The 110744-nt window shown below is 62.5% G+C and carries 111 protein-coding genes, 1 tRNA gene and 2 riboswitches (1 of these 114 running past the window's edge); of the genes, 65 read left to right on the top strand and 47 right to left on the bottom strand.

The window, feature by feature from the left end; genetic code table 11:
- The 3 genes in view from AB4Z15_RS03245 to AB4Z15_RS03235 are tightly spaced (at most 5 nt apart) and all read left to right on the top strand, a layout consistent with a single transcriptional unit that may run on beyond the window.
- A protein-coding gene (locus AB4Z15_RS03245) for a carbohydrate ABC transporter permease (RefSeq protein WP_442016040.1) crosses the window boundary here: on the top strand, positions 1–51 show its 3' end. The gene continues 876 nt to the left of window position 1, outside the view; 51 of the gene's 927 nt are visible here — the last part of the coding sequence; the start codon falls outside the window, past its left edge; it ends in the stop codon at positions 49–51.
- Positions 51–995 (top strand): carbohydrate ABC transporter permease, encoded by a 945-nt coding sequence (locus AB4Z15_RS03240; RefSeq protein ID WP_442016039.1) that lies wholly within the window; start codon positions 51–53, stop codon positions 993–995. The genes AB4Z15_RS03245 and AB4Z15_RS03240 overlap by 1 nt, the downstream gene beginning before the upstream one ends.
- A gap of 5 nt (positions 996–1000) precedes the next feature.
- Positions 1001–1702, top strand: coding sequence for a DUF624 domain-containing protein (locus AB4Z15_RS03235; RefSeq protein WP_442016038.1), 702 nt, complete (start codon positions 1001–1003; stop codon positions 1700–1702).
- A 132-nt stretch (positions 1703–1834) separates the two neighbouring features.
- Here AB4Z15_RS03235 and AB4Z15_RS03230 read toward each other — a convergent pair whose 3' ends face one another.
- Complete coding sequence (locus AB4Z15_RS03230) at positions 1835–2173, bottom strand: hypothetical protein (protein ID WP_442016037.1); 339 nt, start codon at positions 2171–2173, stop codon at positions 1835–1837.
- 109 nt (positions 2174–2282) lie between these two features.
- Here AB4Z15_RS03230 and AB4Z15_RS03225 point away from each other — a divergent pair, with 109 nt between their 5' ends.
- Positions 2283–2927 carry a CG0192-related protein gene (locus AB4Z15_RS03225; protein WP_442016036.1) on the top strand — a complete coding sequence of 215 codons (645 nt, stop codon included), beginning with the start codon at positions 2283–2285 and terminating at the stop codon, positions 2925–2927.
- Between the two features lie 85 nt (positions 2928–3012).
- Entirely contained in the window at positions 3013–3489 is a 477-nt protein-coding gene (locus AB4Z15_RS03220; protein WP_442016035.1) for a hypothetical protein, read from the top strand.
- 37 nt (positions 3490–3526) lie between these two features.
- On the opposite strand, the gene AB4Z15_RS03215 is transcribed toward AB4Z15_RS03220, so the two are convergent.
- On the bottom strand, positions 3527–3829 hold the full coding sequence (locus AB4Z15_RS03215) for a DUF3040 domain-containing protein (RefSeq protein WP_442016034.1): 303 nt from the start codon (positions 3827–3829) through the stop codon (positions 3527–3529).
- Positions 3830–3964: 135 nt separating this feature from the next.
- Complete coding sequence (locus AB4Z15_RS03210) at positions 3965–4732, bottom strand: carboxymuconolactone decarboxylase family protein (protein WP_442016033.1); 768 nt, start codon at positions 4730–4732, stop codon at positions 3965–3967.
- 129 nt (positions 4733–4861) lie between these two features.
- On the opposite strand from AB4Z15_RS03210, the gene AB4Z15_RS03205 reads away from it, so the two are divergent.
- Positions 4862–5260 (top strand): YybH family protein, encoded by a 399-nt coding sequence (locus AB4Z15_RS03205; protein ID WP_442016032.1) that lies wholly within the window; start codon positions 4862–4864, stop codon positions 5258–5260.
- Between the two features lie 6 nt (positions 5261–5266).
- On the opposite strand, the gene AB4Z15_RS03200 is transcribed toward AB4Z15_RS03205, so the two are convergent.
- From AB4Z15_RS03200 to dnaK, 4 genes are all read right to left on the bottom strand, one after another.
- Positions 5267–5689 carry a heat shock protein transcriptional repressor HspR gene (locus tag AB4Z15_RS03200; protein ID WP_442003331.1) on the bottom strand — a complete coding sequence of 141 codons (423 nt, stop codon included), beginning with the start codon at positions 5687–5689 and terminating at the stop codon, positions 5267–5269.
- A gap of 10 nt (positions 5690–5699) precedes the next feature.
- Positions 5700–6674 carry a DnaJ C-terminal domain-containing protein gene (locus AB4Z15_RS03195; RefSeq protein ID WP_442016031.1) on the bottom strand — a complete coding sequence of 325 codons (975 nt, stop codon included), beginning with the start codon at positions 6672–6674 and terminating at the stop codon, positions 5700–5702.
- Positions 6675–6939: 265 nt separating this feature from the next.
- On the bottom strand, positions 6940–7599 hold the full coding sequence (locus AB4Z15_RS03190; RefSeq protein WP_442016030.1) for a nucleotide exchange factor GrpE: 660 nt from the start codon (positions 7597–7599) through the stop codon (positions 6940–6942).
- A 2-nt stretch (positions 7600–7601) separates the two neighbouring features.
- Positions 7602–9467 carry a molecular chaperone DnaK gene (gene dnaK / locus AB4Z15_RS03185; RefSeq protein WP_442016029.1) on the bottom strand — a complete coding sequence of 622 codons (1866 nt, stop codon included), beginning with the start codon at positions 9465–9467 and terminating at the stop codon, positions 7602–7604.
- Between the two features lie 253 nt (positions 9468–9720).
- Here dnaK and AB4Z15_RS03180 point away from each other — a divergent pair, with 253 nt between their 5' ends.
- Together AB4Z15_RS03180 and AB4Z15_RS03175 are read left to right on the top strand one after the other, a co-directional pair.
- Entirely contained in the window at positions 9721–10287 is a 567-nt protein-coding gene (locus AB4Z15_RS03180; RefSeq protein ID WP_442016028.1) for a hypothetical protein, read from the top strand.
- Positions 10288–10486: 199 nt separating this feature from the next.
- The gene (locus tag AB4Z15_RS03175) at positions 10487–11785 is read left to right on the top strand and encodes a LuxR C-terminal-related transcriptional regulator (protein WP_442016027.1); all 1299 of its coding nucleotides are present in this window, start codon (positions 10487–10489) and stop codon (positions 11783–11785) included.
- Between the two features lie 58 nt (positions 11786–11843).
- On the opposite strand, the gene AB4Z15_RS03170 is transcribed toward AB4Z15_RS03175, so the two are convergent.
- The 3 genes from AB4Z15_RS03170 to AB4Z15_RS03160 are packed head-to-tail and all read right to left on the bottom strand — an operon-like array spanning position 11844 to position 14339.
- On the bottom strand, positions 11844–12758 hold the full coding sequence (locus tag AB4Z15_RS03170; protein ID WP_442016026.1) for a DUF817 domain-containing protein: 915 nt from the start codon (positions 12756–12758) through the stop codon (positions 11844–11846).
- Complete coding sequence (locus AB4Z15_RS03165) at positions 12751–13557, bottom strand: oxygenase MpaB family protein (protein WP_442016025.1); 807 nt, start codon at positions 13555–13557, stop codon at positions 12751–12753. Before AB4Z15_RS03165 ends, AB4Z15_RS03170 begins: the two co-directional genes overlap by 8 nt.
- A gap of 41 nt (positions 13558–13598) precedes the next feature.
- A complete protein-coding gene (locus AB4Z15_RS03160; protein ID WP_442016024.1) occupies positions 13599–14339 on the bottom strand; it encodes a TetR/AcrR family transcriptional regulator in 741 nt (246 codons plus the stop codon).
- A 143-nt stretch (positions 14340–14482) separates the two neighbouring features.
- On the opposite strand from AB4Z15_RS03160, the gene AB4Z15_RS03155 reads away from it, so the two are divergent.
- Positions 14483–15415, top strand: a complete 933-nt coding sequence (locus AB4Z15_RS03155; RefSeq protein WP_442016023.1) for an NAD-dependent epimerase/dehydratase family protein — start codon at positions 14483–14485, stop codon at positions 15413–15415.
- 50 nt (positions 15416–15465) lie between these two features.
- Positions 15466–15720, top strand: a complete 255-nt coding sequence (locus AB4Z15_RS03150; RefSeq protein ID WP_442016022.1) for a hypothetical protein — start codon at positions 15466–15468, stop codon at positions 15718–15720.
- Positions 15721–15730: 10 nt separating this feature from the next.
- On the opposite strand, the gene AB4Z15_RS03145 is transcribed toward AB4Z15_RS03150, so the two are convergent.
- Positions 15731–16567, bottom strand: coding sequence for an alpha/beta fold hydrolase (locus AB4Z15_RS03145; protein WP_442016021.1), 837 nt, complete (start codon positions 16565–16567; stop codon positions 15731–15733).
- 224 nt (positions 16568–16791) lie between these two features.
- On the opposite strand from AB4Z15_RS03145, the gene AB4Z15_RS03140 reads away from it, so the two are divergent.
- The 12 genes from AB4Z15_RS03140 to AB4Z15_RS03085 all read left to right on the top strand — a co-directional run bounded on the left by AB4Z15_RS03140 (position 16792) and on the right by AB4Z15_RS03085 (position 29566).
- Entirely contained in the window at positions 16792–17433 is a 642-nt protein-coding gene (locus AB4Z15_RS03140; protein WP_442016020.1) for a hypothetical protein, read from the top strand.
- A 37-nt stretch (positions 17434–17470) separates the two neighbouring features.
- Positions 17471–18922 carry a phage tail sheath family protein gene (locus AB4Z15_RS03135; RefSeq protein WP_442016019.1) on the top strand — a complete coding sequence of 484 codons (1452 nt, stop codon included), beginning with the start codon at positions 17471–17473 and terminating at the stop codon, positions 18920–18922.
- Position 18923: 1 nt separating this feature from the next.
- Positions 18924–19403: a phage tail protein gene (locus AB4Z15_RS03130; protein WP_159708998.1), complete on the top strand. Its 480-nt coding sequence runs from the start codon at positions 18924–18926 to the stop codon at positions 19401–19403.
- 1139 nt (positions 19404–20542) lie between these two features.
- Positions 20543–21301 carry a CIS tube protein gene (locus AB4Z15_RS03125; RefSeq protein ID WP_442016018.1) on the top strand — a complete coding sequence of 253 codons (759 nt, stop codon included), beginning with the start codon at positions 20543–20545 and terminating at the stop codon, positions 21299–21301.
- 13 nt (positions 21302–21314) lie between these two features.
- On the top strand, positions 21315–22835 hold the full coding sequence (locus tag AB4Z15_RS03120; RefSeq protein WP_442016017.1) for a phage baseplate assembly protein V: 1521 nt from the start codon (positions 21315–21317) through the stop codon (positions 22833–22835).
- Between the two features lie 3 nt (positions 22836–22838).
- Positions 22839–23177, top strand: coding sequence for a hypothetical protein (locus AB4Z15_RS03115; protein ID WP_442016016.1), 339 nt, complete (start codon positions 22839–22841; stop codon positions 23175–23177).
- Positions 23178–23190: 13 nt separating this feature from the next.
- Positions 23191–23625, top strand: coding sequence for a GPW/gp25 family protein (locus AB4Z15_RS03110; RefSeq protein WP_442016015.1), 435 nt, complete (start codon positions 23191–23193; stop codon positions 23623–23625).
- Entirely contained in the window at positions 23622–26243 is a 2622-nt protein-coding gene (locus AB4Z15_RS03105; protein WP_442016014.1) for a baseplate J/gp47 family protein, read from the top strand. Before AB4Z15_RS03110 ends, AB4Z15_RS03105 begins: the two co-directional genes overlap by 4 nt.
- Complete coding sequence (locus AB4Z15_RS03100) at positions 26230–26820, top strand: hypothetical protein (protein ID WP_442016013.1); 591 nt, start codon at positions 26230–26232, stop codon at positions 26818–26820. Before AB4Z15_RS03105 ends, AB4Z15_RS03100 begins: the two co-directional genes overlap by 14 nt.
- A gap of 6 nt (positions 26821–26826) precedes the next feature.
- Complete coding sequence (locus AB4Z15_RS03095) at positions 26827–27303, top strand: hypothetical protein (RefSeq protein ID WP_442016012.1); 477 nt, start codon at positions 26827–26829, stop codon at positions 27301–27303.
- 54 nt (positions 27304–27357) lie between these two features.
- On the top strand, positions 27358–28287 hold the full coding sequence (locus tag AB4Z15_RS03090; protein ID WP_442016011.1) for a PASTA domain-containing protein: 930 nt from the start codon (positions 27358–27360) through the stop codon (positions 28285–28287).
- Between the two features lie 52 nt (positions 28288–28339).
- Complete coding sequence (locus AB4Z15_RS03085; protein WP_442016191.1) at positions 28340–29566, top strand: pyridoxal phosphate-dependent aminotransferase; 1227 nt, start codon at positions 28340–28342, stop codon at positions 29564–29566.
- Between the two features lie 77 nt (positions 29567–29643).
- On the opposite strand, the gene AB4Z15_RS03080 is transcribed toward AB4Z15_RS03085, so the two are convergent.
- The 3 genes from AB4Z15_RS03080 to AB4Z15_RS03070 are packed head-to-tail and all read right to left on the bottom strand — an operon-like array spanning position 29644 to position 32341.
- On the bottom strand, positions 29644–30681 hold the full coding sequence (locus AB4Z15_RS03080) for an alcohol dehydrogenase catalytic domain-containing protein (protein WP_442016010.1): 1038 nt from the start codon (positions 30679–30681) through the stop codon (positions 29644–29646).
- 45 nt (positions 30682–30726) lie between these two features.
- Positions 30727–31779 carry a CU044_5270 family protein gene (locus AB4Z15_RS03075; protein ID WP_442016009.1) on the bottom strand — a complete coding sequence of 351 codons (1053 nt, stop codon included), beginning with the start codon at positions 31777–31779 and terminating at the stop codon, positions 30727–30729.
- Positions 31745–32341, bottom strand: coding sequence for an RNA polymerase sigma factor (locus AB4Z15_RS03070; protein WP_442016008.1), 597 nt, complete (start codon positions 32339–32341; stop codon positions 31745–31747). Before AB4Z15_RS03070 ends, AB4Z15_RS03075 begins: the two co-directional genes overlap by 35 nt.
- A gap of 187 nt (positions 32342–32528) precedes the next feature.
- On the opposite strand from AB4Z15_RS03070, the gene AB4Z15_RS03065 reads away from it, so the two are divergent.
- Both AB4Z15_RS03065 and AB4Z15_RS03060 read left to right on the top strand, forming a co-directional pair.
- Positions 32529–32987: a carboxymuconolactone decarboxylase family protein gene (locus AB4Z15_RS03065; protein WP_442016007.1), complete on the top strand. Its 459-nt coding sequence runs from the start codon at positions 32529–32531 to the stop codon at positions 32985–32987.
- Between the two features lie 17 nt (positions 32988–33004).
- A complete protein-coding gene (locus AB4Z15_RS03060) occupies positions 33005–33898 on the top strand; it encodes a sigma-70 family RNA polymerase sigma factor (RefSeq protein WP_442016006.1) in 894 nt (297 codons plus the stop codon).
- Positions 33899–33992: 94 nt separating this feature from the next.
- Here AB4Z15_RS03060 and AB4Z15_RS03055 read toward each other — a convergent pair whose 3' ends face one another.
- From AB4Z15_RS03055 to AB4Z15_RS03035, 5 genes are all read right to left on the bottom strand, one after another.
- Positions 33993–34805: a hypothetical protein gene (locus AB4Z15_RS03055; RefSeq protein ID WP_442016005.1), complete on the bottom strand. Its 813-nt coding sequence runs from the start codon at positions 34803–34805 to the stop codon at positions 33993–33995.
- Positions 34780–36075, bottom strand: a complete 1296-nt coding sequence (locus AB4Z15_RS03050; RefSeq protein WP_442016004.1) for an APC family permease — start codon at positions 36073–36075, stop codon at positions 34780–34782. The genes AB4Z15_RS03055 and AB4Z15_RS03050 overlap by 26 nt, the downstream gene beginning before the upstream one ends.
- Positions 36076–36250: 175 nt before the next feature.
- On the bottom strand, positions 36251–36694 hold the full coding sequence (locus tag AB4Z15_RS03045) for a hypothetical protein (protein WP_442016190.1): 444 nt from the start codon (positions 36692–36694) through the stop codon (positions 36251–36253).
- A 16-nt stretch (positions 36695–36710) separates the two neighbouring features.
- Positions 36711–38699 (bottom strand): primary-amine oxidase, encoded by a 1989-nt coding sequence (locus tag AB4Z15_RS03040; RefSeq protein WP_442016003.1) that lies wholly within the window; start codon positions 38697–38699, stop codon positions 36711–36713.
- A gap of 105 nt (positions 38700–38804) precedes the next feature.
- Entirely contained in the window at positions 38805–39437 is a 633-nt protein-coding gene (locus AB4Z15_RS03035; RefSeq protein WP_442016002.1) for an isochorismatase family protein, read from the bottom strand.
- A gap of 133 nt (positions 39438–39570) precedes the next feature.
- On the opposite strand from AB4Z15_RS03035, the gene AB4Z15_RS03030 reads away from it, so the two are divergent.
- Together AB4Z15_RS03030 and AB4Z15_RS03025 are read left to right on the top strand one after the other, a co-directional pair.
- Positions 39571–40527, top strand: a complete 957-nt coding sequence (locus tag AB4Z15_RS03030) for a GlxA family transcriptional regulator (protein WP_442016001.1) — start codon at positions 39571–39573, stop codon at positions 40525–40527.
- Positions 40528–40584: 57 nt separating this feature from the next.
- Positions 40585–41175: a TetR/AcrR family transcriptional regulator gene (locus AB4Z15_RS03025; protein ID WP_442016000.1), complete on the top strand. Its 591-nt coding sequence runs from the start codon at positions 40585–40587 to the stop codon at positions 41173–41175.
- On the opposite strand, the gene AB4Z15_RS03020 is transcribed toward AB4Z15_RS03025, so the two are convergent.
- Positions 41176–41811, bottom strand: a complete 636-nt coding sequence (locus AB4Z15_RS03020; protein ID WP_442015999.1) for a LysE family translocator — start codon at positions 41809–41811, stop codon at positions 41176–41178.
- Positions 41812–41973: 162 nt separating this feature from the next.
- Here AB4Z15_RS03020 and AB4Z15_RS03015 point away from each other — a divergent pair, with 162 nt between their 5' ends.
- Complete coding sequence (locus AB4Z15_RS03015) at positions 41974–43386, top strand: aldehyde dehydrogenase family protein (protein ID WP_442016189.1); 1413 nt, start codon at positions 41974–41976, stop codon at positions 43384–43386.
- Positions 43387–43502: 116 nt separating this feature from the next.
- Positions 43503–44360, top strand: coding sequence for a prephenate dehydratase (locus tag AB4Z15_RS03010; RefSeq protein ID WP_442003360.1), 858 nt, complete (start codon positions 43503–43505; stop codon positions 44358–44360).
- 3 nt (positions 44361–44363) lie between these two features.
- Here AB4Z15_RS03010 and AB4Z15_RS03005 read toward each other — a convergent pair whose 3' ends face one another.
- The 4 genes from AB4Z15_RS03005 to arsB are packed head-to-tail and all read right to left on the bottom strand — an operon-like array spanning position 44364 to position 48346.
- Positions 44364–45746: an FAD-dependent oxidoreductase gene (locus AB4Z15_RS03005; protein WP_442016188.1), complete on the bottom strand. Its 1383-nt coding sequence runs from the start codon at positions 45744–45746 to the stop codon at positions 44364–44366.
- Between the two features lie 45 nt (positions 45747–45791).
- Positions 45792–46769, bottom strand: a complete 978-nt coding sequence (gene trxB / locus AB4Z15_RS03000) for a thioredoxin-disulfide reductase (RefSeq protein WP_442016187.1) — start codon at positions 46767–46769, stop codon at positions 45792–45794.
- Between the two features lie 40 nt (positions 46770–46809).
- The gene (locus tag AB4Z15_RS02995; protein ID WP_442015998.1) at positions 46810–47232 is read right to left on the bottom strand and encodes an arsenate reductase ArsC; all 423 of its coding nucleotides are present in this window, start codon (positions 47230–47232) and stop codon (positions 46810–46812) included.
- A complete protein-coding gene (arsB, locus tag AB4Z15_RS02990) occupies positions 47222–48346 on the bottom strand; it encodes an ACR3 family arsenite efflux transporter (protein ID WP_442015997.1) in 1125 nt (374 codons plus the stop codon). Before arsB ends, AB4Z15_RS02995 begins: the two co-directional genes overlap by 11 nt.
- Before the next feature lie 110 nt (positions 48347–48456).
- Between arsB and AB4Z15_RS02985 the strand changes: the two genes are divergently transcribed.
- The 3 genes from AB4Z15_RS02985 to AB4Z15_RS02975 all read left to right on the top strand — a co-directional run bounded on the left by AB4Z15_RS02985 (position 48457) and on the right by AB4Z15_RS02975 (position 51696).
- The gene (locus AB4Z15_RS02985; protein ID WP_442015996.1) at positions 48457–48849 is read left to right on the top strand and encodes an ArsR/SmtB family transcription factor; all 393 of its coding nucleotides are present in this window, start codon (positions 48457–48459) and stop codon (positions 48847–48849) included.
- Positions 48850–48926: 77 nt separating this feature from the next.
- A complete protein-coding gene (locus AB4Z15_RS02980) occupies positions 48927–49409 on the top strand; it encodes a GNAT family N-acetyltransferase (RefSeq protein ID WP_442003409.1) in 483 nt (160 codons plus the stop codon).
- A gap of 52 nt (positions 49410–49461) precedes the next feature.
- A complete protein-coding gene (locus AB4Z15_RS02975; protein ID WP_442015995.1) occupies positions 49462–51696 on the top strand; it encodes a PEP/pyruvate-binding domain-containing protein in 2235 nt (744 codons plus the stop codon).
- 4 nt (positions 51697–51700) lie between these two features.
- Here the strand turns inward: AB4Z15_RS02975 and AB4Z15_RS02970 are convergent, their stop codons facing one another.
- A complete protein-coding gene (locus AB4Z15_RS02970; protein WP_442015994.1) occupies positions 51701–53872 on the bottom strand; it encodes an MMPL family transporter in 2172 nt (723 codons plus the stop codon).
- 161 nt (positions 53873–54033) lie between these two features.
- Here AB4Z15_RS02970 and AB4Z15_RS02965 point away from each other — a divergent pair, with 161 nt between their 5' ends.
- From AB4Z15_RS02965 to AB4Z15_RS02940, 6 genes are all read left to right on the top strand, one after another.
- Positions 54034–54543 (top strand): MarR family winged helix-turn-helix transcriptional regulator, encoded by a 510-nt coding sequence (locus AB4Z15_RS02965; RefSeq protein ID WP_442015993.1) that lies wholly within the window; start codon positions 54034–54036, stop codon positions 54541–54543.
- A gap of 44 nt (positions 54544–54587) precedes the next feature.
- Positions 54588–55403: a methyltransferase domain-containing protein gene (locus AB4Z15_RS02960; protein WP_442003368.1), complete on the top strand. Its 816-nt coding sequence runs from the start codon at positions 54588–54590 to the stop codon at positions 55401–55403.
- A 119-nt stretch (positions 55404–55522) separates the two neighbouring features.
- Positions 55523–55882, top strand: coding sequence for a YciI family protein (locus AB4Z15_RS02955; protein WP_442015992.1), 360 nt, complete (start codon positions 55523–55525; stop codon positions 55880–55882).
- A 1-nt stretch (position 55883) separates the two neighbouring features.
- Positions 55884–57128 (top strand): RNA polymerase sigma factor, encoded by a 1245-nt coding sequence (locus AB4Z15_RS02950; RefSeq protein WP_442015991.1) that lies wholly within the window; start codon positions 55884–55886, stop codon positions 57126–57128.
- Positions 57129–57320: 192 nt separating this feature from the next.
- On the top strand, positions 57321–58178 hold the full coding sequence (locus AB4Z15_RS02945; protein WP_442015990.1) for a hypothetical protein: 858 nt from the start codon (positions 57321–57323) through the stop codon (positions 58176–58178).
- A 71-nt stretch (positions 58179–58249) separates the two neighbouring features.
- On the top strand, positions 58250–59233 hold the full coding sequence (locus AB4Z15_RS02940; RefSeq protein ID WP_442015989.1) for an aldo/keto reductase: 984 nt from the start codon (positions 58250–58252) through the stop codon (positions 59231–59233).
- A 39-nt stretch (positions 59234–59272) separates the two neighbouring features.
- Here the strand turns inward: AB4Z15_RS02940 and AB4Z15_RS02935 are convergent, their stop codons facing one another.
- The gene (locus AB4Z15_RS02935; RefSeq protein ID WP_442015988.1) at positions 59273–60346 is read right to left on the bottom strand and encodes a DNA polymerase IV; all 1074 of its coding nucleotides are present in this window, start codon (positions 60344–60346) and stop codon (positions 59273–59275) included.
- A gap of 155 nt (positions 60347–60501) precedes the next feature.
- Here AB4Z15_RS02935 and AB4Z15_RS02930 point away from each other — a divergent pair, with 155 nt between their 5' ends.
- Together AB4Z15_RS02930 and AB4Z15_RS02925 are read left to right on the top strand one after the other, a co-directional pair.
- Complete coding sequence (locus AB4Z15_RS02930; RefSeq protein ID WP_442015987.1) at positions 60502–61128, top strand: LysE family transporter; 627 nt, start codon at positions 60502–60504, stop codon at positions 61126–61128.
- A 41-nt stretch (positions 61129–61169) separates the two neighbouring features.
- Entirely contained in the window at positions 61170–61535 is a 366-nt protein-coding gene (locus AB4Z15_RS02925; RefSeq protein WP_442015986.1) for a hypothetical protein, read from the top strand.
- Here AB4Z15_RS02925 and AB4Z15_RS02920 read toward each other — a convergent pair.
- Positions 61519–62553: a LacI family DNA-binding transcriptional regulator gene (locus AB4Z15_RS02920; RefSeq protein WP_442015985.1), complete on the bottom strand. Its 1035-nt coding sequence runs from the start codon at positions 62551–62553 to the stop codon at positions 61519–61521. The genes AB4Z15_RS02925 and AB4Z15_RS02920 overlap by 17 nt on opposite strands.
- 156 nt (positions 62554–62709) lie before the next feature.
- Here AB4Z15_RS02920 and uriH point away from each other — a divergent pair, with 156 nt between their 5' ends.
- From uriH to AB4Z15_RS02905, 3 genes are read left to right on the top strand one after another with little or no spacing between them, the layout of a single operon-like run.
- Positions 62710–63771 carry a uridine-preferring nucleoside hydrolase UriH gene (gene uriH, locus AB4Z15_RS02915; protein ID WP_442015984.1) on the top strand — a complete coding sequence of 354 codons (1062 nt, stop codon included), beginning with the start codon at positions 62710–62712 and terminating at the stop codon, positions 63769–63771.
- On the top strand, positions 63771–65246 hold the full coding sequence (gene uriT, locus AB4Z15_RS02910) for a uridine transporter UriT (RefSeq protein WP_442015983.1): 1476 nt from the start codon (positions 63771–63773) through the stop codon (positions 65244–65246). Before uriH ends, uriT begins: the two co-directional genes overlap by 1 nt.
- On the top strand, positions 65243–66214 hold the full coding sequence (locus AB4Z15_RS02905; RefSeq protein ID WP_442015982.1) for a ribokinase: 972 nt from the start codon (positions 65243–65245) through the stop codon (positions 66212–66214). The genes uriT and AB4Z15_RS02905 overlap by 4 nt, the downstream gene beginning before the upstream one ends.
- 81 nt (positions 66215–66295) lie before the next feature.
- Here the strand turns inward: AB4Z15_RS02905 and AB4Z15_RS02900 are convergent, their stop codons facing one another.
- Entirely contained in the window at positions 66296–66595 is a 300-nt protein-coding gene (locus AB4Z15_RS02900) for a hypothetical protein (RefSeq protein ID WP_442015981.1), read from the bottom strand.
- A 100-nt stretch (positions 66596–66695) separates the two neighbouring features.
- On the opposite strand from AB4Z15_RS02900, the gene AB4Z15_RS02895 reads away from it, so the two are divergent.
- From AB4Z15_RS02895 to pabB, 3 genes are all read left to right on the top strand, one after another.
- A complete protein-coding gene (locus tag AB4Z15_RS02895) occupies positions 66696–67334 on the top strand; it encodes a TetR/AcrR family transcriptional regulator (protein WP_442015980.1) in 639 nt (212 codons plus the stop codon).
- A gap of 77 nt (positions 67335–67411) precedes the next feature.
- Positions 67412–68005, top strand: coding sequence for a low molecular weight protein-tyrosine-phosphatase (locus tag AB4Z15_RS02890; RefSeq protein ID WP_442015979.1), 594 nt, complete (start codon positions 67412–67414; stop codon positions 68003–68005).
- Positions 68002–70035, top strand: coding sequence for an aminodeoxychorismate synthase component I (gene pabB / locus AB4Z15_RS02885; protein WP_442015978.1), 2034 nt, complete (start codon positions 68002–68004; stop codon positions 70033–70035). Before AB4Z15_RS02890 ends, pabB begins: the two co-directional genes overlap by 4 nt.
- 5 nt (positions 70036–70040) lie before the next feature.
- Here the strand turns inward: pabB and cls are convergent, their stop codons facing one another.
- Positions 70041–71513, bottom strand: coding sequence for a cardiolipin synthase (gene cls, locus AB4Z15_RS02880; protein WP_442015977.1), 1473 nt, complete (start codon positions 71511–71513; stop codon positions 70041–70043).
- 83 nt (positions 71514–71596) lie between these two features.
- On the opposite strand from cls, the gene AB4Z15_RS02875 reads away from it, so the two are divergent.
- Entirely contained in the window at positions 71597–72538 is a 942-nt protein-coding gene (locus tag AB4Z15_RS02875; protein WP_442015976.1) for an aminodeoxychorismate lyase, read from the top strand.
- Between the two features lie 251 nt (positions 72539–72789).
- On the top strand, positions 72790–74244 hold the full coding sequence (locus AB4Z15_RS02870; protein WP_442015975.1) for an amino acid permease: 1455 nt from the start codon (positions 72790–72792) through the stop codon (positions 74242–74244).
- 117 nt (positions 74245–74361) lie between these two features.
- Here the strand turns inward: AB4Z15_RS02870 and AB4Z15_RS02865 are convergent, their stop codons facing one another.
- The gene (locus AB4Z15_RS02865; RefSeq protein WP_442015974.1) at positions 74362–74850 is read right to left on the bottom strand and encodes a carboxymuconolactone decarboxylase family protein; all 489 of its coding nucleotides are present in this window, start codon (positions 74848–74850) and stop codon (positions 74362–74364) included.
- Between the two features lie 431 nt (positions 74851–75281).
- On the opposite strand from AB4Z15_RS02865, the gene AB4Z15_RS02860 reads away from it, so the two are divergent.
- The 3 genes from AB4Z15_RS02860 to AB4Z15_RS02850 are packed head-to-tail and all read left to right on the top strand — an operon-like array spanning position 75282 to position 77930.
- Entirely contained in the window at positions 75282–76949 is a 1668-nt protein-coding gene (locus tag AB4Z15_RS02860; protein ID WP_442015973.1) for a GMC oxidoreductase, read from the top strand.
- Positions 76946–77350, top strand: coding sequence for a PAS domain-containing protein (locus AB4Z15_RS02855; protein WP_223934696.1), 405 nt, complete (start codon positions 76946–76948; stop codon positions 77348–77350). Before AB4Z15_RS02860 ends, AB4Z15_RS02855 begins: the two co-directional genes overlap by 4 nt.
- Positions 77343–77930: a cupin domain-containing protein gene (locus tag AB4Z15_RS02850; protein ID WP_442015972.1), complete on the top strand. Its 588-nt coding sequence runs from the start codon at positions 77343–77345 to the stop codon at positions 77928–77930. Before AB4Z15_RS02855 ends, AB4Z15_RS02850 begins: the two co-directional genes overlap by 8 nt.
- 300 nt (positions 77931–78230) lie before the next feature.
- Here the strand turns inward: AB4Z15_RS02850 and AB4Z15_RS02845 are convergent, their stop codons facing one another.
- The 3 genes from AB4Z15_RS02845 to AB4Z15_RS02835 are packed head-to-tail and all read right to left on the bottom strand — an operon-like array spanning position 78231 to position 82251.
- Complete coding sequence (locus AB4Z15_RS02845; RefSeq protein ID WP_442015971.1) at positions 78231–79283, bottom strand: PLP-dependent cysteine synthase family protein; 1053 nt, start codon at positions 79281–79283, stop codon at positions 78231–78233.
- Positions 79280–80920, bottom strand: a complete 1641-nt coding sequence (locus tag AB4Z15_RS02840) for an aromatic amino acid ammonia-lyase (protein ID WP_442015970.1) — start codon at positions 80918–80920, stop codon at positions 79280–79282. Before AB4Z15_RS02840 ends, AB4Z15_RS02845 begins: the two co-directional genes overlap by 4 nt.
- Positions 80921–80922: 2 nt before the next feature.
- Positions 80923–82251, bottom strand: coding sequence for an NtaA/DmoA family FMN-dependent monooxygenase (locus AB4Z15_RS02835; RefSeq protein ID WP_442015969.1), 1329 nt, complete (start codon positions 82249–82251; stop codon positions 80923–80925).
- 166 nt (positions 82252–82417) lie between these two features.
- A riboswitch (SAM riboswitch) is annotated at positions 82418–82529 on the top strand.
- Positions 82530–82543: 14 nt separating this feature from the next.
- On the opposite strand from AB4Z15_RS02835, the gene AB4Z15_RS02830 reads away from it, so the two are divergent.
- The 4 genes from AB4Z15_RS02830 to AB4Z15_RS02815 are packed head-to-tail and all read left to right on the top strand — an operon-like array spanning position 82544 to position 85033.
- Positions 82544–82810, top strand: coding sequence for a DUF1737 domain-containing protein (locus AB4Z15_RS02830; protein ID WP_442015968.1), 267 nt, complete (start codon positions 82544–82546; stop codon positions 82808–82810).
- A complete protein-coding gene (locus tag AB4Z15_RS02825) occupies positions 82807–83217 on the top strand; it encodes a rhodanese-like domain-containing protein (protein WP_442003393.1) in 411 nt (136 codons plus the stop codon). The genes AB4Z15_RS02830 and AB4Z15_RS02825 overlap by 4 nt, the downstream gene beginning before the upstream one ends.
- The gene (locus AB4Z15_RS02820) at positions 83218–84426 is read left to right on the top strand and encodes an O-succinylhomoserine sulfhydrylase (protein WP_431116873.1); all 1209 of its coding nucleotides are present in this window, start codon (positions 83218–83220) and stop codon (positions 84424–84426) included.
- 10 nt (positions 84427–84436) lie between these two features.
- Positions 84437–85033 carry a hypothetical protein gene (locus tag AB4Z15_RS02815; protein ID WP_442015967.1) on the top strand — a complete coding sequence of 199 codons (597 nt, stop codon included), beginning with the start codon at positions 84437–84439 and terminating at the stop codon, positions 85031–85033.
- Here the strand turns inward: AB4Z15_RS02815 and AB4Z15_RS02810 are convergent.
- The 5 genes from AB4Z15_RS02810 to AB4Z15_RS02790 all read right to left on the bottom strand — a co-directional run bounded on the left by AB4Z15_RS02810 (position 85030) and on the right by AB4Z15_RS02790 (position 91024).
- The gene (locus AB4Z15_RS02810; protein WP_442016186.1) at positions 85030–86229 is read right to left on the bottom strand and encodes a glutamate--cysteine ligase 2; all 1200 of its coding nucleotides are present in this window, start codon (positions 86227–86229) and stop codon (positions 85030–85032) included. The two genes, AB4Z15_RS02815 and AB4Z15_RS02810, sit on opposite strands and share 4 nt — an antisense overlap.
- 126 nt (positions 86230–86355) lie before the next feature.
- The gene (locus AB4Z15_RS02805) at positions 86356–87879 is read right to left on the bottom strand and encodes a UDP-N-acetylglucosamine 1-carboxyvinyltransferase (protein WP_442003396.1); all 1524 of its coding nucleotides are present in this window, start codon (positions 87877–87879) and stop codon (positions 86356–86358) included.
- Positions 87880–87984: 105 nt separating this feature from the next.
- Positions 87985–88779: an energy-coupling factor transporter transmembrane component T family protein gene (locus tag AB4Z15_RS02800; RefSeq protein ID WP_442015966.1), complete on the bottom strand. Its 795-nt coding sequence runs from the start codon at positions 88777–88779 to the stop codon at positions 87985–87987.
- Positions 88776–90404, bottom strand: coding sequence for an ABC transporter ATP-binding protein (locus AB4Z15_RS02795; protein WP_442015965.1), 1629 nt, complete (start codon positions 90402–90404; stop codon positions 88776–88778). The genes AB4Z15_RS02800 and AB4Z15_RS02795 overlap by 4 nt, the downstream gene beginning before the upstream one ends.
- Complete coding sequence (locus AB4Z15_RS02790) at positions 90404–91024, bottom strand: ECF transporter S component (protein WP_442003399.1); 621 nt, start codon at positions 91022–91024, stop codon at positions 90404–90406. The genes AB4Z15_RS02795 and AB4Z15_RS02790 overlap by 1 nt, the downstream gene beginning before the upstream one ends.
- A 77-nt stretch (positions 91025–91101) precedes the next feature.
- Positions 91102–91238: riboswitch (TPP riboswitch) on the bottom strand.
- Between the two features lie 131 nt (positions 91239–91369).
- On the opposite strand from AB4Z15_RS02790, the gene AB4Z15_RS02785 reads away from it, so the two are divergent.
- Positions 91370–92047, top strand: a complete 678-nt coding sequence (locus tag AB4Z15_RS02785; protein ID WP_442015964.1) for an NUDIX hydrolase — start codon at positions 91370–91372, stop codon at positions 92045–92047.
- 36 nt (positions 92048–92083) lie between these two features.
- A complete protein-coding gene (locus tag AB4Z15_RS02780) occupies positions 92084–92344 on the top strand; it encodes a DUF4235 domain-containing protein (RefSeq protein ID WP_216926797.1) in 261 nt (86 codons plus the stop codon).
- A gap of 82 nt (positions 92345–92426) precedes the next feature.
- On the opposite strand, the gene mnhG is transcribed toward AB4Z15_RS02780, so the two are convergent.
- From mnhG to AB4Z15_RS02750, 6 genes are read right to left on the bottom strand one after another with little or no spacing between them, the layout of a single operon-like run.
- Positions 92427–92816, bottom strand: coding sequence for a monovalent cation/H(+) antiporter subunit G (gene mnhG, locus AB4Z15_RS02775; RefSeq protein WP_442015963.1), 390 nt, complete (start codon positions 92814–92816; stop codon positions 92427–92429).
- Positions 92806–93084 (bottom strand): monovalent cation/H+ antiporter complex subunit F, encoded by a 279-nt coding sequence (locus AB4Z15_RS02770; protein ID WP_442015962.1) that lies wholly within the window; start codon positions 93082–93084, stop codon positions 92806–92808. The genes mnhG and AB4Z15_RS02770 overlap by 11 nt, the downstream gene beginning before the upstream one ends.
- Entirely contained in the window at positions 93081–93647 is a 567-nt protein-coding gene (locus tag AB4Z15_RS02765) for a Na+/H+ antiporter subunit E (protein ID WP_442015961.1), read from the bottom strand. Before AB4Z15_RS02765 ends, AB4Z15_RS02770 begins: the two co-directional genes overlap by 4 nt.
- The gene (locus AB4Z15_RS02760) at positions 93644–95212 is read right to left on the bottom strand and encodes a Na+/H+ antiporter subunit D (protein ID WP_442006068.1); all 1569 of its coding nucleotides are present in this window, start codon (positions 95210–95212) and stop codon (positions 93644–93646) included. The genes AB4Z15_RS02765 and AB4Z15_RS02760 overlap by 4 nt, the downstream gene beginning before the upstream one ends.
- On the bottom strand, positions 95209–95709 hold the full coding sequence (locus tag AB4Z15_RS02755) for a Na(+)/H(+) antiporter subunit C (RefSeq protein ID WP_442015960.1): 501 nt from the start codon (positions 95707–95709) through the stop codon (positions 95209–95211). The genes AB4Z15_RS02760 and AB4Z15_RS02755 overlap by 4 nt, the downstream gene beginning before the upstream one ends.
- On the bottom strand, positions 95706–98708 hold the full coding sequence (locus AB4Z15_RS02750; protein WP_442015959.1) for a Na+/H+ antiporter subunit A: 3003 nt from the start codon (positions 98706–98708) through the stop codon (positions 95706–95708). Before AB4Z15_RS02750 ends, AB4Z15_RS02755 begins: the two co-directional genes overlap by 4 nt.
- 203 nt (positions 98709–98911) lie before the next feature.
- Between AB4Z15_RS02750 and AB4Z15_RS02745 the strand changes: the two genes are divergently transcribed.
- The 3 genes from AB4Z15_RS02745 (at position 98912) to AB4Z15_RS02735 (ending at position 102067) form a co-directional block, all read left to right on the top strand.
- Positions 98912–100315 carry an MFS transporter gene (locus AB4Z15_RS02745; protein WP_442015958.1) on the top strand — a complete coding sequence of 468 codons (1404 nt, stop codon included), beginning with the start codon at positions 98912–98914 and terminating at the stop codon, positions 100313–100315.
- A 63-nt stretch (positions 100316–100378) separates the two neighbouring features.
- On the top strand, positions 100379–100861 hold the full coding sequence (locus AB4Z15_RS02740) for a cation:proton antiporter regulatory subunit (protein WP_442006072.1): 483 nt from the start codon (positions 100379–100381) through the stop codon (positions 100859–100861).
- Positions 100862–100867: 6 nt separating this feature from the next.
- Positions 100868–102067 carry a cation:proton antiporter gene (locus tag AB4Z15_RS02735; protein WP_442015957.1) on the top strand — a complete coding sequence of 400 codons (1200 nt, stop codon included), beginning with the start codon at positions 100868–100870 and terminating at the stop codon, positions 102065–102067.
- A gap of 87 nt (positions 102068–102154) precedes the next feature.
- Here the strand turns inward: AB4Z15_RS02735 and dcd are convergent, their stop codons facing one another.
- Positions 102155–102730, bottom strand: coding sequence for a dCTP deaminase (dcd, locus tag AB4Z15_RS02730; RefSeq protein ID WP_216927188.1), 576 nt, complete (start codon positions 102728–102730; stop codon positions 102155–102157).
- A gap of 134 nt (positions 102731–102864) precedes the next feature.
- Between dcd and AB4Z15_RS02725 the strand changes: the two genes are divergently transcribed.
- On the top strand, positions 102865–104871 hold the full coding sequence (locus tag AB4Z15_RS02725; protein WP_442015956.1) for a CAP domain-containing protein: 2007 nt from the start codon (positions 102865–102867) through the stop codon (positions 104869–104871).
- A gap of 15 nt (positions 104872–104886) precedes the next feature.
- On the opposite strand, the gene AB4Z15_RS02720 is transcribed toward AB4Z15_RS02725, so the two are convergent.
- On the bottom strand, positions 104887–105330 hold the full coding sequence (locus tag AB4Z15_RS02720; RefSeq protein ID WP_442015955.1) for a hypothetical protein: 444 nt from the start codon (positions 105328–105330) through the stop codon (positions 104887–104889).
- Positions 105331–105545: 215 nt separating this feature from the next.
- Here AB4Z15_RS02720 and AB4Z15_RS02715 point away from each other — a divergent pair, with 215 nt between their 5' ends.
- From AB4Z15_RS02715 to AB4Z15_RS02695, 5 genes are all read left to right on the top strand, one after another.
- Positions 105546–107072, top strand: a complete 1527-nt coding sequence (locus AB4Z15_RS02715; RefSeq protein WP_442015954.1) for a M15 family metallopeptidase — start codon at positions 105546–105548, stop codon at positions 107070–107072.
- 80 nt (positions 107073–107152) lie between these two features.
- Positions 107153–107226, top strand: a tRNA-Gly gene (locus AB4Z15_RS02710).
- Between the two features lie 146 nt (positions 107227–107372).
- Positions 107373–107834 carry a nuclear transport factor 2 family protein gene (locus AB4Z15_RS02705; RefSeq protein WP_442015953.1) on the top strand — a complete coding sequence of 154 codons (462 nt, stop codon included), beginning with the start codon at positions 107373–107375 and terminating at the stop codon, positions 107832–107834.
- Between the two features lie 83 nt (positions 107835–107917).
- On the top strand, positions 107918–108052 hold the full coding sequence (locus AB4Z15_RS02700; protein ID WP_442015952.1) for a hypothetical protein: 135 nt from the start codon (positions 107918–107920) through the stop codon (positions 108050–108052).
- On the top strand, positions 108049–109224 hold the full coding sequence (locus tag AB4Z15_RS02695; RefSeq protein ID WP_442015951.1) for a N(5)-(carboxyethyl)ornithine synthase: 1176 nt from the start codon (positions 108049–108051) through the stop codon (positions 109222–109224). The genes AB4Z15_RS02700 and AB4Z15_RS02695 overlap by 4 nt, the downstream gene beginning before the upstream one ends.
- Positions 109225–109307: 83 nt before the next feature.
- Here the strand turns inward: AB4Z15_RS02695 and AB4Z15_RS02690 are convergent, their stop codons facing one another.
- Positions 109308–110693, bottom strand: coding sequence for an MFS transporter (locus AB4Z15_RS02690; RefSeq protein WP_442015950.1), 1386 nt, complete (start codon positions 110691–110693; stop codon positions 109308–109310).
- Positions 110694–110744: the final 51 nt, after the last annotated feature.

Here is a 110744-nt window from a genome sequence, read left to right as displayed (position 1 = left end):
CTGACGATCACCGTCCTGCAATTCAAGATTCAACAGCGGAGGGAACGCTGATGACCAACATGGCTGAAGACCTCAAAGCCCTGGAACTCAACGTCCAAGCGTCGTCCGTACAGGGCGGCGCACCCAGCGCGGAAGACCGCCGTCGTACGGATCGAAAGCGCTCGCCCCGCGAGCAGAAGAAGCGGACCGCGAACTACGTCATCTACGGCGTTCTAGTGGTGCTGGTGGTGGCGCTCATGGTGCCGTTCATCTGGATGCTTTCCTCTTCCCTGAAGGAAAACAACCAGGTCCTCACCGTCCCCATCCAGTGGGTTCCCAAAGAATTCGTTTGGAGCAACTACGCGGACATCTGGACGCGCATCCCCATGATGGGCTATCTGCAGAACTCCCTGTACCTTGCGGTGGTCATCACGTGCCTCCAGGTGCTGACGGGTTCGCTTGCCGCTTACGGTTTCTCCAAGGTCCGTTTCCCAGGCCGCGATGTGCTCTTTCTCTGCTACATCGGCACCATCGCCGTTCCGTGGCAGGCCTACATGGTTCCGCAGTACATCATGATGCAGCAGCTCGGACTGACCAACAGCTTCAACGCCCTGATCCTGCTGCAGGCATTCGGCGCGTTCGGTGTGTTCCTGATGCGGCAGTACTACATGACCATCCCGGACGAGCTCTGCGAAGCCGCCCGCATCGACGGCCTGAGCGAGTACGGCATTTGGGCCCGCGTGATACTGCCCCTGTCCAAGCCGGCCCTCGCAAGTCTGGCACTGCTGACCTTCGTTAACACGTGGAACGACTACATGGGTCCGTTCATCTACCTCACGTCCAACCGCCTCTGGACTGTCCAGCTGGGCCTGCGTTCCTTCGTTGGCCAGTTCGACGCCGAGTACGCCATGATCATGACCGGCTCAGTGATCTCCGTGATCCCGATCCTCATCATCTTCCTGATCGGGCAGCGCTACTTCATCCAGGGCATCGCAACCAGCGGGATGAAAGGATGAGTGCTGTGGGTGCGACGACTTTGCAGCAGAAGCGACGCCGGTGGGCCGGGCCGGGGTTCGAAACCTTTGGGAGCATTTTCGGCTTCATTTACACGTTCCTGGTCGGCAACGTCCTGCTGGCCATAGCCAACGCTCCGCTGGTCCTCAGCCTGTCGTTGGTGGCCGACCCCGCCGCTGCGTGGCCGTTCTTCCTGGCGCTTTCGGTAACTATCGCGCCATCCCTGGCCGGCATCTTCGCTGCCTTCAAGGCCTTGAACGACGACGGCGGCGCGGTCAAGCCGGTGGCTGCTTTCCTTCAGGGATACAAGCGCAGTTTTGGCAGGACAGCCGTGCTGGGCTTGGGTGCCGTTGGCCTGCTGATGTTCCTCGGTGTGGATCTCGCGATCGTTTCGGCCATGCCGGCTGCGGCGGTCCTCGTACCGCTGATCGTCGTAGTAGCCGCGCTCACGGTGAGCCTTACTGTGACGGCGATTTCCGGCGTCGTGCTTCTGCCCGAGGCAAGGCTGAAAAGCATCCTCAAGGCCTCGCTCTATTTGGCCGCCCAGCGCTGGTATCTGAGCCTGGCCATGCTGGTCCTGCTCGGAATCATTGCCTCTGCAGCCGTGCTTCAGCCCGTTCTGGGCATCGCGTTGGCACCTGCTCCCCTGCTGTTCGTGATTTGGAGCAACGCGTCGTTCGCCTTCCACGCGGCGCTCCGCGCGCCCTAGCCCCCGGATGTTCTCTCACATCCTGACGTCTTTTCCCGGATGTTCTTTCACATCATGTGAGAGAACGTCCGGGTTTAAAGGCTGTGATGTGAGAGAACATCGGGGGTTGTAGCCGTCAGGCCGCGGGCGTCATTAGCCGCGGCAGAGCTCGCCGTACTTGGTGCCGGCTTCCTGGTAGGCGGCGGAAAGCTCACCCATCTTGTTCTCGTCCGGGGTCTCCTTCACGAGTTCATCCGAGTATTCAAGGATGGCCGTGACCACGGGCTTCATCTCGTTGGAAGCAACCGGTTCAATCGGGCGGATGGCGTTTGCGACGCGAATGGTTGCGGTCTTGCTGGCGTTGCTCGGAAGGCTGGCAACGGCGACACCCACCCGATCACACGTTTCTGCGGTGGTCAGCTGCGGCGAAGAGCAAGCTGAAGCCGTGGCAAGCAGCCCGGCAGCGATCAGGACAGTGGTGAGTTTCTTCATGATTCCCTCAATAGTCGGCGCGTCCCTTCGATTGTAAACAGTGCAGGGGCGAGGCCGCGCATCGGGCACCGTATCGAACGGGCCCCCGCCCTGGCCTAGGCTGGAGAACATGGCGATTATTCACAAGGCAACCCTGTCCCCGTCCAAGCTCGAACTCATCGCTGGATACCTGCCGACGCAGCCCTGGTTCGTCCAGGAAGGTGCCCCGGAGCTCATCGGAGCCTACCGTTTTGACGACCCCGCCGGCGAGGTCGGGCTCGAGACACATGTCGTCGCTGCGGGAGAGCGGATCTATCAGGTCCCCCTGAGCTACAGGGGCTACGAACTGGCCGGCGCCCAAGAATGGCTCATCGGCACCATGGACCACTCCGTCCTCGGCAAGCGGTGGGTCTACGACGCCTGCGCCGACCCCGTTTACGTCAAGGCCCTCGCCACTGCCATCCTCACCGGCCAGGAAGAGGCTGCACTGATCGTCGACGGCGAACGCGAGCCCCGGCCCAGCACGGTCAACGTGAAGGGAAGCGGAACGCTCGACGTCGGTGTCCCCGCCTTGAGTGCCTCGGCCCCGGTATCGGGCAGTGGCGTGACCATCATTGATGCTGGTGAGCTTCGCTTGAAGGTATCGCGGGTTGTCGATGTTGATTCTTCGGCCAGCGCAGCTGCATCTCCGGAGCTCCACAGCGAGTTGATCCTCAGCGGGAAGTGGGCCGGACTGGAGAAGCCTGTGGAGCTGGCAGCGGTAATCCGGACCTGAACGAGCGTTGTGTTCGGGCACCTGTTGGTCCCGCGGCCCGCGGCGTAGTCTGGCAACGGGGCCATCTACTCCGTGAGGGGTTCACATGTACAAAGCACAAAACATCATTCCCGCAGTCCAGGACCTGGCCGGCGAGTGGGTGAAGCACGCAGCGGAGGGCACGTCGTCGCAAGCGGATGCAGTTGTGGGGTGGGCGTTGTCCCGGATCAATCACGCCGACGTTCCATCTGTGGTGCACGGTGTGATGCTCACACTGACCGGGAACCGTAAAGCCGCAAAAAGGGCTCAGCGCACCGCGGCCAGAGCGGTCAAGAGAACAACGCAAACTTTGAGCCGCCGCACCAGTCAGCGGAGTTCCCCGCGTGCCGGATGGATGGTTGCCCTCGCAGTTGCTGGCGTCGGCGCAGGGCTTGTGCTCGCATGGCGAATGATGGTGCCTCCCGGGGAGCCTGTCCCTGCCAAACCAGCCACGCCGCCCAAACCGGCCACGCAGACAGCGAACCCTTCCACGCCGAATGACCTCGCGGCTTCGTCTGCGGATGTGCCCCCGGAGACGTACTGAGGGCAGCCCGATTCTGCCGGACTAGCCCGGTGCCGAACTAGTCCGGCTTGCCTTCATCGTGTCGTCGCGTCCTTCTCCTGAGGACCATCCTGCTGAAAAGTAAGTAGGCGCCTGTTCCAGCGAGCAGGAACCCGACCACACCCACAAGGACGAGTTGCGTGATGATCCCCGCAATGACCATGGCAAAACCGGCCAAAACTGCGAGGACACCAAAAAATGAGCGCGCCACCGCACCTCGCGGGCGCCCCGACTTCAGCTGGAGGTCCAAGTCAGGATCCGATGAAGCGAGATCCCGCTCAAGCTCTTCCAAACTCCTGCGTTCTTCATCCGACAACGACATCGGAATCTTCCCTCACTACACGCGCATGGGGCGCTTTCCAGCGCCTACACGCCAACCACTAGCACGTGCCCTTCTTGCCGTGCCATGACTTTATTATCGTCTATTTCTGGCCACTATCCACAGCTGAAGCCAGCCCTACCCGGCATTGGATGCCGGCACTGTCTCGTTGAGTACGCGCAGGGCGTTGAGCGTCCGGGGATATCCGATGTACGGCAGCAATTGCGTGATGACGTCGAGCATCAGCCCGCGGCTGTTTCCTACGTTCAGATTGGCCAGAATGTGCCCCTTGACCTGTGGTTCGCAGCCGCCAAGGGAAACAAGCATGGACAACGTGAGTAGTTCACGCCGCGGAACATCAATGCCGGTGCGTGTCAGATAATCGCCGAAGCAGTTCCCGGCAAGGTAGTCCTGGAAGTGCATCTCATCAGCCGAAGCAGCTGCACGCATATCGTCGATCCGTTCTGCGCCTATGATCTCCTTCTGGATGGCCAGACCTTTTTCCCCTCGGTCTTTCGGCGTAGTGGTGCACTGGCCCGGAACGGGTAGCTCCACGCCGTGCTCCCTGAGGATTTCATTGGTGGCGTGCAGGAAATCCGAAACCCTGCCCATGCCGACGTAGGGGACTGCTTGATAGACAAGTTCTTTCACTTCCACCGGGGTCACCCCTACCGTGAGGGCGGCTCCAAGCAACGCGCGGTACTCCCCCATTGCCTGGGACGCGATAAGAGAGGCGAGCTGAACCATGAGCCTGGTCCTGGTGTCCAATTTTCCGTGACTCAAAACCTCGTCGAAAGCGAAGTTGCTGAAGACGTCTACGAGCTCGGGGTCGGTGACCGCCAAGGCTGGGAGCTGACCCGGGAAGAGTTCATCGTGATTCCGTCGTGCCGTTTCGCTGGGTGCCATCGTGTGCCTCTCTTTCAGTGATTCATGGAGTTCTCCTATCAATGACACTCCTTTTGATGGTGGCGCGGGAGAGTACGCTGTTACAGGTTCCGGCAGTACCTCCTTATGGTGCGGGAGCATACTGAGGGTATGAATGAGAGTGATGAGTTCCTTGCCTGGGTCAGGACCACGCTCTATCAGGCTGAGGTGGCCCTCCTCAACGGTGACTCCGCTCCGCGTCGAGCCATTTGGTCAAGCCACGAGCCTGTAAGCGTCCTGGGCGCCTGGCGCAACGCCGTCGGGCAGGAAGAAGTCGGCAGGCTTTTCACAGACTTGTCCAACAGGTTCTCCGACTGCACCGCCTACTCATTCGAGCTGCAGTCCTACGACGTCGTTGGCGACATGGCCTACACCGCCGGTTTGGAGCGGTCCTCAATCTCGGTCACGGGGCAGCCGGTGAGCCAGGTTCTGAGGGCCACCCAGGTCTACCGCCGCGAGGATGGCGAGTGGAAGGTGGCGCACAGGCATGCCGATACGGTGGTGGAGTGAGGCAGCCTACTGCTCGGGCCGCGGTCTCCACACCACAACGGCTTGCGACCGCGCACGGGGACGTTGACCGCGGGCCAGACTAACGACGTCGCCCGCTGCTCCCGCTGCGAAGATGCGAGTGTCCAAAGGACTCCGGCGCCGGGTCAGTTCTTCTGTCAGTTCGGCCACCCGGTACTGCAACGCCGCTACCTGGTTTTCAAGGTCCAGGATGCGCCTGATGCCTTCGAGCGAGACGCCGGACTGCGAGAGGCGCTGGACCTCCCGCAGCTTGTCGACGTCGTTCTGCGAGTACCGCCGGGACTTCCCTGGGGCACGGCTGGGCGAGACGATGCCCAGGCGGTCGTACTGGCGCAACGTCTGCGGATGCATGTCGGCAAGCTCCGCGGCGACGGAGATGACAAAGATCGGCTGGTTGACGTCGATTGCCATGACCGTCTCCTTACAACCGGGCCTTCGCGGCCAGATCGTGACGCGGGTTGGCGTCGGTGGTCGCGGCAGCAAATGCCTTCACGGCCTCCTCCGCTTCCTTGTTCAGGTTCTGGGGGACGGCGACGTCGATAGTCACCAGAAGGTCGCCGGTCGCCTTGGACGTTTTCACACCACGGCCCTTGACCCGGAGGGTACGACCCGAAGGTGTTCCGGCCGGGACGCGCACCTTGACGGTGTCGCCGTCGATCGTTGGAACGTCAATGGTCGCGCCAAGCGCAGCTTCGGCGAAGGTGACGGGCACGTGGATGCGGATGTTGTCGCCGTCGCGCTGGAAAAACTCGTGGGGCTTCACGTTCACAGTGATGATGAGGTCACCGTTTCCTGCGGGACCAACGTTGCCCTTGCCGCGTTGCCGGACTTTCTGCCCGTCCTTGATGCCCGCGGGGATCTTGACGTCGATTACGTGGCCGTTGCTTTCACGCAGGCTCACAGTGGTGCCCTTGATGGAACCAGCAAAGGAGATGGACGTCGTCGCAGTGCGATCCGAGCCCTTCTGCGGAGCACGCTGGAACCCGGTCTGGCCACCACCAAAGCCGCCACCAAACAGGTCAGCAAACTCCGGAGGAATACCCCCGGCACCCGAAGGCTGACGCGCGCCGCCACCAAACAAACCACCGAAGAGGTCCTCAAACCCACCGTTAGCGCCAGCACCACCACGCCCAGCCCCCGCACCGGGGGCGAACCGTGCGCCACCCATGGCACGGATAGCGTCATACTGCTGCCGGTCCTCGGGATTGGACAGCACCGAGTAGGCCTCGGAAATGTCCTTGAACTTCTTCTCCGCAGCAGCATTCCCCGAGTTCGTATCAGGGTGATGCTCGCGGGCTAGCTTGCGGTAAGCCTTCTTGATATCCGCGTCGGACGCGTCCTTGGCAACACCAAGGATCGCGTAAAAATCCTTTTCAACCCAGTCCTGGCTGGCCAAGAGCGTTTCCTTTCGTTGTGTCGAAGCTTGCGCTCCGCTGGATAGGGGGCCGTGCCCGCTTCGCGATGCCCGCCACGCCGCGGCCCCCTATCCAGCTGCGCTGCGGTCATCCCACCTTAGGCGAGTCGCCCGCCGAGCCGTAGCGGATGAGGGGGCCCGGGAGTGGCATCGGGCCTGCCGAAGCCGGGTGGCCAAGGATCGCAGATCCTCGGCCACCCGGCGAAGGGGCGGGGCCCCCTCATCCGCGAAGGCGTTGGGTGACCAACTACGCCGGAACCGCGACGATCACTTGGGCTGCTCGCAGAACCCGCTCGCCTGAGCGGTATCCCGAGCGCAGCACCTGGCTGACCCTGTCCACGTCGATGTCCTCGCCGGGCTGCTGGATGAGTGCCTCGTGGATAGTGGGGTCGAATTCGACACCGGTTTCCGCGATGCGTTCCAGTCCGTACGTCTTTAGCGCGTTCTCCAGTTTGGTGGCGATGGCGGCGAAGGGGCCGTCTTCGAGGTCACCGTGCTGGCGTGCGGCGTCGACGTCGTCCAGCACCGGGAGCAGGGAGTTCAGGACGCCGATGACGGCCATCTCCCCTGCTACGGCGCGGTCGCGTTCGACGCGCTTGCGGTAGTTGACGTATTCAGCCTGAAGGCGAAGGAGGTCGTTGCGGAGCTCCGCTGCCTGGGCTTCAGCCGCGGCGCCGGAGGCTACCGATTCCTCGGCCGGGACTTCTACCCCGTTGAGGATTTCCTCAGCCTGGGAGAGAGCGTCACCTTCCGTGGGGGCGGCGTTGCCTTCGGTGGGAGCAGCAGCTTCGCCTTCGGGGTGTCGGGCAGCCCCGGTTTCCGGGTCAACCTTGCGGTTGTCCCGAATTACGGGCTTGCGCGGCTCGTTTCCTTCAGAGTGCTCTGCTTCGTTGCCGTGGTGGGGCATGGCTACTTCTTCGCTTCGTCTTCGTCGATGATTTCAGCGTCGACGATGTCTTCGTCGGCAGCAGTCTTCTCGCCGGCCGGAGCGCCTTCAGCACCGGCACCCGGAGCGTCAGCTGCGGCTGCCTGCGAGTAGATGGCTTCGCCGAGCTTGGTCTGGGAAGCCTGCAGCTTCTCGAAGGCCGTCTTCACAGCGGCGTCGTCGGTGCCTTCCAGCGCGGACTTGAGGGCGTCGACGTCGGCCTTGACCTCGGTCTTGACCTCTGCCGGCAGCTTGTCGTCGTTGTCCGCGATCAGCTTGTCCACGGAGTAGGCGAGCTGCTCGGCGGAGTTACGGGTGTCCGTAGCTTCGCGGCGGGCCTTGTCCTCTGCGGCGTGCTCCTCGGCTTCACGGACCATGCGGTCGATGTCTTCCTTGGAGAGTGCCGTGCCACCGGTGATGGTCATGGACTGTTCCTTGCCGGTGCCCTTGTCCTTGGCGGACACGTGGACGATGCCGTTGGCGTCGATGTCGAAGGTGACCTCGACCTGCGGGACGCCGCGGGGTGCCGGAGCGATGCCGGTCAGTTCGAACGTGCCCAGCGGCTTGTTGTCGCGGGTGAATTCACGCTCGCCCTGGAAGACCTGGATGGCCACGGACGGCTGGTTGTCGTCGGCGGTGGTGAAGGTCTCGGAACGCTTGGTGGGGATAGCCGTGTTGCGCTCGATGAGGTGCGTCATGACGCCACCCTTGGTTTCGATGCCGAGGGACAGCGGCGTGACGTCGATGAGGAGGACGTCCTTGCGCTCACCCTTCAGGACACCAGCCTGGAGGGCAGCACCAACGGCTACAACTTCATCCGGGTTGACGCCCTTGTTGGGCTCCTTGCCGCCGGCAAGTTCCTTGACGAGCTCGGAGACGGCGGGCATACGGGTGGAGCCACCGACGAGCACGATGTGATCGATGTCGGAAACCTTGATGCCGGCTTCAGCGATGACGTCGTGGAACGGCTTCTTGGTACGGTCCAGCAGGTCCTTGGTGAGGTCCTGGAACTTGGCACGGGTCAGCTGCTCGTCCAGGTGGACCGGGCCGTCGGGGGTGACGGACAGGTACTGGAGGGAGATGTTGGTGCTGGTGGAGGAGGAGAGTTCCTTCTTTGCCTGCTCTGCAGCTTCACGGAGACGCTGGAGGGCGATCTTGTCCTTGGAGAGATCGATGCCCTTGATCTTGAGCTGGTTCAGCAGCCACTCGACCACGCGGTTGTCCCAGTCGTCGCCACCGAGGCGGTTGTCACCTGCGGTTGCGCGGACCTGGATGGTGGAGAAGTTGTCTTCGTCCTTGCCAACCTCGAGGAGGGAGACGTCGAACGTACCGCCACCGAGGTCGAAGACCAGGATGAGTTCGTCTTCCTTGCCCTTGTCCAGACCGTAAGCCAGTGCAGCCGCGGTGGGCTCGTTGACGATGCGGAGGACGTTGAGGCCTGCGATTTCGCCGGCTTCCTTGGTGGACTGGCGCTCGGCGTCGTTGAAGTATGCCGGAACGGTGATCACGGCGTCGGTGACCTTTTCACCCAAGTAGCTCTCGGCGTCGTTCTTGAGCTTCATGAGGATACGCGCGGAGATTTCCTGCGGCGTGTACTTCTTGTCATCGATGGCGACGGACCAGTCGGTGCCCATGTGGCGCTTGACGGAAGCGATGGTGCGATCGATGTTGTTGACGGCCTGGCGCTTTGCGATTTCGCCAACCAGGACTTCGCCGGACTTCGAGAACGCAACGACCGACGGCGTGGTGCGGCCGCCTTCTGCGTTGGCGATGACGGTGGGCTCGCCACCTTCAAGGACAGAGACCACGGAGTTAGTGGTTCCGAGGTCGATACCTACTGCACGTGACATATCTTGTTTCCTTTCAATGGCCGATGTTCGAGATTGCCTCCGGCACCGGTCCGCTGGGCGGTTGGGTTATCGGGAGCCCACTCAACAATCGGCTAGTTGAGCGTTCTGCACTCAACTGTACTCAGCCTCGTTTCAATGTCAATCTAAAGTTGAGTGAAGTACGCTCAACTTTAGGTTTCACATCGAAATTTCCCCCGGAAGTACGCGGCTCCGAAGGCTGGTTTCGCCCTGCGTGAACTGGCAGACTTACGCGATGGAGTTCGCTGGATTCGTGCCGCCGGATGCGTTTTGGGCTATGAATGACGAGCTGGAGGAAAGGGTCCGGCAGGGAGCCGGGCGCCTCCCGTTGTTCCGGCTTGAGGATTGGGACGGACCCTTGATGCTGGGTTCGTGGCAGATGGACGCCAGCGAGGGTGGGGCGCTGCACGGCAACGCCTTTCCTCCGGATCCCACCGCTGACCCGCAAATGGAAGTGATCACAACAACGCGTGATCCCTTGGAAGTGGTGCGAAACCGCTGGCAGGCCATCGCCGGGCCGCCGAAGTCGCTGGAGGAGTTGCAGAGTCAGTCCGCGACGTTCGCCGCACACCCCACAGAGCACCTTGGTGCCACAGTGGACGGCATCCCTGCGGATTTCACCCTCTGGAACGGAACTGATTACTGGTTCGCGGCAGGAAGTGCTGGCAGCTACGGAATCGTCATCGACGCACGGGGCAGTCGTAGCGATACGCAAGCCATAGACCTCAGGCGGGTTCCCGACGTCGAGCCTTTGCTCCAGGCCAGGCGCGCGGCGCTCAAGGCCGCCCGCGGCGAAGCCTGACGACGCGCAAACGACACAGCGTCACTCCGGCGGGCTAGTGAGCCCACATCCACTAGTCACTGGCGAACCGTGGACAGCCTTTGGACCTGCCATGTCACGAATGACCGTCTGCCGACACATACATCATGAAGGGCATCTCGCGGCGCCGGAGAATGTTGCCGGGGAGGGGGGTGCCGAGTGACCATGAAAAGCGGAGCCAATGACAGGACCTCAGAAAGCTAACAGCCCACTAACAGACACTTTCGAGCACCCACCGGCGTCATCGAACGAGGCACTGGCCTCACCAATCGCAAGAGTTCTGGAGTTTGTTGAACGAGGAGTCAGCGTTCGAGTCGTGGGGCAGCCCGGAAGTGGGCGATCTACCGTGGCTCGGTATGTGGCGTCCTCATTGAAGAAGACCGGCGCGAGGGTCCACGTTATCGGCGGGATCCAATCGCTAGGATCTGTCCAGCTTTTTACCACAAGGCACCTCGGACTGGATCAGCAGAATGGCCGCTTCGACTGCGTACTTGAAAATGCGAAAGTGCTTTCAAATCGCTTGGGAACTTCACGAAATCAAGTCCTTGTCGTAGATGACATCAACCACCTCGACAGTCAGTCCTTGGCGGTCCTTCAAGCAGCTCGCCGAAGATACGGTTGGATTCTGATTGCTACAGCGCTGGAAACCGAGAGGGCCTCGAGGGATCTGTCGGCCGTCTTCGACGTCGGGCGCGAAGCGATCGTAGAGCTCGCGCCGCTTCACTTCGACCAAGTCCAAGTGCTCTTGGCAAACATGCTGGGTGCAGCGCCCCACGATGAGACGACAACCCGGATATTCGCCTTATCGGGGGGCAACCCAAAAATCGCAGTGCGCGTTGCGGACACCGGTTTGCTGAGCGGCCTTCTAGTGCTGAGACGCGGACAGTGGCATATGACGGGTGATTCCTTGTGGAATGAGCATCTGCGAGGCACCGTTGAAGGGCTGCTCAGCGATCTGGATCCGGAGGAGTTCAGGGCTTTACGCACGGTTGCGATGGTAGAAGACGCATCCGTCGAGGTGCTGGAGTCGCTCATTGACATCCATATTTTGGACAAGCTGGAACGCCGTGGTTTTCTCCGCATTGTGGCTGGTAACAGTGGTAGCCCGTTGGCTGCCATCAGCCCGCCAGTTATCACTGACTTCTTCCGAAGGCAGGCAACTGCCAGGGAAAGGCGTCTCTTTCATACGTCGAGGAGTAGCTCAACTGAATCTCAACAGCCTAGGAATTTACTACGGGATGGTTCCTCGCACACCGCGGAGCCGTCAGCAGGCCAGCACGCCAACCCGCGGTCATTCGGAACATTAACGGAACGCGAAACTTATATTGCTTCCATGGCGGGTCTTCGAACCAACAATGAAATTGCCGAACATTTGGGAATAAGCCCAAGGACAGTTCAAAATCATATTCATAACGCACTCCGGAAGACCGGCACGGAAACCAGAAAGTCCCTTTACGTCCTAGTAGTTAAGGATCGATAGGCGCGCGGCGCTCAAGGCCGCCCGCGGCGAAGCCTGACGACGCGCAAACGACACAGCGTCACTCGGGTGGCCGGGCGATATGGATATCCGGGTGTCCCTGCCGAATTTGGGTGGCGCCAGTGGGGCTTGGCGGCGGCTCAGGTTTATACACCCACGCCACCAGCACCACGGAAATGATCATCAGCAGGAACCAGGCGAGGAGCTTATCGATCGAGACCGCCTGCCAGCCATTTACCTGGTTGGGGTAGAGCCACGCATGGGACCACGTGCCGATGTTCTCGGCGAACCAAATGAACAGCGCCACCAAGAGGAAAGACACCAGGATGGGCATCCGGAAGCGCTTACGGAACACCCGGAAGTGCATCATGCACCGCCCGTAGACAAGCACGACGGCGGCAAGCAGCACCCAGCGCGCGTCCAAGATGTAGTGGTGCGAGAAGAAATTGATGTAGATCCCGGCAGCCACAAGGGCCGTGATCCACCGCCAGGGGTAGTGGTCGAAGTGGAGGTCAAAAAGCCGGAACACACGAACCATATAAGAGCCCACGGCCGCATACATGAAGCCACTGAACAGTGGAACAGCACCGATCCGAAGGAAACCCTCGGCCTCGTAAGACCACGAGCCCACGTCCGTCTTGAACAGCTCCATCACTGTTCCAACGGCGTGGAACAGCAGGATCACCCGCAACTCGCGCAGTGTCTCCAACTTGAAGCTGATCATCAGGATCTGAATGGCGACTGCGGCGATGGTCAGGAAGTCATTCCGCGCCAGGCCGGCGTCGTCCGGGTACCAGAGGCGGGCTGCAATGATCACTGCGAGCAGCGCTGCACCGAAGACGCAGGCCCAGGCCTGCTTCAGCCCGAACACTACGAACTCGGTCAGGCGCATGCGGAGCCTGCCGCCCTGAGCGTGCTGCAGATAACGGTGCGCGAGGTCATCGATGGCTTGTTCCACCGAGGTCGAATTACGCATTCCTTGACCTGCCCCTCGTCCTGGAAGGGGTGGTTTCCAGCCGGCCCAGGTAGTAATCCCTGGGCCAGTGCCGTATCCGCTGCGGAAGCCGGGGATAGACGCGTCCAAGCCAACGCATCGTCCGCTCGAAACGGCGGTCATCACGGGGAGTCCACTGCAAGCCGAAGCCTTCGCGCAAGTGGTCCGGAAGCAGGCCGGCGGTCAGGAAGCGGGCAAGCGGCATGGCCAGGCGCATGAGTGCCGGCCCACCTGCCGGATAGAGCAGGTCCTTGGCGATGTTGCGGGCTTTTTCATCAGGTCGAAGCCGGCCCACGTGCGCGGACCAATATTCGGCGAAGGCCCCACGATCGGGCGGCCACATGTTCACCGGAAGCTGCAGCGCCGTCCCAATGCGCGCATAGTCGCGGTACATGCGGTCGGCGGTCTCGTCGTCGAGCGGTCCATGCACTTGCTCGTAAACGGTGACGGCGGTGTCGTACAGAGTGGCGACAACCCAAAGCTGGGACTCGGGGTCGAAAGCGTTGTAGCCCTTTGTTGCATCATCAGGGTTCCGCCGCACCGGAGCATGGGCGCGGTTGACGGCGCGGCGAACCGCAGCAACTTGCTCGTCCGTGCCGTAAACAATCGCATAAACGTAAGTCAGCGTAGACCGCAGCCGGTCCTGCGGCCTATGGACAAAGTCGCTGTGATCGGCGACGCCGTGCCCCACCCGTGGATCAGCAATCTGAAGGAGGATGGCGCGCCCGGCACCGGCGAGCAGTATGCCCTCCGCGCCTATATCAGCAAGCCCTCGAACCATCTTGATACTTTACCGTCTGCTGCTGAACGTTCAGCCGGTGGTCACAGCCCCGCCATGCCCTGGAGGACGAGCAGTTGGTGCTCGAACAATTCGTCGCGCGCGGAGAACGTGTCGCGCCCGTACTGGCCGAACACTTCGAAGCTCACAGCCCCGAAGACGGACGTCCACGCCAGCACGCCCCGCGCGAGCGCGGACTCGGGCACCGTGATTCCAAGTTCAGTCCGGATGTTCCGCATGTCTGCCGCCAAGGCCGGTGTGATGACGACGGCGGGACTCACCTCCGTCTCCAGGGCGCCCGCGCGATGGGCTGCGTCAAAGATGCTTACGAGGCGATAGATGACACGTGTTCCGGGAACCGTGGTTCGCTCACCTGGTGCCTGATAGCCGGGAACGGGGCTGCCGAAAAGCAGGGCGTAGCTGGCTGGTTCCCTGAGCGCCCAAGCACGAATCGCCTTACCCAGGGCATGAAACTGACCTGCGAAATCATTCTCAGGAAGCGCTTCTACGGCCGCATCCACTTCGTCTCCGAGCTCGTTGTAGCCGTCGATCAGCAGGAGTGTGAGGAGCTCGTCCCGACTTTCAACATAGCGATAAACGGCCGAAGAAACGACGCCAAGATCGCGGGCAACAGCCCGCAGGGAGAGAGCCGCCGCGCCATGGACGGCCAAGTGCTCCCGGCCGAGTCGCACTATGTCGGCGATGGTCTGTGCCCGCGCACGCTCACGGGGAGTTGGCGGCTTGGCTTTTGGCGCAGCTTCGACGCCTCGCGCAGTGGAAGACATGACACCACCTTGCCACAACACAGAGAGCACCATCAACAAAGGAGAGCAGTGCTCTTGACTTTGGCGTTGATGAGGGACATTCTGAATTCAGAGAGCACTGCTCTCTCTTCAAATTCAATTGGACTTCGAGGAAAGAGATCAGCATGTACGTCGTCACCGGAGCAGGACCCGTTGGTTGGACCGTCGCCGAACACCTCGCTGAGCAGGGGGAAGACGTTCGGATTCTGACTCGTTCCGGCAGCGGCCCGGACCATCCCCGCATTGAACGAATGCGCGTGGACGCCTCTGATCCCAGGCAATTGGGCGAGGCGCTCAACGGCGCCGCCGCGGTATTCCACTGCATTCACGGATCCGCTTACCGTGCGGCGGCATGGGCGGCCGAACTCCCGCAAGCCGAACAAGTGGTGATGGATGCAGCGGCAGCCGCGGGCGCCGTCGTCGTATTTCCAGAGAGCCTCTACGCCTACAGCGAGCCGGAGAACGTGATGACTGAGGCGGGTCCACGGGCGGCGTCGGGCGGCAAACGAGGCATCAGGACCCAGCTCCTGAACGCGCGGCAGATGCATGCTGCAAATACTGTGAGCGTGGTGGCCGGCGACTTCTTCGGCCCGCTGGTGCGTACGGCGCATGCAGGCGAACGAATGGTTCCACTGGTTGTGGAGGGAAAGTCGGTCCAGGTGATCGGCAGCGCTCGGCAACCGCACTCGTTCACGTTTGTCCCTGATCTGGCGGCGGCAATGACCATGGCGGCCCGGAATCCTAAGCTCTGGAACAGCGTGCTCCACGCGCCGACCGGTCCTGCGCTGACCCAACGCGAACTTGCCGCGGCGTTCGCTGACGCTGCCGGCGTTTCTGTTCCGAAGGTGAGTGCTGTGCCCGGGTGGGTGCTGAGGACGGCTGGCCTGTTTTCGACCGACATGCGCGAGCTTGCCGAGATGCTCTACCAGTTCGAGCGGCCGTTCGTGATGGATTCCTCGCAAAGCCAGCGGCTCCTGGGCCTGGAACCGACGCCCCTCCCGGAAGCTGCCGCAGCGACGGTGGCGTGGTGGCGGGACGCTGTCCGGCAGGTGAAGTAGGCGGCAGGGGTGACACAATGGTTTGAGAAATCATCCGCAAGGAGCCACTCATGAAAAAGGTCAGTTACTCACCCGCACTTACCGCGGCCATGGCGAAGAAGCGAACAGCCATCCGCGTTCCTGCCGACGTTCTCGTTGAACAGGTGAGTGCTTCCATGGCCATTGAGGGACGGACGCTTACCGCTAAGCCGACAGTAAAGCACACCCGGGCATCTGCCGAAGCAGTTGCAACCATTGCCGCTAGATCGTCCGAGCGCAGGGAACGTTCTGTTCGGAGCAGGCCACTCGGAGCAACCAGCGAGTAACTCCGACCAATCACTGGTCCTTCCACGCGCCCGGCGGTGGAGCGTCCAGGAAGGTTGTGACGACGTCCTGCACCAGCGCGGTCCGCGCCAACCCGAAGAAATGCGTGGTGCCTGGAAACACTGCCAGTTGCGACGCGGGCACGCCCTCGAAGTCGCCATTCACGTCTCCTCCCCTCAGTTGGAGGAACCGCACCGCGTGCTCGAGCTTGACCATGTCGCAATCTCCCACTGTGATGAGCGTTGGGGCAGCGATTCCGCGGACTTCGTCATCACTCCATCCGCTGGAGCCAGCGTCATAGCCGCCGAGTTTGTCCAACAGTCCTTGCAGGTGCTCGCGGTCCGGATGCGGTGAAACAGCCAGATAGCGCTCCTCCATCGGGGTGCCGGCGATCATGTCCACCGTCATAGAGGCCACGGCTTCGGCGTTTCCTCCGCGATCGCCGTCGGGCCGGAAAGACACCGAAGACACGATGAGTTTGCGGACAAGGTCCGGGCGTTTGATCGCCAAGTGCAGGGCCACGGCACCGCCAACGCTGAAGCCGAATACATCGGCCTCGCGGACGCCCAGATGTTCAAGGAGGCCAATGACGTCGGAAGCCAGGTCCGCAGTGCTCAGCGGACGGTCGATGTCATTGGTTCTTCCATGGCCTTGGAAATCTGTGGCGATTACCCTACGGCCTTCGGACAGGCCCGGGATCAAAGCGCCAAATTGCTGCTGAATGTCGAACAGCCCGCCGTGCAGGAGCAGGAGGGGAGTTCCGCCGTCGCCATACAACTCGTAGTACATCTGTAGTCCGTTGACCGGGGCAAAGCCGGTCTCCAGGGCCGCCGTCGCTTGCTCATGCATCTTCAGGACCTCCGCTTCGTTTCGGGAAATCCTAGTCCGGCTGTACCTTTCGCGGAAGCAGACTGAATCGTTGGACGACGGCCGCCCACCTGCAGATTCAATCGAATGGAGTTACTCCTGATTCCCCAGTGACTACACGCAACAGCGGGAGTAACCTAGTCCCAGTTGCAATTCTGGTCACCTTTCGAGTTCTGGGTTCTGCCGTGGGCTATGTGCGTTCGTCGTTGACCGACCTACTGGGGGTACTTTCCGACGCCGTCACTCCCCAGCGCGTAAGGTTCGACGACGGTTCCCCAGACGCCGTCGTTCCCACCCCTGATGCTCCGGTCACCGTCCATGCCGTCACGCTCAACCGCGTGGGAAGGTCGCGTCGCGATGGCCCGGTCCTGGACCTCGAACTGCGGGTGGCAGTGGAATGCCATGGCCCCGAACAACTGGACAACATGGAGCAACTGCTCTTGGCCGTGGAACGCCACAGCCAATACTCGGTAGTTTCCACGGGCGAATTCCGTCCCGAGGAATACTCCGGAGCCATCCGGCAGGGACTTGGATTCCTGGTCCGGATCCCCGTGGCCCTTCGCTTCGAAGAGCCATCCGGACCGCCAGTCCTTGAGCCGCTCATTGCCAAGACCGGTGTTGCCCGCCGGATCCACGGACGGCTCGTGGACGTCCACAACAAAGGCATCCCCGACGCTTACATCCATGCCCATTCTTCCGCCACGGCAGTCGTCAGCGATGCGACCGGCCACTTCGAGGTCCTGGCCTCGGCGGATGAACTCCAGCACTTTGCCGTAGCAGTACGCGGCACCGAAAGGGAAGTCTCGGCCAGCACCAGCAGCCTGCCGGTCATCATCCGGTGGGTGTGAATCCGCGGACAACCGCGGGCAGGAAAGGGAGCGCACCATGGCGAACTATCAGGCGCCAGGCGTCTATGTTCAGGAAGTGCCCAGCGGCGCGCGAGCCATCGGGCAGGTCAACACCAGCATCGCGGCGTTCGTAGGCGTGGCTCCAGACCAGGACGCGTTGGTGGATGAGCTCCGTGTGCTGGACAACTGGACGCAGTTCGTGGACCAATATGTCGGCAACGCGACAGCGGGCACACCGCTCTCCAACGCTGTTTACGGCTTCTTCTCAAACGGAGGGAGCCGTTGTTATGTGGTGAACATTGGGGCCGACGGCAGCCTCACGGGCACGGCCACCAAGCCCACAGGCCTCACGCTTTTCGAGGCCGTGGACGACATCTCCATGGTGGCAGCGCCGGGCTTCGCGGACGCTGAATCCTATGCGGCACTAGCGGCGCATGTGGAGCACCCGCTCCGCCAGGACCGCATGGCCATCCTGGATACGGTGGAAAAAGTCGACGACGTCGGGGCACTCACCAGGGCTGCGACGTCAGGCGTTCCGATGGGTGCGCGGGATGTGGGCCAAGAAGACGAGCGGACGACGGCGGATGGGGGCCCCGGTGGCGACGCTGGCCCGGATGATGGCAGCTCGGGTGGCGGCTCAGGTGACGATGCCGGCTCGGGCGACGCCGGGGAGGAAGCGGACGCTGGCGACAGCCCGCCGTCGTCGGCTTCCTCTGCATCATCGGTCTCCTCCGACGCCCCCGACTGGCCCGACTCAACCCGTCCCCCGGCGAGCCGCTCCGCTGATCCGGATACGGAAGCCAGCGAGCAGCAGGACCTCGGCGCCCCGCAGTCCCCCGGCGGTTACACAGCACTGTATTTCCCGTGGATCGTGATGATCGATCCCGTGTCCGGGAAAAAGGTGACGCAGCCGCCGTCGGGCCATATTGCAGGCGTGTGGGCACGAGTTGACGCGACACGCGGCGTCCATAAGGCGCCAGCCAACGAGCCCATCCAGGGCGCGATCGATCTTGTCCGGCGCGTGAGCCGCGGTGAGCAGGAGGTCCTGAACCCGGCTGGCGTGAACTGCATCCGGTACTTCCCGGGCGAGGGCATCCGGATTTGGGGCGCCCGGACCAAGGCTCCCGAGGCGAGCGAATACCGGTACGTGAATGTGCGGCGGCTGACCAACATGATTAAGGAGTCGGTGGCGGACGGGACGCGTTGGGTGGTGTTTGAGCCCAACGATCACACGCTGTGGAAGTCGATCCGGCGCGACATCGGGGCGTTCCTGACCAACGTGTGGCGGGACGGCGCCCTGCTCGGGACTACTCCTCAACAAGCATTTTTCGTGAAGTGCGACGAAGAAACCAACCCTCCAGAGGTCCGCGACGCCGGGCAAGTAGTCACGTTGATCGGGATCGCGCCCGTGAAACCGGCCGAGTTTGTGATCTTCAAGCTCATGCAGTCGGCGGACAACACCAGCGAGACAGAGAGCGCAGGAGCCTGACATGACAACCCCAACACCTGCCGCCCAACCGGGCAACGTGGTGGACCCATACCGGGCCTACAACTTCAAGCTCGTGATCCAAGGTGTGGTTCAGGGCCACTTCACCAAAGTGGAGGGCCTCGGCCTGAAAATCGACCGCATCCTCTATCGCTCCGGCGGCGAAAACAGCACAGTGCGCGTCATCCCCGGGCAAGTGGAGTACACCCCAGTGACCTTGAAGTATGGGCTCACCGACTCCACAGAAATGCTGCAGTGGCTCTTCAAAGCCGTGGACGGAAAAGTGGAACGCCGGAACGTCTCAATCGCGATGCTCAACGATGCCGGCTCCGTGGAAGTCCGCCGCTGGAACCTCCTGGGGGCCTGGCCGTGCGACTGGTTCGGCGCACCCCTTGACGCCTTGGGCAAGGATCTCGCCATCGAATCCCTTAGCATCGCATACGACCGCCTGGAGCTCGACGATGCCCGCGCTCCCGTCGCCTGAGCCTGGGTTTTCGTGGCGGCGGGCGGCTGCGCACCGGTTGCGAGGTGTGGCTGCGTGGCTGGATCGCGGGTCGGGCTCTCCGGGCGCGGGCGCGTCGGTGCCTTCGGTTTCGGAACCTGATTCGTCGGAAAGCTCGATGACGGTGCGAGGCCTGAAGGTGGAAGGCGCACCCGAGCACTGGGTTCAGTTACTGCGCGACGCCGGGTTGGTTCCTCCAGCCGCTCCCACCAACACCCCGCCCGTTGTGAGGCCCACTCTGCGTGCCTGGGGACTCTCTCGGCGCGCAAAGCAGGCCCCACAACGCGTGCCCGGCACGACATCTCACGTTGCGGGACCCGATATGCCTGCTTCCGGGCCAAAACGGGGCGAAGAGCAGGCCCCACAACATACCCCCGTGCTGCGCCTTCGCCCTGATCGCTCAGCCACACCTCCCGTTGCGGGGCCGGATGTGCGTGCTTCCAGGCCAACAACGGATGCAGAGCAGGCCCCACAACGCACGCCCACTCGTATGGCGGGACCCGATATGCGCGCTTCCGGGCCAACATGGGACGCAGGACGGGTCCAACAACATACGCCTAGGCTGCGTCTTCGCACGGATCGATCTGAATCGTCCCTCGTTGGGAGGCCTGATCTGAGTGCTTCGGAGCCAACATGGGGCGTAGACCAGGCCCCACAACACACCCCCAACACGACACCCCACATTGTGGGGCCCGATGTGCGTGCCAAAACCCAAGATTCGGGCGCAAAGCAGGCCCCACAACACATACCCATGCTCCCCCTTCGCATCGATCGGCCCGAAACACCCCACGTTGCGGGGCCCGGTGTGCATGCCAAAACCCAAGATTCGGGCGCAGAGCGCGCCCCACAACACACCCCCAACACAACGCCTCCCATTGCGGGACCTACTCTGCTTGCTAAACCCCAAAATCGGGACGCAAAGCAGGGCCCACAACGCACACAACCCCAGGGCCACCCCAGCGCGAGCACAACCCATATCCCGGCGCCAGCGCTCAAGGGAGATTGGCCGGAGCTCGCCCCGCGGCCCACACCCGCACCCCCGGCAAACCCGGCAACCACCCCGCTAACCGAAGCAATCGCCCGCCAAGCCCGCCTCACTGACGAACACTTGGCGGTCTGACATGGAACGTGTCGCCTTCCTGATTGAGGACACCGGGGAACACCTGGGCTGCCTGCTCAACCCGGAAACGGTCGTGATGCAGCGCTCCGCCGGTGTGGAGCCCCGGAGAAGTGCCGGCGGCAAACTCAGCGGCAGCGGCCTGGCGGACGACCCCCTGCTCTTCACGGGAGGCGGCCACACCGAGCTGAGGCTGGACCTGCTCTTCGACGTCGACCTCGCGCCGGCGTCGCTCCATGTGCAGGACGTTCGGCAAATGACCCGGCCCATCTGGGCGCTCGCCGAGAACAGCGCGGAGGTGGAGCGCCAGCGGAGGCCGCCGTCGGTCCGGTTTGTGTGGGGGCGCGCGTGGAATGTGCCGGGCATCGTGACCGAGGTGGCGGAACGCTTTGACCGCTTCGCCGCGGACGGTTCACCGCTCAGGTCATGGATGCGGATGGTCTTTGTTCGCGTCGGGCAGTCCGCAGACGAGGAAGGGGGCGAGAATTACGAGCTCGCCCAGCGCCTCCCTGCCGTGGATCTGACGGCCCCACCCGTGGACACGCTGGCGGTCACGGGCGACGGGAGCACGGACAGGGACGCAGCAGTGCCCGACGGCGGCGAGCTTCTTCCCGAGGTGCCACCGGCTGAGTTGGGGCGACTTTCCGTGGAAGCCTTCGGGACACCCCTGCTGTGGAAGCTTCTCTTGGAATACAACAACATCGACGACCCGGCGCACTTCAGCGGCCCGCTCGCCGTCCCACCGGTTGGTGAAGCGCCATGAATCGTGAAACACCATGAGGCAAGTCCAGGGCCTCCCCGAACTCATCGTCACCCTGGGCCGGCGCAGACTAAGCACGGCCGAAACGGCGGCGATAGTGTCCGTCCAGGTGCTCACTTCGCTCGCGAGGCCAGCCCAGTGCCTCATCAGCTGGCGACCCGGTCCGGGCAGGACAGCAGCGGCGAGGGGTGGCGTGGATCCGGCGCCCGGTGATGCCCTGAGGGTGGAGCTCGGCGGGCACCGGACCGCGCTCTTCGTGGGTGAGGTGACCGTAGTGGAGTACAGCTACGGAGCCAACCTTGGTCAAGAGATCCGCATCAGGGCCTACGATGCCCTGCACCGCCTGAGGAAGCGCCAGTTCACCAGGCTGCACGAGGACGTCGATCTCGCAGCATTGGCAAGAAAACTCTGCGAGGGCACCGGACTGGATGTCGTGGGCGGCGGGGAGAAACTCGGGCTGGTGTACCAGTGCGCCCGAACGGACCTTAGCCTCCTGGTGGAACAGAGTGCCCGGGTGGGCGCCTACCCCGTGGTCCATGATGGAGCCCTCAGGCTCACAGGACTCGAGGGCGAAGGCGAACCCCTGGAGCTCAGCCTCGGGGCATCCCTTCATTCGGCGGAGATCGAGGTCAGCCAGGAACCGGCGTACGCGTCCGCTGCAATCAACGGCTGGCGCGCCGAGGACGCCTCAGTCCACCAGGCTGAAACGAGCAGCAGCGACGCGAAGGCCCACGTCACAGCCGACCCAACATTGGCCAGCGTGGGTGCAGGCGGGACCCTCCGAAGGGACAACGAAGCGCTCGAGTCCACCCAGGAGGCGAATGGATTGGCACAGTCCGAGCTGGACGTCCGGATGGCCGGGCAGGTCACGGCGGTGTTCGTGGCTGAGGGCGATCCTCAGCTCAGGGCAGGTGGGCGAGTCAGGATCAAGGGGGTAGCGCCGTCCATCGAGGGAACCTACCTGATCGCGAGCGCCTCACACCGTTTGGACGGCACGGGCTACGAAACCACGCTTACCACCCGTCCACCGAGCCCTGTCCCCGAACGACGCCCGGACGTCTTCACGCTCGGGATCATCACTGATGTGGACGATCCCGAGGCGAGGGGGCGTGCCCGTGTGCAACTACCGGCTTACCCGAACCTCCAGACAGCGTGGGCTCCCGTGCTTACTGCGGCCGCCGGTCCCGGCAAGGGGATGATCACCCCGCCGGCTCCCGGCGACAATGTCCTGGTGCTTCTTCCCGCCACGGATCCGGCCCAGGCCATCATCCTCGGAGGCCTGTACGGCAGTGAACAGACGCCCGACAACCACGTCAACACACCCCGGGAGAGCCGTTACACGTTCCGCAGTGCGGACGGCCAACAAATAATGCTCGACGGCGGTGCCCGCACCGTGAGCTTCACGGATGGCCACGGCTCGTCGGTGGAGCTGGGGCCGGACAAGCTCCGCATCACCGCTGCCACGGACCTGGTGCTGGAAGCCCCGGGCAAAGCCATGAGAATCCGTGCGAAATCAGTCGACTTCGAGGAGGCCTAAGCCATGAGGATTCTGGTCGAGGAGGCCATCCTGCGCTGCGGGCACGACGGCAAAGTCAAGACCGTGCCATCGCAGGAGTGGGTCCGTGTCAAAGGATCGCCGGTGCTCGTGGACAACGATCCCCAGGGCAGGGATATCAGCATGTGCCCGAATGTTGGCATCAACATCAAACCGTGCAATAAGACGCTGCCGGTCACCAAGGGCTATTCCACCTTCATCAGGATCGGGGGCAAGGCCGTCTGCCTGGACACTGTGGAGGGCTTCACGGACGGCACACCCCCGGGCGGCGTGAAGTACAACGTGCGCCGGCCTGGGCAAACGTTCGTGGGGTCGGGTTCATGAAAAGGGGACAGTCATGAGCGCGCCACGCTACACATCGATCGCTTTCGTCCATCCGGATTTCGACGCCAGCGCCGGCGTCCCCGGTCTGCGCATCACTCCGGCAGGGAGGCTGGCGACTGTTACGGACGCAGCCTCCATCCGCCAGGCCCTCCTCCTCCTGCTAAGCACCAGGCCCGGCGAGCGCGTGAACCGCCCGACGTACGGCTGCCACTTGTTCCGTTTGGCATTCGCGCCGGCTGACGACACCACCGCCGGGCTCGCCATCCACTATGTGGCCCGCGCGGTGGAACAGTGGGAGCGGCGCATCACCGTCCTTTCCTTGGACGCGTCACGGTCCCAGGAGGACCCCGAAGTTCTCGAGGTCCGGCTGAAATACCGTGTCCGTACTACCCAGCTTGAGGATGAGATTGCCATCGCCTTGCCCGTGGAATCCGGAGGTGCACTATGAGTATTCCCGTGCCCAACCTGGACGATCGCAGCTTCGCGGAGCTCGTGGCCGGCGCCCGCGAACGCATCCAGCAAATCGCCCCTGAGTGGACTGACCTCTCGGTCCACGATCCCGGCATCACCATCGTGGAGGCCTTCGCCTACCTCACGGACACGCTCATGTACCGGCTGAACCGCGTGCCGGACAAGCTTTACGCCGTCTACCTGAACCTCCTGGGCACGTCGCTGTACCCGCCGAGCAGCGCCGAAACGATGCTGGAATTCAGCCGCTCAAGTGTGGGCGATCAGGAGATCCGGATCCCCCGCGGCACGCAGGTCAGCTGCCCACCAGGTATTCCTGGTTCATCCCAGCCGGTATTTACGACGACGGCGGCAGCCACTTTGGCTCCCGGCATGAGCAGCGTCCTGGTCCCCGCAGCCGATGTCACCATGTACGACGCCGTACCGATTGGTACCGGGACTGGAAGACCAGGCCAGAGCTTCGTGATCCCGAACGCGCCGATCGTCTCGGGCGCAGGGCTGGCGGTCGCCGTCGAGGTTCCGGCCGGGACGCGGCTAAGCAGTGGTGAGGCAGTGCTCGTAGACGGAAAGCCGTTCCGGTACTGCAAGGAAGTGGAGGCGTTCGCCGACGCAAGGCCGGGTGAGATGCCGGTGCGGATCGACCGAAGTGCCGGCGTCGCAATGTTCGCTTGGTGGGACGAAGAGTCCAGGGCGCGGACGGAAAGTGGTCAAGGGCCATTAGTGCCGGGGGCAGGTGCCGAAGTTCGCGCTTGGTATCGCAGCGGTGGCGGTTCGGGAGGTAACGTTGCCGCGGGTCAGCTCACGGTGCTACGTTCCCCTGTTCCGGGAGCCAAGGTCACTAATCCAGAGCCGGCAACGGGCGGCCGCGATGGCGAGTCCTTGGAGAACGCCCTCCGGCGCGCGCCTCAGGATTTCCAAGCCCGCGACCGTGCAGTTACTGTCCGGGACTACGAAGTGCTGGCGCGTCGGCACGGCGGTGTGGGCCGTGCGCGGGCTTTCACGCGCAAGGATCTGTGGGCGTTTGCCCTGCCGGGGGAAGTGGAAATTGTGCTGGTGCCGTTCGTTCCTGGCGGCAGAGCAGGGGCTGCCGAACCATTAGGCGCAGCGGACCTTATGTCACACGCACGCGACGAAGTGCGGCTTGAAGTGGAACAATATCTCCGCAGGCGGTCCACGGTTGGCGCCGAGCCTGTAGTGCGCTGGGGCCTCTACAAACAGGTGCTGGTGGATGCGCGGATCGTTGTTCGTCCCGATGAGGATGCCGACGCCGTGAAGTCCAGGATCGTGGGCCGCCTGTCTGACGGGATCAGTCCGCTGAGCCCGGATTCGTCCAGTTACGGATCCGGCTTTGGGAAGCCACTGCGTGTCTCCAACCTGTACCGCGCCATGGAGGAGGCCGAGCCTGGCGTTCAGTATGTAGACCGGGTCAGGCTGGAAGTGGACAAAGTTCCGGACAGTGATGCCGTGTCCTTGGTACAGGCTGAAGGCCAGGACAGAACGTGGTTCGTGGCCCAGGGCGGCACGCTGTTCCGCACCACCAACGCCGCTGACGGCTGGGAAGCCTGTGCGGATTTTGGAGATGCCTCCGACGGCGACCAGACCGAAGAAACCGTCCGTGCCATCGCTCCGTTTCGTTCCCCCGCAGCCGGCCGGGTGGGTCCAGAGCGGCACCCAGGCATGGTGGCTGTCAACACGGTGACGGGCACGGGGTCCCGCATTTATATCAGCGAGGACCTCGGCGAATCCTGGCGCAAAGCAGCCGAACTGGGGTTCGTCGTCGCCGATTTGTGTTGGGTGGACCGCCAGGGTGAGCCGTTGTTGTTGCTGGCAGGCGAGCGCGGCCTCTACGAACTTCCGATGAGCCAAGGTGCCATTCCCGTGCAGAACGTAGTAGACACGTCCCAGCCGGATCGTGGTTTTTACGCCGTGGACGCCTTGGTGGACGTCCGCGGGCGAACAGGTGTTGTGGTGGCCGCCGAGGCCTCGGCCGGCGTCTGGCTCTCTCCCGACGCCGGTACCGCCGACAGCTTCAAGCAGGTCAAGGCCTCCGGCGAGGACATCCGTTGCATGACCATCCAGTACGACGGCGGTGCGAGCTATGTGTGGCTCGGCCGGGCAGTGCCGGAAGGGACCGGGACGGGATGCCTGCGGCTGAAGATCGACGAGTTGGGCCGCACGGATTTTGATGAGTCCTTCATGAATTCGTGGGAGGAGTTCAGCACTGGCTGGACCGGGGGCAGTTGCTGGGGTGTCCACGTGATGGGTAACGCTGCCTACGCCGCTACCCAGAGCGGCGGGGTGTTGCGGCTGCAGCTGGGTCAGGCGTCGGCGCAGTGGAGCGTGCCGGACGTTAACTGCAATTTGCCGCTGAGGGACCGCACCCGGTTCGAGCCTGTCCGTTCGGTGTCCGGTGCGATCCTTGACGGCAAGCCTCTGGTCCTGGCTGCCGGTCCCAAAGGCGTTTATCGCAGCACAGACAACGCCGTTCTATGGGAAAGCTGCACCCGGCGCCTGGTGGACGACGTTGTGACGCTGCCCGACACCTGGCTGTTCTGCTCCGGCGACCACAGGATCGAGGTGGTCCATGGCAATGGCTGAGTCCATGGGGCCCTCGGAGTCCAAACTGCTGACGGTCCTGCCGGAAGTGTTCCAGGTGGCCGCCGATACCAGCTCTCCCCTGCAGGCGCTTCTTGCCGTGGCCGAGGATATGCATGGGCCCGTACGGCAGGTCTTGGACCGCATCCATACCGTTCCCGATCCTGGCCGCGCGCCGTCGTCGTTGATTCCCTTTCTCTCGCGCTGGGTAGATCTGGACTGGTTGACGCTTCCCGGCCCGGAGGGCGGCGCTGGATCCGGTGGTACAGGGCCCGGTGGTACAGGGCCCGGCAGCCTGCCCGCGACCGGCGCCATTCCCATATCCCGACAGCGAGACCTCATCGCAGCCGCCGCGCAGCTCTCTGCACGCCGCGGCACAGTGGACGGGCTCACCCGCTTCCTGCACCTTGCCACGGGGGTGCCGGGGTTCGACGTCGAATCCGTCCCCGGCGCGTTCCATATCAAGGTGCTGGTTCCTGCGGAAGCGGGTGGGCAGCTGGAGTTGATCCGGCGGATCGTCAAAGGCATGAAGCCTGCGCACGTGACGGATGAGCTTGAGGTGCGGGCAGATGAACGGTGACCAAGCATGAATAAGGAGAACCGCACGCCGATTCTTGTGGTGATTGCCTGCGGGGTCATCGCGCTGTTAGTGCTGGTGTTCGGCGTCAGTTGTGGCGGCGGGAACAACGATGCGGCACGGGACTGGCAGGGCGGTTTCTCCAACGCAGCCGCGGGCGCGCAACTCACCTCAGCGGACCTGTCTGCCCAAGGCGGTTCGTGTTCAGCGTCGGATACACAGTTGGTGGTTACGGGTGCGTGTGTGTTCGAGGTGAAGGAATTCGGTGGGGGCCTGTTCTATTTCGGACCTCCCACCAAGCGGGCAAGGCTGGCACCCCAGCAGGCGGTCACAGTCTCGCTGTTGGTGCAGGGCACGCGGGCTGAGCAGAATTCAGGTCCAGGGAAGACCGTGGACCTGACCTTCGGCACCTCGGGGGGACAGTTGGGAATCGTTTGTCCCGGCCTGGGGCCTTGTGTGTTGCTGATCCAGGAGCCCGGAGGCTGAGATGTGCTGCTGTGCCCCGAAACTACAAACCGCGATCCCAGGAGTTGTTGTGCCATGACTGCCATCACCATGACGTTGAGCTCCCCGGATGTGGTCCTTAAAGAAGGGAAGGGATCGCTGACAGCATCCGTCACCAACGGCTCCGCTGAAGCCGAGCGAGTGGTGCTCGGCGCCTTCCCCGGGCAGGTGACCAATCCGCCGTCGAAAACGTACACCACCATCCCCAACCCGTTGCGGACCATCGCCGCGGGGGCCACCGAACAGTATGTGGTCAATTTCGACACCGACGGGGCTTCCGCGGGCAGCTACCCGGTGAAGTTGATCGCCTACTCTGCCGACGACGCACCCGAGGACTACGCGGACCAGGCGCATGTGGTCACGCTGACTGTTCCGGCGGCCGAGCAGCCGAAGCCCAAGCCAGGATTCCCGTGGTTGTGGGTGATCATCGGGGGTGTGGTGCTGCTGGCGGTTATCGGCGTGATCCTGTACTTCATGTTCAAGGACGCCAACGTTCCGGACGTGAAAACCAAACCGCAGGCTGAAGCGGTCAAGATCGTGACGGACGCCGGTTTCAAAGCGGCTACGACGGAAATCGAGAGCGCCTCGCCTGAAGGAACGGTAGTCAACCAGAGTCCCGCGGGCGGCGAGAAGGTAGGGCGCGGCAGCACGGTCAACCTGGAAATTGCCGTGCCCGTGAAGGCCACCGTGCCCAGTGTCCTGGGGTCACGGATCGAAACCGCCCGCAATGCCTTCCAGACCGCACAACTGCAATTGGACTTCACCCAGGGCTCCGCCTGCCAAAGCTCGCCTCCCCTCTCCCTGATGAGGTGCGTAGTGGTGGGCGTCAATCCCGACGTCGGCACGAAAGTTAACGTCAACGCACTCGTTTTGGTGCGAACCGAGTTGAGGTCGAGCATCATCCTTGATCCGGTAAACATCTGCCTGAGCAACCCCCAACTCTGCGAGGTGCGGCTGAACCCGTGACTATTTCCGGACACGTTTGCCTGCCTGGGCAGCTGCCATGAAAAGATCAACCATGCGTCCCATGCAGCACTCCAGCAAACTCCAGAATGTCCGCTACGAACTCCGTGGTCCCATCCTCCAGGCCGCCAAGGCCATGGAAGCCGAGGGACACCGCATCCTCAAGATGAACCTTGGGGACACGGCGCCGTTCGGGTTGGAAGCGCCGGAGTCAGTGGTGGTGGACATGATCCACCACATCCGTGGGGCTCAGGGCTACAGCGATTCCAAGGGCATATTCTCCGCCCGGACCGCGATCTCGCAGTACTACCAAACGCGAGGACTGATGACGATCGGCGTCGAGGATGTCTTCATAGGCAACGGCGTCAGCGAACTCATTTCCATGACCCTGCAGGCGTTCATGGAAAACGGTGACGAGATCCTCGTCCCGGCTCCCGACTATCCGCTCTGGACCGCGACCGTGACACTCACGGGTGGCAAAGCCGTGCACTACCTCTGCGATGAGGACGAGAACTGGTGGCCGGACATGTCCGACGTCGAAGCGAAAATCACCCCGCGCACACGGGGCATCGTGATCATCAACCCGAACAATCCAACGGGTGCCGTCTACCCCCGGCACATCCTTGAGCAGTTCGCAGCGCTCGCGCGGAAGCACGATCTTGTCCTGTTCTCCGATGAGATTTACGAGAAGATCCGCTACGTCGACGCACCGCACATTCATACCGCGTCCGTGGCAGACGACATCCCGGTTCTGACGTTCAGTGGACTTTCCAAGGCCTACCGCATGCCCGGCTACCGTGCAGGCTGGGTTGCCGTGACAGGACCATTGACCGCAACGGCTGCCTATCGGGAATCCTTGGAACTGCTGGCCTCATTGCGGTTGTGCTCCAACGTTCCCGCCCAGCACGCCATCCAGACCTGCCTGGGTGGATACCAGAGCATCGAGGCACTCATCCGTCCCGGCGGGCGCCTTCGTGAGCAACGGGATCTGGCGTTGAAATTGTTGACGGCAATCCCAGGCGTTTCGTGTGTTCCCGCGGCCGGCGCAATGTACCTGTTCCCGCGGTTGGACCCTGAGATCTACCCCATCGAGAGCGACGAGAAGTTCGTCCTCCAACTCCTGCAGGAGCAGAAGATTCTCGTCTCGCATGGAACGGCCTTCAACTGGCCCACGCCGGACCACTTCCGCTTCGTGATCCTGCCGACCGTCGAGGACATCGAGGAAGCCGTGCGGAGGATCGAACACTTCCTCGCCGCGTACCGGAACCGCCCGGCGGACTAACCCAAGTAGGTCGCATTTGTGCGCGTTTTGAGCCGTCAAAACGCGCACAAATGCGACCTACTTGGGGTGCCAGGCAGTTAGCGCGCAGGGTCGACCATGGTCATCCCGGCCACGGTCGCTGTCTCGAAGGTTGGCAACAATAACGCTGCTTCTTCCAGGCCGATGGTGCGTTCAATCAGCAGCTGCGGCTGAAGCGCACCCTGCTCGATGAGCGCCATCATGCCTGGGTAATCAACTGCGGCCATGCCATGGCTGCCGAGAAGATCGAGCTCCCACCCGATAACCCTGGCCATGGGAACCTGCGGGTTTCCGTTGATGGCTGGCAGCAGACCGATCTGGACATGCCGGCCCCGCCTGCGAAGGCTGAGGATTGCGTCGGCGCAGGTCTGTTCACTTCCGACAGCGTCCACCGCCACGTGGCTGCCCCCGCCGGAGAGGACGTTGACTGCGGCGGGGATGTCCGTGCCGTCGGCGAGCACCGTGTGATCCGCACCCAAACGTGCAGCCACAGCCAGTGCCTCCGGGTTCCGGTCCACGGCGATGACCCTGGCGCCCATGGCTTTGGCAATCATCACAGCGCTCAGCCCGACGCCTCCGGCACCTACAACTGTCACCCACTCACCGGCTTTCACCTGCGCACGGGCTGCCAACACGCGGTATGCCGTTGCGAAGCGGCAGCCGAGGCTTGCCGCCGTCGTAAATTCGACGCTTTCCGGGAGGGCAACCAGGTTGCTGTCGGCAGCGTGCAGGGCCACGTATTCGGCGAACGATCCCCAATGGGTGAAGCCGGGTTGCTGCTGGTCCGGGCAAACCTGTGCCTCACCCGCCAGGCACCACTCACATTTGCCGCATCCGCAGACGAACGGAACAGTTACCCGGTCCCCGGTTTTCCAGCCGTGGACACCTTCGCCCACTGCTGCAATGACGCCGGCGAGCTCGTGGCCGGGCACGTGGGGAAAAGCGATGTCGTCGTGTCCAGCCCAGGCGTGCCAGTCGCTGCGGCACATGCCCGTGGCCTCGACCTTCACCACCACTCCACCAGCCGGTGCCTCAGGCATGGTTACTTCCCGCACTTCAGGCTGGGCCCGGACGTCATCAAATATCACTGCTCGCACGCACCGACTCTAACAAGGTCCTGGCATGCTTCGCGGCGCGACAGCTTAGGGCGCCGAGTCCACCACCGAGGTCCTCAGCGAGGTCCACGTCGTGACGGTCCCCGCGGGATATCCGGGATAATCCTTGATCAGCACGGACTGTCCCCCGATGACCACACCCGAGGCGGGATCGATGACGATGTTCGATCCCGTCACTCCGTCTGATGATGCGATACCAATGGCGATGCCTGTGCGGCCGTCGATCATTGCGTGCCTGTCAGTCACCGTAACGCCGGGAATCAGAGCAGCTGCCTTGTAGAGCGCAGCGCGGAGGTCAGCCGGAACGACTCCTGTCCGCAGGCCGTCAGCGATTGCCGTGAAAGCCTCACTGTCGGGAGACTTCCCGGTGCCCTTGGTGCGTTCGTAGATCAAGTCCAGCAGAGCCCGTGGATCCCTGGGTAGACTCGCGGCCTCCCTTAACGGCGTACCAACGATGACGGTCGGCTCATTCCCATGGAAGACACCTCCCGGGGAGCGCAGAATCCCGACGAACTCAGGTTGCCCATCCGACTCGGCTTCCTGAGCCTTACGGACCTCGTCTGGCAGAGCCTTGGCTTCCTCGCTCGGCGAGTCCAAAATCAGGCGAGGTTCCCGGTTCCAGACCCATACATCTGCCCTGTCGGCTGGCACGTACATCTGACTGCTTGTGGTCTCTTCCCATCTCACGTCACTTACATCGGCAGCCTGCCCGCCCGTTCCAAAGACCGACTTCGTTGCGATCTTCAGATACTGGCCGGGCCCCACCACGGGGTCGGACGTTTGAATGGCTGCAGCAGCGGCGTTGTTCAGCACCTCGGCTGCCTCTGCTGTGGTTCCCGGACCGCCGGATCTGACGACATCGGCAATGACGATACCGCCGACCAACAGGGCGGCAGCGGCAGAAGCCAAAAGAGCACGTCGCCCGAATCGGATGGGCGTAACTGTCGTTTTACGTTGAGGTGTTGAGGTGCCGGACGCTTGCACTTTGGCCATGACCTTCTCCCTGCCGCGGGCCAACGTGGCAGATGGTGCGGAGCCGACGTCGCTACGCATCTCGCGGAGCAGCTGCAGTTCGTCCATGGTGGTTCTCCGTTTCGGTAAGTCTTTCGAGGCTGAACTGGGTTCGAAGTATTTGGCGAGCACGGTTCAAGCGGGAACGAACCGTCCCCACCGGCACGCTCATGGCCTGGGCTATGCCTTCGTAGGTCAGATCGGCCCATGCGTAGAGCAGCAGCGTTTCCCTGTCTATGGCTGCCATGTTCCGGAGGGACTGGGCAATTCGACCGATGGCGACCTTGGCGTCGACCTCTGCGGCGATCCGGTCTGAATCGTCGGCCGCTGCTTCGCGCGTGGCGGACCTGGCGGCCGTCTTGAGAACTTTTGCTTCAGCTCGGTGATGCTGTCGAAGCAAATTAGTAGCGATTCCGAACAACCATGGCCGGGCATCGTCCCGGCCCGTGTCGTAGGTTTCCAGATGCTCCCAAGCGACCAGGAAGGTTTCCGAGGTGACGTCGTCCGCGGCGAATTCCCCGGCCCTTCTGGCCGCATACCTGTAAATGGCTGAGGCATGCCGATCGTACAGCTCCCCGAAAACTGCGGGGCTGTCCCGGGACCGCCTAATGATGTCGCTGTCTGTGCTCACACTATGTATTGACCCCCCGCCGCAAAAGAGTTCACGCAGCAGCCCTTCTTCCTCCCCTGGACCTCGACGTCAGACTATCCGTCCTTCGTGATCTCATCCGGGACCGCGGCCTTGCTCAAACTGTCACACTTCCATCCCCGCTTACGACATCCCTGATGTAAGGCACCACCACGGAAGGGAAAACAGCATGACCCGCATCAATATCGGCCACAGCAACAAACTCGGCTATGCCGCTGTCATCGGGCTGGAAGGCTACGCCCGCAAGTCGGTGGATCCCGACTTGTACGAGCTCATCAAGCTCCGCGCCTCCATCCTTAACGGCTGCGGTTTCTGCGTGGACATGCACGCGACTGACGGCCAGAAGCGCGGCATCCCGGAACGAAAGCTGCATGCTGTCGCCGCCTGGCAACACTCCAAAGTGTTCTTCGATGCCCGCGAGCAGGCCGTACTCGCCTTGACCGACGCAATAACCCAGTTGGGACCGGACACAGTTACCGATGAGATCTGGAATGCGGCTGCCACCCATTTCGACGACAGCCAGATGGGAGGCTTGGTCCTGGCCATCTCCACGATCAATGTGTGGAACAGGATCGCCATCAGCACGCAGATGGAGCCGCCGGTGGATGAGAAGAACCCGATCGTCTGAGGGGTAGCGTGGAGGGCATGAGTCTTGCGGTATCGGCCACGGCCGCGTGGCAGAGCGAACGGAATCGTTTGCTGGGAATCGCCTACCGGATGTTGGGAGATTTCGGCCATGCCGAGGACGTCGTCTCCGAGGTTGCCATCGATGCCGTTCGGCAGGAGCGCAAGGCCGATGGCCACCGTGTGGAATCCTGGCCAGCGTGGCTAACCACAGTGTGCGTGCGGCGCTCCGTTGACCGGGTGCGCCAACTCGCCGCTGTGCGCGAGGACTACACCGGGCCTTGGTTGCCGGAGCCGGTAGACACCTCGAGGCTTCCGGAGGAAACCGTGGCCAACCGTGAGCTGCTGTCCTTGACTTTGCTTCATTTGGCTGAGCAACTGGCTCCGGAGGCGAGGGCCGCACTGGTGCTCCACCGAGCTTTTGGGATGTCCGCGCCGGAAATCGCGGACATCCTGGAAAAGACCCCTGCGGCCGTACGCCAAATGATTTCCAGGGCTGAGCGCCGCTTGGACATCGACCCGGACGCTCCCGCTCCCAGGACCAAGGATCGCGCGGCCTTGGAGAAGCTGGTTCGCGCCATCGAACAGGGTGACATTGACACAGTAGTGGCGATGCTCGATCGGGATGCTGTCCTCTGGGCCGACGGCGGAGGCAAGGTCAAGAGCGCGATGAACCCGGTGTTCGGAGCGGAGCGGATCGGGCGGTTCTTCGCGGGCATCCTCGGCAAAGCAGTCGCCTTCGATCCCGTACGGTCCGTCACCGCTGATCTCATCGCTGTGAACGGGGAACCAGCGCTGGTACTCCGGCACTCGGGTCGCGCCGACGTCTTGGTGCTCGACGGCGGCCCTGACGGCACCATCCGCGGGCTGCGGCAGATCTCGAATCCGGACAAGTTGACCCGGCTTTCGATGTGAGTTGGCTCGAAGTAGCGGGAAAGCTGCTCGTTCGCACGGAAACTTCCATGCGAATTGGCAAGATTCCCGCGAAGTCACCGGACGGGTGGCAAAGCTAGTCTCCCGCCGAACCACTCACACGCAGGGCATTGATGATCGCCGGAATGGACGCAATCAGCATAATCAGCGCCCACACGAGCGCCACCACCACGGTGATCAACGCCCAGAACTGATCTCCAATGGACACCAGCGGACCTGGCAGGAACCCGTGGATCACTCCAAGGATCACCTGAAGCAGCACGGACACCGCCAGCAGCACCACCAGCCCTGTGACTTTGAGGAACTTCGGCTGGCTGAGAATCAGCAACACCGCGAACACGATTTTCAGGACCAACAGCAAACCCAGGATTGCCGCCGCCTGCCCTTTCGGAAAGCTCCCCCACAGGGCCAGGTACGCGATGGTTCCAAACGGGGTGGCCACGAACAACCCGATCATCAGGAACAACTTCGCCAAGGCCAACATTGCGGTGAGGAACGCCGCGATAACCCAGAGCAGCGTCACGATGAACGTTGTGAGGCCTTGGATCCGGCCATATGTTCGCAGATCGATGATCAGACTTAGCCCCAGCATGACCACCGTGAACAACAGCAAGCCATCGAGGAATGCGAGGAATCCAATGCCCGCGCCCGGCGGTTCGGCATCGGCTCGCTGCGTCTTGAGGAAGACATCCAGCGGAACGCCAAGGTTGTTGGCATCGCTTGCGGAGACGGGGTCGACGGCGGTCTGCCCCAGCAGGAGCGACATACCCACCTCGGCCAGGACTACCAGGGCAAAGACAACCACCGCGGCAATGAAGACGGGGCGGCGCAGGGCATCAGGGTCAGGCCCGCTGCGGAACCCCTCACGAATTGACCACGCTGCGGCCATGGCTCAATTGTGGCACCGGGGGCTTCAAATACAAGCGGCCCACCAACAATGCCGCAGCACCCAGCATGGCCGGCACCAGCAGCGCCCAGCCGCTGAAGAGCAACACCACGAGCATCACGACGGCGGCTACGATCACGCCGTACCAGGCCGCGGTTCCGCGGGGCAACAGGAGTACCCCGGCGGCCAGACCAAAAGCGGTGACGGCGGTGAAGCACGCCGAGGCGGCGCCGATCTGGTATTCCATGCTGAGGAACCCCACAGCTGCGAGGGCAAAGGAAAGTGACGTCATGACAGCGAGTGCCGCCAGGCTCACGGAAGGCACCTCCCCGGCACCCACGCCACGTGCCAAGGGTCGCGGCAGCACGCCGTCGGACGCCAACCTGGCGCCAAGCTTGCTGGCCCCGGCCACGAACGTATTGAGTGGTCCGAACGTCAACACGGCTGCCGCAACAGCCGTCACGGGAGCCGCCGCCGGTCCCAGTCCTTTCGCCAGCAGTTCGGCCACCGGGACGCTGCTGCCCGCGAGTCCTGGACCAAGGACGGCGACGCATGCCGCCACCAATCCGATGTAAACAACGCCGACGACGACGAGCGTCAGCCAAGTGGCCCGCTTCAGGTCGCGTTCGGGGTGGCGGAACTCCCCGGCCAGATGCGTTACGGCCTCCCACCCGGCGAAACAGAAGAAGAGCAGGCTCGCTGCACCGCCCACTGCCCAGTAGCCATTCGGGGCGAAGGGCACGAAGTTTTCTACCTTGGCGGAGGGCGCTGCCACGGCTACGGCCAGTGCCAGCAACGCCACGAGCAACACCATGAGGAGGAGTTGGAGTTTGCTCGAGACGCGGATCCCCACCGCGTTGCTCAGGAAACCTGCCGCAAGGATCAGCCCCGCCGCGATCAGGGCCGTTTCACGCCCACCGCCCATGGCGTGCGCGATGTACTCCCCGCCGATCACCGCGGTGGCGGGCGCCCCGAACGGGATGGCGAAGTAGAAGAGGTAGCCGGCCACAACCGAGGCTCGCTGCCCGAAAGCGCGGGTCACGAACGTGGCGATCCCACCGGCGTCGGGCTGTTGCCTGGACATTTCAGCAAAACTGAACGCCACCGGGGTGCAGAAGACCAACAGCAACGCCCACGCTAATAACGACGCCGGTCCGGCAACTTGGGCGGCGATGGCCGGCAGGACCAGCACACCCGAGCCCAGAATGGCACCTACATAAATCCCCGTGGCCCTGAAGAGTCCAAGGCCCGAATTACTGACAGCTCTACTCACCCCTCTACTGAACAGTGTTCGGGGCAGGTGCAACAAGCGGGAAAACTGCCTGCTCGAGGCAATATCCTGCCGAATTCTTGCTGGGCGTTTTGCTTCCTGACCCTCTTTGGATTCTTTGGCGGGCACTGCGCAACTCAAGAGGGCTGATTACCGGCTTAGCTGGCGCCGAAGAAGGTCAGGAAGCAGCGGCCATTTGTACCCGACGCCGCAGCCGTGCCACCAAGGTAGCGGCGAGTAGCGCCGTCGTGATTTCCAGTCCGATCACCAGCAGCAACCCGGCAGCGCCGGAAGTATCAACAACGCTCGACGCCCGTCCCTCACCGTGCGCGTGTCCGGCACCTCCCGCTCCCAACAGCAAGACCGAATGAAGGGCAATCATTGCCACAGCGGAGACCGTCACCTGGTGAAGAGCTCCGACGCGGCTGTGGCGCCAGATGTGAAAGGTGCAGGGGATGCAGATTGCCGCCACAGCAATCATGAGGACGCCGAGCCATGCGTCGTGATGACCCCACGCCGCGACCCAAAGGTGGACCAGGCACGAGACAGCCGTGAGGGCTGCGCAGATCCGGGGATGGAGGACGGGCCCGGCTGACTGGACCCCTCCCGTCGTCGTGGTCATGTGCCCGGATGTCCGTTTAGTGGCAGGGTCCGTGCTCATGGTGGCTTTCGCCGTGTTCATCCGTAGCGGCGGTGGCCGGGCTGTGGCAGCTCGAACCTGAAGAGTTGGCGGGCACATCCAGTACGGGGCTGCGGTCGAAGAAGCCTTCGGGGCGCAGCTTGAAGCCGACTGTGTCCACGGGCATGATGGGCCAGTCCTCCACGCGAGGGAAGTGGGTGAGGCCGAAGGTGTGCCAAACGACGATGTCCTGGCCGTCGATGTCGCGATCTTGGGCAACGTAGGCCGGTAAGCCTGCTCCCCCGGAGTGCTGGTTCACGAAGTCGCCAGTGGGGTAGCGCTCCTCGTCGGAGTAACGCGTGACCCAGAGGTCCTTTGTGGCGAAAGCGGCGCGCTTTGCGATGGAGGAATCTGGATCGGCCAGCAGCGTGGGCTGGTTTTCGGCGTGGAGCTTGTAGCCAACCGGCTCGCCGAGTCGGTTCCGGGACTCGGGGTTGGAGATGATCCAGGTCCGGCCTGCACGCGCGTCCGCTTCCCGGACGGCTTCGGACTCTTTAGTGAGGAGCGTCCGCTTGCGGGAGAAGGCGTTGCCGCGCTCGTTGCCTGCACCCATCGCTTGACGGACTACGTCCTCTTCCTCCACCCGGTTGGTGAAACCGTCGACTGCCATGTCCAGCCGTGCGCTGAAGAGGTGCTGGTGGAATGGCGCGCCGAGTCCTGGAGCCAACTGCGAGATGTTGTCCGAGCCGCCCTCGGGGAAGGCGCTGGTGAACACGATGCCGGTGGCCTTGGCTTCAAATTCGATGGTTCCGTCGAGGTAGAGGTACCAATAAAAGCCGTAATCGTAGTTGCCGATGGTGGTGAAGAAGGAGATCACCAGGCGGCGGTTGCGTCGCGTGTAGTTGATCCCGGTCCAGAGGTCCGAGTGCTTGGAGAGGATGCCCCAGTCTTCCTCATGCATGCAGATGCCGTTCTGGATTTCCCGGGGGTTGCCGAAGGCGTCGCTGATGACGGGTCTGAGGTAGGTGATGTCCCCCAGGCAATCGCAACCGAGTTCCAGGGAGTTGGCGTACTGGCCCACCAGGTATTCGCCGGTGTCGAAGTAGTTCTGCCAGGAGCGGATAGGTGACGGATCGCCGTAGGGCACAACCATCTCGGCGATGGAGGCGCGATTGATGATGGGCCTAAGGCGGTCTCCATCCCTGAAGGCCAGGTTGTGGAGGACCACTCCTTCGCGCACATCGAAGCCGACGTCCACGCTCCACTTTTCCCATTCCACATGGTTGCCGCCGGTGACTGTGAAGCTCGGGCCTTCGGGTTGGGTGATGCTGATGGGCTTTTGAGTGGTCCGGAGCGGGCCCGTGAGTTCGGGATCGGTGTAGTTTCCGTGCTCTTCCGGAATCGGCATGACGCCAAGATCAATCACTTGGGTGACTTCCTTGTTGACCACATCCACATACGCCACCAGACCGTCCACCGGGTGCGCCCATGCGCTGTCCTCAGGGAAATCCTGCACAAATGCCAGGCCACGGAGGATACGGCGGCCCCTCTCGTCGTCGTACTCAAACACGCCGGCGGACAGCGGAGCGACGCGTACCTTGGCCACATCGAGGTTCCGTGCTGCCAGGGCGGCGAGCCACCGTTCATCCGTGGCAAGCAGCGTCTCAACAACCTCGAACTCTTCCTCCAGCACGGGAAGTTCGCCGGAGACTTTGGTGTCCAGTTCTGTTGCGGACAGGATCTCGCCGCGAGTCACGGACACCAGGACGTCCGTGGGAGCCCCGCCGGAGATGTCATGGATGAAAACCCGGAAACGGCGATCTTCTTTTTCTTGCCCACGGGACGGATCCACAAGGCCCAGGTAGGCGATCCGCTTGGTGTCTCCGAGGTGACCGGCGGCTTGCAGAACATGCTTCACCTCCGAAATTTCAGCGCCCTTGGCCAGGCGGTACTGGGTTTCCTCGACGGCGGCTGCGTCAGTTGCTGTCTGGGTTGCTGTGGGCGTCATGGCTGCCTCTTGTCCGGGACCTGTGATGGGTCAGGATTTATTTTCTATAGGTGTAGAGAATAACTTACGTGTTAGCTCAGTCACAAGGCCTGGTCCACATTGTTTCTAAGAAACTGCAGCGCTCCCCGCCGTTGCCGACGTGCCCAGATCACTCATTTCCAGTGCGCGCCCGACTTGGAGTGCATCCGCCCATTCCCCCATGGAGGCAACGGCGGCCCAGTTGGAGTTCAACAGCGCCATAAGCGTGGTGTGCACGGTTTTCGCGTCCGCCGCACCTGCATCATTGACGAGGTTGATGGCGCCAGTGGCATCTGAGAGGACTTCAGTGGTGAATCCAAGGAACTCCGCTTCAACGGCCGAGGCAAGGATGCAGTTGTTCGTCATGTAACCCACCAAGGTGACGGTATCGACGTCGTGCTCCCGCAGCCAGCCAGCGACGGCCGTGCCAGCGTAAACCGAGCCGTAACGCTTGATGACCTCTTTCCATGAAGCAGTCCGGCGCGCTTCGACGTCCGGGTGGAGATCAAATTCAGGCGTTCCAGGGGCGAAGACCGGCGCGCCTTCTCCTTCGCTGTGCTGTATCGCCAGGATGGGAATTCCTGCGGCGGCCGCGGCATCGATGGCCTTCACGATCATCGGAAGTGATTCCTGGTGCTTCGGGTACTGGATCTCAAGGGGTCCGCTGAAGTACTGCTGCTGGACATCGACAAGGACAAGGGCGCGGCGGGGGGTGCTCATACTTTTCTCCCAAATAGCGGATCGTTGCTCGCCAACTGGCGACCCTTCCATCATTGGCGCCCCAGTCAGTAACTACCAGTGGCACAAATGCCCATATACGATGGAATTGGGCCAAAGCACTAAGGAGGGCTGCATGCGGATCGCTGTCTACGCATTCGATGACGTCACAATGTTTCATCTGGCGGTTCCGCAGATGGTTTTCGACGAAGTCACACGGCAAGGCTTGGCTGAGTGGAACACAGTGCTCTTCTCAGACGAGGCGGGCCCTATTCGAACCACCGAGGGTTATCAATTAGGGGAAATCCAAGGGCCGGATGCCGCAGAGCAGGCAGACGTTGTGGTGGTGCCGTCGTGGTTCGCGGACGGACGTGAAACCAGCGAGACTCTACGCAAGATCCTTCAACAGGCTCACGAGCGCGGCGTAACTATCCTGGGGCTTTGCCTTGGCACCATCCCAGTCGCCGATGCCGGCCTCCTGAGCGGACGTTCTGCCGTCACACATTGGCAGGCCTTCGACGCCCTGGCCAACCGGCACCCCGATGTATTCCTCGATCAAAGAGTGCTCTACATCGATCACGGAGACGTACTGACTTCCGCGGGGACAGCATCCGGACTGGATGCTTGCCTCCACCTGGTTCGGGCCCGTCTGGGAGCGGAGGCAGCGAACCGAATTGCTCGCAGCCTGGTCATCGCCCCACACCGTGAGGGCGGACAGGCGCAGTACATTGAGCATCCCCTTCCACCACGCTCCTCGGATGATCCAGTGGCGCGCCTGCTGGAGTGGGCCTTGGGCCGGCTGGGCGAGGACCTCAGCATCGATCGCCTCGCGGCCCAGGCCCACATGAGTCGCCGTACTTTCGTGCGCGCTTTCCGTGCCTCAACAGGGACCACACCCTCGGCATGGATACGCACGCGACGACTCGATGCTGCCCGGCGATTACTGGAAACCACAGACTTGTCGGTAGATCAGATTGCGGCTGACTGCGGATTTGGCAGCCCTGTGACGCTCCGGCAGAACTTCGCAAGCGCGTTTGCCATCACACCCACGGAATACAGACGCACCTTTGACGCTCAGTCAGCGCCCGCCTGAAACGTAAGATGAGACCCAAGACCTGTCTGCCACACATTTCTCCGGGAGCCCCCTAAAGTGCCAAAGATTGTGGACCACGATCAACGACGCCTCGAACTGGTGGACGCAACCTGGCGGATCATCGCAAGGCTGGGCATTGAAGGCGCTACCATGCGGGAAATTGCCGAAGAAGCCGGCTTCGCCAATGGCGCCCTCAAGCCCTACTTTCCCACCAAGGATCTGCTGCTGACGTCAGCTTTCGGGCACGTTTTCAACCGCACCAACCAGCGCATTGCCGCCGTGACGTCTGGTCTGGCCGGCATCGCTGCCCTCCGCGCCTTCTGCGCCGAAGTCCTGCCACTGGACGAGGAACGGGTCAACGAAGCCCGCATCGTTATCCCGTTTTGGCAGAAGGCACTCAACGACGCCGAGATGGCGGCCCTGCACAGCGAGTCCATGAACCAGTGGCACACCACTATCACGGCACATACGGCAGCAGCCCGCGCGGCCGGCGAGATTACCGCCCCCATTGGGGACGCCGCCGTCGCCGATCATCTGCTCAACATGATGCTGGGCGCCCAGATCGTGGCAGCGCTTTCGCCCGGAGAGCACTTCGCCCAGGACCTTGAAGGGCAGCTGGACAACTATCTGAGGTTGCTGGCTGGCTAGCTAACTGGTGGCGCCCGACGCCACCACGCCGACGCCCAGTCCGGCGATAACCCCGCTGCTGACACGCTCGACGGCGGTACTCACCTTGGGGCGCTTGAGCCACCTCATAGCCTTGAACGCCACCACTGCGATCATCGAGAGGTAGGCAAAGGCAATGACGGCAACCACGATGCCCAGGATGAGTGACGTGCCCATAGTGTCACCGCCGTGCGGGATGAACTGTGGGACCACGGCAAGGTAGAACAGGCCCACCTTGGGGTTGAGCAGCGTGGAGAGCGCTCCTGCCCCCAGTGCCGCAAGCCGGCTGTACGGGAGGGGCGCTTCCGACTCTGTTCCGCCTGCCGTGGCAGCTTTACGGGACTTGATGAACGAAGAAACGCCGAGGTACAGCAAGTACAGGCCGCCCGCGATCTTCAGCCATCGGAAGAGCTCAGCCGACTGTTCCAACAGCGCGGCCAATCCGATGCCCACCAAAGCAGCCCACACAATTGCGGCACCTGCCGATCCTGCCGCCGCAGCGATTCCGGCGCTGGGCCGGTTCAGGGCAATACGCAGGACCAGGAACGTATCCGGGCCCGGGGTCACGGAAAGGACCAGGCAGAGACCGGCGAAGGCGGCGAGGGAAGCAAGAGTCACCCGCCAAATTATCCGGCACGATCGGGTCCACTGGAAAGCGTTCGCTTCCCGTCAAGGGCTGTTCGTGCATAGACAAGGCGGCCACGCGTGACGCCGACCACACTGGAATCATCGCCGCGCGCCTCACTGGCCGCCAAGACTTACTACCCGAGCGGAGTACCAATGGAGACTTACGACGCCCTGCTGGCCTCGATCACCCCGGCCCCCGGCCAGAACAGCCGCACGATTCTTGACCCCGCAACGGGTGAGGCTGTCGGTGAAGCCCCCGTCCACACCGTTGAAGATCTTGACGCCGCTGTTGCAGCTGCCTCAGCTGCACAGCCGGCCTGGGCTGCCTTGGGCCACGACGCGCGGTCCGCTGCGCTCATGAAGGCCGCCGACGCCGTCGAACGCTCTGCTGAAGAGCTCGCCCAGTTGCTCTCCCGCGAGCAGGGCAAGCCGCTGAATGGGCCGAATGCCCGCTTCGAAGTCGGCGCTTGCGCCGCCTGGCTCCGCGCGACTGCCGCCACGCCGCTGGACCCTGAAACCGTGGTGGACGACGGCGAGACCCGCGCCGAACTGCATTACCGGCCCATCGGCGTCGTGGGTGCCATCGGACCCTGGAATTGGCCCATGATGATCACCGTCTGGCAGATCGCCCCTGCCCTCCGGATGGGCAACGCAGTGGTGGTCAAGCCCTCCGAATACACTCCGCTGTCCGTGCTGGCGTTGGCCGCAATCATCAACCAGGAACTGCCCGAGGGATTGCTGTCCGTGGTTTCCGGTGGCCGCGACGTCGGCGAGGCCCTGGCCGCCCATGAGGCAATCGGCAAGGTCATGTTCACCGGCTCCACAGCCACAGGCAAGGCCATCATCCGTTCCTCGGCGGATACGGTCAAGCGCCTCACGCTGGAACTCGGCGGCAACGACGCCGGCATCGTCCTTCCCGACGCCGACCCGAAAGCCATCGCCGAGGGCCTGTTCTGGGGTGCGTTCATCAATACCGGCCAGACTTGTGCCGCGCTGAAGCGCCTCTACGTCCATGACTCGCTGTACGAGGCAGTGTGCACGGAACTGGCAGCTGTTGCTGCTGCGATGCCGATGGGCAACGGCCTGGACGAGAACAACGTCCTTGGCCCGCTGCAGAACCGCCAGCAGTACGACATCGTGGCCCGACTGGTGGAGGCTGCCCGCGCATCCGGTGCCCGCGTCCTCCTCGGTGGCAACCCCGACGCCGATCAGCCCGGCAACTTCTACCCCACGACCCTGGTGGCCGACATCGACAACGACAACCCGCTGGTGGCCGAGGAACAGTTCGGCCCTGCCCTGCCGATCATCCGGTACAGCACCGTTGACGAGGCCGTCGCCAAGGCAAACGCCCTCGACGTCGGACTGGGCGCCTCAGTCTGGTCCTCCGACCTGGCTGCCGCCCGCGAGGTTGCCTCCCGTATCCAAGCCGGAACCGTGTGGATCAACAAGCACGGCGCTGTGGACCCCCGCATCCCGTTCGGTGGCGCAAAGCAGTCCGGCTATGGCCTGGAGTTCGGCGTCGAGGGTCTCAAGGCCCTGGGCGTTCCGCAGATCATCAATGGCTAGTCCCGGCCCCCTGGCTGGCCCAACTGGGGGACAGATAACGTCGCTCTGAACCGTCATAGCGCCGTTATCTGTCCCCTAGTTGGGTTGAGGGTGCTCCGCGTGAAAGCATGAGCACCATGGCCCAGAAGATTGCGTATCAAGGTGAACCGGGAGCCAATTCGGATCTCGCGTGCAAGGAAATGTTCCCCGAGCTCGAAAGCGTGCCGTGCGCCAGCTTTGAGGACGCGTTTGAACTGGTTTCCACGGGCGAAGTCGAGCTGGCGATGATCCCGATTGAGAATTCCATCGCCGGACGCGTGGCTGACATCCACGTGCTGCTCCCCCAGTCCAAGCTGCAAATCGTGGGCGAGTACTTCCTCCCAATCCGATTCGACCTCTTGGGCATTCCAGGCAGCACGATTGAAGGCGCAACAGAGGTTCACAGCCATATCCATGCTTTGGGTCAGTGCCGCAAGATCATCCGTGAAGCCGGCCTCAAGCCAGTCATCGCCGGAGACACTGCCGGATCAGCCAGGGAAGTGCGCGACTGGAACGATCCCCGCAAGCTTTCTCTCGCTCCTCCGTTGGCCGCAGGCTTGTACGGTCTGGATGTCCTGGCCTCCGGTGTCGAGGATGACCCGACCAACACCACCCGCTTTGTGGTTCTGGCGCGGGAACGCGAAATTCCCACCAAGGACGAGCTCCCCGGTCCTGCGATCACGAGCTTCGTGTTCCGTGTGCGCAACGTCCCCTCAGCGCTCTACAAAGCGTTGGGCGGTTTTGCGACCAACGGCCTGAACATGACCAGGCTTGAGAGCTACATGGTGGGCAACGAGTTCGCGGCCACAATGTTCATCTCCGACGTCGAAGGGCACCCTGGGGACGCACGTCTCCGCCGGGCGCTGGAGGAGCTGGAATTCTTCACCACGGAGGTGCGGATCCTGGGCGTCTACGCCGCCGACGGTTATCGCGAACGGAACACCGTCAACGCCTAGCGACTAATTCCCGGAACGGCCGTGCGCGAGTCCGGTCGGGAAGCCGACGAAAGCTGGCTCGGGTGCTGCGCAGCAGCCCGACTCCGCTTCTACGGTTACAGCCGTGGCGGCCGTGGCGGGAACATCGCAGCTGGTCCCGGCGTCGGTTGAGCAGACTCCAGTTTCGGGCAATTCCAGATGCACTATGTCCGCCGCTTGGTGGTCACCAGCCAGTGCAGCGGCGACTGAACGGACCTGCTCATAGCCCGTTGCCAGCAGGAAGGTAGGGGCACGGCCATAGGACTTCATGCCTACGATGTAGAAGTCTTTCTCAGGATGCGCCAGCACCTTGGCACCGTGTGGAGGGACAGTGCCGCAGGAGTGGAATTCGGGGTCAATCAATGGGCCGAGTTCAGTGGGTGCTTCAACGGCAGGATCGAGGTTGAGGCGGAGTTCGCGCAGGATCTCCAGATCCGGGCGGAAGCCGGTGCAGGGAACGATGACATCGACATCCAGCGTGCGTCCGTCAACGGATTCAACGCTCACTCCGGAATCGAGCGTTTTCAGGCCAACTATGCCGAAACGTGTGTGCAGTTGGATGTTGCCGGTTTGGACGAGCCTGCGGAGCCTCGCGCCGAGTTGGCCCCGGGCGGGCAGTCCATCGGCGTCTCCGCCACCGTAGACCTTCTCTGCGGAGCCGCTTCGCACGGCCCAAAGGATCCGGGTGTTGGGTTCGTCCTTGGAGAGTTCGGCCAAATTGATCAGGGTGTTCGCAGCCGAGTGTCCAGCGCCCACGACGAGAACGCGACGGCCGGCAAAGCTGGTCCGGTCCCGGCCTTCGACGTCTGGGAGCGGCGAAGATATGCGGTTCGCTGCCGTGTCTTCGCCAATGGCGGGCAACCCTGAGGTGCCCAGTGGATTGCGGGTTGGCCACGTGCCGGAGGCGTCGATGACTGCAGCCACAACGTGATCGCGCGTTTCGCCGTCTGCGTGCTCCACCCTGACCAGGAAAGGAGTGGTGTCCCGATCACGGAGGTGGGTCTTGTCCAGTCCTCGGCGGGTAACTGCGATAACGCGGGCCCCCGTCTGCAACCGGGACGCGATGACCGGCATGGCTGCCAGCGGGGTGAGGTAGTTGTCGATGAGCTCCCCGCCATAAGGCAGTGCCGTGGGACGCAGAGATTCCCAGCCTGATTGTTCCAGGAGGCGGACGGCAGCGGCATCGATATTGAACCGCCAAGGCGAGAAGAGCCGAATGTGGCGCCATTGTTCAATGGCGGCACCTGCAACGGGCCCAGCTTCAAAGATGACTGGCTCGAGGCCACGTTCCAGCAAGTGCGCTGCTGCGGCCAAACCGACCGGGCCGGCACCGATCACCGCGACGGGAAGGTTCTTCGCTGGCTCCATGGTGTCCTCTTTCATCGTTGAAGATCCTCAGGCGCTTAAAGTTCCTCAGGCGTGGGTGGGTTCTTCCACCAGTGCCGTAGCTATGCTGTCTGCGTCCTCAAGTGCCGCCAGAAATCGTTCCGCATCCAGCGCTGCAGCACACCCTGTTCCGGCGGCGGTGATCGCCTGGCGGTACCGGTGATCCACTGCATCCCCGCATGCGAAGACCCCGGAGAGATTGGTGCAGGTGGTGGGCGAATCGACCTTGATGTATCCCTCAGCGTCGAGGTCTACTTGACCGGCGACAAGCTCGGTGCGGGGCAAATGACCGATGGCAACGAAGATCCCTGTGGCAGCCTGCTCCCGGGTTACTCCAGTGCGGGTATCAGTGAGAGTCACTCCGGTGACTTTGGTGTCGCCGTGGATCTTGGTGACGGCGGAGTTCCAGGCGAAGCTGATCTTGGGATTGTCCTTGGCGCGCTGGGCCATGATGCGCGAGGCACGAAGTTCATCCTTACGGACCACGACGGTGACGGACTTGCCGAAACGTGTCAGGAACGTGGCTTCTTCCATGGCAGAGTCTCCACCGCCGACCACGATGATGTCCTGTTCCCGGAAGAAGAAGCCGTCGCAGGTGGCGCACCAGGACACGCCGTGTCCGCTGAGCTTTTTCTCTTCCGGCAGTCCGAGTTCCTTATAGGCCGAGCCAGTAGCGAGGATGACGGCGGGCGCTTCGTGCGTCTCCCCCGCTCCTGTGACCACCCGCTTGAGGTGAGCTTTCAGATCAACTTCCGTGACGTCGTCGAACACGATGCGGGCGCCGAACTTCTCGGCCTGCTCCTGGAGTCCGTCCATCAACTCGGGACCCTGGATACCGGCGGGGAAGCCGGGGAAGTTTTCGACCTCGGTGGTATTCATCAAAGCGCCACCCGCAGTGACCGAACCGGCCAGGACGAGCGGTTTGAGCCCTGCCCGGGCGGCATAGATGGCCGCGGTGTAGCCAGCCGGACCCGAGCCGATGATGATCAATTGTTCGGCGCTGATGCCATTACTCACGAGAATCTCTCCTATGGGGGAAGCCGGATTACCTGGAGGCAGGGATGAGGGAGTCGATCAGGCCCTCGATACGTGTCTTTATTTCATCCCGAATAGGCCGGACCGCGTCAACACCCTGGCCAGCTGGATCTTCCAGGACCCAGTCTTCATACCGCTTGCCGGGGAAATACGGGCATTCATCACCGCAGCCCATGGTGATGACGACGTCGGATTCCTTGACGGCTTCGGTGGTGAGTACCTTCGGGATTTCGGCGGACATGTCGATGCCCAGTTCAGCCATGGCCTCGACGGCGGCCGGGTTGACCTTGTCGGCGGGCTGGGAACCGGCGGAGCGGACCTCGATCTCGCCCTTGGCAAGAGTGGTCAGGAACGCGGCAGCCATCTGGGATCGGCCGGCATTGTGGACGCAGACGAACAGGACGGAGGGCTTCTTGTTGGCTTCAGTGGTCATGCTTCTCCTCCAAGGGTGGGGCAGCGATCATCGCGGGGGTGAAATAGCGCTTGCGCGCCCAGAGGGCTACATACACAAGTGCAACAAGGACTGGTACTTCAATCAAGGGCCCAACGACGCCGGCAAGTGCCTGACCCGATGTGACCCCGAAAGTTCCAATGGCCACTGCGATGGCCAATTCAAAGTTATTGCCGGCGGCAGTGAAGGCGAGTGTGACGGTTTTGGCGTAACCGAGGTTCAGCCATTTGCCTATCGCGATTCCCGCCCCGAACACCACGAGGAAGTAGACCAGCAGTGGCAGCGCGATCCGGAGGACATCCAGGGGCCGGGCCATGATGGTTCCACCCTGCATGGCGAAAAGCAGCGTGATGGTGAACAACAACCCGTACAGCGCCCAGGGCCCGATCCTTGGAAGCATGTAGGCCTCGTACCAGTCACGGCCCTTCGCCCGTTCACCCAGCCACCGGGTGAGGAAGCCAGCTAGCAGTGGAATGCCCAGGAAGACCACTACCGATGCCGTGATCGCCAAGAAAGAGAAGTTCGCGCTGGTGGTGGGCAGGCCCAGGAGCGCCGGAAGCCACTGGAGGTAGAACCAGCCAAGGCCTCCGAATGCGATCACTTGGAACACCGAGTTAACGAATACCAGCACGGCAGCCGATTCGCGATCACCGCAGGCGAGCTCGTTCCAGATCATCACCATGGCGATACAGCGGGCCAAGCCGACGATGATGAGTCCCGTGCGGTATTCGGGCAGGTCAGGAAGGAAAATCCATGCCAACCCGAACATGAACGCTGGGGCCAAAAACCAGTTGATAACCAAGGAGGTAACCATCAGCCGACGATCCGTCAGCACGCTGCCTGCTTGGTCGTACCGCACCTTCGCGAGAACCGGATACATCATGACCAATAGCCCAACGGCAATTGGCAAGGACACGTCGCCAACCTTCACCGCTTCCAACCACGAATTGAGGCCCGGGACGAGACCTCCCAAAAGCAGGCCGAGCGCCATGGCGGCGATGATCCACACCGGCAGCAAACGGTCCACTGCCGAAAGCCGTCCTACGACGGCGGCGCCGCCCTCAGGCTTGCGGGCTGTGGTCTGCGTCGTGCTCACTAGGCTCCTGGGATTCTGCCCGGCAACAGCCAAGGCATTAGATTGATGAAGTTCGATATAAGTATCAGCATCTATATCGATGATTGTCAATCTATGTGCATAATTGATGTATGGACTCACCGCAAACCCTTCAACTGCTACACGCGGACGAACTCCCAGCTGTGGATAGGCCGGCAAGTGCTGGCGATGAAGCTTGCTGCGAGCCTTCAGCCCAGCCCTCCCTCGATGCTTATGAAGCCCAGGTCCGCGCCTCTGTGTTTAAGGCACTCGCTGATCCCAACCGCCTCCGCCTGTTGTCCATCGTCAAGAGCGCGGACGGCGGCGAAGCGTGCGTCTGCGATCTCACCGAGCCCTTGGACCTCGGCCAGCCAACGGTCTCACACCACTTGAAGATCCTGGTGGATGCCGGCCTTCTGCACCGCGAAAAGCGGGGCACATGGGCGTACTACTCCTTGGTCCCGGGTGCCATTGAGCGGACTTCCGGCCTGCTGGAGACCCTGTGAGAAGCGAGACAACAGGGACAAGGGAGACCACACCCAACATCCCGTCAATGCGCAACAGCGAGGTCCAGACCCGCAAAATGACCCCGCCCGATTGGCCGGTTGTCAGGGAAATCTTCACTGAAGGCATCGAGTCCGGGAATGCCACGTTCGAGCCCGCTGCTCCTGAGTGGGAGCAATTCGACGCTACAAGACTCAAGGATCACCGGTTGGTCGCGGAAGCAGAAGGCCGGATCCTCGGTTGGGCAGCCGTATCCGCGATCTCCTCGCGTGCAGCGTACGCGGGCGTCGTGGAGCATTCCATTTACGTGGCCGGGGAAGCCCGTGGTTTGGGTGTAGGCAAGGCCCTTCTCCGCGCGCTGATCACCTCCACTGAAGAAGCAGGAATCTGGACGATCCAGGCCAGCGTATTTCCCGAGAATGAAGCGAGCATCCGGCTGCATGTCGCGGAGGGCTTTACAGTTGTCGGCCGACGGAATCGGATCGCCCGTATGCCTCTTGGCCCACTCGCGGGGCAATGGCGCGACACCATAATGATCGAAAGACGCTCCGCGACTATCTAAAACCGCCACTGTCTGAAACCGGAAGTGTCTGCGAAGAGGGAGAGCCGTGGCTATGAGCGAGTTTCCGCAGCTTGGCTCTGCGAGCGCAGACCGGGCGGTGTTGGGCAGCAAAGCAGCCACTCTTTCCGAGCTCACGGCAGAGGGTTTCAAGGTGCCAGCGGGGTTCGTCGTCACGTCGGAGGTGGTGGGGCAACTCGGCAATAACCTCGCGGGCGCTCTGAAAGTTGCTGCCGGCAGGATAGGCCCGGGGCCGTACGCTGTCAGGTCCTCTTCCGCCGCCGAGGACCTCGACGGCGCTTCTTATGCAGGTCTCTACGAAACCTTTCTGAACGTTGAGCAGGATGACCTCGAGCATGCTGTGCGGCAATGCTTTGCCTCCGCTGCGGAGCAACGAGTTGCAGCGTATGAGACTGCTCTCGGAGCAGCGGCCCGCGGCGATGCGGCAAGCCCTTCCATGGCGGTACTCGTTCAACAGATGGTCCAGCCCCATGCCGCCGGCGTTGCCTTTACTGCCAACCCACTGACCGGCGACCTCGACGAAACCATTGTCACTGCCGTCGCGGGTCTTGGGGAGTCGCTGGTGTCCGGTGAAGCAGTCGGAGAGCAATGGACAGTCCGCGCCAGCGACGCCACGTGCAACAGGGACGGCAACATCCTCACCTCGGACCAAGCACGGCAAGTAGCGGCGCTGGCCCGTCGGATCCACGAACGAGCGGGAGTGCCGCAAGACATCGAGTGGGCGCTGGACCACGACGGTGCCCTATTCCTTCTTCAGGCCCGCCCGATGACGGCGCTTCCCACCCCAGCAGCTTGGACGGCTCCGGGCGAAGGCCTATGGGCACGGAACTTCAGGCTCGGTGAATGGCTACCAGATCCCATGACGCCGCTGTTCGAGGACTGGCTTCTGCCCCGGATCGAGGCCGGGTATCTCGACGGCATGGAGGACGATATTCAGGTGCGGGTGCCGTTTCGTTACGGCTCCGTCAACGGCTGGTACTACAACGCCCCGCCGATTCCGTCCCCAAGGATTGTGGCGCCTTTGATAGTTCGAAGCCGTGGTCGCCTGCCATGGTTCCTTTTCAACGTCCTTCTCCGGGTCTCCCGCAATCCGGCTGCGGCGCACCGCGCTGTTCTCCATGGGCTGGAACTGAAATGGCGACACCAGCTGCTGCCCGACTATCGGGAACTCGTGCGCAGTGCCGAGCAGGAAGTGGACACCGCATCCCCGGCAAGGCTCATCGAGCTTGTGAATGCCATCGCCCAGCAGGCGGGAATCTACCTCTGGTCACTGGCCGTGGTCGGCGGATCTGCTTGGAAAATCGAAGCGGCCCTGGCCAGGTTCTGGCAAAAGCACCTAGCCGCTCCCTTGAGCGACAAACCCGCAGGGCTGCTCGGCCATCAGGCACTCCTCCGCGGCCTCACAGGCAGCAGCGCGACACCTCCGGGATCGGCCGTTTACTCCCTGGACTGGTACCACCCGACCTCCGGCGAGGCCGGCATCCGAAGCCCTCAAACGCATTCAACCACCGCAGGCCAGGAGGCGCTTGACGCACAGCGGAAAGCAGCGGAGGCAGCGGCAAGGGAAGTGCTGCTTGATAGTCCGAGGGCCCTCACCAGCTTTGATTCCCTCCTGACGATGGCCCAGTACTACGCCGCCCTACGGGAAGAACAGTCCCTTTACCTCACCTTGGGATGGCCGGTCTTGCGTCGTTGCGCCCAACGGCTGGGAGAAAACCTCGCCGCCGCAGGAGCCATCCAGGACCCACAGGACATCCATTTCCTCCACCTGAGTGAGGTGATGAACGCCTCGGCGGACGAAAGGGAGCTAGTAAGAAGCCGCCGTGCAACGTGGCAGATGCAACGTCGTCTGGACGCACCACTCATCATTGGCGAACCCGGCAGGTTTGGAGCTGATCCCGTGGCGAGCGCAGTGGAGGCAGCCAGGACAACCCACAAGATACCCTCCGGCGCAATCGTCGGCCACCCGGCCAGCACGGGACGCGCCACGGGCAGGGTGCGGGTTATGTCAGACCTGGAGGAATTCGACAGCTTCCTCCAGGGCGAGATACTCGTAGCGCGATCCACGGCACCGGCCTGGACGCCCCTTTTCGCTCGGGCCGCCGCGGTGGTCACCGACGGCGGAACCCTCGCCGCCCATGCGTCGCTGGTTGCCCGGGAATACGGGATACCCGCCGTCGTCGGAACCGGCAACGCTACGCGGCTGCTCAAGACGGGCCAACGAGTCACCGTGGACGGAGGCGTGGGCTACGTCGTCGCGGCCGAATGACGAACTACCGCCCCACCGCCGTTCGCTCCTCCTCACGAGGACGCTCCACTGCATCAGCCCGGCGGCCTGGCTTCCCTGGCCACCAAATCCGGTGTCCGATGTCGTACGCGAGCGCCGGCACCAGTAGTGAGCGGACCAGAATTGTATCCAGCAGCACCCCGAAGGCCACGATGAACGCCAACTGCACCAGGAACATGATGGGAATGACTCCGAGCGCGGCGAAGGTTGCAGCCAACACAACACCCGCGGATGTAATCACACCACCCGTAACGCCCAAACCCCGCAGGATTCCGGGTCGCGTCCCATGCTTCAACGATTCCTCACGCACCCTGCTCATCAGGAAGATGTTGTAGTCCACGCCCAGTGCCACCAGGAAGACGAACCCGAAGAGGGGAACCGTGGCATCGGCACCTGAGAATCCGAAGACGCCGTTGAACACCCACGCTGAAACACCCATTGCTGCCGCATAGGACAGGACCACGGACAACACCAGCAGCACAGGCGCCACAACGGAGCGCAGCAAGAGCATCAGGATGAAGAGGATGACTACCAGGACGATGGGGATGATGACCACCAAGTCGCGCTGTGCGGTGGTGTTGGTGTCCAACGCAGTGGCTGTGACCCCACCGACCAGGGCGCCGGCGTCGGCCTCTTTTACTGCCACCCGCAAGGACTTAACTGTTTCTTCAGCTTGAATCGAGTCGGCGGCAGAGTCGAGTGTCGCATTGATCAGCACCTTGCCCTCACGGACGGCGGGATCGGTCGGAGTGCCCGGGGCGCCGGTGATCGGCACATTTCCGTCAGCCAGGAGATAGGCGTCCCCCACGCCGTCGGCCGCTTTGACCTTGTCCAGCACTTCCTGCGCGGCACCTTCGGAGGCGACCACGACGGCGGGGCTGCCGCTGCCGGCATCGAAATGCCGCGCCAGCGCGTCCTGGCCGTCCACGGCGTCGGAGGCTGAGAGGATGACGTCCGTTTGTGGGACACCGTTGGCCTTCAATTGAAGGACGCCTGCCGAGGCCACGAGGAGCAGCAGGACCGAAGTCACCCATACGGCGCGCGGCCGGCGGGAAACCAGGGACGCAGTTGCGCGCCACAGACCCTTTTGTCCTTCAAGTCCAGTAACCAGCTCGGGTTCGCGTTCGTCGTCGGGCAGGAGCTTGGGACGGAAAGGCCAGAAGGCGGCGCGGCCCAGCAGGGCCATGAGCGCTGGCAGGAGGGTAAGTGCGGCGAAGAGCGAGCAAAGAATTCCGGCAGCTGCCACGGGGCCAAGCGCCTTGTTGGAGTTCAGGTCGGAGAAGAGCAGGCAGAGCAGGGCGATGATGACGGTCGCGCCGGACGCCAGGATCGGCTCGAAGGAGGCCTTCCATGCCGTGAGTACCGCCCTCGTACGGTTGGTGGTGTGGGTCAGTGCCTCGCGGAATCGGGCCACATACAGCAGCGCATAGTCGGTGGCCGCGCCAATCACCAGGATGGACAGGATGCCTTGGCTCTGGCCGTTCAGCTGGATCCAGCCCAGTTTGGCCATCGCGAACACCATGAGAATCGCGGCGCAAAGCGCAAAAACCGATGTCAGGAGGACCGCCAGAGGCAGCACGAACGAGCGGTACACGAGCAGCAGAATGACAAACACGGCGCCAAGCGCCACGAGGAGGAGGATTCCGTCGATGCCACCGAACGCGTTCACGAGATCAGCGGTCAGGCCCGCGGGACCCGTGACAAACGCTCGCATTCCCTCCGGGGCACCCGGCTGAACGAGGTCCCGGAGCTCCTGGATCTTGTCGCGCAGTTCATCCGAAGACGCTATTGGCACAATGAATTGGACCGCTTTGCCGTCCTCCGAGGGAAGAGGCCCGACGACGGCGTCCCCCAGTTTGAGTGCCTCAATGTCAGCTTTCAGCTGGGCTGCTTCGCTGAGCTGGGCCAGGCTGAAAGCAGTCCCGTTCTCGACAATGACCACTGCAGGGATCTCCTTGGAGTCCCGGAACTTCGCCTGCCAGTTGGCTGCTTCCGTCGCTTCGGCACCTGCCGGGAGGAACGAAGCCTGGTCATTGGAGGAGACCTCGTCCAACCGCCCGAACGTTGGGCCGCCAATGCCGGCAATGCCAAGCCACGTGATGACAAGCGCCACAGGCACCAGCCAACGAAGCCAGAAAGGTACCTTCTGCGGGTTCATGAGTCCTTCTTCCGAGACGTGGGGAAGCCTTTATTCCACCACAGAATATCTCTACAATGGAACTATTCCAAGAGTGAACCATTTTACTGATGCCTGGTTCCTGTTGGGCTGGGAGTAATATCCGACAGGGCAGTAATTACCAACGCAATCGGGAGGGCAGGATGGCTGCAGCTTCAGGCCCGCACCCCGGTGGCGAACGCCCGGAAACAGCGGCACCCCAGGACTTGGTGCGGCTCCTTCAGGACTTCACTCTGGAAGCCAACCACTATGTCGACGCAGCCGGCGGCCGGAACGACATGCACCGGACGGATCTCAACGCCCTTGCAGTGATCATGCGACATTCTGCCGCCGGTCGAGTTGTCACCCCTGGCATCCTGCGCAATGAACTACGGCTGAGTTCCCCCGCCACCACCGCACTGGTGGACCGCCTCCACGCGTCGGGACACGTAGTGCGCGAACGCGTCGGCACGGACCGGCGCCAGATCCAGTTGGTCATGACGCCGAAGGCATACCGGGATGGAAGTGCCATGTTCATGCCGCTGGCCGTCCGCATGGGCCAGGCCATGGGCGCGTACAGTGCTGACGAACTGGATGTGGTCCGACGCTTCATGTCCGACATGATCGAGGCCACCATAGCGGCCCGCACGGAAACCGCGGAGAACGGCAACTAACCGCGTTCCGCCTAAATCCATGATCGAAGTTGTAGCGTTTCCCTATGAACGCGCAGCAGCCTGAAGATGTCTACACCCACGGGCACCACGAGTCGGTTGTCCGGGCCCACGCCTCACGGACGGCCGAGAATTCGGCCGCGTTTGTCATTCCGCATCTCACCCCGGGGACGTCGGTCCTCGACGTCGGGTGCGGACCAGGCAGCATCACGTGCGATTTCGCGGGGCTGGTCGCGCCAGCTCAGGTCATCGGCCTGGACCGCTCGGCGGACATCGTCGCCCAGGCAACGGAACTGGCGAAGGACCGTGGCGTGAACAACGTAGAGTTCCGCACGGGCAATATCTACGATCTCGAGTTTGAGGACGAGACCTTCGATCTCGTCCATGCCCATCAAGTCCTGCAGCACCTTACTGATCCCGTCGCCGCCCTGCGTGAGATGCGCCGCGTGGCAAAACCGGGCGCGATCGTGGCAGTCCGCGACGCCGATTTCCACGGCATGAGCTGGTACCCGGAAGTCCCCGAGCTCGACGACTGGATGGAGCTCTACCAGAAGATCGCACGGCGCAACGGTGCCGAACCGGATGCCGGCCGTCGATTGGTCTCGTGGGCACAGCAGGCAGGCTTCGCCCAGGTGGCGCCCAGCAGCAGCAACTGGCTCTATGCCACGGCTCAACAGCGGGCGTGGCAGTCGCGCGTGTGGAGTGAGCGTGTCCTTCACTCCGCCTTTGCCGAGCAAGCCCTCGAGTACGGGTTCGCCAATGAGGCCGATCTCGCCCGGATCGCTGCGGGCTGGCACCGCTGGGGAGCCACGGACGATGGCTACTTCCTGATTCCCAACGGCGAGGTGATCGCCCGGGCCTAGGTTGCACGTGAAGGAACTTTCCAAAAAAAACTTTGCCGAACCATGTAGAAAAGCGCCCCGCAGTTCCGACCCATGAGTGAAAGCACCCAAACAGGGCGCCACTTCATAAGGAGTTTGAGATGAAATACATGATCATGATGTTCGGGTCCGCCGAGGGCATGATGGAAACCGCCGATCCGGAGTGGATCAAGGAAATGATCGGGTTCATGATCCAGATCGACAAGGATCTCCGCGATTCCGGTGAACTCGTCTTTAATGCAGGCTTGGCCGATCCCGGCACAGCGAAGCTCGTCAAGCAAACCCCGGACGGCATCATCACCACCGACGGCCCGTACGTCGAATCCAAGGAATCGCTGATCGGGTACTGGGTGGTGGACGTGGCCAGGGAGGAACGCGCCGTGGAAATCTGCTCGAGCATCGTCAAGTACTCGCAGGTGGTGGAGCTGCGCGCTATCCCGGACGGTCCCCCGGAGGTCTAGTTTGGCCGTTCTCCCACGCGAGGTTCCCCCACGCGACATTGAGGACCTGCTGCGCACCTTGGCGCCGCAGGTCCTCGGCGTGCTGGCCCGCAACCACGGACAGTTCGACGCCTGCGAGGATGCCGTGCAGGAAGCACTCATTGAGGCCGCACTCCAATGGCCATCCGGGCTGCCTGCAAATCCCAAAGGATGGCTGCTGGCTGTCGCATCGCGCCGGCTGGTTGATGTGTGGCGCAGTGAAAGCGCACGGCGTGCCCGGGAAGAACGCGTCGCCTCAATGGAGGTCAACTTCCAGGACAGCACCGTGTCCGAAGCCGACGACACCCTGACCCTGATGTTCCTGTGTTGCCACCCTTCGATCAGCGCACCGTCGCAACTCGCCTTGACGCTCCGGGCCGTAGGAGGGCTCACGACGGCGGAAATCGCCTCTGCTTTCCTCGTCCCCGAGGCGACCATGGGCCAGCGCATCAGCCGTGCGAAACAAGGGATCCAGAAGGCAGGCGCCCGGTTCGACATGCCGCCGGAGTCCGAGCGGAAGGCGAGGCTCGGCGTCGTACTTCACGTCCTGTACCTGATCTTCAACGAAGGCTACGCGGCAAGCTCGGGCGACTCGCTGCAACGCGAAGACCTCACCACCGAAGCGATCCGGTTGGCACGCCTGCTGGTGAGCGCCGCGCCTGGAGAGCTCGAGGCCACCGGTTTGCTCGCTCTGATGCTGCTGACGGACTCCCGTCGTGCCGCGCGCACCCTGGCTGACGGGATGCCCGTGCCGCTGTCCGAACAGGATCGGAGTTTATGGAGCCGCGGGCAGATAGAGGAAGGCATCGCACTCCTGTCTTCCGTGCTTGGACGTGGCGCGGCTGGGCCGTACCAACTCCAGGCCGCGATCGCTGCCGTGCATGCGGAGGCTCGGTCTGATGCCGAAACCGACTGGCCGCAGATCCTCGCCCTCTACACGGTCCTTGGAGCCGTAGCGCCCAGTCCTGTGGTGACGCTGAATCGCGCCGTGGCTGTGGCCATGGTGAATGGGCCAGCCGCTGGGCTTGAGCTGCTCGCGGGGCTGGATTCAGCGATCGGGAAGTCGCATCGCCTGGATGCGGTGCGGGGCCACCTATACGAGATGGCGGGCTCATATAGGGAAGCGCGTGCCGCCTACCTCGCCGCCGCCAAGAAAACGGGCAGCCTGCAGGAGCGGCGGTACTTGATGGGGAAAGTGGCGCGAATGGACTCGTCGGGAGCTTCCTGACCCTCTTTGTTCCGATAGGCCGACAATATCAACCGGTAGGGGTTTCACTCAATCTCGGGCGCTTCCAAAGAGAGGGCCACGACGCACCTCCTGCTCCATAATGTCGGCGCCTCGTCTTAGGTTTGCCTCGAATAGAAAACCAAAGATGTCCCACACAAAGACATCTACGAACCAATACCGAAGGAGCGATCATTGTCTTCCCTCGAGTCCCAAATCCTCTGGGCAATCGCCACGATCTTGGTCGCCCTGTCCGCGACGGCCGGCCTGCTCGGATTTACGGTGCTATTCGTGCGGAACGTCTTCCTCCGTGACGCATCCACGAGCGATCCATGGCGGTTCTACCCAAGGTTGAAGTTGCGATGGGCAAAACCTACAGCGGGGTGCTTGCCAAGAATCGTTCGTGATCAGCGGGAGCTCATCCTGGATCTGAAGGCAAACACGTCTACAGCCGCGGGACTATGCGCTTGGGGATTTGGGACTCTTTCCTTCTTCGTCCCAGCGCTCGCGCTCTTTCGGAAACTCGAACTGCTTCAGACCTGGATCGGTTTCAGCTATTGTGTCGGGTTTGCTGTTGGTTTTGGGGCTCTTTGTACTCTTATTGCTTTTCTTGCACCACAACGCTTGTCTCCGAAACGGCGCCTCTTGCAAGCCGGGCTGCGCCTGGCAAGCCAGGCTCGCGTTTACGCCCCTCATTCATCAGCCCAAGACAAAAGGAACATCTCATCGTCAGGACGAGTTTTCCTCGAATCAGCCCGACAGTTGGGGATTCCGGATGATAACCGCACCATTCGGAAGATTTCCGGCCGCTTTTCGGGCCGGAGACGCCGAAACTACAAGAAGATCAACGAGCAAGTTGTAGAGGGTGTCGAGAGAATTATTCGGCAGGTCTATGAAGGAGAGTTCGAGCATATATCCAGTTCGAAGGCAGGCGCTTTCCTCTCAACAGACTTTCGGCGCAAGATGGCAGCTGTGTCCTCTCTTCCATTGGTAGTCGTGACCGTTGGCGCCGTGGTGGGCTGGATCTTGAGCAACCTCCGGTTGCACCCGTAGCTCACCGGCCGGTCGCCCCACAACTGTAGAACCGCGCCCGGCATCTGCATTGACCCCATATAGTCGAATCCATGGAACAACGCATACTTGGTAAGACCGGCCGGTCAGTGTCCACCGTTGGACTAGGCACGTGGCAACTCGGAGCGGACTGGGGCGATGTAACCGAGGAAGACGCAGTTGCCGTCCTGGAAGCCTCGGTTGACGGTGGCGTCACTTTCTTCGACACAGCCGATGTCTACGGCGATGGGCGAAGCGAGCAGCTGATCGGACGCTTCCTTCGCGCCAACCCCGGGTTGGAATTGACGGTTGCAACCAAGATGGGCCGGCGCGTGGACCAGGTGCCCGAAAACTACACCCTCGCCAACTTCCGCGCGTGGACTGACCGTTCGCGGCGGAACCTGCAGCAGGACACTCTGGACCTCGTCCAATTGCATTGCCCGCCCACCGCCGTCTACACGCGGGATGAGGTGTACGACGCCTTGGACACCTTGGTCAGCGAAGGCGTTATCCGCAACTACGGCGTCAGTGTCGAGCGGACCGACGAAGCCCTTGAAGCCATCAACCGCGGGAATACTGCGTCCGTGCAGATCATCCTGAACGCGTTCCGGCTCAAGCCGCTCGATGAAGTCCTCCCGGCAGCAAAGAGGGCCGGGGTTGGCATCATCGCCAGAGTGCCGCTGGCCTCCGGGCTGCTGTCCGGAAAGTACACGCCGGAAACCGAGTTCCCCGAGAACGACCACCGCAACTACAACCGCGACGGGTCCTCGTTCGACGTCGGCGAGACCTTCTCGGGCGTCGATTTCGCCACCGGTGTGAAAGCCGCCCAAGAGTTCAGTGCATTAGTGCCCGACGGCGTCAGCACCGCCCAAGCGGCCCTCGCCTGGGTGATCGCCCAGGACGGCGTCAGCACGGTCATCCCCGGTGCCCGTTCTTCAGTACAGGCACATGCAAACGCTGAGGCGGGAGCGATGCAGTCCGTAGGTTCAGGGCTCACCGCTGGGGTCCAGGACATCTATGATCGGTATTTCCGCGAAGCGATCCACCCGCGCTGGTAGCCGGCCGACCGCCGTCGTTCATGTACACAGGCGCCGCTGTCACCATCCACTGCGGGTGGGGGTGTGTCCTCTTCGGGCGTCATCGGGCATCGACATTTCAGCGCGTAGTCCCAGAAGCCGGATGGGACGGTCGGGCTCGATCCGCGCCGTAACGTCCAAGGCTTGCGCGAGGACTTCGTCCCGATCGAAGGTCTCTGGAATCTTCCTTGCGTAGGTCTTGGTGAAGAACGGGGCGTACCGGACTTTGAGGGTCAGCCCCACCACCGGCCGCCCCTCGGCCGCCACGTCTTCAAGGACCCGCGCTGTCAGCTCCTTGATGGCGTCGCTGATCTGGGAGGGCTCGGTGAGGTCCTGCTGGAACGTGGTCTCGCGGCCGTGTGCCCGGGCAACCCACGGGGTGTCGTCCACTTCGTTGGCACCCTCGCCTCGTCCGAGCTGCGCATACCAAGGGCCCATCTTGGGGCCGAACTCCGGGACCAAGTCCTGGGGATCGGACGCAGCAAGCTCGGCGACTGTGGTGATGTGGTGCTTTGCCAGCCGTTGCGACACCTTGGGTCCGACGCCCCACAGCTCCTTGGTGGGCTTACTGCCCATGACGTCGAGCCAGTTCTCTTTGGTAAGCCGAAAAATGCCAGCTGGTTTACCGAAATCCGTCGCATTCTTTGCCCGGACCAACGTGTCGCCGATGCCCACGCTGCAGTGCAACTGGGTTTGTTCCAGGACGGCAGCTTGGATCTGCCGGGCATACGCTTCCGGGTCCTCGGTCTCGATGCCAACAAAGGCCTCATCCCAACCGAGCACCTGAACCGTGGCTCCCGGCTGTGCGCGCAAGGTGGCCATCACTACGTGCGAGGCCGCTAGGTAGGCGTCCTGGTCGACAGGCAGAATGATGGCATCCGGTACTTTGCGTGCCGCTATCCGCAGAGGCATTCCGGAGCCGACGCCGAATGCCCTGGCTTCGTAGGATGCCGTGGATACCACGGCACGTTCCGTCGGATCCCCGCGACCACCCACAATGATCGGTTTGCCTGCGAGCTCGGGGCGCCGGAGGACCTCGACAGCCGCAATGAATTGGTCGAGGTCAACGTGCAGTACCCACGGGATTCCGCTCACGGCACCAGTTTGCCCTAAGCCGCGGCCTCCTGACCCTCTTTGGGCTCAGGGTGCGCTGAAATCAACCCGTTTGGGCTTCAATTGGCACTCTGGACGGCCAAACAAGGTCAGGAAGCAACGCGTCCAGACCACCCACCTCACCGGCATAAGCTGACATGGTGCAGTTTTCACTTTGGCTGGCCCTGGTTGGTGCCGGCACCCTGATCAGTTTCACTCCCGGCGCCGGTGCCATTTTCACGATGAGCAACTCGCTCAATTCCGGATTCCGTCGCTCCATCTGGGGCATACTCGGCCAGCAATTGGCCTTGGTTATCCACATCGTCATCGTGGCCCTGGGCGTTGGCGTGCTGGTTTCCAACTCGCCTGTGATCTTCAACATCATCCGGTACGCGGGCGCGGCTTACCTCGTATACCTGGGCATCCGGCAGTTCCTGCACAAGCCCGACCTGGACAAAGAGCAAGTCGACAGCCGCAAGAACGAGTCCGGGCTGTCCATGTTCCAACGCGGCATTTGGGTGAACCTGCTGAATCCCAAGGCAATTGTGTTCTTCCTTGCCTTCATGCCTCAGTTCATCAGGCCGGAGCAGCCGCTGCTTCAGCAATACGCAGTGCTAACCGCCACGATTCTGTTCATCGACATCATGGTCATGTGGTTCTTCTTCGCTTTGGCAGCACGTTCTTTCCAGCGGTTCACCCATGATGAGCGCGGCCAGAAGGTCCTCAACCGTGTCTTCGGCTGCCTGTTCGTCCTCGTGGGCATCTTGCTCGCCGTCATCCACTAGCCAGAACGACCCCAAGCGGATGCGGTGCTACCGTCAAGGGCATGGGACCGGACTGGATCGAACACCGACGCGCGGAGGACGGCGAGCACGTTGGATGGGTGAAGCCCGTCAATGATGGCTTCGTCGCCATGGACTTATTGGGCCGTCCGCGGACCGACGTTGTGGACTGGTTGAGCGCTGAAGAAATTCTCGATGATTTGGGGCTGCGCTACCTCGCTGACCCGCACGAATTACGGCTCGACGACGGCGACTGGCTGAGGGTCCGAATAGCCGAAGTGACTCCGTCTGTGGTGCGGGTGAAAAAGGAAGATTGGGGCGATATGACGGCGCCCCAGGTCTACTTCACGGTGTCTCTGCCCGTCACCGAGGACCAGCTCCGCCCGCTATTGCCTAACCCGGCGACGTAGACCCGCGAACCACCAGCGAGCTCTCCAGCGTCACGTGCGGCTCCTCCAAATCCAGGCCTTCCATGAGCCCGCGGAGTTGCTCTCCGGCCCTTCGTCCAAGCGGGGTGGCCGGCAGGTGCACGCTCGTGAGGCTCGGATTGCTGGTGGCTGAATACGGGAGGTCATCGAAGCCGGCCACAGCCAGTTCGGCAGGAATCCGGACGCCTGCCACACGCGCTTCCTGCAGCACGCCATAGGCATGGGTATCGGTACCGCATACGACGGCGGTCACCCCCTCACGCTGCCAGATAGGCCAAGCGTCGGCGAACGCGGCAGCGGCAGCACCGACGTCGATCGCGGTACTGATGACATGCCCCTCGGCAACCAAAAGCCCGCAGGTGGCTGCTTCTTCAAGGAAGGCTTCCCTGCGGAGGTGGAAAGTGGTGGTGCCGGTGATCCCGTCCATGTAGGCGGCGCGGGTATGCCCGGACGCCGCGAGGTGACGGGCCAACTCACGCGCACCTTGGGCGACGTCGAGGTTTACGGATGGTGCGTACGACTCGAGGCCGGGCGCGTCGAGGAGCACAAGCGGTCCGGCCGCTGACAGGTCCTCCAGGAACTCGGCACTGGGGGCGCCAACCAACAAGCCAGCCGGACGGAGTGCCAACAACCTGCGGACATCCTCAGCTTGCGGCGACTCCCCGGCATCGGTCACCGAGAGCAGCAATTGGTATTCCGGGCCAAGGGATTCCCGGACGCCCGCGATCACGTTGGCGAAAAACGGGTTGGACACGTCCGGCGTCACGAGGATGACGATGGAGCTGACCCCGCGAGCCAGCGAACTCCCAATGCTGTCCACCACATAGCCAAGTTCGGCGATCGCCGAGCGGACGCGTGAAATGTTGTCCTCGGATACGCGTCCTTGCGTCTTGCCGTTGGCCACCAAGGAAACGGTTGCAGTGGAAACCCCGGCCCGGGCGGCCACCATCGCAGCCGTTACACGGGGCGAGCGGGCGTTCCGCCGATCCAAGGTGTCCATGCATCGATCGTAGCGTTGTTGGAGTGTGAACAAGGGGCCCAAGGCATCAAGCGCTTAACGTCATTCACGTTAAGCGCTTGACGTAACCGTTGAAGCAGTGCCAGAATTCCCATGAATGCTTACTGCCCTGCTTTGGTTAGAACCTGGCAGGCCCCAATGACGTGGAGACAAAACGTGGACCCCAATCCGATGACAGCACGCAAGAAGATCATTCTTGACTGCGACCCAGGCCATGACGACGCAGTGGCGTTGCTGCTGGCCCACGGCAACCCGGACATCGAGCTGCTTGCAGTGACAACGGTGGTGGGCAACCAGACCCTCGAAAAAGTCACGCGCAATGCCCTCTCGGTAGCCACAATCGCTGGCATCACCGGCGTTCCGTTCGCCGCCGGCTGTGACCGCCCGCTGGTCCGCACCATCGAAACGGCCCCCACCATCCACGGCGATTCAGGCATGGATGGCCCGGAACAACCCGAGCCCACCATCGAACTCGACCCGCGCCACGCCGTCGACGTCATCATTGAAACCGTCATGGCACACGAGCCGGGCACTATCACCTTGGTACCAACCGCAGGTCTGACCAACATCGCCATAGCCGCCCGCAAAGAGCCCCGCATCGTTGAGCGCGTCAAGGAAGTTGTCCTCATGGGCGGCGGCTATCACGTGGGCAACTGGAGCGCCGTGGCGGAGTTCAACATCATCATCGATCCCGAGGCCGCCCACATCGTCTTCAACGAAAAGTGGCCCGTCGTGATGGTGGGCCTCGACCTCACGCACCAAGCCTTGGCCACGGACGAGGTAGTGAACCGGATCGCGTCAATCGGCACCAAGCCGGCCAAATTCGTGCTGGAACTGATGGAGTTCTTCAAGAAGACCTACAAGGACGCCCAGGGCTTCGACTTCCCGCCGGTCCACGATCCGTGCGCGGTGGCCTACGTCATCGACCCCACTGTGATGACCACGCGCAAGGTACCGGTGAACATCGAACTGCAGGGCAAGCTCACCCTCGGCATGACCGTGGCCGACTTCCGCGCACCCGCCCCGGAGGACTGCCACACGTCCGTGGCCGCGGATCTGGATCACAAGAAGTTCTGGGATCTTGTCACCGATGCGATCGAACGGATCGGTGAACCAACGCTCGACGGCGCCGCTGACGCCACCGCGGGTGCGAAAACCCCCGACAAGCAAGCCACCCTCGCAGTTGGAGAGGCAAAGTAATGTCCGTCCTCGTAACAGAAACCAAATCCGCGAAGGGCAATGTCACTGCACTCATGGAGGCCTTGCTGGCAGCCTGTGTTGCCTTCCAGCTCAACGCCTCCATGCTCAGCCCCGCGTTGGTCACCATCGGCAACGAACTCCAGACTGACCAAGCGACCATCGGCCTGTCCCAGACCTGGTTCTTCACGGCCGCAGCACTGTTCTCCCTCTTCCTCCCCCGCCTCAGCGACATCGTGGGCCGCAAGAAGATCCTTGTGGGCATGATGCTCCTGATGGCTGTTGGTTCGGTCATCGCGGCACTCGCCCCGGATGTCACGTGGCTCTTCGTAGGCCGCATCATCCAGGGCGTCAGCGGTCCGACCGTCCCGCTCTGCCTCATCATGCTCCGCTCGGCAGTGAGCAATCCGCGTAAATACGGCACCCTGATGGGCCTCATCACGGCGGTCAACGGTGGCGTGGCTGGTGTCGACTCCTTCGTGGGCGGCTATTTTGCCGAGAACTTCGGATTCCGCAGCATCTTCTGGCTCATGGTTGCCTTGGCTCTGGTGGCTACGGTGCTGATCGCCGTCCTGGCAGGAGAGAGCAAACCTGCTGCCGGAACCACCATGGACTGGCTGGGCGTATTCTTCATCGTGATCGCGGTGGGCGCCCTCCTGACGGCCTTGAACGAAGGCTCCAAACTGGCCACGGCCTTCGACGCCGGGACGCTGACGTTGGCCATCGGGCTGATCCTGATTGCCGCCGTCGCGTTCTTTGCGTTCTGGACTGTTGAAAAGCGCACCAAGCAGCCCATGGTGGAAACCGTGCACCTGCGTCAGCGTTCCACGTGGGCGCCGCTTTTGACCACCACACTGACCATGACCGGTATCTTCGCGGTCATCAATGGGATCGTCCCGGCGTTCGTTCAGGCGGCCGAACCCGGCTTCGGCGTGGGCCCCACCGAGATGTCGCTCATGATCCTCACGCCGTACGCACTGCTGGGTTGGCTCTTCGGCCCGATCAGCGGCAGGCTCGCCCCGGTCCTCGGCTACACGAAGGTCCTTCGCATCGGCCTGCTGGGCAGCCTTGTGGCCCTGGCCATCATCGCGTTCTTCGGCTTGAACAACCTGCCGATGATGATCGTGGGCACGGCCTTGCTGGGCATCATGTACGCCGGTACCGTCAACATCATGCTGAACGGACTGGGCGTGGTCCTCTCGCCCCAAGGCAACCCCGGCTTCCTCCCCGGAATGAACGCCGGCGCCTTCAACCTCGGCGCCGGTCTGAGCTTCCTGGTCCTGCCTGCGGTCCTCGTTGCGACGTCCACACTGGGCGACGCCAAGGCGTCGTACCTCACCGTTGTGGTGGTGGGTCTCGCCATCACCCTGGCCGCCTTCGCAGCCTCGCTGTTGATCCCCAAGCCCGCAGACGCAGAAGTCGCCGAGGTTCCAGAAGTTGCCGAGGCAGAAGTCGTCGAAGCCGAGGCAAGCAAATGAGCACCGACACCAGCGCGCCCACGGCGGGGATCGTCGTCGTCGGGTCCCTGAACGCTGATCTGACCATCTACTGCGACCGCCTTCCCAAGCCCGGCGAGACGGTCCACGGCAATGGTTTCGCCGTCAACCCCGGCGGCAAGAGCGCCAATCAGGCGGTGGCGGCCAGCAAGCTCGGCGGCCAGGTCAGCCTGGTGGGCGCAGTGGGCGATGACCCCAACGGCACCATGCTCCTGGATTCGACCGCCAACGCCGGTGTGGACGTCACCCGCGTCCGGCGCTCGGACGCCGCGACGGGCGTCGCGGTCATCTCCGTGGATGCCAGCGGCGAGAACAGCATCATCATTTCGGCCGGGGCAAACGGGACTCTAACCCCGGCGGATGTGCGCGGTGCAGCGGACGCAATCAACAATGCCGCGGTGGTGTGCCTCTGCCTTGAGGTGGCGATCGATACTGTCATCGCCGCTGCACAAGCAGGGCACGACGCCGGAGCTACCGTCATCTTGAACCTTTCGCCTTACGCGGAGGTACCGGAGGTTCTGGCCGGGTTGAGCGACGTGCTGCTGGTCAATGCGCACGAGGCCTCACTGTTCCTTGGCCGCGAAGCAGACATTCCTGACGCCGACGCGGAGGCCGAAGCATGGGAACCTGTTCGCAGCCAGTTTGCCGACAGGGGTTTGCAGCGCGTGCTGGTAACGCTGGGCGCCCACGGCTCTGTTGTGCTGGATTCGTTGGCCCGGGTTACCCAGGACCAGATCACACGCATTGCCCCTACCCGCGTTTCGGCCGTAGACACCACCGGTGCGGGTGACGCATTCACGGGAGCTGTCGCGGCACGACTGGCTGCCGGCGATTCCCTCACGGACGCGGCCTCCTTCGCCTCGGTAGCCGCAGCGTTGGCCGCCACGAAGAAGGGCACCCAGGCCGCTTACCCGACCATTGCCCAGGTAGAGCAGCTGCGGGGCGTTTAGTCCCAGCCTCCCACCCAACTGACTGGCAGTTGTGGTTGTTCCCAGCGCTGAGAACAACGACAAATGCCAGTCAGTTGGTCTTTAAGCGGACCTACGGGCGGCGCGCTCCACTGCCTTGCGGCTAAGGGCGCCGTGGCCGGCCATGAGTCGGGGGACCACAAAATAGACTGCTGCCGGAACCACAAGGGCAGTCAGCAGGAGTGCCCGGAGGATGGGGTGCCACGGCTCCATGATCGGCCCAAGCAACAGCATGCCGATGGAGACAAGGGGGAAGATCGCGATCCAGGTGATGAGCGCCCGCATGTGCACGGACGGCGCTTGCGGCTGGGCTGGTGTAGTGGCCTCACCGGGGTGAATTTCGTCAGTAGCTTGAGCGTTCATGGCATTCTCCAACCAGATAGTTGCAATTGACTTGGTCTCACAATAACCACACTCGCCAACAATTACAACTACTTAGTTGGGAAATGGTAATCTGGTCCTTATGGCATGGGACACAGAGCGCACCAAGTCACTGCTGCTCGAGGCGGCGACCTCGGAGTTTTGCACCCGAGGACTTGCCGGGGCCCGGATTGATCGAATCGCCGCAGAAGCCGGTGTCAACAAAGAACGCATCTACCAGTACTTCGGCAACAAGAACGGCCTTTTTGACGCCGTCATCGTCGCTGCGCTCAGCTCCCTCATGGATGAAGTACCCATCCAAGGGGAAGGCCCAGCGGCCATGGCGGACTATGCAGGCCGCCTGTTCGATCATCATCAAGAGGACGCCACCGCGCCACGCCTCCTCTTCTGGGAAGGCCTGGAGCGCGGCACGGAAGTTGTGGGACTGCCCAAACGGATGGCCAACTGCGCCTCCAAGGTCAACAGCACCATTGCAGCCCTTCCCGGAATCTCCAGGGAAGATGCCGGCGATCTCCTCATCACGATCGTGAGTCTTTGCGATACCGCCCCCGTCCTGCCCGCACTCGATGGACTCATGGCCGGGAACGACCCCGGCCGCCTCGAAAGGCGACGTGCCGCCGTCGTACGCACCGTCTATCTGGCCGCCTCCGCGTTGGCTGCCGAAGCAGCGTCGGGCGGGTCAGCAACCACAGAAACGGCGCCCGCCCCCTACACCCTGTGACAGCTTTGACAGGAAAAGTGACTCCGTTGTGAAGTGGCCCCTAGCCAAAAAGGGGTGCCATCAACCATGCTTGCTGCATGTACTCAACGACGAGCCCATACCGCATCATCACGGTCTGCACTGGAAACATCTGCCGCTCGCCCATGGCAGCGCTCATGCTTACCGAAGCCTTCGAAGCGGAAGGGCTCGGCAAGCTGATAGTGGTGGACTCAGCGGGCACCACCGGGTACGAGGTGGGGCACCCAATCGATCCCCGGGCAGCCCGCAAACTGGCCGCCCACCACATCGCTTCGGAGGACCACGTCGCACGCCACTGGAGGCGCGAGTGGTTCGCTGAGCGGGATCTCATCCTGGCACTGGACGTCGATCATTTCGGTTGGCTTCAAGAGGGCGCCCCGGACCGCGAATCCCTGGCGAAAGTCCGGATGCTGCGCAGCTTCGATCCCATGATGGCTGGGCGCAGCTCCCTGGATTTGGGCATCGAGGATCCTTGGTACGGCGGCCACACCGACTTCGACAACACCTGGACCCTCATCAAAGCCGCTATTCCCGGCATCGTGCGCTATGTGGGCGCCGCCATTACAGAACAGGCAACAGGAGACTCCGGACGTAGCACCAGCGATGCCCGAAACGAGGCCAGCGAGCACCAGCAGGTAACCTCTATGTCATGACCCCTGCACCCGTGATCATCGCCGTGGACGGGCGGTCCGGCGCGGGAAAGACCACGCTGGCCGTTGAGCTCGCGGCCCGCCTTCGGGAGCACCACAAGGTTTCCCTTTTCCATCTGGAAGACATCTATCCCGGATGGAACGGCCTTGCCACGGGCATCGAAAGATACGTCGCGACGGTCCTGACGCCTTTGAGCCAGGGCGAAGCGGCAGAGTGGGTCAGCTGGGATTGGGAACGGCATTACGACGGCGCGCTGCACGTAACGTTGCCAGCCGAAATCGTGATCGTGGAGGGCGTTGGAGCCGCAGCGAACGCGGCACGGCCCATGCTGGACGCCATCGTGTGGGTCGAGTCCCCCGGTGACGATCGCCGTCGTCGGGCTTTGGCTCGTGACGGAAATACCTACGAACCTTATTGGGACAGCTGGGCTGCCCAAGAGGATATTTGGCTGGAAGCTGACGAGGTAATCGGCGCGGCAGACATCCGGGTCCAGAACCTCGCGGACGGCAACGCCCCCGATGATGTCCTGCAGGCCATGCGATACCTGCCGTCGCTGGCAGCGATCCTCTCGCCCGAACTCAGCGCGCGCCGAGGCCTGCAGCTCCGGTCTGAAAAGATCAGCGCCGTTCCTGATGCCGAGGCGCTGTTTCAGGACCTCTACGGTTCCTCGACCAATGCTGTCTGGTTGGATTCCTCCAACGCTTCCGCAGTTTCAGGGACGTCCCAGGCTGCTGCCCGCAGCCGCTTCAGCATTCTGGCGGACGACGGCGGCACGTTCGGCCAGTCCGTCCAGCACCGTCAGGGAATCACCCAAGTGACCGCCGGAACAGCCACGGTGGAAACTTCCGGACCGTTCTTCCGCTGGCTCGATTCTGTTTGGGGACGGCGGGCAGTGCGGGCACCCCGCGGCTACGATGGCCAGTTCACGCTCGGCTGGCTGGGCTATCTGGGCTACGAGCTCAAGCGGGAAACCGGTGGCAACGACGTCCAACCCGACACTCCCGACGCCGCTCTGCTCTTCGCTGGGCGGGCCGTGGTGTTGGATCATCGCGAGCACACTGTGTGGCTGCTCGCCCTGGAAGCGCCCGACGCCGATGCGTGGCTGCGCGAGGCTCGAACCGCCGTCGGGGCTGCTTCAGCCGCCCCGGCTGCCGCCGTCGTGTCCGCTCAAGGGGCGGCTCCGGAATTTACCTGCCGGGATAGCGCGACGGACTATAAGAGCAAGATCGCCGACGCCCAGCATGAAATCCGCGAAGGCAACTCGTACGAGATTTGCTTGACCACCATGCTTGAAGCCCCTGCCGGCGGGCTTGATCCGTGGCAGAGCTATCGTGCGCTGCGCCGCCGCAATCCGGCACCATTTGCCAGTTACCTTCGGTTCGGCGAGTTGGTTGTCGCGAGCACCTCGCCCGAGCGCTTCCTGCGGATTCTCTCCGACGGCGGCATGCGCGCCGAGCCGATCAAGGGCACGCGTGGGCGTTCCGCCGATCCCACGGAGGACGCCGAGCTGCGCCGCGACCTGGAGACCTCGCTGAAGGACCGCGCGGAAAACATCATGATCGTGGACTTGCTGCGCAATGACTTGAGCCACTTCGCGATTCCAGGCTCGGTGACGGTCAGCAGGCTGTGCGCGATCGAAAGCTACGCCACGGTCCATCAAATGGTCAGCACCGTGGACGCGCACCTTCGACCGGGCGCTCCGCGGGCAGAGGCTTTGGCTGCCGCCTTCCCGGCTGGGTCAATGACCGGTGCGCCGAAGATCAGCACCATGGACATTCTTGACCAGCTTGAGGCGGGCCCCCGCGGTATCTATTCAGGAGCGATCGGCTACTTCTCCCTGAACGCTGCCACGGACCTCGCCGTCGTGATACGTACCCTGGTGGTCAATCCGGACGACGACGGTGGGCGAACACTCAACCTTGGCGTCGGCGGGGCAATTACTGCAGATTCCGTGGCAGATGACGAGTACGAAGAGATCCGGACCAAAGCGTTTGGCGTGTTGTCGACGCTGGGGGCTGACTTCCCAGGCTGAGCAGCCTATTGGAGCGTCGCCGTCAATCTCGCGACGTTATCCACATACTTGGCCAACGGGGGTCTATCCATCCAGTCATCCAACGTAAGCTCACGGGATACCTCGCGATACGTGGATTCCACGGCCCGCATGAGGTTCACGGTTTCGGCGCCCAGGAGCATCACCGAAACCTCCATGTTCAGGGAGAAGGAGCGCATGTCCATATTGCTGGAGCCGAGAACCGCAACCTCGTCATCGATGGTGAAGTGCTTGGCGTGGAGTACGTATGGAGCGCGGTACAGGTAGATGCGGACACCTGCTCCGAGGAGAGCCTCGTAATAGGACCGTTGGGCGTGGTGGACCAGGAATTGGTCGCCCTTTTCGGAGACGAAGAGTTCCACATCAACGCCACGCTGAGCCGCAGTGGTGATCGCATAGAGCAGGGAGTCATCAGGCACGAAGTATGGGCTGCAAATGGAGATCCTGTGCTGCGCCGAGTAGATCAGCGTATTGAACAGGCGAAGGTTGTTTTCCGTGACGAACCCCGGCCCGCTCGGGACCACCTGGGCCGTGACACGTCCCGGGGACGGTTGGGAGGGAAGACGAAGCTGGCTTTCGAGAGACTCGTCGGTCTCGCTGAGCCAGTCCGTGGCGAAAACTACGTTCAGGGTGGCCACAATCGGTCCCTCAAGCCGGGCCATGAGCTCCACCCATTGGCGGCCGGCGCGGCGATGCTTGGGGTTGTTGTAGGACGGTTCAATCAGGTTCTGCGAACCCGTGAACGCCAGGATCCCGTCGATGACCAGAATCTTGCGGTGGTTCCTGAGGTCCGGGCGGCGCCATTGGCCGTGGATGGGCAGCAGCGGCAACATTCGCTTCCATTGGATCTGGCCTGCCTTGAGCCTGCGGACCAGCCGACGGTAGCCCTTGATGCGCAGCGTTCCGATGTGGTCGAAGAGCAACCTGACGGTGACACCGCGCTCCGCGGCCTTCTCCAGTTCGGTGAGCAACTCGTCCGTCACGAAGTCGCTGCTCATGATGTAGAACTCCGCGTTGATATAGTCCGTAGCTCCCCGCACGGCCTCGGCCATGGCTTTGATGGACTCCTCATAACCAGGAATAAGCTCCACCTTGTTGCCGTCAACCATGGGCAGCGAGCCAAGGCGGTGGTTCAGCTCACCTGCGGACTTCACCCACTCCGGGCCCGAATAGGTACTTACGGGATCGGACAGGTCAGAGGTCACCGAGCGAACGCGGTGATTAACTTGTTCCTGCTGCTGACGCCGCCGCTTGGACAAGCGGAAATTTCCAAAAAGCAGGAAGAGTACGAATCCGACGGTCGGGACCAGGAAAACAGCCAGAAGCCAGGCCATGGCCGTAGTGGGGCGACGGTTACCGGGGATGATGCCCAGCAGAACGATGCGCATGATGACTTCCGCAATGGCCCAAGCACCCAGAAGCCACGTCCACTCCAGGCCAATCGGAAAAGGAAAAAGCACTCCACAACCCCCACGGTCCAAGAACTAACGGTAACCACAGCCTATCCGCCCGGCCCTTTGGAGGGCCGCACTAAGCTTGGAGCATGACTTCTCCTGCCCCCACGGTCCTCGTTTTCCTGGACCCAGCCTTCGAAAACGGCCGCATTGCCGATTCCAGCCAGCCCCAGCTCATGGCCACTGACCTCGGCGCTACCCGTGGCGACGGCGTCTTCGAGTCCCTTCTGGCGGTCCAGGGACGCGCACGCAAAGTGCAGGCACATCTGAACCGTCTGGGCAGTTCCGCGGCGGCTTTGGACTTGGCGATCCCGGAGCAGGACGCCTGGCGACGGGCAATTGACACGGCGATTACAGAGTTCCGCGGTAATTACCCGGCACCCACGCCCGAAGAGGACGAAGTCGTCGTCAAGCTGATCGTCACCCGTGGAATTGAAGGCGCGGCGAGCCCCACATGCTGGGTACAGGCTTCGCCCTCACCCGCGGGCAGCCGCCGGCAGCGCGAGACGGGCATCGACGTCGTACTTCTGGATCGCGGCTTTGACACCGAAGCCGGCGAGCGTGCGCCGTGGCTGCTGTTGGGAGCCAAGACGCTGTCCTACGCCGTGAACATGGCGGCGCTGCGCTACGCGCACAAGCAGGGTGCCGATGACGCCATCTTCACCTCCACGGACGGTCGTGTCCTCGAGGGGCCGACGTCCACCGTGTTGCTTGCGCACCTGGACACAGTCGACGACGGCGACGGTTCCGTCAGAACGGTTCGCCGGCTCATCACGCCGCAGCACGATAGTGGAATCCTTCCGGGCACATCGCAGGGCGCACTGTTCGCCGCCGCGAAGGCTGCAGGGTGGGAGCTCGGCTATGGTCCGCTGGTGCCGCAGGACCTGTTCGATGCCGACGCCGTTTGGCTCATATCGAGCATCCGCTTGATCGCGCCGGTGAATCACATTAACGGCCAGGAGATCGGCACGCCCGCTGTCCGGAAGCAGCTCACAGAAGAACTGAATGAGTTGTTTGCCGGAATCGAGTAATTCCGGCCGCCCAGACTGAGGCCTACTCTGCTCCGCTTGGAACTTAGCAGATCACAAGTAGAGTAATTGCTCGCATGACTCATTGATAAGGAATTCTTTGCCTCAGCATTGAGCTTCACAGAGGTTCAATCGCGTTCCTTATCCTCCTTGAAATGGGTGTCCGTCGTGTGATGAATCTTGTTCTCGTGTTAGTTGGATCACGTCCGCCTGACACCACTTTAGACTTTGCTGGCTAACTTCCCGGAGGGAATATGGGACACAGCTCCCCCACAACAGCCGAGGCATCGGCACCCGAGGCCCAGTCGGAGACTGGCGCCTCACAGACAGGACTTCGCCGGTCCATGGAGGCCCGGCACCTGGTGATGATTGCCATGGGCGGCGTCATCGGCTCAGGCCTGTTCGTCAGTTCGGGCTACACCATTGCCACCGCGGGCCCCTTGGGCGCCGTTCTCGCGTTCCTCATCGGAGCCGTGGTGGTCTACCTGGTTATGGCATGCCTCGGGGAACTCGCTGTTGCGTTCCCCGTTTCAGGTGCCTTCCACATCTACGCCGCCCGGACCATCGGACCCGCAACCGGCTTCGCCACAGCCTGGCTCTACTGGCTTTGCTGGGCGGTGGCGCTGGGTTCGGAATTCACTGCGGCCGGCCTGCTCATGCAACGCTGGTTCCCTGGCGTCGACGTCTGGATCTGGTGCTTCGTATTCGCCACGGTCCTGTTCACGCTGAACGCCATTTCATCGCGCGTCTTTGGTGAATCTGAGTTCTGGTTCGCGCTCATCAAGGTTGCCGCCGTCGTCGGCCTGATTATCCTGGGCGGCGCCGCTTTGATGGGCTTCCACCCCCTCGCCGTAGGCGAATACCCGTCGCTCACGAGCAACTTCAGCACGCCCGAAGGGCTTTTCCCCAACGGCTTCACGGGCGTGTTCGTCACCTGCCTGGCAGTGTTCTACGCCTTCTCGGGCTCCGAACTGATCGGTGTGGCCGCCGGCGAAACATCCAATCCCGGCGCCAACATCCCCAAGGCCATGCGGACCACGGTCATCCGTCTCATGATCTTCTTTGTCGGGGCCATTACCGTCATCGCAGCGACCATCCCCTACGAGAAGGTCAGCGTGGACGAAAGCCCGTTCGTCACTGTCTTCTCCATGCTCGGCATTCCGTTCGCCGCGGACATCATGAACTTCGTGATCATCACTGCACTGTTGTCGGCTGGAAACTGCGGACTCTACTCGTGCGCCCGCATGCTCTTCTCGCTGGCCGACGAAGGACACGCACCCAAGGCATTCAGGACGCTGACCAAGCGTGGCATCCCGATGATTGCCCTCTGCGTCAGCATGCTGGGCGGCCTTGCTTCCCTGATCAGCAGCATTGTGGCGCCGGCAACCGTGTACCTGGTGCTGGTCTCGATCGCCGGCTTCGCGACCGTGGGCGTGTGGATGTCCATTGTTGCCTCGCACTTCGTGTACAGGCGCACGTTTATCAAGAACGGCGGCGACCTCAGCACGCTCCCGTACAAGGCGCCGCTCTTTCCCTTGGTTCCGATCCTGGCGTTCGCGCTGTGCGTAGTTTCCTTGATCGGCATCGCGTTCGACCCCAACCAGGTGGCGGCACTGCTCTTCGGCGTCCCGTTCGTAGGCGCCTGCTACGCGTTCTTCTACTTCAAGTACGGACGACGCCGGTCACTCAAGAAGGCTGTCGGCGTCTAGCGGCCGTGGCTTCCTGACCTTCTTTGACGGCAGATCAGCCCCTGCGCAACCATTTCGGGTTGCCCAGGGGCTGATGTTGTTTGAAAGGAGGTCAGGACGCCACACGGCCTGCTGAATTCAGGACTTCGGCTTGACCGTCCTGACCGGGTGCTCGCTCAGGATGGACAGGCGGTTGAAGGCATTGATTCCAATAGCTGCCATGCAGAGGACGCTGATTTGCTCGTCGTTGAAGTGTTCCCGGGCCCGCTCGAAGAGTTCCGTGCTCGGCCGCGACGTGCTCATCCGGGTGATCTGCTCCGTGATTTCCATGGCCAGCCGTTCGGCCGGCTCAAACAGCGCCACTTCCTTGTAGACAGCTACCAAGGACAGACGCTGTTCCGTTTCGCCATACCCCAAGGCCCGGCGATGGTGCAGGTCCAGGCAGAATGCGCAGCCGTTGATCTGCGAGGCAAGGTAGTTCAGAAGTTCGATGGTCCGGCGTGGGACACCTGTCCGGTCGGCTTCCCCAATCACCTGCTGGGCATAGTGGCTCAGTGTTGCGTAAAGCTCGGGCTGTTGCTTATCCAGATAGCCGGCGAGACGTGCTTTTGTTTCCTGTTCAGGCATGCTTGGAGCCTAGCGCAACAGGCATGGGGTGCTGGCCCGCCCAGGAGCATCCCGCTTTGGAATGCCAGCCTCATCCAGTGCAAACGCGTCCCACCAGCCCGCATTCTTGACTGATTTATGACCACTTCATCACATACTGAAAATGATACTTGACTACTAATCATGGCAAATGACGGACGCCCCCAACGACGCAAATAAATACGCTTCCAGTATCTATTGCGCGCCCATTCCAACAGTGATTCACTGAGGCGCAGTGATCCCTGCTGGGGCGGGAGAACTCCCTCTCTGTCCGGCAGGACACACTGTTTTCACTACGCCGTGAGAACAGAATGTTGATGGAGGGCATCATTGTGAGTGCAGTTTCTTCGTCCCAGAATTTCAACCACGGGTTTCCCACACCCGGACCCCAGGATCCGTCTCCCCAGAAGGTCATGGATCACGTATTTTTCCTCAGCCAGGAAGAATGGAAAGACGTCCGCGAAACGGAACAATTCGACCATATTGTCATCGGCAGCGGGTTCTGCGGGTACGCGTTCGCAGAGAGGACCCTGACGATTAACCCGCAAGCCAGGATCCTGGTTATTGAGCGGGGCCCGTTCTTCTTGCCCCAGCATTTCCAAAACCTTCCGTTGCCCTACCGCGAAACCCTTGGCGGGCTTTCTGAAACCTTCCCCTGGACGCTGGCTGCCGCCACGGCCAACCAACCCGCTGGCAAGATCTCCTGGCAGCACGGAATGGTCCCGTTCTATGGTGGCCGCTCCATTATGTGGAGCGCCTGGTGTCCGCGCCCTGAAGAGGATGAGATGCGTGGATGGCCACGCGAGGTCATGGATGCCGCAAAAGCGCATTTCACCACTGCAGAGGATTTGCTGAATGTGGTCAGTGCCGACCAAATCGACGCCGGCGCGTCTGCCGACGTCGTGGATCTCATCAACAACACCCGTCCCGTTTACGGGATCCTGCAGAAGGCACTTCAGGATCGGCTGGCGGTCGGTTTGCACAAGATCGATTCCGCCACACGATCCATGCCAGCACCGCTGGCTGCAGCTTCGGGCGCAACCTCAGGCATTGACTTCGCCAAATTCTCCACGCCGTCGGTCCTGCTTGAGCTGTCGGACAAGCAGCAACGGTTGGCAGCGGCGGGCAAGGGATCACCGCTCCGCGTCATTACAGACTGCACTGTGAACAGCATCATCCAGCAGGACGGCCGGGCCACTGCGCTGGATACCACCCGGGGCGTGGTGAACATCGGGAACGCAAATCTGGTACTTGCCATGGGCACGTTGCCACCTGCCACTCTGGTCCTCAATTCCTTCCCGGAAGTACCTGGAGTTGGCGAGCAGTTCAGCGCCCACTTCATCACATCCGTCGTGGCAAGGGTTCCCCGCAAGGACTTCGACTTCAGTGAGGCCCTGGGAGAGTTGGAACTGGCTGCCATCTACATGGCGGGCATGAGCCCCGCTGGCATGCAGTACCACGTGCAGCTTTCAGTGCTTTCGGATCGGAGCCCGGACAAGAACGCCCAGAAGTCCGAGCGTTACGCACCCGACGTCGTGGCCACCGCTTCCCTGGCCCAACTCCAGTCGTCAGAGGATTACTTGGTGTTCGTGTGTGCCGTACTGGGCGAACTGGACATCGATAACCCGGAAAACCACCTGCGCTACTCCGGCGGACCGGACCCCACCAACAACGTGACTCTTCAAGTCCTGGCCAACTCCACGGACGATGCCACGTGGGACACCATGGACGAAGGCACCTTCCAGATGTTGGAGCGCGTCTTGTCACCCGATGGCGCGGATCATGTGGAGTATTGGCACGGCGACCCGGACACCGGAACCTGGGGATCGGACCGGCCCGGCATTCCCGAGCGCCGCGTTCCGGGACTGGTGCACGAGAGCTCCAGCCTTCCAATTGGGGAGGAAGAGGACTCCACCGTCGGCACCGACTACCGCCTGAACGGCGTCGAAAATGTCTACGTAGCTGGCGGTTCATTGTGGCCAACCGGCGGGTCCTGGAACCCAACCATGACCATGGTTGCGTTGACGCAGGACCTGGCCGAGCGGTTGGAGGCCGACGGCGGCACGGGACTTGCGCTGTGACCGCGGTTCCGGCTCTGGATCCGGCAGTCCTGCCCACCTTGCCCCCGATGACAGTCGCGGACGTCCTGGACAGGCAAGACGGCGTGTACTGGGTAGTCAAGGACGCGAACTCCGTTTTCCTGTGGGTGAACCAGAACTTCGCCGACCTGGTGGGGATGACCAAGGACCAATTGATCGGTCATCAGGATTCACGGGCGGCCCATGTTGCCCATGACAAGGAGGTGATGGCGAGCGGCAAGCCGTTGCTCAACTTCCACGAGGTCATTGAGGTTCCGCTGAAGGATGGCGGGACTGTGAACGTGGACATCGTGACCCAGAAGGGGCTCCTTCGGTCGCTGGACACGGGTGCGATCATCGGGATCACGGTCTGCTTCTCACTGGCGGATCCTCCCAATGACTGACGTCGATCTGGCCGCCGGGAGCCCGGGCATTCACTCCGCCAGCCGGGATTCAGCCCGCCCCGACTCAGCCGGCCCGGACGGGAAGGAGTGGATCAAGCGATTGGACATGACGCCGTCGGGCGTTGGCGGCTGGTTCGCGCCGGCAATGGTGAGCGACGAGTTGATCGCTGGTCCGGCCTTGCCACCTCGTTTCGGCAGTGACCATCCGCTGTACAGCTCCAACTGGTACTTGCTGCAGGCGGGCGAAGTCCTTCAGTTGCACACCTTGAAGCAGGACGAGTTGTGGTTCTTCCATCTGGGTGCATCAATACGGCTGCACGTCTTTTCGCAGACAAACGGATACTCATCAACGGTCTTCGGTCCGGCCCCGGACGCTGGTGAAATCCTGCATGGCGCGGCGCCGCATTCCACGTGGTTCGGGGCTGAGTTGGCTGGGGACGGTTTCGTCCTGGTCAGTTGCAGCCTGTCGCCCGGCTACGAACCGAGCGACTCCGCGAAGCCCACGAGTGAAGATGTGGAGGCACTCGTGGCGCAGTTCCCTGGTCAGTCGGAGTTGATCAGGAGGCTGGCGGCCGGCTAAGCGCCGCTCGGGGTGCGCCTGTTGGAGGGCGGGTGCACCCCTGGCGGGCGGACATAACGAGGAACGGTCCAAAAGCCGCTCGATGTGAGCGAGGAACCGTCGGAAAGCCGTTGGATGTGAGAGAGCATCCGTCGGAAAGCTGCTCGGGGTGCGCCTGTTGGAGGGCGGGTGCACCCCGTGGCGGTGCGGACGTGAGAGAGCAACCGCCCAAAAGCCGGTGGATGTGAAAGAACAACCGGCCAAAAGCCGTTGGATGTGAGAGAGGAACCGTCGGAAAGCCGCTCGATGTGAGAGAGGGTGCTATTCGGCGGCGTCGCGGGCCAGGTGGATTCCGTGCTCTGCCAGCCAGATGGGATTGAAGGCCTTGCTCAGGTAGTTCGTTCCGGCGTCGGGCGCTATGGCCACCACCACGGAACCGTGGGGCGCGGCCCGCGCCACCCGCAGGGCAGCGGCCACCGCGAGCCCGGATGATGGACCAAGCGCAAGCCCTTCTTCGTCGAGGAGCCGATGCACCGTGGAGTAGACCTCGTCGTTGGGAATGCGCAGGAAACGGTGAACAATGGAGCGGTCAAAGGCCTTGGGCCATTCAGCCTGGGGCCAGGAGTTACCCACACCATCCACCAGGATCTCCCCGGGATGTCCCCCGCTGTAGGCGGAGCCGTAGGGGTCGGCGCCCACCACTTCAAGGTGCCCGCCCGGCCGCAAAGCTGCAACTTTCTCTTTCAGGAACCGGCCATTGCCGCTGATCGTCCCGCCGGTTCCGATGCCGGCCACAAAATGCGTAACCAACCCGTGGGTCTGCTCCCAGATTTCCGGTCCTGTCGTTTCATAATGTGCGGCTGGATTGGCAGGGTTATCGAACTGCATGGGCCGCCAGGCACCAGGCGTCCCAGCCGTGATGCGCGCTGCCACAGCGCGGGCGTTCTCCGGCGATTCTGAGGGCGCGCTCCAGTCCGTCAGGACCACGCGCGCCCCGTAGCTGTGGAGCGCGGCGAGCTTCTCCTGGGAGATGGTGTCGCCGGTGACCACCACCACGGGATGCCCCGTCAACCGCCCAATGAGCGCCAGACCGATGCCGGTATTGCCGGAGGTGCTTTCCACAATGGTTGCGCCCGGCTGTAACTCTCCGGAGCGCTCGGCCGCCCGGACCATGCTCAACGCAGTACGGTCCTTGATCGATCCGCCTGGGTTCTCGGACTCAAGCTTGATGTGGATGGTGCTGCCCAATCCACGGCCCAGCGCCTCCAATTTCACCAGCGGAGTGTTGCCCACTTTGTCCAGGACGGAGGCATCCAGCCCATCAGGCAACCCCGCCGCCGAGTGTGCGCCATGTTTGCGGATTGCGGTACTCACGTGGTCCCCTCCCTTTGAGGCGTAGGCGGCAATTCCTGCGCCACCACATCACGCAATTCACGTCGCGCGCGCTCCACCAGATCCGGAGCCGACGGCCGATCCGCCAGCACATCAGCCAGCCGGCCCGCGACGGCGCCAGTCCCCTTCCCGAGCGGCTGCGCGGCTCCCGCTTCGAGCAGCAAATACGACGCCGTCAGCGCCTCAATGGCAAGCAGTTTCTCCAAAGCCTCCACGGACTTTTCGAGTTGCTGCAATGCCAGCGGCGCCAAGGTGGAGTGGTCCTCGACGTCGGCCGAGAGGGTGGGTGCCCCGAGCGTCGCCGGCGCTGCCAGGAACTTCAGTTCGGATAGCAGTCCAGCTGCTGAGTACCAGAGCAACCCGGGCAACTCCTCCTCCACAAGGCCTGCGGCCGGCCCGGACTCAGAAACCCCATTCGACGACGCATCCTCCTGGTGCCTGGCGGCAGCGTCCAGATGCCTCGCCCGGATCACCCGTTGTGGCGGATACAGCTTGGCGATACGCCGCTCGCTGGAAATGCCCACGTGCGCCAGAGCAAGCCGCAGGCCCTCAAAGGAAAGAGCCAGCTGCATCGGTTGAAAGTTCCCGCCGGACACCATGTGCCCCGTTTCGATATCCACCAACGGGTTGTCGCCTCGCCCGTTCAACTCCACGCTCAATGCAGCGCCAAGCTGTGAAACCAAGGAACGAAAAGCGCCATGCGTTTGGGGCGCAGCACGGAATGACAAAGCGTCCTGCACCGAGACTTCGGGACGAACGTCCTCTAACCAGCCGCCGCGCAACAGGTAACGTACCGCGGCCGCCGAGTCCTTCTGCCCGTCCACCGCCTTTCCCGCCTGAATAACCGGCGAAAACGGGCTGAGGTTCCCGCCGCCGTCGTATCTTGCAATGGTTTCCAAGGACAGCGAAAGCGCGACGTCGGCAAGTTCCGCCAGCTGCTGCAGGCGCACCAAGGCGAGGGTGCCGGCCCCCACCGAGTAGGCGTTTGCGCTGACCAGGGCCAGGGCCTCACCGGGCGCGAGCCGCAGCGGCTGTAGACCGGCGTCGGCGAGCGCTTTCGCCCCGGGCACCAAGGTGCCGTTCGCATCGATCGCTTCACCTTCACCGATGGCGACGGCGGCGACGGCGGCGAGCTGGGTGAGGTCCGAGGAGCCCACTGAGCCTTCGCCCGGGATGGCGGGAAAAACTCCACGGTTGAGCATTTCGGCATAAAACTGGGCCGTCTCGGGCCGGACACCGGAGCCGCCGCGGCTGAAACCGATGAGCCGGGTGAGGATCACTGCGCGGGAAGAAGGCCGGTCCAGATAGTCGCCCACGCCGCTGTTGTGGTATCTGACTACTTGGATTTGATAGGCAAGAACCGACCCCTCCTCCACAGTCGTATCCCGTCCGGACCCAAGGAGGGTGTTGAGGCCGTAGATTCTCTGCCCTGAGGTCGACGCGCGCTCAAGCACTTCGCGTGAGCGGCTGATCAAAGACAACGCATCGTGGTTGAGTTTCACGTGAAACGCCGGATCCAAGGCAGCCTTCGCCACGCTTTCAGGGTCCACCGGCGATGTGCCGATCAGCAGGGCCCTGAGCTCGGAAGTCCTGGGCACGGGGATTGGTTCGGAAGACATGGTCAGAAGTCCAGAAGATTCTGGCGGAAGCCGCCGACGCCGTAACTCTTCCTCAACAGGCCGCGGCGGCGCAGTTCGGGAGTCAGCTTGTCCAAGACGCCGTGCACGGTGACGGGGTCCACGAACCCCGAGAAGAGGAAGCCGTCCCCACCCACGGCCTCGCCGGTCTCCTCAAGGTAGTCGGCGATTTCACCAACCGTGCCGATGATCGAATCGCCGGCACCACCGCTGCGTGCCTGAAGGATCTGGCGCAGGGTAGACCCCGGAGGCGCTGCCTTGGCGAAGTGCTCCAAGGTGCCTTGGTTGCTGTTGGTGCTCAATTCAGGCAACGGCGCATCGAGGTCGAACTGCTTGAAGTCGATCACGGACAGGTAGGAGATCGAGTTGAGCTGGCTGTCGATATCACGCTGGGTAAGCTCCCGGCGCTGCGCCCGCAACTCATCAGCCTCGGCTGATGAGCCAACCACGGTGGGCTTCAGCACGAAAAGTACCTTGACGTCGTCGGGGTTCCTGCCAGCCTTGGCAGCCTCGGCACGGATGGAATCCCGGTAGGCCTTCATGCCGTCAGCGCCACGCGCCAACGCGATCGCGACGTCGGCGTGCCCACCTGCGAACGCTTTGCCCCGAGGAGAAGCACCCGCCTGCACCAGTACGGGCTCCTCCGGCAGGGGTGCGGTGTTAAGGGGACCGCGGACCTTGAAGAAGTCGCCCTGGTGGTTAATAGGGTGCACTTTGGTGTGGTCGGCGAATCTGCCGGCCTCAACGTCCTCGAGCACCGCGTCAGGTTCCCAGCTCCGCCAAAGCCTCCGTACGACGTCGACGAATTCCTCCGCCTTCTCATACCGAAGGTCGTGTTCAATCTGCTGGTCCAAACCGTAATTCTGTGCTGCCAGGTCACTGCCGGAAGTGACAACGTTCCAGCCCAGCTGCCCCTCGGAGAAGTGCTGCAGCGTGGCCAGCAGCCGGGCGGCTGTGAAGGGCGGATAGAAGGATGCGCTGACGGTCGGCACAATCCCAAGGTGCTTGGTGGCGGACAGAAGGTACGGGACCAGCGCCAAAGGATCATGCTTAGGCGCAAAGGAGGCGTGTGCCAGCGAGACCTCGGCAGTGCCGCCATAAGTATCAGGAACAGTAAGGGAATCCTCGATGATGAAAAGGTCAAGGCCGGATTGCTCGAACGCGCGCACGGCGTCTTGATACAGGGCAGGTTTCTTCCAGTCGTAGCCCAGGCTGTAGCCGGGAGTTCCCCAGCCCTGGACACCGAAACCGTGCCCCACGAACCATCCAAAATGCAGCATGGGCTTGAGTGTAGGGCTGCCTTGTCCGTTCACCGCGACCTGATTTCTTGCGAAGTTACAGGGGGTCGTACTGCGTCAATTATGCTCCCGGGACGTCACATTTAGGCTGCTACTCCAGCATGGGCCGGTTACGCAACATGACGACCGCGTAACCGCTTGCAAGTGCGGGCCGCCGCCGCGGGATGTTACGTTTTTCTTGAGTAATGAGCACCAGCGCCAAGCCCTGACTTGCTGGTCGGCAACCCTCTCTCCGGCGGGGTGCCTCAGGTGACTACTCGGCGTATCGACACTTCGAACTGCAAGCGTGACTGAGGAGCACCAGCCAATGCCTGAACCCACTGAAGAAAAACTCTCCTACCGCCTGATTACAGGTCCGGATACCCGTGAATTCTGTGAGCGGATCACCACGGCCCTCGCCGACGGCTACGTGCTCCACGGCAGCCCGGCAGCCACGTTCAATGGCACGGATGTCATCGTGGCGCAGGCCGTCGTCCTGCCCACTGCCATCGCCAACGCAGACGCCGCCGTCGCGAATGCTGTTGACCAGTTGGAGAACGACGACGAAGAAGAAGCATTCGAGGGACACGCATGAGTTACGCAGGTGACCTGACCCCGCAGGACGCGTGGGCCAAGCTTGAAGAAGGCGCAATCCTGGTAGACGTCCGCACCGAGGCCGAGTGGGCACACATCGGCATTCCGGACACCAAAGCCACAGAGAACGATCCCCTGTTCATTCAGTGGAACCTCGCCGGCGGCATTCCCAACTCCCGTTTCCTCGAGGACCTGCAGCAGCAGGCACCCGAGGGCGAGGGCGTGGAACTCGTTTTCATTTGCCGCTCAGGCCAGCGCTCCATCTCTGCTGCCATCGCCGCGACGCAGGCCGGATTCACCGCCTACAACGTCCTCGAGGGCTTCGAAGGTGACCCGGACCGGTATGGCGAACGCACCATCAACGGCTGGAAGAACCGTGGCCTGCCGACCAACCTGGGGAACGACTAAGTGACTTTCAATCCCGATGCCGCCAGCTGGAGCCCTGACACCCAGGCAGTACGCGGTGGCCTTGACCGTACCAACTTCCAGGAGACGTCCGAACCCGTTTTCCTGAACTCCGGCTTCGTCTACGAATCCGCTGCCGCCGCCGAACGCGCCTTCACTGGCGAGGACGAACGCTTCGTTTACTCCCGTTACGGCAACCCGTCCGTGGCCACGTTCCAAGAGCGGTTGCGGTTGCTCGAAGGAACCGAGGCTTGCTTTGCGACGGCGTCCGGCATGTCCGCGGTGTTCACCGCCTTGGGTGCCCTGTTGGCTGCGGGTGATCGCGTGGTTGCCGCCCGCTCCCTGTTCGGCTCGTGCTTCGTGATCCTCAATGAGATCCTGCCGCGCTGGGGCGTAGAGACCGTGTTTGTCGATGGTCCCGACCTCGATCAGTGGCGTGCTGCCCTCTCCGAACCCACCACCGCTGTGTTCTTCGAGTCGCCGTCCAACCCGATGCAGGAAATCGTGGACATCGCCGCCGTCAGCGAGCTCGCGCATGCAGCGGGAGCGACCGTCGTCGTCGACAACGTCTTTGCCACTCCCCTGCTGCAGCGTTGCGGTGACTTGGGCGCAGACGTCATTGTTTACTCCGGCACCAAGCACATCGATGGCCAGGGGCGCGTCCTCGGCGGCGCGATCATGGGTACCAAGGAATTCATCGATGGCCCGGTCAAACAGTTGATGCGGCACACCGGACCGTCGCTCTCCGCGTTCAACGCATGGGTGTTGACCAAGGGACTGGAGACCATCGGCCTGCGCGTGAACCACAGCTCGGCCTCCGCTTTGAAAATCGCGGAATGGCTTGAGCAGCAACCTGCCATTAGCTGGGTCAAGTACCCCTTGTTGAAATCGCACCCGCAGTACGAACTGGCGGCGAAGCAGATGAAGGCCGGCGGTACTGTGCTGACGTTCGAGCTGCTGCCCTCTTCCGGGCGGTCCGCCAAAGACGCCGCGTTCGCGTTGCTGGACGGTCTGCGCGTCATCGACATCTCCAACAACCTGGGCGACTCCAAGTCCCTCATCACGCATCCGGCCACCACCACCCACCGGGCCATGGGGCCTGAAGGTCGCGCGGCCATTGGGTTGAGCGACGGCGTGGTCCGTTTGTCCGTGGGCCTGGAAGATGTAGACGATCTCATTCTGGATCTGGAGAAGGCCCTCAAACAGGTCTAACCTGTCTCGCATGAGCGGGAATCATCCCTATCGCCGTGCCGGAGCGGTCATCGTTGCCGGCACGGCGATCTGGTTTGCAGGTATTTCGCCGGTGTCGCGCGTCTACATCACCCCCGACGCCGCCGAACGCCTTCGTATGCTTGAGGCCGGCCAGCGTGGCTGGGTTGTTGGGCAGCACCTTGCAGCGGCTGGAACCGTCGCGGTGCCTGTGGGATTCGCAGCCTTTGCCCGTCGTCTCCCGGGCGGACGGGCGAAGCGGTGGGCAATTGCAGCCGCGGCCTCTTTGCTGGCAGGGGCCCCGCTCTTTGTGTCGAGTTTGTCCCGCCGGGCCTCGGACCTGGAACGCTTTGCCTACGGCCGGGGATCCAATGCGCCATTCCTCGCCTACTCCGGGCTCCACGTTCTTGCCTTGGCTGCGCTGGGCGGAAGCCTCCTGGCATCGCCCGCCAAACGATGGATCGGGGTCACGGCTGCAGCCAGCGCGCCCATCTACGGCGCCATCCTTGTGGCCAAGAAGGACATCCCGCCGTTAGTGTTCTACCTTGTCGAGGGCTTAGCGGGGGCGTACCTGATGACGTGGGAAGAGGCTGACTCTGCAGAAGCCTAGGGCCTGCGGACCCTGGTCAGGATGGGCGCCGGATCCTTGTGCGAGTCTGCGGTAGCGCCACGAATCGTCGCCTTCACCGCATGCCCAACCACCGCCCCCAAGGCCTCGTTGCTGGGCGGGCTTCCCGGCGGATTTTGTGCGTCACGTTGCCGGTTGTTGAAACGTTCTGCTGCTTCGCGTTGCTCCCGTGCTCCGTTCCCGCGCTCAAGAATGTCCGAGATTCCGGCCTTCACGAGCTCCAGTTCACCTTGATCGTCCAGGACAGGACTCAGGTAATCCACCAAAGCCCAGACCACATCCGCTGCCGGTTGGGGACGGAAGTCGCCAAAGTCCAAGAGGTCTCCGCGAAGTCCCGAATTACTCGCTTGCCAACTCGCCATCCGGAGCAGGGCCGTCGGCACCGAGGCGGGCTCAACGCCGTCGAGCATTTCCAGGGAAGCGGTCTCAACCAATGCCCTCACAAGCACTGCTATCAAAGCTGCGTCTTCCGAGCGGAGGCACACGTCAGCCACCCTCACTTCCACCGTGGGATGGTTGCGGGAGATGCGGGCGTCGAAGTAGATCATGCCCTCGTCAAGGAGCACCCCCGTGTCCAGGAGGCGCTGGACCATGCGCCGGTAGGCAGTCAACGAGCCAAAAACGGCAGAAGGCCCGGACGTCGGCCACCGGTTCCAGGCCTGGATCCGGTAGCTCTCGAAACCCGTGGGCAGCCCACGCCAGTATGGGGAATTGGCGCTGATGGCCGTTAAAACAGCAAGTTTGTCGCGAATGTGATCGAGGACCACCACGCCCTCTTCAGGCGACTCCACGGCAGTGTGCACATGGAAGCCGCACGTCAGTTGCTCGTGGGCCGTCAACCCGAAGCGTTCAAGCATCACGGCAAAGCGCGGATCTGGAGTCGTATGGGTGTTCTTAGCCAGGGGTGATGTGGCAAGCGCGGCCACCCGGGCGTTGTGTTTCCTGGCACCGTCATTGGCCATCGCACGTCCGCGCCGGATCTGCTGGAGGAGCTCACTGTAGCTATGGCACGGGCGGGTCTGGGTTTCGATTTGTTCCAGCTTCAGTTCGTGGCTCAGCCCCATCCCTGTTTCAGGCGCGGGTTCCGTGCCTGCCAGCAGTGCATCCGCGAGGGCCAAGGGCTCGCCCGTCACAGGATCGACGATGAGTAGCTCTTCCTCCACCCCGAAAGTCCGCATGGCACCATTCTGCTTCATGCGGCCCGGGAAATTCTGCTGGATCATCGCTCCATTGCCGACGTGGCGTCCCGGGAATCCGGGCTCCTCCCCACGTGGGGAGCAGGATGATCCAGCAGAAAAGCGTGCCTAGTCCTGGAAGTACTCCACTTTGGCGCCAATGGTGTTCAGGCGCTCGGCCAGATCCTCGTAACCACGTTCGATCACGTAGATGTTGCGAAGCTCTGAGGTTCCACGGGCAGCCAACATCGCCAGGAGCAGGCAGGCTGCCGGACGCAGGGCCGGCGGACAGCCGATCTCCGCGGCCCGCCACTTGGTGGGTCCGTTGACGTAGATGCGGTGCGGGTCCAGGAGTTGCACTTGGGCGCCCAGCTTGTTGAGCTCCGTCAGATAGATGGCACGGTTCTCGTAGACCCAGTCGTGGATCATGGTTTGGCCCTCGGCGTTCCCCGCGATCACGGCGAAGAAGGGCAGGTTGTCGATGTTGAGCCCAGGGAACGGCATGGGGTGGATCTTGTCCTGTGGCGCGTGGAGCTCGGAGGGCTTGGTGGTGACATCCACCAAGCGCGTCCTGCCGTTGCGGGCCATGTATTCGCCTGAGATTTCCAGCTTCTGGCCCATCTGCTCCAGGGTGGCCAGCTCGATTTCCATGAATTCGATAGGCACCCGGCGGATGGTGACCTCGGAATTGGTCACGATGCCCGCAGTGATCAGGCTCATGGCCTCGATGGGATCCTCTGAAGGGAAGTACTCGATCTCCACATCTATGGATGACCGGCCCGTGATCTTCAATGTAGTTGTGCCGACGCCCTCGATGGTGACGCCCAGGCCCTGCAAGTAGAAGCAAAGATCCTGGACCATGTAATTGGGGCTCGCGTTACGGATCACGGTGGTGCCCTCACGGTGTGCAGCAGCCATGATTGCGTTCTCGGTGACGGTGTCGCCACGTTCGGAGAGGACGAAGGAACGGTCGTGCCCATCAGCAGGGGGTGCAACCACGGAGTAGAAGCCGGACTTTGCCCCCACAGTGAGCCCGAACTGGCGCAATGCCTGCATGTGTGGTTCGACGGTTCGCGTGCCGAGGTCGCATCCACCGGCATACGGAAGCAGGTACTCGGCGGTCTCGTCCAGGAGCGGCCCGAGCAGCATGATGACGCTGCGTGTACGGCGAGCAGCCTCCACGTCCATCGACTCAAGGTCAAGGACTTCAGGCCTGCGGATACGGAGGTCACTGCCGTTGAGCCAGGTGCATTCGACGCCGATGGACGTCAGCACCTCAACGATCCTGTTGACCTCCTCAATGCGGGCCAAGCGACGCAGCGTGGTGGTGCCCCGGTTGATCAAGCTGGCACACAACAGGGCCACGCCGGCATTCTTGCTGCTGTTGACATCCACTTCACCGGATAGCGTGTGACCGCCTTCCACCCGGAGGTGCGTCATCTGCGGTTTGCCGACCTTGACGATGGAGCGGCCGAAGATGGCCTCCAACCGTTCAATCATTCGGAGGCTGAGATTCTGTTTGCCCTGCTCCATTCGGGCGATAGCGCTCTGGCTGGTTCCCAGCTCAGAAGCCAACTGCCCCTGCGTCCAGCCCTTTTCGCTTCGCGCGTTGCGGAGCAGGAGGCCTACATGTTCGGCGGTAGGTTGCGTCATACTCAAAAAAATATCACAAATGAGTTAGAAGCGGACAACAAATCGCTGATTCAGCGGCAAACATCACATGCTACCCGCATAGTGCGATATCTGTAGTTGGAAGCGCTAACGCCAGACAAAACTCCACGTTCCAGCGCCGACGGCCGTGAGTACCGCAGCTGCAGCGATGACGAGGCCGCCCAGGAGCACCCAGACGTCCAGAAGTGAGTAGGTGGATTCCCGGGCCCACGTTCTCTGCCCGCCGCCGAAACCACGTGCCTCCATGGTGATGGCCAGCCGGGAGGCCCGCCGGACAGCCTGGACCAGTAGCCCGAAGCTCTGTCCAAGCGTTGCCTTCAGCCGTTGTAGCGGGCTGCCCTGCGAACCCACACCCCGGGCGCGCCGGGCCATGCCGATGGTCTGCCATTCCTCAGCCATCAAACCCACCAGGCGCATGGCGGCCAACGAACCGAGGACAAAGCGGTGTGGCAGCCTTGCCTTCTGTGCCAGCGCATCAGCCAGGTCGGTGGGATCTGTGCAGGTCATCAGCAGGATTGCCGGCAGCGCTATCGCCAGGCCACGAAGCATGAATCCCAGTCCCAGCTGAAGGGAACCTTCGCTGATGGACCAAAGTCCGACGTCGAGCAGTACAGCCCCGCTGTCGGCCGCCACGATTGCGGTGCTCCAGCCGCCAATCGCTGCAGCGATGATAAGTGGCCAGGCGCGCTGCCATAGAAGCCGCAGTGTGAGGCCAGCCAGCGGGAACAGCGCCAGCTCGGCGATGAGGGCAGTCGAAGCGGATACCCAGTCGATCGACAACGCGAGCACCAGCGAAATGAGGAAGACGGACACGAACTTGACCAAAGGATTTGCCCGCGTGAGGAGGGCGTGGTTGCCGCGCAGGTTCAGGGCGTCCCTCATGCGGCACCAGCTTCCTGGTGGGCTGCCTCGTTGTGTGGGTCGGGGACGCGCGGGTCCGGGACGTGCGACGTCGCCGGATCCAGATGGAGTTCCGTGCCGCCAAGGACCGCACTGAATTCTTCGTCGTGCGTCACGGACACAACAGCCGTTCCGGCGTCGAGCAGTTCCGACAGGAACGACGCCAGTTCGGCCCAGGTGTTGGCATCCTGTCCGAATGTGGGCTCGTCCAGCACCAGCACCTTGGGATGGGCCGCAAGGACCGTAGCCACGGACAACCTGCGCTTCTCACCGCCAGACAAGGTGTAAGGGTTCGCATCCACCAAGTGCGTGAGCCGCAAACGCTCCAACAATTCATCCACGCGTTCTTCACCATGTCCCAGATGCTTTGGTCCGAACATCAGCTCGTCCAGGACCTTGCCCGTCACGAATTGGTGCTCCGGTTCCTGGAACACGGTGCCGACGCGCGAAATCAGCTGGTCCGCCTTCCACTTGAAGGGGTCGATTCCAGCTCCTTCGGAAAGCTCGACGGCGGCACTTACTTTGCCGTGCACGGGCGCCAGAAGGCCGGCCAATGTGAGCGCAAAAGTGGATTTGCCGGCGCCGTTAGGGCCCGTGATGGTGAGCGCCTGACCAGCCCTGACTTGTGCACTGATACCCGATTGCACGGGGACGGGCGGGATTGTTTTGAAGCGGCGACGGCGGGACTTCTCACGGGAAACAGCCAGGTCCTGTGCCACGACGAGAAGTTGGGCGGTGGATTCATGGCCGCCCATTTCCTGAGTTGTGGTCCTGCGGGCGCGAGTAGCCGGAACATACCCCGGCACCCACACTCCCGCGGCCATCAGCATGGTGCGGGCTTCAGTTAGCACCTGATCCGGAGGGCCGTCCAGAAGCACACCGCCCCCGGCCGACGGTGGCTGGAGGACCACGATCCTGTCCACCAGGTCCTTCCACACGGACACACGGTGTTCCACGACAACCAACGTGGCGCCGCTCTTGTCCAGGCAGCGCTGCACGGCGTCGCGAACCTCAAGCACACCCACTGGATCCAGGTTGGCCGTGGGTTCGTCCAGCAGGATCAGCCCGGGCCGCATCGCCAGGATGCCAGCCAACGCAAGGCGCTGCTTCTGCCCGCCGGAGAGTGCCGCCGTCGGGTGATCCAGTGCCAAACCGCTGCCGGCAGCGGTGCGCAACCCAACGTCGTCGAGCGCTTCATGGACGCGCGCCCAAATTTCATCCCGGGGAACGGCCAGGTTTTCGGCGCCAAATGCGACGTCGTCACCCACCCGGGAGAGCACCACCTGGGTCTCCGGATCCTGCTGCATCAGACCTGCGCGGCCGCGCTGCTCGCGGGGAGCGACGCCGTCGATTAACAGCGAGCCGGTCTCATCCGAATCGTCTTCCTCGTCACCCAGTACACCGGCGAGGGCATGGAGCAGTGTGGACTTCCCTGCGCCTGATGGACCAAGCAGGAGCACACGCTCGCCGGGCTCGATCCGGAGATCGAGGTCCTGGATGGCGGGTGTGGAACGCCCGGCATGCCGCCATCCCCACCCTTGGGCGGTGATGGCGGCAGGCCGGACTTGGTGGCTGCTTTGCTGGTTGCTGCCTTCTTTCGCAGGCATTAGTTGAAGACGGGCTCCGAAGCAGCCTTGCGCGACGCGAAGGAGCTGAGGACGCCCGTCTTGGCCAGCCCGCGGGTGGCAACCCAGGACAGCGCGCCCGCGATGATCGCACCCGAAAGCGTGCAGAAGGCGATGTAGGCCAGCTTGTCGATCGCTTCGTAGGCGATGTTCCAGCCCCAAGGCAGGAAGGAATCGTTCAGACCGCAGAAGAGGCCCGCGCCAGCACCTGCGAGGAGTGCAGCGGACAGGTCGAACTTCTTGTACCTGAACGCAGCGAAGACGAGTTCTGCGCCCAGTCCCTGGAGGATGCCGGAGATGAGGACGGTGGTGCCGTACTGGGAACCCATGATGAGTTCGCCGGTGGCGGCGACGGCTTCGCAGAACAGGGCTGCGCCCGGCTTGCGGATGATGAGCATGCCCAGGACGGCCGGGATCATCCAGCCACCGGCGATCAAACCGGTGAGCGGCGGATACGTGGCGTTCATGGGGATGGATACGATTGCGGCGCCCTGGGACCAGGCCCAGAAGATCACGCCTCCGGCGATGGCAATCAAAGCTGCCACCACGATGTCTACAACACGCCAGTTATAACTGGTTTTCTTCACGCTTGCCGTGGTCATTTTTCTGCCTCCTGAGGTACAGGAGGGGAAAGTGCTCCCCGGAACTCCCGGCCGGCTTGCGCCGCCCGGATCCGGACACTCTGAGAAGCTCGACTCCCTTGCGCCGGTACTAACCGGATCAGGTTCGAGGGTCTGCGGCTGTCCGCACTCTCAGCGCCCTCGCGTCTCCTGCATCTCTGCAAGGTCCGACGGCGGCGCTCCCCTGTCGTTATTAATCTGCCCTTATGGGCGTGGTTCAGTTTACACCTGTGGGTGTTCGTGCGCGCTGGGGACTGGTCACAATACGGCTCGCAACCGGACCTGAGAGAATAATCCAGCAGAATCGACGCGGCAAAGGGGCATTTCATGACGGACCTTCCCACTACGGACATCCCGGTTCCCCAACCGCGCCTTGCTGCGAGCGTCATCCTGCTCCGCGACGCCCCGGGCGGGCTCGAAGCGTTCGTCCAGCACAGGGTTACCACTATGGACTTCGCCGCCGGCATGGTGGTCTTTCCGGGAGGCCGGGTTGATGCCGCGGACCAGGACGGATGGGATTACCCGGCTGACTTGCTGGAACGGCATGCTGCAGACTGGCGCCTGACCTCCATCGCCGTCGATACCGAACACGCACCGGCAAAGTCGGGCATGGTTCTCACGGCTGCCCTGCGGGAGGTTTGGGAGGAGGCCGGACTTAGCCTTGATGCCTCAGATCTGCGACCGTGGGCCAATTGGGTCACGCCGACGGACATGCCAAAGCGTTTCGATACCTACTTCTACGTAGCCAAGCCTGCTCCGGAAGCAGAACCCCAGCATCAAACCACCGAAGCGTGGCAATCACTCTGGATGCCTGTGGACGGGATCCTGGCGGCTGAAGCCTCCGGTACATTGCAGCTGATGCCACCCACGTATTACCTGCTCAAGGAAGTTGCCGGCCTCGGAACAGTGGATGCCGTCTGGGAAGCCGATCACGACGTTGTTCCTGTCCTTGCACCACGCGGTTCCATGGCAGCTTTCCTCAAAGAACGGGAAAACCGCCGCTAGTCCCAACCCACCTGGAAGTGAGGCTAGGCTGGGGGCATGAACCTCTTTTTCAAGCTGCTGGGTGCCGGAGTAAGCCTCGCAGCCGGATTCGTCGGCACCAAGTTGGTCAACAAGGGCTGGGAAAAGGCCACGGGCAACAAACCGCCCACGGGCCACGACGATATGGAAACGAGCCTCCGCTCAGCGTTGTCCTTCGCGCTGATTTCGGCCTTCGTCAGTACGCTCATCCAGGTTTTCGCGAGCCGCGGCACCCAGCGTGCCATCGCCCGCTTCGCCAAGACGCAGGACATCGTCTAGGCCGCGCATAGGCATTCCAACGCGGGGTCAGTTAGGGTCCCTCACCGTCGTCGGGAGGGTGCCTAAGTGACCCCGCGTTGTTCTAAGTGTCCGGGGTGGAACCGTCGGCGGCTGCCCTTTGGACAACCGCTTCAAGCTCATCCTTGGTGAGCAGTTCGCGGTGCCCATGCTTGGTCCGGTAAGCGGAGCGGCCCACCATATGTGCGGAGACCGGCGCAGTCAGCAGCTGGAAAATCCAGGCCACCACCAGAACCGGCCAAACCCACCATGTGCGCATTTGCAGACCCATGGCTGCAAGCATGAGGAATAGGCCCAAGACCTGCGGCTTGGTTGCCGCGTGCATGCGGCTCATGAGATCGGGAAACCGCAGGAGGCCAATTGCGGCTCCGAGCGACATCAGGGCACCCACCACAAGAAACACGGCCGTCACTGCATCAATCACGGCATCCACTCCGGTCGCTTCAGGACTCATTGCTGTGATCCCTCCGATCCGCTACGAATCGGGCAAATGTTACCGAGCCTACGAAGCCGATCACCGCGAGAGCCACGAGCAACACCAAGTTATTCAGGTGCCGGTTCATCGCCATGTCGGTGGCAAGCGCTGCGCCAAGAATGGCCAGCAGGACGTCCGATGCCAAGACTCGGTCCAACAAGGACGGGCCGATGGCGATGCGGATGATCGCGCCCACCGCAGCCAAGCTCAGGATCACCGCCGTTACCAGCAGAACAAGTTCTTTCATAGGGTTGCCCCTTCCATGCCCGCACCGGGTTCAGCCTGGAGTGCATGGAGTTCCTCGCGCGTTCCCATGATCCGGATCAGCGCGGCCTCGATGTTCTGGACTTCCTGGCGAATCTTAGTGATATCAGCATCCTCATAAATGTTGAGCGCGTGCAGGTAAAGCGTGGACGTCGAGCGGTCCACTTCCACCACCAGCGAGCCGGGAATCAGCGAGATAACGTGCCCGGTTGCCGTGACTATGAGGTCAGAATGGCTGCGCAACGGAACACCGACGACGGCGCTGCGCACCTTTGGACCCTTCACTACGGCCAGGTAGAGGACCAGAAAACTCGCTGCCGCGACTCTGCCCAGGAACATCAGGGCGAAGGACATGGCGCGCAGCACGTTGAACCTGCCCCCGAGCTCCACTGGCGGAAGGTAGAAGAACTTGGCCACGAGCACGGCGATGAGCGCACCGAACAGCAGGTTTCCCGGACTGAAGTCCCTCCACAGGGCACCCCAGACGATGACCAGCCACACCAGCAGGGGCAGTTCAGTGCGGAAGGAGATCGGTTTACGGCTCATTTGGCAGCCCCTGACTGACCCACCGCTGGTACCTCCGCGGAGTCCCCCAGGACTGAATGGATGTAGGCAGTGCGGTCCAACATGATTTCCGCCGAGCCGTCGGCGAGGTGAAAGAGTGGGCCAGCAAAGACTGTGAGCGCAACACCGAAGGCCACAAGGCCAGCCGTGGAGCCCACCATTGTCCGGGGCAGTACCCCAACATTGCCTGGCGTCTGAAGCACGGGGTCCGGGTACTCGGCGTCCTCGGGCTTGCGCCAAAATGCCCTGTTCCAAACACGCGCAATTGCCAACAAGGTGAGGAGGCTGGTGACGACGCCGCCCACCACCAAAACGATGGCCAGCGGCGTACCCAGTTGCACGCCCGCTTGGAGGAGCCCGAGCTTGCCCAGGAAACCCGAGAATGGCGGGATGCCCGCAAGATTCATCGCAGGGACGAAGAACAGCAAGGCAAGGAGTGGCGAGAGTTTGGCCAGGCCACCCAAGCGGTCAATGGACGACGATCCGCCCCTGCGCTCAATCAGGCCAGTGACCAGGAACAGGCTGGTCTGCACTGTGATGTGGTGCGCCACGTAGAACACGGCAGCGCCAAGCCCCGCGACGGACGACATTGCCAAGCCGAACACCATGTAGCCGATATGGCTGACCAGGGTGAAGGACAAGAGACGTTTGATATCGCTCTGTGCCAAGGCACCCAGGATGCCCACCACCATGGTTAGCAGCGCCACCACCATTAAGGGCACGTTGAGGGTGTCCCCGGGAAAGAGGAGTGTCTCGGTGCGGACCATGGCGTAAACACCCACCTTGGTCAGCAAGCCAGCAAAGACGGCTGTGACGGGAGCCGGAGCTGTTGGATAGGAGTCGGGAAGCCAGAAGGACAGAGGGAACACGGCCGCCTTGATCCCAAACGCCACCAGCAGCATCACGTGCAGGAGATTCTGGGTTCCTTGATCCAGTTCGGCCAGCTTGATGGCGAGGTCCGCCATAGTGATGGTTCCTGTAGCTCCGTAAATCATGGCGATAGCGATGAGGAACAAGACGGACGAAACCACGGAGACCACCACGTAGGTGACGCCGGCACGGATGCGCGGCCCCGTCCCGCCAAGGGTCATCAGCACATAGCTGGCCGTCAACAGGATTTCGAAGCCCACGTAAAGGTTGAAAAGGTCACCTGTGAGGAAGGCGTTGGATACGCCCGCCACCAGGATCAGATAAGTGGGGTGGAAGATCGAGACCGGCGCTTCCTTGTCGCCATCAGCCATGCCCTGGCCGGTGGCGTAGATCAGGACCGCGAGGCTGACGACGGTGGAAACCACGAGCATGAGTGAGGAGAACTGATCCACCACCAACACCACGCCCCATGGCGGCAGCCATCCACCGAGCGTGACGGAAGTGGTGCCTCCCTCCCACACGGACGCCAGGAGCAGGCATTCGAGCAGGAGCGTCGCGCTGAGGATCACGATGCTGACTACCCGCTGCGCAGCCGTATGCCGGATCAGCACGAATGCGAGGGCCGCCCCGAGGATCGGAAGGAGGACGGCCAGTGGCGACAGGTTGGCGAGGTTCACTGGCTGCCTCCTTCCTTGGTCCTTACAGTGTTGGGCTTTTCGGTCGCGTCCGGCTGGGCGCGGTCTTCGGGGCTGGCAGGAGTGATCGCGAACTCCGATGTTTCCAGCGGGACGATGGCGTCGTCTTCCTTGTCGAAGCTGGGAGTCCGGGCTACGCGGCGGTCTTCGATGTCATCCTGGATTTCGTCTTGCCGTGCCAAGGCCCAAGTCCGGTAGATGATGCCGAGCATGAAGGCAGTGACGGCGAATGAAATGACGATCGATGTGAGGATGAGCGCCTGTGGCAGGGGGTCGTTGTACTCGCTGGAGGCTGTTTCCTTATTGAACAAAGGAGCGAGTCCGGCGTACCCTCCCGTACTGAGGATCAGCAGGTTGGTGGCGTTGGCAAGCAGCATCAAGCCAAGCAGGACGCGAGTCAGGCTTCGCTCCAAAATCAGGTAGATACCGCAGGCATACAGGACGCCCATGACGATCAGGAGGGTCAGGTTGATGCTCATGGGTTGCCCTTCCCGGAGGCGGCCGTTTCGGCGGACTCAGACTCGGCGGCTCGGGTCTTTACGGCCCTTGGCACCTTCCCTTCAAAATGTTCGTCGATCTCAGCGCCCAGGCTGCGTAGGACGTCGAGCGCCAGTCCCACCACCACGATGTAGACACCGATGTCGAAGATCGTGGACGTTACGAACTTGACGTCTCCGAATACGGGCAGCCAAAACTCGATGATCGCGCTCTGGAACACCTGGCCGCCGAGGAGGAGCGGCACGAAACCGGACGCTGCCGCCGTCGCTAGTCCTGTCCCCAACAGCGTGCCTGCACTCACTGTCGCCGCCTCGCTCAACTCGAAGCGTCCCCCGGCAAGGTAGCGGATGGTGAGGGCAAGGCCTGCGGTCAAGCCGCCTGCGAAGCCGCCCCCGGGCAAGTTGTGACCCGCAAGGAGTAGATAGATGGAAAAAACGATCATCGAGTGGAAGATCAGCCGGGTGACCACTTCGAAAATAATGGACCTCCGCTCAGGAGCCAGCGTCCGGCCTGCTACCAGCCAGGCATCGCGGGTAACGTCCGTGAACTTCCTCGCCACGGCCAGCCGGGCACCGTCGCGGGAGTCGCGGTCGACGCCGGTGCGCCGCCCCACGCTGCCTTCCGGTACTGCCTCTGAGGTTTTAATGCGGTCGCCGCGGCTGCGCACGAAGATCAGGCTGGCAACGCCAGTGGCGGCCACGGCCAGGACCGAAATTTCGCCGAAGGTGTCCCACGCGCGGATGTCCACGAGGGTCACGTTGACCACGTTCAGGCCACCGCCGCCTTCGTAGGCCAGGCGTGGGAATTCAAGGGAGACAGGCGTGGCCACGCGGGCACCCATGGCGTAGATGGCAACGAAGATCATGGTGATGCCGAACGCAGCACCTACGATCACGCGGATCACCCGGAGGCGGCCACCCGTTCGGTCCCGTAGTTCGGCGGGCAGGCTGCGCATGGCCAAAACGAAGGCCACCAGCACGATGGTCTCCACCAGCATCTGGGTCAGTGCAAGGTCAGGCGCTCCTTGCAAGGCAAACATGAGCGCGATGCCGTAACCGGTGACAGACACCATGAGCACCGCCAGGAAGCGCTTGTTGGCGCGGACAGCAGCTAGCGCGCCCACCACGATGCCCACTCCCGCGATCAACTGCAACGGAGAGTTTGGATCGATGAAATAGATACCGTCAGGCAACGGTTTGTTGGTCAGGAGCAGAGCTGCGAGGGGCACTGCGAAGGCAACCGTGAGGATGACCGTCAGATAGAAATACAGTGAACCACGCTGGGTGCGGCCCGTGACCCACACTGCGACGTCGTCCAAAGCGCCAATCGTATGTTGGTAGGCGCGGTCGCCGTCCACCCAATCGGGAACCAGGCCTTGCACGCGTGAAACGACGTTGCGGCCGTAGAACATTGCGGCACCGGCAACAAAAGTGATCGCGGTCAGTCCCAAAGCGGGAGTGAGCCCATGCCACAAAGCCAAGTGCCCGGCGTCGACGGCTTCCTCCCCATCTGCGAACAGCGCTGCGTAAGGCTGGATCCAACTATCCACCGGCGCGGGCCACAGTCCGTAAACAATGGTGAGGAAACTCAGAAGGGCAGGCGCAGCCAGGAAGGCGGGCTTGATGGCTTTGAAGGGCGTGTGCTCTATACCGGGCTTCGTGGCAAAGGCACCCCACATGAAGCGCGCGCTGTACGCGAAGGTAAGGATTGAACCGATCACGAGCCCGACCAGAATCCAGATGCCCCAGGCAGGTGCGTCATGGCCCATGCCGTAGTGCACGAAGGCTTCAAACACGGACTCCTTGGCCACGAAACCCGCCAGCGGCGGCACCCCCGCCATGGAGGCGGCGGCAATCGCGGCCACTACCCCGAGGGCTCGTGAGGAGCGGAAGACGCCGGAGAGTTTCCGGATATCGCGTGTCCCCGACTGGTGGTCGATGATGCCGACCACCAGGAACAGTGCCGCTTTGAACAAGCCATGGGCCAGCAGAAGCCCAAGCCCGGCAAGGGCGGCGTCAGGTCTGCCCAGGCCCACCACCATGGTCAGGAAGCCGAGCTGGCTCACCGTTCCGTAGGCCAGGATGAGCTTGATATCTGTCTGTCGGAGGGCCCTGTATCCGCCAACCAACATCGTGGCCAAGCCGAGGCCGAGGACCATTGGCAGCCACAATTGCGATTCCGCGAAACCTGGCGCCAGCCGCGCGACGATGTAGATACCGGCCTTCACCATGGCCGCGGCATGCAGGTAGGCGCTCACGGGAGTTGGAGCCGCCATGGCACCCGGAAGCCAGAAGTGGAAAGGGACCAGCGCCGATTTGGTCACTGCACCCACCAGGATGAGAACGACGGCGGCCCCCACCATCCCACTTGTGGTGCCGTTAACGAGCGTCCCGGCTTGGTCCAGGATGGTGGAGATCCGGTAGGTTCCTGCGGCTTGGCCCAGGACGATGAGCCCCACCAACATCGCCAGCCCGCCGGCTGTGGTAACCATCAGCGCCTGAAGGGCAGAACGCCGCGCGGCCAAGCGGGTCCGGGCATAGCCGATGAGCAAGTATGACAGGACGGTGGTGAGCTCCCAGAAGATGAACATCATCAGGAGGTCGTCGGACGTCACCAGGCCGAACATGGCACCAGCAAAAGCCAGGAGCTGGGCGCCAAACCCACCGAGCCCAGGATCCTTGTTCTTGAAGTACCGGGCGCAATAGACCAACACCAGGGCGCCAACGCCGAGGATGAGCAGTGACATGACCCAGGCGAGTGCGTCCATCCTGAACGCAAACTCGAGCTTCAGGTTCGGAACCCAGGGGAATACTTCTTCTATACCGCCGCCGGAATATACGGGGCCATACTGCAGGACCAGCCAAACGAAGGCGATCGCGGGAACCGCTGCCAGGAGATAGAAGGCGTTCCGACCAAGTTTGCTGAAGATCAAGGGCGCCACAGTTGCCGCTACAAAGGTGGTGGCGAGAACTGTGATCACTGTTTTCTCCGCAAAGTCAGAAACGAATTGTCAAAAGTTGGAGCAGGCGGTCATACGTTGGGTTCAGTTGGACCAGTTTATCAAGGGGCCCGGACAGTTTTTGGCCGGAGCCGGCGGGGCCTGCGAATGAATTCCCCGTGCGTTATTCACATAGCGGTCTGTCATCTGCCCGCCACTGTCCGAGGCCCGATAGCATTCAGGCTATGAACGCGGCCGCAGTTCCCGAAGCCTCCCACCCAGCATCCGAGCTTGCCTCCGGACCTGCTTCCTCCAAGAAGGGCCAAATCCTTGCCTGGGCGTCCTGGGACTGGGGCTCGGCTGCCTTTAACGCGATCATGACCACATTCGTCTTCACGGTGTACCTGACCTCGTCTGCCTTCGGTGGAGAGGACGCCGCGTCTGCCGCACTTGGTGCTGCGTTGGCCGTCGCGGGCCTGGCCATCGCGCTGCTGGCCCCGGTGACGGGCCAACGTTCGGATGCCGGCGGGCGGCGCAAGCTCTGGCTCGGAGTCAACACGGCTGCCACAGCCGTCCTCACGGCCCTGTGCTTCTTTGTCTTCCCGCAGCCGGGATTCCTTCTTCTTGGTGTCTGCCTGATCGCGCTTGCCAATATCTTCTTTGAGTTCGCCGGCGTGAACTACAACGCCATGCTGGCCCAAATCTCCACACCCAAAAACATCGGCAAGGTCAGCGGTTTTGGCTGGGGCATGGGATACTTCGGTGGGATCGTGGCCCTGTTGCTGGTCCTGCAACTCTTCGTGCAGCCATCTTTCGAATGGTTCGGTGCTTCCACTGAAGAATCACTGAACATCCGGCTTGTGGCCATTTTCTCGGCCCTATGGTTCTTCATCTTCGCCCTGCCCGTGCTGTTCGCCGTTCCGGAAGTTTCCGTGAAGAAGGACACCGCTTCCCTGGGCTTCATCGCGTCGTACAAGCTGCTGCTCCGGCGGATCGTGGCCATCTATCGCACCAGTCCCCACACCATTTACTTCCTGCTGTCCAGCGCGATCTTCCGCGACGGCCTTGCTGCCGTCTTCACGTTCGGCGGGGTGATCGCTGCCGGGACCTTTGGTTTCGAACTCAAGGAAGTGATCTTCTTCGCGATTTTCGGCAACGTCGTCGCAGCCGTTGGTGCCATCATCGGCGGCTTCCTGGACGACAAGATCGGACCAAAGGCAGTCATCGTGATTTCCTTGGTGGGTCTGCTGATCGCGGGCACCTTCATCCTGGTGCTTGGCAACGGAAACTACGTGTTCTTTGGAAACAGCTGGCCTGCCGCCAATACTTTCTGGATCTTCGGCTTGCTGCTGTGCCTTTTTGTTGGGCCAGCCCAGTCTTCGTCAAGGGCCTATCTGGCCAGGCTCGCCCCCGACGGCGAGTCGGGAGAACTCTTCGGGCTCTACGCCACCACGGGCCGGGCTGTCAGCTTCCTTGCTCCCACCCTCTTCACCCTGTGCATCACAATTGCGGCTCCAATTGTTGAAGAAGGTGGAGCCCAGCGATGGGGCATCCTCGGCATCATGGTTGTCCTGCTCGCCGGCCTTCTGGTGATCCTGCCGGTGAAGCCGCCCACCAAGGTGGAAATAGCCGTGGTACCAGAACGTTAACTAGATAAGACCGGCTGAATACGAACGCCGTACCAGACGGTACAACAGAGTTAGGGTGGAGATATGAACGTGGATGAGACTGAACTCCCGGGCCTTGGGATCCGTAAGGATTTCGTCACGGCCTCGGGCCGTCGCATCGGTGTCGTTGAGCTTCGCGAAGGCGAGACAGAGCTCTTCGTGTCCACCTGGGATGACCCGGACACCTGCCAGGCTTCCATTCCCCTCACAGCCGATGAAGCCGCCACCCTAGGCAACCTCCTGGGCGGGCAGCACATCGCCATGCGTCTGGCAGAAGCCCACCGCGAGATACCTGGCATCGTGACCCGCCAGTTCTCCATCACCCCTGATTCCCCATTCGTGAACCAGCCCATGGGCAAAGCCCAGATCCGTACCCGCAGTGGCGTTTCGATCGTTGCGATTATGCGTGAAGGCGAGGTCGTCCCGTCGCCCGCACCCGACGTCGTACTTCACACTGGTGATTTGCTCGTTGCGGTTGGCACCCAGGAAGGCCTCGACTCGGCGGCCGATATCCTCCGCAACGGCTGACCCGCCATGGATCCGCTCGCACTAGCCCTCGTTGAACTGGGGGCCGTCGTCTTCTGCCTCGGTCTCCTTGCTCGACTAGCGGGCCGCATCGGCATGTCTCCCATTCCGCTTTACCTGGTGGGTGGCTTGGCCTTCGGTGCAGGCGGCTTCGTCAAATTGGATGGCATGCATGAGTTTTCGCATCTGTCGGGCGAAATCGGGGTCATCCTGCTGCTGTTGATGCTCGGATTGGAATACACCGCCTCTGAACTCGTCACCGGGCTCAGACGTTCATGGCAGGCCGGTGTCCTGGACTTCGTGCTGAATTTCCTCCCGGGCGCCGGGATTGCCGTTCTTCTGGGCTGGGGTCTTGTGGGCGCCATCGTGATGGGTGGCGTTACTTACATCTCGTCCTCAGGAATCGCCGCGAAGGTCATCACTGACCTCGGCCGGATCGGTAACCGCGAAACTCCCGTAGTGCTTTCCATCCTCGTTTTCGAGGACCTCGCCATGGCCATTTACCTGCCCATTCTGACTGCCATCCTGGCCGGTGTCGGGTTCCTGGGTGGACTGCAGACGGTGGGCATCGCGTTGGCTGTCGTCACGGTAGTCCTGATGATCGCGCTCAAGCATGGGCACCGCGTCTCCCAAGCCGTTCACAGCGAGAACTCCGAAGTGTTTCTGCTGAACGTGCTCGGGCTGGCTCTTCTGGTCGCCGGTATCGCCTCCGCCCTCCAGGTCTCAGCTGCAGTGGGTGCATTCATGCTCGGCATTGCCATCTCCGGCGCCACGGCCCACAATGCGACGCGCATCCTTGAACCCCTGAGGGACTTGTTTGCCGCGATCTTCTTCGTTGCCTTCGGCCTCAACACCGATCCCACGTCCATCCCGCCGGTCCTGGGATGGGCACTGCTGCTCGCCCTGCTGACGACAGCCACGAAGATGGTCACAGGATTCTGGGCAGCCAAACGTGCGGGAATCGCAATGCCTGGCCGCTTCCGCGCGGGAGCGGCCCTGATTGCGCGTGGCGAATTCTCGATCGTCATTGCTGGCCTGGCGGTAGCTTCGGGAGCTGTGCCGGACGAGGTTGCAGCCTTGGCTACCGCTTATGTCCTCATCATGGCCATCACGGGACCGCTTGCGGCTCGCTTCGTGGAGCCTGTGGTCAAGGCACTCCGCAGGAGTCCCCGCACACCGCCGCGGGCTGCCGAGCGCGCCACTGCCTGACCCGTCAGCGCCTGACGCTAGCGACTGACGCTAGCGACTGAGGGTCAGCGCCTGACGATCAGGGCCTGACGCCCAGCCGGTTTCCGCTTAGATGGCTGTGCGGTGGAAATTCTGGTGGCTTCGGCTGGCGGTTGGTCCGCGCTGGCCTTGGTAGCGGTTGCCGTACTCACCGGAACCGTAGGGGTGTTCCGCTGAGGATGTCAGGCGGAAGAAGCACAGCTGGCCGATCTTCATGCCCGGCCACAACTTGATAGGCAGCGTCGCCACGTTGGAAAGCTCCAGCGTGACGTGCCCTGAGAAGCCGGGATCGATGAAGCCCGCGGTGGAGTGCGTCAACAAACCAAGCCGGCCGAGGGACGACTTACCTTCGAGGCGGGCAGCGATGTCGTCGGGCAGGCTCACTGTCTCGTACGTTGAGCCCAGTACGAATTCACCCGGGTGCAGGATGAAAGGTTCATTGCCTTCAACCTCCACCAGCCGGGTCAGCTCGGGCTGCTCCTCGGCGGGATCGATGTGGGCGTATTTGTGGTTATCGAAGAGCCGGAAAAACCGGTCAATCCGCACGTCCACGGAAGACGGCTGAACCATCGCGGGATCGTACGGTTCAAGGACAATCCGTTGGGAGTCTATTTCGGCACGAATATCGCGGTCAGAGATCAGCACAGCATCAAAAATACCCCATGCCTTGTCCGGGCCATGCATTGTCCGGGCCGCCCCATGGGACTATAGTTCCCGGACATGTAAAGCCGCGCCCGTACTTGGGGGCAACGAGCATTCGCGGGGTAATTGTGGGGAAATTGTCAGCGCCTGCGGCTATCGTGCTGGCTGGCGCGCTGGCCATATTGGTAGCCGCGTCCAGTCAAATCCTGCCAGCGACAGACGCCGTACCGGGCGGCGGCACTACTTCTTCGGGCAGTGTTCCTTCCGGCCTCAAGGCCCCTGCAACCAGTACGACGCCGGACCCCGCACCTTTGGGGCCGACCCCCGCGGCCAGCGAAGAAGCCAACGCCGAGCCTTCGCCAGGGCTGGGTTCGGGGACCAGCCTCGGTTCAGAAAATGGTGCGCCGACTAGACCGATTGCGATAGATCCGACTGTTGAGACGCCCCCTCCGGTGCCGAACATCGGACCCTCATGGGGTCCGGACAATCCTTCCTCGGACGGCACTCCCTCCGGCCCTGAGGCCAACGAGCCACCCGCCCCAAGTCCTCCCGCCGCGTCTGCACCGTCGTCGGCTTCCCCCACCTCCGTTCCAACGCCAACAGCGCCTGCCGTAGGACCTGGCCCGTCGGAGTCACCGACGCCAACAGCGCCACCGACTCAAACGCCGTCGCCAACACCCTCACCAAACCAAACGCCGTCGCCAACACCCTCACCAAACCAAACACCGACGCATTCACAAACGGCACCCGCGCCGTCACCAACGCCTGTCACACCCACGCCCACTCCATCGTCAACGCCGGTCACACCAACGCCAGCCCCCACGCCCTTCCCCGGCAAGACCCCGAGCAGCGATGCGGATCCGGACAACGGTGCCCTCGCGCTTCTCCCGGACGACAACACCGCGGCCATCCTGACCGTGTTCAACGCGATCAACAGCTACCGCGCTTCTCTGGGCCTGGCCCCGGTGAAGTATCACGCCACGGTGGCGAGCATGGCGCAGGAATGGTCGAACAGCATCGCCAGCCGTGAAGTGATCCAGCACCGGGCGAACTTTTGGACGGATCCGCGGGCGCTGAACCCGAACAACGGCGCTGGTGAGGTCATTGCTGTCCGATGGGATCGTGACGCTGCCCAACTGGTGGAGTGGTGGAAGGGCTCCCCCGGTCACGACGCCCTGCTGCGTGATCCACGCTTCAATGTGATGGGCATTGGAATCACGTACACGGATGGCAATTGGCAAACGACTCCCAACCGCTACACGCTGTGGGGCGTGGTCAATTTCTTCGGCTACACCACGCTGCCTGCCGGAACCACCACGCGGCCCGGCGGGACGGTTACGCCGCCCACGGATCCTGTGAGTGTGTGCGAACCCGGCGGCAAGTACCAGCCGCCTACCGTGAATCTCAGCGCGGCAGCCATCGGCAGCGCTGCAGACCTTGTATCCATCAGCTCGGACGGAACGGTGTATTCCTACCCGTCCTTGGGTAACGCCAAGTACGGCACGGCCCGCAAGATCGGAATCGGTTTCACCGGGCTCAAGGAGTTGTTCGTATCGGATTGGGACCGCGACGGCGTCTTTGACCTCATCGCCCAACGTCTGGATGGAGCGCTCCTGGTGTACCCGGGCAGACAGTCAGGTGGCTTCGGATCGCCGGGAGTCCTGGGCCAGGGGTGGGAGTCCCTGAACATAGCCGTGGGTAATTGGTGTGCAAACAACCGCCTGCCTCAAATTGTGGCCATGGATGCATCCGGCGGGCTCTGGTTCTACAAGAATTCCGGAATGACATACATACGAACCCAGGCGGCAATCGGAACAGGCAACAAGGCCGTCCGGCTGAGCATGGTGGACTATAACGCGGATGGTTTCCAGGATCTCCTCACGGTGGAGCCCAACGGATACCTGAGGCTGTACCGGGGCACCGGGTTGGGCACCCCGAAGCAGGAGGCCAGGCCTGTGGTGGGTGCGGCGTGGACCGACTACACCGGTTTGCGTTCACTTCAAGGAGTGACCGGCGCAAACACCGCGGGCGTCGCGGGCCTGGGCACCAATGGAGTTTTGGAGTATTGGGACCTCACGTCGGGAGGACTGACGACGCCGGTGATCATCGGCAGCGGTTGGAGCGGCTTCAAGCTCGCCCAGTAGGGAACCGCCCAGTAGTCAAACCGCCTGGCCGGACTCGATGACGGTCTTGAGTTGCTCCAACTGGGCAACTTCACTTTCCATGGTTTTCTGGATCATGCCGTTCATGAGTTTTTGCAAGCCCTTGGGGTGGTACTCCAGGGCAAACCTGAGCCGGGTGGTCTTGCCCTCGGTGCTGAGGTAGTAGCCGCCCGTGGGCCGGGCGGGTCCGGCCACCACTGCGAAGCGCACTTCTGCGCCCGGCCGGCCCTCGGTGATCTGGAAGTCAGCCGCGATCGGCCGGCCTCCCGGGCCAGTGAGCGTCTGCTGATAGACCGCGCCCTTCTGGCCGCGCACCCCGGATCGAACCGATATGCTGCGGATGCCGGAACGCCAAAGGGAGTTGTTCATGCCATCCATCAGGAATCCATAGACGGTCATGGCATCCCTGCTGATCACCACTTCGTAAGCTGCAAATGCCACGGAAACCTCTTTCGGCGTACGGTTCGAATGTCGTAGCCCGGTTCCCCATACACTGCAGCTAACACCTTCAGAATAGTCAGCCTCGCTTGCCTGCGACACAAGACAAACGAGCCTTGACCGAATGGTTACCTGGCGGCGTATCTGAGACACAGCTGACACATAGTCCCGGGCCGGGTAGAGTTCGTGCCGCTGGCAAAAACCAAATTGGGGGCGTAATGCGAGTACTGAAACATCCGTTTGTCCACGGCAATGCACGACGGCGACTGGCTGCTTGCGCGGCATTCCTCGCCATGGCGGTGGCTGGCGGAGTCATCACGGCGGCGCCTGCGTCGGCACTTCCAACAACGGCACCCTCGGCAGCGGCATCTACGGTGGCATCCACAGTCGCGAACAAAGTGGCAGTGCCCACCACTGTGAATCCCCTGCCAAGCCTGGACCCCATCGGTAACCCTGCAAGCTTCTCTGTCCTGGTCAATAAATCCAGGCCGCTGAATCCAGTCAGCTACGCCCCGAACGACCTCATCAATGCCCGTGGCTCCGGCCAGTACATGCGGGCCGAGGCCGCCGCATGGCTAAATGGTTTGTTCCAGGGAGCAGCCGATGCTGGTACCGGCGGCCTGTCGATCGTGAGCGGCTACCGTTCGTATGCCCAGCAGCAGGAGGTGTACGCCTACTACAAGGATATTTACGGCGAGGAGATTGCGGACACCATCTCGGCACGTCCCGGGTACAGCGAACACCAGACGGGCCTCGCCATGGACATCGGCAATGCTGCTGGTTCCTGTGGCCTAAGCACCTGCTTCGGAGACACGGCGGCTGGCAAATGGGTGGCAGCGAACGCACACAAATACGGCTTCATCGTCCGGTACCCCAACGGCTACACGGGCACCACCGGGTACAGCTATGAGCCGTGGCATCTGCGGTACGTTGGCGTAGCGCTGGCCACTGACATGAACCGTCGCGGATTCCCGACGCTGGAGCACTACTTCGCTGGAAAACCGGCAGCCGCCGCCAGCATCAAGTCCGGCGCCGACCTCGTAGCTGCCGACTCTTCAGGCCGGATGCTGCGTTACCCCGCGACGGCGGCAGGCGGGTATGGGGCGCCAGTCCAGATCGGTTCGGGATGGACGGGTTTGAAGCAGGGCTTCGTGGTGGACTGGGACATTGATGGCGTGTACGACATCCTTGCGCAGTGGAACAACGGCGTCCTGGGCGTTTACCGCGGCCTTCCCGACGGCGGCTTCGCTGGCCAGGTTGTCGTGGGCAATGGCGGCTGGGATCGCATGACCATTACCGTGGGCAAGTGGACGCACGCGCACCCCCGGCCCGGCGTCGTCGGGTATTTTTCGGATGGTGTGCTGCGCTACTACCCCAACACCTTCGGCGGTGCGCTGAGCGCTCCGCAGGTCATCGGCAAGGGCTGGAACGGCATGGAACTGACCATGGCCGACTGGGAGGGCGACGGCGCCAACGACATCCTGGCGAGGACAGCTTCCGGATCTTTGGTCAACTATCGGGGAGACGGCTGGGCTGGTTTCTTTGGCCCGGCCACCACCGTAGGCACGGGTTGGCAGTACATGCGTACGCTCCTCCCGAGCTTCGGGCTGACCGGTGCGGGCACTCGAGGCATCACTGCCCAAACTGCTGATGGCAACCTCTACAATTACGGCCTCGGCAGGGGTTCCTGGACCACCTACGCCCAGGTTGGATCCGGTTGGAACAGCTTGAAGCTCTTCAAGTAGACATGGCGTTTGCGCCTGTCATGAGGACCGCCGTAACTGCGCTAAGCTAGGACTCGCTCCGGCGAATAGCCGACAGCGACGCGGGCGTAGCTCAATGGTAGAGCGCTAGCTTCCCAAGCTCGATACGCGGGTTCGATTCCCGTCGCCCGCTCCATCATGACCCCTTGCCTCCGGGCAGGGGGTCATCTTGTTGGGAATTACGACGGGCGGCACTCATCAGATAAGCCCCCGCACCCGTCGACCCCGGCCGTCCCCGAGCCTAAACTCGTAGATACATCCACCTATCCGGGAGGTCCCCCAATGACTCTCACCGACGATGCTGAAGCGGCTCCCCTCGCCGTCATCCACCGCCTGCTGGAAGCCACGAACAAGCACGATCTGGAAGCCTTGGCCGAATGCTTCGCGCCTGGCTATGTCAATGAGACGCCTGCCCACCCCACCAGGGGCTTCACGGGCAGGGACGCTATCCGTAGCAACTGGGAGCAACTCTTCACAGGAGTGCCGGACATCAAGGTTCGAATGGTGTCCCACAGCGTGACTGGCAACCAGGCGTGGACCGAGCTGCACATGCAGGGCGCGTGGCGGGATGGCACGCCACATGAGCTCACGGGCGTCATCATTTTCGGCGTGGAAGAGGGCGTCATTAACAGTGCCCGGTTCTACATGGAGCCTGTGGAGCACTTCGTCCGCGTTGACGACACCGCGGATCGCGTCAGCCACCGTGTGACCCATGGTCGGCCCGCCGTCGAGCCTGCGCAGTGAGTCATCCCGATACACAGCGGCTCAGGTGCTGGGTGTATCGTCAGGAGTCAGGAGCCATTTCGGCTCCGCTCTAGGGAGCGATCATGGGCGACAAATCACCGCGCCAAGCTGCATCGAAGAAGTCCAGTAAATCCATCAAGGAAAAGCGCGCGGACAAACGGGCTGCCGACTCGCCCGACACTACGGCCGCGAAACCCGCAACCGGCAATAAAAAGTGATTGGGGCGCAAAGTCCGCTAAGCATTGGCGTCCTGGGTTCTTCGCTGAAGCCCAACGAGCAACGGCTACCGATCCACCCGGAACATCTTGAGCGCATCGCTCCGGAACTGCGCCAGCGGCTGCACCTTGAATATGGCTATGGCGAACGCTTTGGTGTTTCGGACAGCAAACTCGCCGGGCTCGTCGGCGGACTGGGCACACGGCGAGAGCTTATCGCCCAGAACGACATTATTCTGCTGCCCAAGCCGCAGGCCGAGGATCTTGCTGAACTCCGGGACGGGCAGACCCTCTGGGGTTGGCCACATTGCGTTCAGGACGAGGCCATCACCCAGCTCGCGATCGATAAAAAACTAACGCTGATCGCGTTTGAAGCAATGAACCACTGGGCTGCCGATGGCGGTTTCGGACTTCATGTCTTCCACAAAAACAACGAGCTTGCCGGATACTGCTCTGTGCTGCATGCGTTGGCTTTGACCGGTTCCACGGGTGATTACGGCCGCCGTCTTACCGCAGTGGTTATCGGTTTCGGCGCCACTGCCCGAGGCGCCGTGACAGCGTTGAACGCTCACGGCGTCCATGATGTCCAGGTGCTGACCAACCGCGGTGTCGCCGCGGTTGGATCCCCGATTCACTCAGTGCGGATCGTGCAGTTCGACCACGACAACAATGCACCATTCCTGAGCGAAGTCATCACAGACGGGGGCCGCAAGCCACTGGCCCCGTTCCTTGCTGCCGCGGACATTGTGGTCAACTGCACCTTGCAGGACCCAAACTCGCCGCTGACGTACCTGCGGACCGAGGACCTGGCCGATTTCCGGCCGGACAGCCTGATCGTGGACGTGTCCTGCGATCCCGGCATGGGATTCAGCTGGGCAAGGTCCACAACATTCGATGAGCCCATGTTCCGGGTGGGCGGGCATGTGAACTACTACGCCGTTGATCACAGCCCCTCCTACCTGTGGAACTCGGCCAGCTGGGAGATCAGCGAGGCCTTATTGCCATTCCTGGAGACAGTGGCCGCGGGTCCTGACGCATGGGACGCCAATGAGACGATCTCCCGCGCGATCGAGATTCGCGACGGCGTCATCCGCAACCCGGATGTGCTCGAGTTCCAGGGACGCTCCGCGGAGTACCCCCATCTGCCGACTGCGGTCCAAGCGCCCGTAGCCTAAAGGCTCCACCAAAAAGGCAGTGCATGCGGCTTCACCGCAGGCACTGCCCTTTTGTTTGCATGCGGTTATGCCGCTTGCGTCCGTTATGCAGTCTGTGTGCGGTTCACAATCCGGAGCACACGACGCCTGTCCCGCAAGTCCACTTTGATATGCAGGGAGGCCTTCCTGGCCAGCACGACGGCGACCACGGCCGCCGCCGTTGCCGGCACACCGCCAGCCACCAGGATGGCCAGGTGCGGACCAAGGTGCTCAGCGAGCCAACCCATCACTGGGCCGCCAATTGCCTGGCCGCCGATGAGCACCACTAAGTAAAGGCTCATCACGCGGCCTCGAATGCTCATGTTGGAACTGGTCTGCACCATCTGGTTTGCCGCGGTGAGGAACATGAGGCACCAGAATCCGGCCAGGACCATCGAGACGCTGAACCAGACCATCGACGGCATCACGGACGATAGGCATAGCATCAGGCCGTACAAGCCTGCCGACAGCACCACCGACCGCAACCGAAGCTGACGACGTCGAGTGGACGTCACAGCGCCCGTCAGTGCACCGAGCGCAACCATCGCGTTCAGCAGGCCGTAGCCTCCGGCCCCGGCGTCGTACACGTGGTCCGCAAAGGCGGCCAGCAGCACCGGGAGGCTCATAGCGAAAACGGCCACGAACCCGGCCATCAACCATGGCCAGTAGATGGTGGGTTTGCTGAGTGCGTACTGGAGGCCTTCGCGCAGCATGCCCTTCTTGCGCGGCGTCGGTCGGCTAAGGTGCAGCTGGTCTTTGCGGAGGATCAGGAGCATAGTCACGGTCGAGCAGCACGCCACGGCATTGGCCGCGAATGCCCAACCAGCGCCCACAGCAGTGAGCAGCCATCCCGCGAGTGCCGGGCCGATCAGGCCACCGAGCTGGAAGGTTGTTGAGTTGACGCTGATGGCGTTGCGCAGGTACTTGGGACCGACGAGTTCATTGACAAATACCTGCCGCGCGGGCTGGTCCAGGACGGTCACAAAACCCAGGACCAAGGCTATTGTGTAGACGTGCCAGACTTCTACGCGCTGGCTGAGGGAAAGCGCCGCCAATGTCGCAGCCAGCAGCGCTGCCGCGGACTGGCAGATGATGAGGATCTTTCGTTTGGCGAAGCGGTCGGCCATCATGCCGCCCCACGGGCCAAGGAACAACGACGGCATGAACTGCAAGGCCACGGTAATTCCGACGGCGGTGACGGAGCCGGAGAGCTGAAGCACCATCCAGTCCTGGGCGATGCGTTGCATCCAGATCGCAATCACGGCAATGAAGTGGCCGATTGCGAAGATCCTGAAGTTGGGTACCTTCAGGGAGATAAAGGTGTGCCGCCAGGGCAGCTTTTCGCTTACGACGGCGAGTGGCTGGGTGACGGTGTCCGGCGTCTGCGGCGCGGACAGGGAATCGATGACGGGCTGGCTGACATTTGCCGCTGAAGGCGGTGGGGGTGCCAAAGGTAGTCCTCGGATCGAGAGTTTCGGTGGGATGCCTTTAACGCTATGGTT

Source organism: Paenarthrobacter sp. 2TAF44, assembly GCF_052114885.1.
GTDB lineage: Bacteria > Actinomycetota > Actinomycetes > Actinomycetales > Micrococcaceae > Arthrobacter.
The sequence above is the reverse complement of the archived record's forward strand: the minus strand, read 5'-3'. Positions and strand labels throughout refer to the sequence as shown.

What these genes read in the sequence shown, in the direction of transcription:
- AB4Z15_RS02870 (WP_442015975.1), top strand. Translation starts at nt 72,790, where the DNA reads ATGGGACACAGCTCCCCCACAACAGCCGAGGCATCGGCACCCGAGGCC.
- AB4Z15_RS03045 (WP_442016190.1), bottom strand. Translation starts at nt 36,694, where the DNA reads ATGACCACGACGACGGGAGGGGTCCAGTCAGCCGGGCCCGTCCTCCAT.
- AB4Z15_RS02970 (WP_442015994.1), bottom strand. Translation starts at nt 53,872, where the DNA reads ATGAACCCGCAGAAGGTACCTTTCTGGCTTCGTTGGCTGGTGCCTGTG.
- AB4Z15_RS03220 (WP_442016035.1), top strand. Translation starts at nt 3,013, where the DNA reads ATGTACAAAGCACAAAACATCATTCCCGCAGTCCAGGACCTGGCCGGC.
- AB4Z15_RS02770 (WP_442015962.1), bottom strand. Translation starts at nt 93,084, where the DNA reads ATGAAAGAACTTGTTCTGCTGGTAACGGCGGTGATCCTGAGCTTGGCT.
- AB4Z15_RS03145 (WP_442016021.1), bottom strand. Translation starts at nt 16,567, where the DNA reads ATGCATGAGCAAGCGACGGCGGCCCTGGAGACCGGCTTTGCCCCGGTC.
- AB4Z15_RS03005 (WP_442016188.1), bottom strand. Translation starts at nt 45,746, where the DNA reads ATGGAGCCAGCGAAGAACCTTCCCGTCGCGGTGATCGGTGCCGGCCCG.
- AB4Z15_RS02740 (WP_442006072.1), top strand. Translation starts at nt 100,379, where the DNA reads ATGAACGTGGATGAGACTGAACTCCCGGGCCTTGGGATCCGTAAGGAT.
- AB4Z15_RS03055 (WP_442016005.1), bottom strand. Translation starts at nt 34,805, where the DNA reads ATGGCCGCAGCGTGGTCAATTCGTGAGGGGTTCCGCAGCGGGCCTGAC.
- AB4Z15_RS02920 (WP_442015985.1), bottom strand. Translation starts at nt 62,553, where the DNA reads ATGGACACCTTGGATCGGCGGAACGCCCGCTCGCCCCGTGTAACGGCT.
- AB4Z15_RS03125 (WP_442016018.1), top strand. Translation starts at nt 20,543, where the DNA reads ATGGAACGTGTCGCCTTCCTGATTGAGGACACCGGGGAACACCTGGGC.
- AB4Z15_RS02875 (WP_442015976.1), top strand. Translation starts at nt 71,597, where the DNA reads ATGACTTCTCCTGCCCCCACGGTCCTCGTTTTCCTGGACCCAGCCTTC.
- AB4Z15_RS03010 (WP_442003360.1), top strand. Translation starts at nt 43,503, where the DNA reads ATGGCCCAGAAGATTGCGTATCAAGGTGAACCGGGAGCCAATTCGGAT.
- AB4Z15_RS02860 (WP_442015973.1), top strand. Translation starts at nt 75,282, where the DNA reads ATGGATCACGTATTTTTCCTCAGCCAGGAAGAATGGAAAGACGTCCGC.
- AB4Z15_RS02810 (WP_442016186.1), bottom strand. Translation starts at nt 86,229, where the DNA reads ATGCGGACTTTCGGGGTGGAGGAAGAGCTACTCATCGTCGATCCTGTG.
- AB4Z15_RS03190 (WP_442016030.1), bottom strand. Translation starts at nt 7,599, where the DNA reads ATGCCCCACCACGGCAACGAAGCAGAGCACTCTGAAGGAAACGAGCCG.
- AB4Z15_RS03130 (WP_159708998.1), top strand. Translation starts at nt 18,924, where the DNA reads ATGACAACCCCAACACCTGCCGCCCAACCGGGCAACGTGGTGGACCCA.
- AB4Z15_RS02900 (WP_442015981.1), bottom strand. Translation starts at nt 66,595, where the DNA reads ATGAACGCTCAAGCTACTGACGAAATTCACCCCGGTGAGGCCACTACA.
- AB4Z15_RS03085 (WP_442016191.1), top strand. Translation starts at nt 28,340, where the DNA reads ATGCGTCCCATGCAGCACTCCAGCAAACTCCAGAATGTCCGCTACGAA.
- AB4Z15_RS03115 (WP_442016016.1), top strand. Translation starts at nt 22,839, where the DNA reads ATGAGGATTCTGGTCGAGGAGGCCATCCTGCGCTGCGGGCACGACGGC.
- AB4Z15_RS03200 (WP_442003331.1), bottom strand. Translation starts at nt 5,689, where the DNA reads ATGGCAATCGACGTCAACCAGCCGATCTTTGTCATCTCCGTCGCCGCG.
- AB4Z15_RS02890 (WP_442015979.1), top strand. Translation starts at nt 67,412, where the DNA reads ATGTACTCAACGACGAGCCCATACCGCATCATCACGGTCTGCACTGGA.
- AB4Z15_RS02905 (WP_442015982.1), top strand. Translation starts at nt 65,243, where the DNA reads ATGAGCACCGACACCAGCGCGCCCACGGCGGGGATCGTCGTCGTCGGG.
- AB4Z15_RS03135 (WP_442016019.1), top strand. Translation starts at nt 17,471, where the DNA reads ATGGCGAACTATCAGGCGCCAGGCGTCTATGTTCAGGAAGTGCCCAGC.
- AB4Z15_RS02960 (WP_442003368.1), top strand. Translation starts at nt 54,588, where the DNA reads ATGAACGCGCAGCAGCCTGAAGATGTCTACACCCACGGGCACCACGAG.
- AB4Z15_RS03225 (WP_442016036.1), top strand. Translation starts at nt 2,283, where the DNA reads ATGGCGATTATTCACAAGGCAACCCTGTCCCCGTCCAAGCTCGAACTC.
- AB4Z15_RS02985 (WP_442015996.1), top strand. Translation starts at nt 48,457, where the DNA reads ATGGACTCACCGCAAACCCTTCAACTGCTACACGCGGACGAACTCCCA.
- AB4Z15_RS02735 (WP_442015957.1), top strand. Translation starts at nt 100,868, where the DNA reads ATGGATCCGCTCGCACTAGCCCTCGTTGAACTGGGGGCCGTCGTCTTC.
- AB4Z15_RS03100 (WP_442016013.1), top strand. Translation starts at nt 26,230, where the DNA reads ATGGCAATGGCTGAGTCCATGGGGCCCTCGGAGTCCAAACTGCTGACG.
- uriH (WP_442015984.1), top strand. Translation starts at nt 62,710, where the DNA reads ATGACGTGGAGACAAAACGTGGACCCCAATCCGATGACAGCACGCAAG.
- AB4Z15_RS02780 (WP_216926797.1), top strand. Translation starts at nt 92,084, where the DNA reads ATGAACCTCTTTTTCAAGCTGCTGGGTGCCGGAGTAAGCCTCGCAGCC.
- AB4Z15_RS02825 (WP_442003393.1), top strand. Translation starts at nt 82,807, where the DNA reads ATGAGTTACGCAGGTGACCTGACCCCGCAGGACGCGTGGGCCAAGCTT.
- AB4Z15_RS02965 (WP_442015993.1), top strand. Translation starts at nt 54,034, where the DNA reads ATGGCTGCAGCTTCAGGCCCGCACCCCGGTGGCGAACGCCCGGAAACA.
- uriT (WP_442015983.1), top strand. Translation starts at nt 63,771, where the DNA reads ATGTCCGTCCTCGTAACAGAAACCAAATCCGCGAAGGGCAATGTCACT.
- AB4Z15_RS03120 (WP_442016017.1), top strand. Translation starts at nt 21,315, where the DNA reads ATGAGGCAAGTCCAGGGCCTCCCCGAACTCATCGTCACCCTGGGCCGG.
- AB4Z15_RS02850 (WP_442015972.1), top strand. Translation starts at nt 77,343, where the DNA reads ATGACTGACGTCGATCTGGCCGCCGGGAGCCCGGGCATTCACTCCGCC.
- AB4Z15_RS02800 (WP_442015966.1), bottom strand. Translation starts at nt 88,779, where the DNA reads ATGAGGGACGCCCTGAACCTGCGCGGCAACCACGCCCTCCTCACGCGG.
- AB4Z15_RS03170 (WP_442016026.1), bottom strand. Translation starts at nt 12,758, where the DNA reads ATGCGTAATTCGACCTCGGTGGAACAAGCCATCGATGACCTCGCGCAC.
- AB4Z15_RS03015 (WP_442016189.1), top strand. Translation starts at nt 41,974, where the DNA reads ATGGAGACTTACGACGCCCTGCTGGCCTCGATCACCCCGGCCCCCGGC.
- AB4Z15_RS03180 (WP_442016028.1), top strand. Translation starts at nt 9,721, where the DNA reads ATGGAGTTCGCTGGATTCGTGCCGCCGGATGCGTTTTGGGCTATGAAT.
- AB4Z15_RS02785 (WP_442015964.1), top strand. Translation starts at nt 91,370, where the DNA reads ATGACGGACCTTCCCACTACGGACATCCCGGTTCCCCAACCGCGCCTT.
- AB4Z15_RS02705 (WP_442015953.1), top strand. Translation starts at nt 107,373, where the DNA reads ATGACTCTCACCGACGATGCTGAAGCGGCTCCCCTCGCCGTCATCCAC.
- AB4Z15_RS02940 (WP_442015989.1), top strand. Translation starts at nt 58,250, where the DNA reads ATGGAACAACGCATACTTGGTAAGACCGGCCGGTCAGTGTCCACCGTT.
- AB4Z15_RS03060 (WP_442016006.1), top strand. Translation starts at nt 33,005, where the DNA reads ATGAGTCTTGCGGTATCGGCCACGGCCGCGTGGCAGAGCGAACGGAAT.
- AB4Z15_RS02840 (WP_442015970.1), bottom strand. Translation starts at nt 80,920, where the DNA reads ATGTCTTCCGAACCAATCCCCGTGCCCAGGACTTCCGAGCTCAGGGCC.
- AB4Z15_RS03155 (WP_442016023.1), top strand. Translation starts at nt 14,483, where the DNA reads ATGTACGTCGTCACCGGAGCAGGACCCGTTGGTTGGACCGTCGCCGAA.
- AB4Z15_RS03165 (WP_442016025.1), bottom strand. Translation starts at nt 13,557, where the DNA reads ATGGTTCGAGGGCTTGCTGATATAGGCGCGGAGGGCATACTGCTCGCC.
- AB4Z15_RS02715 (WP_442015954.1), top strand. Translation starts at nt 105,546, where the DNA reads ATGCGAGTACTGAAACATCCGTTTGTCCACGGCAATGCACGACGGCGA.
- AB4Z15_RS02980 (WP_442003409.1), top strand. Translation starts at nt 48,927, where the DNA reads ATGACCCCGCCCGATTGGCCGGTTGTCAGGGAAATCTTCACTGAAGGC.
- AB4Z15_RS02795 (WP_442015965.1), bottom strand. Translation starts at nt 90,404, where the DNA reads ATGCCTGCGAAAGAAGGCAGCAACCAGCAAAGCAGCCACCAAGTCCGG.
- AB4Z15_RS03210 (WP_442016033.1), bottom strand. Translation starts at nt 4,732, where the DNA reads ATGGCACCCAGCGAAACGGCACGACGGAATCACGATGAACTCTTCCCG.
- AB4Z15_RS03105 (WP_442016014.1), top strand. Translation starts at nt 23,622, where the DNA reads ATGAGTATTCCCGTGCCCAACCTGGACGATCGCAGCTTCGCGGAGCTC.
- AB4Z15_RS03175 (WP_442016027.1), top strand. Translation starts at nt 10,487, where the DNA reads ATGACAGGACCTCAGAAAGCTAACAGCCCACTAACAGACACTTTCGAG.
- AB4Z15_RS02955 (WP_442015992.1), top strand. Translation starts at nt 55,523, where the DNA reads ATGAAATACATGATCATGATGTTCGGGTCCGCCGAGGGCATGATGGAA.
- AB4Z15_RS02865 (WP_442015974.1), bottom strand. Translation starts at nt 74,850, where the DNA reads ATGCCTGAACAGGAAACAAAAGCACGTCTCGCCGGCTATCTGGATAAG.
- AB4Z15_RS03030 (WP_442016001.1), top strand. Translation starts at nt 39,571, where the DNA reads ATGCGGATCGCTGTCTACGCATTCGATGACGTCACAATGTTTCATCTG.
- AB4Z15_RS02925 (WP_442015986.1), top strand. Translation starts at nt 61,170, where the DNA reads ATGGGACCGGACTGGATCGAACACCGACGCGCGGAGGACGGCGAGCAC.
- AB4Z15_RS03160 (WP_442016024.1), bottom strand. Translation starts at nt 14,339, where the DNA reads ATGTCTTCCACTGCGCGAGGCGTCGAAGCTGCGCCAAAAGCCAAGCCG.
- AB4Z15_RS03150 (WP_442016022.1), top strand. Translation starts at nt 15,466, where the DNA reads ATGAAAAAGGTCAGTTACTCACCCGCACTTACCGCGGCCATGGCGAAG.
- AB4Z15_RS03230 (WP_442016037.1), bottom strand. Translation starts at nt 2,173, where the DNA reads ATGAAGAAACTCACCACTGTCCTGATCGCTGCCGGGCTGCTTGCCACG.
- AB4Z15_RS02765 (WP_442015961.1), bottom strand. Translation starts at nt 93,647, where the DNA reads ATGAGCCGTAAACCGATCTCCTTCCGCACTGAACTGCCCCTGCTGGTG.
- AB4Z15_RS03205 (WP_442016032.1), top strand. Translation starts at nt 4,862, where the DNA reads ATGAATGAGAGTGATGAGTTCCTTGCCTGGGTCAGGACCACGCTCTAT.
- AB4Z15_RS02805 (WP_442003396.1), bottom strand. Translation starts at nt 87,879, where the DNA reads ATGACGCAACCTACCGCCGAACATGTAGGCCTCCTGCTCCGCAACGCG.
- AB4Z15_RS03240 (WP_442016039.1), top strand. Translation starts at nt 51, where the DNA reads ATGACCAACATGGCTGAAGACCTCAAAGCCCTGGAACTCAACGTCCAA.
- AB4Z15_RS02830 (WP_442015968.1), top strand. Translation starts at nt 82,544, where the DNA reads ATGCCTGAACCCACTGAAGAAAAACTCTCCTACCGCCTGATTACAGGT.
- AB4Z15_RS03110 (WP_442016015.1), top strand. Translation starts at nt 23,191, where the DNA reads ATGAGCGCGCCACGCTACACATCGATCGCTTTCGTCCATCCGGATTTC.
- AB4Z15_RS02930 (WP_442015987.1), top strand. Translation starts at nt 60,502, where the DNA reads ATGGTGCAGTTTTCACTTTGGCTGGCCCTGGTTGGTGCCGGCACCCTG.
- AB4Z15_RS03040 (WP_442016003.1), bottom strand. Translation starts at nt 38,699, where the DNA reads ATGACGCCCACAGCAACCCAGACAGCAACTGACGCAGCCGCCGTCGAG.
- AB4Z15_RS03065 (WP_442016007.1), top strand. Translation starts at nt 32,529, where the DNA reads ATGACCCGCATCAATATCGGCCACAGCAACAAACTCGGCTATGCCGCT.
- AB4Z15_RS02755 (WP_442015960.1), bottom strand. Translation starts at nt 95,709, where the DNA reads ATGAGCATCAACCTGACCCTCCTGATCGTCATGGGCGTCCTGTATGCC.
- AB4Z15_RS03075 (WP_442016009.1), bottom strand. Translation starts at nt 31,779, where the DNA reads ATGGACGAACTGCAGCTGCTCCGCGAGATGCGTAGCGACGTCGGCTCC.
- AB4Z15_RS02975 (WP_442015995.1), top strand. Translation starts at nt 49,462, where the DNA reads ATGAGCGAGTTTCCGCAGCTTGGCTCTGCGAGCGCAGACCGGGCGGTG.
- AB4Z15_RS02995 (WP_442015998.1), bottom strand. Translation starts at nt 47,232, where the DNA reads ATGACCACTGAAGCCAACAAGAAGCCCTCCGTCCTGTTCGTCTGCGTC.
- AB4Z15_RS02700 (WP_442015952.1), top strand. Translation starts at nt 107,918, where the DNA reads ATGGGCGACAAATCACCGCGCCAAGCTGCATCGAAGAAGTCCAGTAAA.
- AB4Z15_RS03035 (WP_442016002.1), bottom strand. Translation starts at nt 39,437, where the DNA reads ATGAGCACCCCCCGCCGCGCCCTTGTCCTTGTCGATGTCCAGCAGCAG.
- AB4Z15_RS03215 (WP_442016034.1), bottom strand. Translation starts at nt 3,829, where the DNA reads ATGTCGTTGTCGGATGAAGAACGCAGGAGTTTGGAAGAGCTTGAGCGG.
- AB4Z15_RS02895 (WP_442015980.1), top strand. Translation starts at nt 66,696, where the DNA reads ATGGCATGGGACACAGAGCGCACCAAGTCACTGCTGCTCGAGGCGGCG.
- AB4Z15_RS03095 (WP_442016012.1), top strand. Translation starts at nt 26,827, where the DNA reads ATGAATAAGGAGAACCGCACGCCGATTCTTGTGGTGATTGCCTGCGGG.
- mnhG (WP_442015963.1), bottom strand. Translation starts at nt 92,816, where the DNA reads ATGAGTCCTGAAGCGACCGGAGTGGATGCCGTGATTGATGCAGTGACG.
- dnaK (WP_442016029.1), bottom strand. Translation starts at nt 9,467, where the DNA reads ATGTCACGTGCAGTAGGTATCGACCTCGGAACCACTAACTCCGTGGTC.
- AB4Z15_RS02745 (WP_442015958.1), top strand. Translation starts at nt 98,912, where the DNA reads ATGAACGCGGCCGCAGTTCCCGAAGCCTCCCACCCAGCATCCGAGCTT.
- AB4Z15_RS02790 (WP_442003399.1), bottom strand. Translation starts at nt 91,024, where the DNA reads ATGACCACGGCAAGCGTGAAGAAAACCAGTTATAACTGGCGTGTTGTA.
- AB4Z15_RS03090 (WP_442016011.1), top strand. Translation starts at nt 27,358, where the DNA reads ATGACTGCCATCACCATGACGTTGAGCTCCCCGGATGTGGTCCTTAAA.
- pabB (WP_442015978.1), top strand. Translation starts at nt 68,002, where the DNA reads ATGACCCCTGCACCCGTGATCATCGCCGTGGACGGGCGGTCCGGCGCG.
- AB4Z15_RS02815 (WP_442015967.1), top strand. Translation starts at nt 84,437, where the DNA reads ATGAGCGGGAATCATCCCTATCGCCGTGCCGGAGCGGTCATCGTTGCC.